At 59.1% G+C, this 114,877-nt stretch carries 105 protein-coding genes and 2 pseudogenes (2 of these 107 cut by a window edge); 49 read left to right on the top strand and 58 right to left on the bottom strand.

All coding sequences use genetic code 11. From position 1 onward, the window contains the following. Both AB4N84_RS21790 and AB4N84_RS21785 read left to right on the top strand, forming a co-directional pair. A protein-coding gene (locus tag AB4N84_RS21790) for a GH36-type glycosyl hydrolase domain-containing protein (RefSeq protein WP_460043123.1) crosses the window boundary here: on the top strand, positions 1 to 4,170 show its 3' portion. The gene continues 4,509 nt to the left of window position 1, outside the view; only the last 4,170 of its 8,679 coding nucleotides appear in the window; the start codon falls outside the window, past its left edge; the stop codon is at positions 4,168 to 4,170. A 76-nt stretch (positions 4,171 to 4,246) separates the two neighbouring features. Continuing rightward, positions 4,247 to 4,972, top strand: coding sequence for a Crp/Fnr family transcriptional regulator (locus AB4N84_RS21785; protein ID WP_460043122.1), 726 nt, complete (start codon positions 4,247 to 4,249; stop codon positions 4,970 to 4,972). Positions 4,973 to 5,179: 207 nt separating this feature from the next. On the opposite strand, the gene AB4N84_RS21780 is transcribed toward AB4N84_RS21785, so the two are convergent. From AB4N84_RS21780 to AB4N84_RS21765, 4 genes are all read right to left on the bottom strand, one after another. Continuing rightward, on the bottom strand, positions 5,180 to 5,404 hold the full coding sequence (locus tag AB4N84_RS21780; protein ID WP_460043121.1) for a DUF6555 family protein: 225 nt from the start codon (positions 5,402 to 5,404) through the stop codon (positions 5,180 to 5,182). Between the two features lie 205 nt (positions 5,405 to 5,609). Further along, entirely contained in the window at positions 5,610 to 6,125 is a 516-nt protein-coding gene (locus AB4N84_RS21775) for a DUF1543 domain-containing protein (RefSeq protein ID WP_460043120.1), read from the bottom strand. Positions 6,126 to 6,238: 113 nt separating this feature from the next. Then, on the bottom strand, positions 6,239 to 6,913 hold the full coding sequence (locus AB4N84_RS21770; protein WP_074749584.1) for an HAD family hydrolase: 675 nt from the start codon (positions 6,911 to 6,913) through the stop codon (positions 6,239 to 6,241). Positions 6,914 to 7,038: 125 nt separating this feature from the next. Further along, on the bottom strand, positions 7,039 to 7,281 hold the full coding sequence (locus AB4N84_RS21765) for a hypothetical protein (RefSeq protein ID WP_074749583.1): 243 nt from the start codon (positions 7,279 to 7,281) through the stop codon (positions 7,039 to 7,041). A 123-nt stretch (positions 7,282 to 7,404) separates the two neighbouring features. Here AB4N84_RS21765 and AB4N84_RS21760 point away from each other — a divergent pair, with 123 nt between their 5' ends. Further along, positions 7,405 to 7,728, top strand: coding sequence for a hypothetical protein (locus AB4N84_RS21760; RefSeq protein ID WP_074749582.1), 324 nt, complete (start codon positions 7,405 to 7,407; stop codon positions 7,726 to 7,728). A 92-nt stretch (positions 7,729 to 7,820) separates the two neighbouring features. Further along, positions 7,821 to 8,261: a tryptophan-rich sensory protein TspO gene (gene tspO, locus AB4N84_RS21755; protein WP_460043118.1), complete on the top strand. Its 441-nt coding sequence runs from the start codon at positions 7,821 to 7,823 to the stop codon at positions 8,259 to 8,261. A 69-nt stretch (positions 8,262 to 8,330) separates the two neighbouring features. Here tspO and AB4N84_RS21750 read toward each other — a convergent pair whose 3' ends face one another. The 3 genes from AB4N84_RS21750 to AB4N84_RS21740 are packed head-to-tail and all read right to left on the bottom strand — an operon-like array spanning position 8,331 to position 11,318. After that, positions 8,331 to 9,920: an FAD-dependent oxidoreductase gene (locus AB4N84_RS21750; protein ID WP_460043116.1), complete on the bottom strand. Its 1,590-nt coding sequence runs from the start codon at positions 9,918 to 9,920 to the stop codon at positions 8,331 to 8,333. Then, positions 9,917 to 10,162 carry a (2Fe-2S)-binding protein gene (locus AB4N84_RS21745; protein WP_460047094.1) on the bottom strand — a complete coding sequence of 82 codons (246 nt, stop codon included), beginning with the start codon at positions 10,160 to 10,162 and terminating at the stop codon, positions 9,917 to 9,919. Before AB4N84_RS21745 ends, AB4N84_RS21750 begins: the two co-directional genes overlap by 4 nt. 49 nt (positions 10,163 to 10,211) lie before the next feature. Next, positions 10,212 to 11,318 carry an NAD(P)/FAD-dependent oxidoreductase gene (locus AB4N84_RS21740; protein WP_460043115.1) on the bottom strand — a complete coding sequence of 369 codons (1,107 nt, stop codon included), beginning with the start codon at positions 11,316 to 11,318 and terminating at the stop codon, positions 10,212 to 10,214. Positions 11,319 to 11,441: 123 nt separating this feature from the next. Between AB4N84_RS21740 and AB4N84_RS21735 the strand changes: the two are divergent. Next, positions 11,442 to 12,233 (top strand): annotated as a pseudogene (locus tag AB4N84_RS21735) (LysR family transcriptional regulator); the annotation flags it as partial. 112 nt (positions 12,234 to 12,345) lie between these two features. On the opposite strand, the gene AB4N84_RS21730 reads toward AB4N84_RS21735, so the two are convergent. From AB4N84_RS21730 to AB4N84_RS21700, 7 genes are all read right to left on the bottom strand, one after another. Then, positions 12,346 to 13,272 (bottom strand): 2-hydroxyacid dehydrogenase, encoded by a 927-nt coding sequence (locus AB4N84_RS21730; protein WP_460043114.1) that lies wholly within the window; start codon positions 13,270 to 13,272, stop codon positions 12,346 to 12,348. Between the two features lie 5 nt (positions 13,273 to 13,277). Next, positions 13,278 to 13,631: a cupin domain-containing protein gene (locus AB4N84_RS21725; protein ID WP_074749574.1), complete on the bottom strand. Its 354-nt coding sequence runs from the start codon at positions 13,629 to 13,631 to the stop codon at positions 13,278 to 13,280. 50 nt (positions 13,632 to 13,681) lie between these two features. Further along, positions 13,682 to 14,782 (bottom strand): NAD(P)/FAD-dependent oxidoreductase, encoded by a 1,101-nt coding sequence (locus AB4N84_RS21720; protein ID WP_460043113.1) that lies wholly within the window; start codon positions 14,780 to 14,782, stop codon positions 13,682 to 13,684. A 66-nt stretch (positions 14,783 to 14,848) separates the two neighbouring features. Then, positions 14,849 to 15,553, bottom strand: a complete 705-nt coding sequence (locus tag AB4N84_RS21715) for an ABC transporter permease (protein ID WP_460043112.1) — start codon at positions 15,551 to 15,553, stop codon at positions 14,849 to 14,851. After that, positions 15,553 to 16,266 carry an ABC transporter permease gene (locus tag AB4N84_RS21710; protein WP_460043111.1) on the bottom strand — a complete coding sequence of 238 codons (714 nt, stop codon included), beginning with the start codon at positions 16,264 to 16,266 and terminating at the stop codon, positions 15,553 to 15,555. The genes AB4N84_RS21715 and AB4N84_RS21710 overlap by 1 nt, the downstream gene beginning before the upstream one ends. A 75-nt stretch (positions 16,267 to 16,341) precedes the next feature. Beyond that, the gene (locus AB4N84_RS21705) at positions 16,342 to 17,151 is read right to left on the bottom strand and encodes a transporter substrate-binding domain-containing protein (protein WP_460043110.1); all 810 of its coding nucleotides are present in this window, start codon (positions 17,149 to 17,151) and stop codon (positions 16,342 to 16,344) included. 38 nt (positions 17,152 to 17,189) lie between these two features. Next, positions 17,190 to 17,966, bottom strand: coding sequence for an amino acid ABC transporter ATP-binding protein (locus tag AB4N84_RS21700; protein ID WP_074749569.1), 777 nt, complete (start codon positions 17,964 to 17,966; stop codon positions 17,190 to 17,192). Between the two features lie 185 nt (positions 17,967 to 18,151). On the opposite strand from AB4N84_RS21700, the gene AB4N84_RS21695 reads away from it, so the two are divergent. The 4 genes from AB4N84_RS21695 to AB4N84_RS21680 all read left to right on the top strand — a co-directional run bounded on the left by AB4N84_RS21695 (position 18,152) and on the right by AB4N84_RS21680 (position 22,971). After that, positions 18,152 to 18,631, top strand: coding sequence for an Lrp/AsnC family transcriptional regulator (locus AB4N84_RS21695; RefSeq protein WP_460043109.1), 480 nt, complete (start codon positions 18,152 to 18,154; stop codon positions 18,629 to 18,631). Positions 18,632 to 18,811: 180 nt separating this feature from the next. Beyond that, positions 18,812 to 20,284, top strand: coding sequence for an NAD-dependent succinate-semialdehyde dehydrogenase (locus tag AB4N84_RS21690; RefSeq protein ID WP_460043107.1), 1,473 nt, complete (start codon positions 18,812 to 18,814; stop codon positions 20,282 to 20,284). Positions 20,285 to 20,304: 20 nt separating this feature from the next. Beyond that, complete coding sequence (locus AB4N84_RS21685; RefSeq protein ID WP_460043106.1) at positions 20,305 to 21,696, top strand: aminotransferase; 1,392 nt, start codon at positions 20,305 to 20,307, stop codon at positions 21,694 to 21,696. A gap of 267 nt (positions 21,697 to 21,963) precedes the next feature. Further along, entirely contained in the window at positions 21,964 to 22,971 is a 1,008-nt protein-coding gene (locus tag AB4N84_RS21680) for a zinc-binding alcohol dehydrogenase family protein (RefSeq protein WP_460043105.1), read from the top strand. Between the two features lie 1,462 nt (positions 22,972 to 24,433). Here AB4N84_RS21680 and AB4N84_RS21675 read toward each other — a convergent pair. The 5 genes from AB4N84_RS21675 to AB4N84_RS21655 all read right to left on the bottom strand — a co-directional run bounded on the left by AB4N84_RS21675 (position 24,434) and on the right by AB4N84_RS21655 (position 28,468). Continuing rightward, a complete protein-coding gene (locus AB4N84_RS21675) occupies positions 24,434 to 24,805 on the bottom strand; it encodes a response regulator transcription factor (RefSeq protein WP_074749565.1) in 372 nt (123 codons plus the stop codon). Positions 24,806 to 25,002: 197 nt separating this feature from the next. Then, positions 25,003 to 25,728, bottom strand: coding sequence for a helix-turn-helix domain-containing protein (locus tag AB4N84_RS21670; RefSeq protein WP_460043103.1), 726 nt, complete (start codon positions 25,726 to 25,728; stop codon positions 25,003 to 25,005). A gap of 17 nt (positions 25,729 to 25,745) precedes the next feature. Beyond that, entirely contained in the window at positions 25,746 to 26,387 is a 642-nt protein-coding gene (locus tag AB4N84_RS21665; RefSeq protein ID WP_460043102.1) for a response regulator transcription factor, read from the bottom strand. A gap of 90 nt (positions 26,388 to 26,477) precedes the next feature. Then, positions 26,478 to 27,239, bottom strand: a complete 762-nt coding sequence (locus AB4N84_RS21660) for an SDR family oxidoreductase (protein ID WP_460043100.1) — start codon at positions 27,237 to 27,239, stop codon at positions 26,478 to 26,480. Between the two features lie 272 nt (positions 27,240 to 27,511). Next, positions 27,512 to 28,468 (bottom strand): GlxA family transcriptional regulator, encoded by a 957-nt coding sequence (locus AB4N84_RS21655; RefSeq protein WP_460043099.1) that lies wholly within the window; start codon positions 28,466 to 28,468, stop codon positions 27,512 to 27,514. 554 nt (positions 28,469 to 29,022) lie between these two features. On the opposite strand from AB4N84_RS21655, the gene AB4N84_RS21650 reads away from it, so the two are divergent. From AB4N84_RS21650 to AB4N84_RS21610, 9 genes are all read left to right on the top strand, one after another. Next, positions 29,023 to 29,751: an alpha/beta fold hydrolase gene (locus AB4N84_RS21650; RefSeq protein WP_460043098.1), complete on the top strand. Its 729-nt coding sequence runs from the start codon at positions 29,023 to 29,025 to the stop codon at positions 29,749 to 29,751. Between the two features lie 302 nt (positions 29,752 to 30,053). Next, positions 30,054 to 31,064 (top strand): alcohol dehydrogenase catalytic domain-containing protein, encoded by a 1,011-nt coding sequence (locus tag AB4N84_RS21645; protein ID WP_244165772.1) that lies wholly within the window; start codon positions 30,054 to 30,056, stop codon positions 31,062 to 31,064. 118 nt (positions 31,065 to 31,182) lie between these two features. Next, positions 31,183 to 31,719 (top strand): carboxymuconolactone decarboxylase family protein, encoded by a 537-nt coding sequence (locus AB4N84_RS21640; protein WP_460043097.1) that lies wholly within the window; start codon positions 31,183 to 31,185, stop codon positions 31,717 to 31,719. 36 nt (positions 31,720 to 31,755) lie between these two features. Then, positions 31,756 to 32,556, top strand: coding sequence for an alpha/beta fold hydrolase (locus AB4N84_RS21635; RefSeq protein ID WP_460043096.1), 801 nt, complete (start codon positions 31,756 to 31,758; stop codon positions 32,554 to 32,556). 63 nt (positions 32,557 to 32,619) lie between these two features. Then, complete coding sequence (locus tag AB4N84_RS21630) at positions 32,620 to 34,245, top strand: PAS domain-containing sensor histidine kinase (RefSeq protein WP_460043095.1); 1,626 nt, start codon at positions 32,620 to 32,622, stop codon at positions 34,243 to 34,245. A gap of 115 nt (positions 34,246 to 34,360) precedes the next feature. Further along, a complete protein-coding gene (locus tag AB4N84_RS21625; RefSeq protein ID WP_460043094.1) occupies positions 34,361 to 34,813 on the top strand; it encodes a (2Fe-2S)-binding protein in 453 nt (150 codons plus the stop codon). Positions 34,814 to 34,823: 10 nt separating this feature from the next. After that, a complete protein-coding gene (locus AB4N84_RS21620) occupies positions 34,824 to 37,016 on the top strand; it encodes a xanthine dehydrogenase family protein molybdopterin-binding subunit (RefSeq protein ID WP_460043093.1) in 2,193 nt (730 codons plus the stop codon). Between the two features lie 10 nt (positions 37,017 to 37,026). Next, positions 37,027 to 38,244 carry a c-type cytochrome gene (locus tag AB4N84_RS21615; protein ID WP_460043091.1) on the top strand — a complete coding sequence of 406 codons (1,218 nt, stop codon included), beginning with the start codon at positions 37,027 to 37,029 and terminating at the stop codon, positions 38,242 to 38,244. Positions 38,245 to 38,539: 295 nt separating this feature from the next. Further along, on the top strand, positions 38,540 to 39,748 hold the full coding sequence (locus tag AB4N84_RS21610) for an MFS transporter (RefSeq protein ID WP_460043090.1): 1,209 nt from the start codon (positions 38,540 to 38,542) through the stop codon (positions 39,746 to 39,748). A 127-nt stretch (positions 39,749 to 39,875) separates the two neighbouring features. Here AB4N84_RS21610 and AB4N84_RS21605 read toward each other — a convergent pair whose 3' ends face one another. The 3 genes from AB4N84_RS21605 to AB4N84_RS21595 all read right to left on the bottom strand — a co-directional run bounded on the left by AB4N84_RS21605 (position 39,876) and on the right by AB4N84_RS21595 (position 41,171). After that, positions 39,876 to 40,046 (bottom strand): DUF1427 family protein, encoded by a 171-nt coding sequence (locus AB4N84_RS21605; protein ID WP_346831490.1) that lies wholly within the window; start codon positions 40,044 to 40,046, stop codon positions 39,876 to 39,878. Positions 40,047 to 40,084: 38 nt separating this feature from the next. Continuing rightward, a complete protein-coding gene (locus AB4N84_RS21600; RefSeq protein WP_460043088.1) occupies positions 40,085 to 40,579 on the bottom strand; it encodes a cupin domain-containing protein in 495 nt (164 codons plus the stop codon). 109 nt (positions 40,580 to 40,688) lie between these two features. After that, a complete protein-coding gene (locus tag AB4N84_RS21595; protein ID WP_460043087.1) occupies positions 40,689 to 41,171 on the bottom strand; it encodes a VOC family protein in 483 nt (160 codons plus the stop codon). Positions 41,172 to 41,876: 705 nt separating this feature from the next. On the opposite strand from AB4N84_RS21595, the gene AB4N84_RS21590 reads away from it, so the two are divergent. Next, positions 41,877 to 43,055, top strand: coding sequence for an MFS transporter (locus AB4N84_RS21590; RefSeq protein ID WP_460043086.1), 1,179 nt, complete (start codon positions 41,877 to 41,879; stop codon positions 43,053 to 43,055). A 16-nt stretch (positions 43,056 to 43,071) separates the two neighbouring features. Here AB4N84_RS21590 and AB4N84_RS21585 read toward each other — a convergent pair whose 3' ends face one another. Next, positions 43,072 to 43,683, bottom strand: a complete 612-nt coding sequence (locus AB4N84_RS21585; protein WP_460043085.1) for a glutathione S-transferase family protein — start codon at positions 43,681 to 43,683, stop codon at positions 43,072 to 43,074. Between the two features lie 254 nt (positions 43,684 to 43,937). Here AB4N84_RS21585 and AB4N84_RS21580 point away from each other — a divergent pair, with 254 nt between their 5' ends. Further along, a complete protein-coding gene (locus AB4N84_RS21580) occupies positions 43,938 to 44,321 on the top strand; it encodes a nuclear transport factor 2 family protein (protein WP_460043084.1) in 384 nt (127 codons plus the stop codon). Positions 44,322 to 44,433: 112 nt separating this feature from the next. Here AB4N84_RS21580 and AB4N84_RS21575 read toward each other — a convergent pair whose 3' ends face one another. The 5 genes from AB4N84_RS21575 to AB4N84_RS21555 form a co-directional block, all read right to left on the bottom strand. Further along, on the bottom strand, positions 44,434 to 45,891 hold the full coding sequence (locus AB4N84_RS21575; RefSeq protein ID WP_460043083.1) for a YncE family protein: 1,458 nt from the start codon (positions 45,889 to 45,891) through the stop codon (positions 44,434 to 44,436). A 37-nt stretch (positions 45,892 to 45,928) separates the two neighbouring features. Further along, positions 45,929 to 46,351, bottom strand: a complete 423-nt coding sequence (locus tag AB4N84_RS21570) for a DUF305 domain-containing protein (protein WP_460043081.1) — start codon at positions 46,349 to 46,351, stop codon at positions 45,929 to 45,931. A 203-nt stretch (positions 46,352 to 46,554) separates the two neighbouring features. Then, positions 46,555 to 47,193 carry a helix-turn-helix transcriptional regulator gene (locus AB4N84_RS21565; protein WP_460043079.1) on the bottom strand — a complete coding sequence of 213 codons (639 nt, stop codon included), beginning with the start codon at positions 47,191 to 47,193 and terminating at the stop codon, positions 46,555 to 46,557. Between the two features lie 30 nt (positions 47,194 to 47,223). Beyond that, positions 47,224 to 47,730, bottom strand: coding sequence for a DJ-1/PfpI family protein (locus AB4N84_RS21560; protein ID WP_460043078.1), 507 nt, complete (start codon positions 47,728 to 47,730; stop codon positions 47,224 to 47,226). A 274-nt stretch (positions 47,731 to 48,004) separates the two neighbouring features. Beyond that, positions 48,005 to 49,006 carry a LysR family transcriptional regulator gene (locus AB4N84_RS21555; RefSeq protein WP_460043077.1) on the bottom strand — a complete coding sequence of 334 codons (1,002 nt, stop codon included), beginning with the start codon at positions 49,004 to 49,006 and terminating at the stop codon, positions 48,005 to 48,007. 430 nt (positions 49,007 to 49,436) lie between these two features. Here AB4N84_RS21555 and AB4N84_RS21550 point away from each other — a divergent pair, with 430 nt between their 5' ends. Further along, the gene (locus AB4N84_RS21550; protein WP_460043075.1) at positions 49,437 to 50,426 is read left to right on the top strand and encodes a LysR family transcriptional regulator; all 990 of its coding nucleotides are present in this window, start codon (positions 49,437 to 49,439) and stop codon (positions 50,424 to 50,426) included. A 52-nt stretch (positions 50,427 to 50,478) separates the two neighbouring features. On the opposite strand, the gene AB4N84_RS21545 is transcribed toward AB4N84_RS21550, so the two are convergent. After that, positions 50,479 to 51,498, bottom strand: coding sequence for an alpha/beta hydrolase (locus AB4N84_RS21545; RefSeq protein WP_460047093.1), 1,020 nt, complete (start codon positions 51,496 to 51,498; stop codon positions 50,479 to 50,481). A 118-nt stretch (positions 51,499 to 51,616) separates the two neighbouring features. Next, a complete protein-coding gene (locus tag AB4N84_RS21540; protein WP_460043073.1) occupies positions 51,617 to 53,263 on the bottom strand; it encodes a Na+/H+ antiporter in 1,647 nt (548 codons plus the stop codon). 605 nt (positions 53,264 to 53,868) lie between these two features. Between AB4N84_RS21540 and AB4N84_RS21535 the strand changes: the two genes are divergently transcribed. After that, the gene (locus tag AB4N84_RS21535) at positions 53,869 to 54,183 is read left to right on the top strand and encodes a hypothetical protein (protein ID WP_460043072.1); all 315 of its coding nucleotides are present in this window, start codon (positions 53,869 to 53,871) and stop codon (positions 54,181 to 54,183) included. Positions 54,184 to 54,192: 9 nt separating this feature from the next. Here AB4N84_RS21535 and AB4N84_RS21530 read toward each other — a convergent pair whose 3' ends face one another. Beyond that, positions 54,193 to 55,218 carry a LysR family transcriptional regulator gene (locus AB4N84_RS21530; protein WP_460043071.1) on the bottom strand — a complete coding sequence of 342 codons (1,026 nt, stop codon included), beginning with the start codon at positions 55,216 to 55,218 and terminating at the stop codon, positions 54,193 to 54,195. A gap of 23 nt (positions 55,219 to 55,241) precedes the next feature. Between AB4N84_RS21530 and AB4N84_RS21525 the strand changes: the two genes are divergently transcribed. Next, positions 55,242 to 55,991 carry an SDR family oxidoreductase gene (locus tag AB4N84_RS21525; RefSeq protein WP_460043070.1) on the top strand — a complete coding sequence of 250 codons (750 nt, stop codon included), beginning with the start codon at positions 55,242 to 55,244 and terminating at the stop codon, positions 55,989 to 55,991. Positions 55,992 to 56,023: 32 nt separating this feature from the next. Beyond that, positions 56,024 to 57,112, top strand: coding sequence for an alkene reductase (locus AB4N84_RS21520; RefSeq protein ID WP_460043069.1), 1,089 nt, complete (start codon positions 56,024 to 56,026; stop codon positions 57,110 to 57,112). A 191-nt stretch (positions 57,113 to 57,303) separates the two neighbouring features. On the opposite strand, the gene AB4N84_RS21515 is transcribed toward AB4N84_RS21520, so the two are convergent. Together AB4N84_RS21515 and AB4N84_RS21510 are read right to left on the bottom strand one after the other, a co-directional pair. Then, on the bottom strand, positions 57,304 to 58,161 hold the full coding sequence (locus AB4N84_RS21515; RefSeq protein ID WP_460043068.1) for an alpha/beta fold hydrolase: 858 nt from the start codon (positions 58,159 to 58,161) through the stop codon (positions 57,304 to 57,306). Between the two features lie 380 nt (positions 58,162 to 58,541). Next, complete coding sequence (locus AB4N84_RS21510) at positions 58,542 to 59,480, bottom strand: LysR family transcriptional regulator (protein ID WP_460043066.1); 939 nt, start codon at positions 59,478 to 59,480, stop codon at positions 58,542 to 58,544. 110 nt (positions 59,481 to 59,590) lie between these two features. Here AB4N84_RS21510 and AB4N84_RS21505 point away from each other — a divergent pair, with 110 nt between their 5' ends. From AB4N84_RS21505 to AB4N84_RS21490, 4 genes are all read left to right on the top strand, one after another. After that, positions 59,591 to 60,343 (top strand): 3-oxoacyl-ACP reductase family protein, encoded by a 753-nt coding sequence (locus AB4N84_RS21505; RefSeq protein ID WP_460043064.1) that lies wholly within the window; start codon positions 59,591 to 59,593, stop codon positions 60,341 to 60,343. A gap of 10 nt (positions 60,344 to 60,353) precedes the next feature. Further along, a complete protein-coding gene (locus tag AB4N84_RS21500; protein ID WP_460043063.1) occupies positions 60,354 to 60,947 on the top strand; it encodes an NADPH-dependent F420 reductase in 594 nt (197 codons plus the stop codon). 40 nt (positions 60,948 to 60,987) lie between these two features. Further along, positions 60,988 to 62,181, top strand: a complete 1,194-nt coding sequence (locus tag AB4N84_RS21495) for an MFS transporter (protein ID WP_460043062.1) — start codon at positions 60,988 to 60,990, stop codon at positions 62,179 to 62,181. Between the two features lie 323 nt (positions 62,182 to 62,504). Beyond that, entirely contained in the window at positions 62,505 to 63,536 is a 1,032-nt protein-coding gene (locus AB4N84_RS21490; RefSeq protein WP_460047091.1) for an alpha/beta hydrolase, read from the top strand. A 144-nt stretch (positions 63,537 to 63,680) separates the two neighbouring features. On the opposite strand, the gene AB4N84_RS21485 is transcribed toward AB4N84_RS21490, so the two are convergent. Then, positions 63,681 to 64,580: a LysR family transcriptional regulator gene (locus tag AB4N84_RS21485; RefSeq protein WP_460043061.1), complete on the bottom strand. Its 900-nt coding sequence runs from the start codon at positions 64,578 to 64,580 to the stop codon at positions 63,681 to 63,683. Between the two features lie 415 nt (positions 64,581 to 64,995). On the opposite strand from AB4N84_RS21485, the gene wrbA reads away from it, so the two are divergent. From wrbA to AB4N84_RS21470, 3 genes are all read left to right on the top strand, one after another. After that, complete coding sequence (wrbA, locus tag AB4N84_RS21480; protein WP_460043060.1) at positions 64,996 to 65,598, top strand: NAD(P)H:quinone oxidoreductase; 603 nt, start codon at positions 64,996 to 64,998, stop codon at positions 65,596 to 65,598. 292 nt (positions 65,599 to 65,890) lie between these two features. Beyond that, positions 65,891 to 66,085 carry a helix-turn-helix domain-containing protein gene (locus AB4N84_RS21475; RefSeq protein ID WP_460043058.1) on the top strand — a complete coding sequence of 65 codons (195 nt, stop codon included), beginning with the start codon at positions 65,891 to 65,893 and terminating at the stop codon, positions 66,083 to 66,085. Next, on the top strand, positions 66,086 to 66,814 hold the full coding sequence (locus AB4N84_RS21470; protein WP_460043057.1) for a substrate binding domain-containing protein: 729 nt from the start codon (positions 66,086 to 66,088) through the stop codon (positions 66,812 to 66,814). A gap of 99 nt (positions 66,815 to 66,913) precedes the next feature. Here AB4N84_RS21470 and AB4N84_RS21465 read toward each other — a convergent pair whose 3' ends face one another. Together AB4N84_RS21465 and AB4N84_RS21460 are read right to left on the bottom strand one after the other, a co-directional pair. Then, complete coding sequence (locus AB4N84_RS21465; protein ID WP_460043055.1) at positions 66,914 to 67,885, bottom strand: zinc-binding dehydrogenase; 972 nt, start codon at positions 67,883 to 67,885, stop codon at positions 66,914 to 66,916. 111 nt (positions 67,886 to 67,996) lie between these two features. Continuing rightward, positions 67,997 to 68,746 carry an SDR family NAD(P)-dependent oxidoreductase gene (locus AB4N84_RS21460; protein WP_460043054.1) on the bottom strand — a complete coding sequence of 250 codons (750 nt, stop codon included), beginning with the start codon at positions 68,744 to 68,746 and terminating at the stop codon, positions 67,997 to 67,999. A gap of 160 nt (positions 68,747 to 68,906) precedes the next feature. Between AB4N84_RS21460 and AB4N84_RS21455 the strand changes: the two genes are divergently transcribed. Next, the gene (locus tag AB4N84_RS21455; RefSeq protein WP_460043053.1) at positions 68,907 to 69,812 is read left to right on the top strand and encodes a LysR family transcriptional regulator; all 906 of its coding nucleotides are present in this window, start codon (positions 68,907 to 68,909) and stop codon (positions 69,810 to 69,812) included. A gap of 252 nt (positions 69,813 to 70,064) precedes the next feature. Here AB4N84_RS21455 and AB4N84_RS21450 read toward each other — a convergent pair whose 3' ends face one another. The 4 genes from AB4N84_RS21450 to AB4N84_RS21435 all read right to left on the bottom strand — a co-directional run bounded on the left by AB4N84_RS21450 (position 70,065) and on the right by AB4N84_RS21435 (position 75,083). Further along, positions 70,065 to 72,464 (bottom strand): DUF3772 domain-containing protein, encoded by a 2,400-nt coding sequence (locus AB4N84_RS21450; RefSeq protein ID WP_460043051.1) that lies wholly within the window; start codon positions 72,462 to 72,464, stop codon positions 70,065 to 70,067. A gap of 232 nt (positions 72,465 to 72,696) precedes the next feature. Beyond that, a complete protein-coding gene (locus AB4N84_RS21445) occupies positions 72,697 to 73,185 on the bottom strand; it encodes a TetR/AcrR family transcriptional regulator (protein WP_460043050.1) in 489 nt (162 codons plus the stop codon). Between the two features lie 138 nt (positions 73,186 to 73,323). Continuing rightward, positions 73,324 to 74,076, bottom strand: coding sequence for an SDR family oxidoreductase (locus AB4N84_RS21440; RefSeq protein ID WP_460043049.1), 753 nt, complete (start codon positions 74,074 to 74,076; stop codon positions 73,324 to 73,326). 257 nt (positions 74,077 to 74,333) lie between these two features. After that, positions 74,334 to 75,083, bottom strand: coding sequence for a creatininase family protein (locus AB4N84_RS21435; RefSeq protein ID WP_460043048.1), 750 nt, complete (start codon positions 75,081 to 75,083; stop codon positions 74,334 to 74,336). A 44-nt stretch (positions 75,084 to 75,127) separates the two neighbouring features. On the opposite strand from AB4N84_RS21435, the gene AB4N84_RS21430 reads away from it, so the two are divergent. The 3 genes from AB4N84_RS21430 (at position 75,128) to AB4N84_RS21420 (ending at position 76,910) form a co-directional block, all read left to right on the top strand. After that, positions 75,128 to 75,349: a hypothetical protein gene (locus AB4N84_RS21430; RefSeq protein ID WP_460043046.1), complete on the top strand. Its 222-nt coding sequence runs from the start codon at positions 75,128 to 75,130 to the stop codon at positions 75,347 to 75,349. Beyond that, positions 75,327 to 75,893: a TetR/AcrR family transcriptional regulator gene (locus AB4N84_RS21425; RefSeq protein WP_074749550.1), complete on the top strand. Its 567-nt coding sequence runs from the start codon at positions 75,327 to 75,329 to the stop codon at positions 75,891 to 75,893. The genes AB4N84_RS21430 and AB4N84_RS21425 overlap by 23 nt, the downstream gene beginning before the upstream one ends. 174 nt (positions 75,894 to 76,067) lie before the next feature. After that, positions 76,068 to 76,910: a quinone oxidoreductase family protein gene (locus tag AB4N84_RS21420; protein WP_460043044.1), complete on the top strand. Its 843-nt coding sequence runs from the start codon at positions 76,068 to 76,070 to the stop codon at positions 76,908 to 76,910. Positions 76,911 to 77,026: 116 nt separating this feature from the next. Here AB4N84_RS21420 and AB4N84_RS21415 read toward each other — a convergent pair whose 3' ends face one another. Both AB4N84_RS21415 and AB4N84_RS21410 read right to left on the bottom strand, forming a co-directional pair. Continuing rightward, positions 77,027 to 78,100: an alpha/beta fold hydrolase gene (locus AB4N84_RS21415; RefSeq protein WP_460043043.1), complete on the bottom strand. Its 1,074-nt coding sequence runs from the start codon at positions 78,098 to 78,100 to the stop codon at positions 77,027 to 77,029. Between the two features lie 62 nt (positions 78,101 to 78,162). Then, positions 78,163 to 79,527, bottom strand: coding sequence for an epoxide hydrolase family protein (locus tag AB4N84_RS21410; RefSeq protein WP_460043041.1), 1,365 nt, complete (start codon positions 79,525 to 79,527; stop codon positions 78,163 to 78,165). A gap of 275 nt (positions 79,528 to 79,802) precedes the next feature. Here AB4N84_RS21410 and AB4N84_RS21405 point away from each other — a divergent pair, with 275 nt between their 5' ends. Then, a complete protein-coding gene (locus AB4N84_RS21405; RefSeq protein WP_460043039.1) occupies positions 79,803 to 81,059 on the top strand; it encodes an MFS transporter in 1,257 nt (418 codons plus the stop codon). Here AB4N84_RS21405 and AB4N84_RS21400 read toward each other — a convergent pair. Together AB4N84_RS21400 and AB4N84_RS21395 are read right to left on the bottom strand one after the other, a co-directional pair. After that, a complete protein-coding gene (locus AB4N84_RS21400; RefSeq protein ID WP_460043038.1) occupies positions 80,992 to 82,545 on the bottom strand; it encodes a M81 family metallopeptidase in 1,554 nt (517 codons plus the stop codon). The genes AB4N84_RS21405 and AB4N84_RS21400 overlap by 68 nt on opposite strands. 55 nt (positions 82,546 to 82,600) lie before the next feature. Further along, positions 82,601 to 84,049 (bottom strand): MFS transporter, encoded by a 1,449-nt coding sequence (locus AB4N84_RS21395; protein WP_460043036.1) that lies wholly within the window; start codon positions 84,047 to 84,049, stop codon positions 82,601 to 82,603. Here AB4N84_RS21395 and AB4N84_RS21390 point away from each other — a divergent pair. Together AB4N84_RS21390 and AB4N84_RS21385 are read left to right on the top strand one after the other, a co-directional pair. After that, positions 83,991 to 84,179, top strand: a pseudogene (locus tag AB4N84_RS21390) (LysR family transcriptional regulator); the annotation flags it as partial. The gene AB4N84_RS21395 and the pseudogene AB4N84_RS21390 sit on opposite strands and share 59 nt — an antisense overlap. A 370-nt stretch (positions 84,180 to 84,549) precedes the next feature. Next, positions 84,550 to 84,966 (top strand): LysR substrate-binding domain-containing protein, encoded by a 417-nt coding sequence (locus AB4N84_RS21385; protein WP_460047090.1) that lies wholly within the window; start codon positions 84,550 to 84,552, stop codon positions 84,964 to 84,966. 83 nt (positions 84,967 to 85,049) lie between these two features. Here AB4N84_RS21385 and AB4N84_RS21380 read toward each other — a convergent pair whose 3' ends face one another. After that, a complete protein-coding gene (locus AB4N84_RS21380) occupies positions 85,050 to 85,868 on the bottom strand; it encodes an AraC family transcriptional regulator (protein WP_460043035.1) in 819 nt (272 codons plus the stop codon). A 141-nt stretch (positions 85,869 to 86,009) separates the two neighbouring features. Between AB4N84_RS21380 and AB4N84_RS21375 the strand changes: the two genes are divergently transcribed. From AB4N84_RS21375 to AB4N84_RS21355, 5 genes are all read left to right on the top strand, one after another. Continuing rightward, on the top strand, positions 86,010 to 87,239 hold the full coding sequence (locus AB4N84_RS21375; protein ID WP_074749542.1) for an MFS transporter: 1,230 nt from the start codon (positions 86,010 to 86,012) through the stop codon (positions 87,237 to 87,239). 187 nt (positions 87,240 to 87,426) lie between these two features. Continuing rightward, positions 87,427 to 87,684, top strand: a complete 258-nt coding sequence (locus AB4N84_RS21370; protein ID WP_074749541.1) for a DUF2790 domain-containing protein — start codon at positions 87,427 to 87,429, stop codon at positions 87,682 to 87,684. A 200-nt stretch (positions 87,685 to 87,884) separates the two neighbouring features. Next, positions 87,885 to 90,734 (top strand): PAS domain-containing protein, encoded by a 2,850-nt coding sequence (locus tag AB4N84_RS21365; protein WP_083370564.1) that lies wholly within the window; start codon positions 87,885 to 87,887, stop codon positions 90,732 to 90,734. Further along, complete coding sequence (locus AB4N84_RS21360; protein WP_074749540.1) at positions 90,731 to 91,102, top strand: response regulator; 372 nt, start codon at positions 90,731 to 90,733, stop codon at positions 91,100 to 91,102. The genes AB4N84_RS21365 and AB4N84_RS21360 overlap by 4 nt, the downstream gene beginning before the upstream one ends. Before the next feature lie 33 nt (positions 91,103 to 91,135). Beyond that, entirely contained in the window at positions 91,136 to 91,801 is a 666-nt protein-coding gene (locus AB4N84_RS21355; protein ID WP_074749539.1) for a response regulator transcription factor, read from the top strand. Here AB4N84_RS21355 and AB4N84_RS21350 read toward each other — a convergent pair. From AB4N84_RS21350 to AB4N84_RS21340, 3 genes are all read right to left on the bottom strand, one after another. Continuing rightward, positions 91,798 to 94,716 (bottom strand): ATP-binding protein, encoded by a 2,919-nt coding sequence (locus AB4N84_RS21350; protein WP_460043033.1) that lies wholly within the window; start codon positions 94,714 to 94,716, stop codon positions 91,798 to 91,800. The two genes, AB4N84_RS21355 and AB4N84_RS21350, sit on opposite strands and share 4 nt — an antisense overlap. A 151-nt stretch (positions 94,717 to 94,867) precedes the next feature. Then, positions 94,868 to 95,290 (bottom strand): Ohr family peroxiredoxin, encoded by a 423-nt coding sequence (locus AB4N84_RS21345; protein WP_074749537.1) that lies wholly within the window; start codon positions 95,288 to 95,290, stop codon positions 94,868 to 94,870. 34 nt (positions 95,291 to 95,324) lie between these two features. Further along, entirely contained in the window at positions 95,325 to 95,723 is a 399-nt protein-coding gene (locus tag AB4N84_RS21340) for a hypothetical protein (protein ID WP_460043032.1), read from the bottom strand. A 611-nt stretch (positions 95,724 to 96,334) separates the two neighbouring features. Here AB4N84_RS21340 and AB4N84_RS21335 point away from each other — a divergent pair. Further along, positions 96,335 to 97,222 carry an ATP-binding protein gene (locus AB4N84_RS21335; RefSeq protein ID WP_074749535.1) on the top strand — a complete coding sequence of 296 codons (888 nt, stop codon included), beginning with the start codon at positions 96,335 to 96,337 and terminating at the stop codon, positions 97,220 to 97,222. A gap of 121 nt (positions 97,223 to 97,343) precedes the next feature. Further along, positions 97,344 to 97,520, top strand: coding sequence for a hypothetical protein (locus AB4N84_RS21330; protein ID WP_167362022.1), 177 nt, complete (start codon positions 97,344 to 97,346; stop codon positions 97,518 to 97,520). Here AB4N84_RS21330 and AB4N84_RS21325 read toward each other — a convergent pair. The 4 genes from AB4N84_RS21325 to AB4N84_RS21310 all read right to left on the bottom strand — a co-directional run bounded on the left by AB4N84_RS21325 (position 97,517) and on the right by AB4N84_RS21310 (position 101,537). Further along, entirely contained in the window at positions 97,517 to 98,524 is a 1,008-nt protein-coding gene (locus AB4N84_RS21325; RefSeq protein ID WP_460043030.1) for a transketolase family protein, read from the bottom strand. The two genes, AB4N84_RS21330 and AB4N84_RS21325, sit on opposite strands and share 4 nt — an antisense overlap. Further along, positions 98,521 to 99,369 (bottom strand): transketolase, encoded by an 849-nt coding sequence (locus AB4N84_RS21320; RefSeq protein WP_460043029.1) that lies wholly within the window; start codon positions 99,367 to 99,369, stop codon positions 98,521 to 98,523. The genes AB4N84_RS21325 and AB4N84_RS21320 overlap by 4 nt, the downstream gene beginning before the upstream one ends. Before the next feature lie 19 nt (positions 99,370 to 99,388). Beyond that, positions 99,389 to 100,690 (bottom strand): MFS transporter, encoded by a 1,302-nt coding sequence (locus AB4N84_RS21315; protein WP_460043028.1) that lies wholly within the window; start codon positions 100,688 to 100,690, stop codon positions 99,389 to 99,391. Between the two features lie 97 nt (positions 100,691 to 100,787). Beyond that, positions 100,788 to 101,537, bottom strand: a complete 750-nt coding sequence (locus AB4N84_RS21310) for an SDR family NAD(P)-dependent oxidoreductase (RefSeq protein WP_460043027.1) — start codon at positions 101,535 to 101,537, stop codon at positions 100,788 to 100,790. A 206-nt stretch (positions 101,538 to 101,743) separates the two neighbouring features. Here AB4N84_RS21310 and AB4N84_RS21305 point away from each other — a divergent pair, with 206 nt between their 5' ends. Then, a complete protein-coding gene (locus AB4N84_RS21305) occupies positions 101,744 to 102,661 on the top strand; it encodes a LysR substrate-binding domain-containing protein (protein WP_460043026.1) in 918 nt (305 codons plus the stop codon). Positions 102,662 to 102,746: 85 nt separating this feature from the next. On the opposite strand, the gene AB4N84_RS21300 is transcribed toward AB4N84_RS21305, so the two are convergent. Next, positions 102,747 to 103,667, bottom strand: a complete 921-nt coding sequence (locus AB4N84_RS21300; RefSeq protein ID WP_460043024.1) for a LysR family transcriptional regulator — start codon at positions 103,665 to 103,667, stop codon at positions 102,747 to 102,749. Between the two features lie 108 nt (positions 103,668 to 103,775). On the opposite strand from AB4N84_RS21300, the gene AB4N84_RS21295 reads away from it, so the two are divergent. After that, complete coding sequence (locus AB4N84_RS21295; RefSeq protein ID WP_460043023.1) at positions 103,776 to 104,966, top strand: MFS transporter; 1,191 nt, start codon at positions 103,776 to 103,778, stop codon at positions 104,964 to 104,966. Between the two features lie 193 nt (positions 104,967 to 105,159). Here the strand turns inward: AB4N84_RS21295 and AB4N84_RS21290 are convergent, their stop codons facing one another. The 4 genes from AB4N84_RS21290 to AB4N84_RS21275 all read right to left on the bottom strand — a co-directional run bounded on the left by AB4N84_RS21290 (position 105,160) and on the right by AB4N84_RS21275 (position 112,200). Further along, positions 105,160 to 105,978 (bottom strand): alpha/beta hydrolase, encoded by an 819-nt coding sequence (locus tag AB4N84_RS21290; RefSeq protein ID WP_460043022.1) that lies wholly within the window; start codon positions 105,976 to 105,978, stop codon positions 105,160 to 105,162. 64 nt (positions 105,979 to 106,042) lie between these two features. After that, entirely contained in the window at positions 106,043 to 106,654 is a 612-nt protein-coding gene (rclC, locus tag AB4N84_RS21285) for a reactive chlorine resistance membrane protein RclC (RefSeq protein WP_460043021.1), read from the bottom strand. Between the two features lie 521 nt (positions 106,655 to 107,175). After that, positions 107,176 to 109,377, bottom strand: a complete 2,202-nt coding sequence (locus tag AB4N84_RS21280; RefSeq protein WP_460043020.1) for a putative bifunctional diguanylate cyclase/phosphodiesterase — start codon at positions 109,375 to 109,377, stop codon at positions 107,176 to 107,178. 12 nt (positions 109,378 to 109,389) lie between these two features. Next, on the bottom strand, positions 109,390 to 112,200 hold the full coding sequence (locus tag AB4N84_RS21275) for a CheR family methyltransferase (protein WP_460043019.1): 2,811 nt from the start codon (positions 112,198 to 112,200) through the stop codon (positions 109,390 to 109,392). 325 nt (positions 112,201 to 112,525) lie between these two features. Between AB4N84_RS21275 and AB4N84_RS21270 the strand changes: the two genes are divergently transcribed. After that, the gene (locus AB4N84_RS21270; protein ID WP_074749525.1) at positions 112,526 to 113,059 is read left to right on the top strand and encodes a DinB family protein; all 534 of its coding nucleotides are present in this window, start codon (positions 112,526 to 112,528) and stop codon (positions 113,057 to 113,059) included. 239 nt (positions 113,060 to 113,298) lie between these two features. After that, positions 113,299 to 114,291, top strand: a complete 993-nt coding sequence (locus AB4N84_RS21265) for a TerC family protein (RefSeq protein WP_460043018.1) — start codon at positions 113,299 to 113,301, stop codon at positions 114,289 to 114,291. 209 nt (positions 114,292 to 114,500) lie between these two features. Here AB4N84_RS21265 and AB4N84_RS21260 read toward each other — a convergent pair whose 3' ends face one another. Continuing rightward, positions 114,501 to 114,877, bottom strand: the 3' portion of a protein-coding gene (locus tag AB4N84_RS21260; protein ID WP_460043016.1) for an N-acetyltransferase family protein. The gene runs 109 nt beyond the window's last position; 377 of the gene's 486 nt are visible here — the last part of the coding sequence; its start codon lies off the right edge, out of view; it ends in the stop codon at positions 114,501 to 114,503.

The raw sequence follows: 114,877 nt of genomic DNA, 5'->3' as shown, positions 1-114,877 counted from the left end.
TACGAAGCGGTGGATTACACCGAGGCGCGGCTACCGCGCGGTCAGCGGTTTGCGGTTGTTCAGTCATTCATGGCGCATCACCAGGGCATGAGCCTGCTGGCCCTGACCAGCGTGTTGCTCAACCAACCCATGCAGCGACGCTTCGAAGCCGATCCCTCGCTGCAGTCGGCGTTGCTGTTGCTGCAGGAGCGAGTTCCCAAGGCGGCGGCACCGTACCTGCAAACCGCGCAGTCACCGATACCCGGCGACAACCCTCAAGACCCCGGGCTTCGGGTCTTCGCGGACCCGGGCCGCAAACGCCCGGCCGTGCAACTGCTGTCCAACGGTCGCTACCACGTAATGCTGACCAGCGGTGGCGGCGGCTACAGTCGGCGCAACGATATGGCGGTGACGCGTTGGCAAGAGGACACCACCCAGGACAACTGGGGCATGTTCTGTTATCTGCGCGATGTCGAAACCTCGACCGTCTGGTCGGCGACGCACCAACCCACGTTGCAACAGCCTGAAAGCCACGAAGCCATCTTCAGCGACTCCCGCGCCGAGTTCCGGGCCCGTCATCTGGATTTCGATACGCACCTGGAAATCGTTGTCTCGCCCGAGGAGGACATCGAACTGCGGCGTCTGCACCTCACCAACCGGGCGTCGTCGCCAAAGACCATCGAGATCACCACCTACGCCGAAGTCGTGCTCACTGCCTCAAGCAGCGACGCCATGCACCCGGCCTTCAGCAAGCTGTTCGTGCAGACCGAACTGCTGCGCTCGCTTCAGGCCATCGTGTGCAGCCGCAGACCGCGAGCCAGCGATGAGCCAACGCCCTGGATGTGCCATTTCCTGGCCGTGCATGGGGTCGACATCGATGCGATTTCCTACGAGACCGACCGCATGCGATTTATCGGGCGAGGACGCAACCTGGTCGCGCCCCAGGCACTGGATGCCGACTGCGAGGCGCTGTCGGACACGGCCGGGCCGGTGCTCGATCCCGTGGTCGCAATCCGCTGCCGAATCACGCTGCAGCCCGGCCAGCAGGCCACTATCGATCTGGTCACGGGCGTGGCCGACAGCCGAGATGAGTGCCTGTCGTTGATCAACAAGTACCGCGACCGCCACCTGGCCGACCGCGTGTTCGACCTGTCCTGGACCCACAGCCAGGTGCTGCTGCGCCAACTCAATGCGTCACTGTCCGACGCCCGTTTGTTCGAGCAGATGGCGTCCTCGTTGCTGTATGCCAACACCTCGATGCGCGCCGACAGCGCCGTACTGATCGCCAATCGACGCAACCAGTCCGGTCTGTGGGGGCAGGCGATTTCCGGGGACCTGCCGATCGTGCTGTTGCAGATCTCCAGCCTGGACAACATCGAACTGGTGCAACAACTGGTTCAGGCCCATGCCTACTGGCGGCAGAAAGGGTTGATGGTCGATTTGCTGATCTGGAATGAGGATCAGGCCGGCTATCGTCAGCAGTTACAAGACGCGATCATGGGGCTGATCACCTCGGGCAGCGAAGCCACGTTGCTGGATCGTCCGGGCGGCATTTTCGTTCGGCCGGCCCAGCAGATATCCGCCGACGATCGCGTGCTGGTTCTGTCGGTCGCCCGGCTGGTGTTGAGCGAAGGGTATGGCACGCTGGCCGAGCAGGTTCATCGGCGCAGGGTATCGCCCGTGCACGCCCCGTTCGTTGCGACCCGGCAGCACCCGTCTGCGCCGTCTGCGGCGCAACCGGACCCGCCTGATCTGCTGCTGGGCAATGCCTATGGCGGGTTCAACGCCGACGGCAGTGAGTACATCATCGCGGGCCTCGCCACTCATTCAACGCCCGCGCCGTGGGTCAACGTATTGGCCAACGCGCATCTCGGCACCGTGGTTTCCGAAGCGGGCAGCGCCTACACCTGGGCCGAAAACGCCCATGAGTTTCGCCTGACGCCCTGGCACAACGACCCGGTCACCGACCGCAGCGGCGAAGCGCTTTACCTGCGTGATGAAGAGACCGGTCACTTCTGGTCGCCCACACCGCAGCCCCGCCCGGGCGAAGGGCCTTACCGCACCCGACACGGGTTCGGCTACAGCGTCTTTGAACACGAAGAAGATGGCATTCACAGTGAGCTGTGGGTCTATGTGGCACTGGATGCGCCGATCAAGTTCTCGCGACTGGTGTTGACCAACCGCTCCGGGCGCGCCCGGTCCCTGTCGGTCACCGGTTACGCGGAATGGGTGCTGGGCGATCTGCGCAGCAAGTCAGCGATGCACGTGGTGACCCAGTCCGACCCCGTGAGTGGTGCCCTGTTTGCGCGCAACGCGTATTCAGTGGAGTTCTCCGACCGGGTGGCGTTTTTCGACACCGACACGATCGACCACGGCATCAGCGGGGATCGCACGGAATTCCTCGGGCGCAGCGGGACACTGGCCTCGCCGGCCGCCATGCGCCACGCCGGCCTGTCCGGGCGTGTAGGCGGCGGTCTGGACCCCTGCGCGGCACTGCAAGTACAGGTCAGCATGGCGGACGGTCAGAGCAAGGAAGTCATTCTGCGTCTGGGCGCGGAAACGTCGACAGAGGCCGCCACCCAGCTGGTGCAACGGTTCCGCGGCAGCCAGGCGGCCGCGACCGAACTGCAGAAAGTCCGGGAGCACTGGCGCTCGGTACTGGGCGTCATCCGGATCGAATCCCCTGCCCCTGCGGTGGATGTCATGGTCAACGGCTGGTTGATGTACCAGGTCATTGCCTGTCGCTTCCTGGCCCGCAGTGGCTACTACCAATCGGGCGGCGCCATTGGCTTTCGTGATCAATTGCAGGACAGCATGGCAATGATTCACGCCGATCCGACGGCGGTGCGAACCCATCTGTTGCTGTGCGCCGGCCATCAATACGCCGAAGGGGACGTTCAGCACTGGTGGCACCCACCGATGAACCGGGGCGTGCGCACCGCGTGCTCCGACGATTTCCTGTGGCTCGTCGCCGCCACCAGTCGCTACGTCGAAATGACAGGCGACCTCGGGGTTCTGGATCAGTCCGCCGGCTATCTGGAAGGACGGCCACTGGTGGCGGGCGAAGAGTCCTATTACGACCAACCCGGGACCTCTCCCCTGCAAGAGTCGCTGTACCGGCATTGCGTGCGTGCCATCGAACACAGCTTGAGCCGTGGCCGGCACGGCTTGCCCCTGATGGGTTGCGGTGACTGGAACGACGGGATGAACCGCGTCGGTCATCTGGGCAAGGGTGAAAGTGTCTGGTTGGGTTTCTTTGGCTATCAGGTGCTGGAGCAGTTCGCCGAAACGGCACGCCTGCACGGTGATCTCGCTTTCTCCCGTCGCTGCAGCGACAACGCGGAGCTGTTGCGTCGCGCGCTGGATCAGAACGCCTGGGATGGCGCCTGGTATCGGCGCGCCTGGTTCGATGACGGCCAGCCGCTTGGCTCGGCCACCAATCAGGAATGCCGTATCGACTCGATTGCCCAAAGCTGGTCGGTGTTGTCCGGAGCCGGTTCGCCCGCCCGCCAGCGTCAGGCCATGCAGTCACTGGACGAACACCTGATCAAACGCGACATTCGCGCGGTGCTGCTGCTCGACCCACCGTTTGACACTAGCAGCCTGGATCCGGGCTATATCAAAGGCTATGTGCCCGGCGTGCGCGAGAACGGCGGTCAATACACCCATGCGGCCGTCTGGGCGGGCATGGCCTTCGCGCGACTGGGAGAGGTCACTCAGGCGTGGGAACTGCTGGGGCTGATCAACCCTGCCGACCCTGCGAACCTGACGCGAATCGACACTTACAAGGTCGAACCTTACGTCATGGCGGCGGATGTCTACGGCACACCGCCCCATGCAGGACGCGGTGGCTGGACCTGGTACACCGGCTCCGCTGGCTGGATGTACCGTTTGATCGTCGAATCCTTGCTCGGGGTGCAACGCATCGGCAAGACCCTGACGATTGAACCGCTGATGCACCCTGAATGGTCAGGCTTCACGCTGCACTACCGTTTCGGCAACACCCTGTACCACTTTGACATCCGCCAGGGCAGTTCGGCGATAACGTCCATGACGCTGAACGGCGAGCCCGTCACCAACAGTGCGCTGACCCTCAACGATGACGGTGGCGAGTACCGGGTCAGGGTCGACTGCCGGGCGCGCTCACCCCGGCCTGAAGAGCGGGCCCACGCGCCCGTCGTCGCTGACTGACGAACTATCCCCTGTGAGGGCGTGCAGGGGAGTACCCTGACCCGGCACGCCCCCCCTTCCCCTTCGGTGCTTCGCCATGTCTGTTCCCCCCCAGCCCAGCCACAATCACCTGCTTGCGGCGCTCCCGGCCGATGACCTCAAACGGCTGGCGCCGCACCTGGAGCAGGTGTCTCTGAATCTGGGTGAGGTGTTGTATGAACCGGGGGACACCCTGCGTCATGTCTATTTCCCGACAGACGCCATCGTGTCCCTGCTGCATGTCACGGAAAACGGCTCGTCTGCCGAAATCGCCGTGGTGGGAAACGAGGGCCTGATCGGCATTGCGCTGTTCATGGGCGGCGAAAGCACCTCCAGTCGGGCGGTGGTGCAAAGCGCCGGCGTTGCCTTCCGGCTTCCCGGGCAGAAGCTGAAAAAGGAATTCAACCGCCACGGGGATCTGCTCCTGCTGATGCTGCGCTACACCCAAGCGCTGATTACGCAAATGTCCCAGACCGCCCTGTGCAACCGTCATCACTCCATTGATCAGCAATTGTGCCGATGGCTGCTGTTATCGCTGGATCGCCTGCCCGGAAATCACCTGAACATGACCCAGGAGCTGATCGCCAACATGCTCGGCGTGCGCCGCGAAGGCGTGACGGAGGCAGCCGGCAAGCTTCAGCGCCAAGGCGTCATCGAATACAGCCGCGGGCAGATCACTGTCCTGGATCGCCCGCGCCTGGAACGGCTGAGCTGTGAGTGCTACTCGGTGGTCAAGACCGAAACCGATCGACTGCTGCACTACACCCGTCGTCAGGATGAATAACGCCTGCGAGTATCATTCGCGAGGGGCGCCTTGCCGAGCAACCTGTTTGCCTGGGGAAAGACCTTGCCAACGCCAAAACGTCAAAACGTCAAAACGTCAAAGGGGCTTGATGTCAAAACCCCCACTGCTCTCAACCTCCGAGTGATAGCCACTCGCTTCGCGAAAATCTATTAAAGCGAGCTTCACCCCTGAGGCTTCACGCACGGTTCAGCCCGTCCGCCACTCCACATCGGTGATCCCGTGCTTCTCGGCCTGAGGCTTGCTGAGCTTGTTGATCGGATCTGTCCGGTACTTGGGCAACTGCCCGATGCCGGCATCCACCGTTGCCCAGTGCCAGGCTTCAGCGTTGTCCATTTTCGCTGCCCGAATGTAGAAGGTTTTGTAGCTTCCGTTCAGCAGATAGTCGATGCGGTAATGCTTTTCCTGCGCCATGTTTATTCTCCTTGGCCTTTGTTCCTATAAGCCAAAGATTGTCCGACCCAGAAAAAATTCCCTTTTTAAAACAGAAGATTAAGCCGGGCACTCGTTTGAGTGGCGCAGAATTCTGACCCCGTTGCAAACGCGTGGCTCTGCGTCGGCATGGCGCAGTCGGGGCAGCCTGGCCTATTTTTACGGGGTCGCTGCGAATCTCGGCCTGTCACAGGGCGAGCCGGGACCCGGCAGGTAAAACGATATAGGCGTTCTGCTGCTTCACCCCATTGTGCTCGCCTTCGACCAGATGAACGTAACGGCCTTCCACCCGATCAATCGGCAAACAATCGTCGACGTCCATCACCGCATCGGTATGCGGTTGTCCCCAGCTCGCGAGCATGTGCCGCTTACCCTTGGACTTCGCCTCGTTCTTGCTGTGAGCCACCACGACCAAGTAGTGATGCGCCTCGCCAAAGGCTCGCGCGTCATAGCCGCCCAGGTTGATCAGATACAGGCGGGGCGATCCGGGAAGAGGCGCCAGCGGACTCAGTTCCACCTTCCAGTTCTCCACGCCCTCGATGGCCATCCATGCGTCGATGTGCAGACCGGTCTGAGCGCCAAACCAGCCCTCGCGCAATTGCGGATAGGTCGCTTCAAGGCTGTCACCGACGACGACCGCGATGTCATGCACTTCAATCTTTGCCTTCGGGTGCTTGCCACCCAGCAACACGACAAACAGCACCTTCACCTCTCCTCAAGCCCGTTTGGCACGAGCAAATCCTTCTTCAAGCCCACACTATAAGCTCGCACAAAAAAGCCCGCATTGAAGGCGGGCGAACGTCATCCGGAAGGTGATCAAGACCGGGAGGCAATTTCGTCAAGGTGATCGAGCAGATCAAGCGGGTCGTCGTAGACTCTCAAGGCCCCGGCACGCTCCAGCTCACCCACGTCATAGCCACCGGACAGCACACCGACGCCCGTTGCTTTGGAGCGTCTGGCCGCGAGCATGTCCCAGATGGCATCCCCAACCACGACGCACTGCTCAATCGGCACGCCCATCCGGTCGGCTGCCGCGAGGAACAGATCGGGATCAGGCTTGCCGTGGTTCACGTCGTCTCGTGTGATGATGGCGACCTCATCGAACCCCAACCCCAATGCCTTCAGATTGATTTTCGCCGTTTCCGCACCACCACTGGTGGCAATGCACCATTTGAGGTTTTCACGGGTGAGCGTGTCCAGCAGCTCTGCCGCGCCGGGCAGCGCGATAATCTGGTGTTGCAGCCTGGCGTAGGCTTGATCGTGCCTGTCACTGAGACGCTTGGCTTGCGCCTCGCTGATATTCAAGCCGGTTTCGCGAGAAAGCGACTTGAGCATCAGGCCGCCGCTCATGCCGATTTTTCGATGAATGCGCCACATGGCCAGCGGAATATTTTCCGAGTCGAGGGCTTCCTTCCACGCGGCGACGTTCTGGTAAACGCTGTCCGTCAGCGTGCCATCCAGGTCGAAGATGAACGAGGTTTTCGGTCGCATACATTCTCCGTTGCTTCAAAAGCCAGATCTTTCCAGCACTTCACAGCCCTCTGTGGTGCGCAAGCGCGCAGGGCTTCAGACCGGGGCAACTGATCGATTTCAAGTCATCTGAACATCAGGCTGAATCAGGCGGTCACTTTAGCCATCGCCGTGAACTGACTCTGCTTGTTGTTCACCCGCTCAAGCACTTCAGGCGGCGTGGACTCGCGGAACACCACCAGATGCCCCACGTCCTTGCCGCCCTCGGTGACCCGCTCGATATCGTTGATCATCCAGGTCTTCAACTCCTCGAACGTGATGCCCAGCTCCTGCGCCACTCGATGGTGAAACTGTTCAGCGTCGTACTGATTGAATTGGTCGTTGTTCATAAGGCCGCCTTTTGGGTTAGCTGTCAGGGTGAGGCCACAGTGCACCTCGACAGTTCACTCATTCAGATGAGCTGATCGGCGTGCCAGCGGGTCAAAGCGGTAAGAGACAATGATGGAGCGTCTATGAACACAACCACCCCGGATGGCCGCTACCTTGTCGTCAATGGACGGTTATGGCGTTGCTCGAATCCCGCCCTCGACGCAGGTGAACGGCAGCATTGGGTCAACCAGCTCATGGAGGCGCGCAGGGCAGTAAAAGCAGCGAAAGCTTCGGGTGACCCTGACGAGATGAAGGTCGCGCGGGCGGCCGTTCAGACCGCTAAAGTGGCACTGGGAGAACGTGGACCGGTCTGGTGGGAGGACGGCTCGCCAGACTTCAACCGCTACAAGGTCGCGAATACCCCGTACGCGGATGAGTACCGCACGCGGGATTCAGGCGATGCTTGAACAGCAGAACGGACTTTTCACGCGTATAAGCGTCCAATCCTCAGATGGCCCATTGGCCGCTCAAACCCGGATTCTTCAGCCAAGGACAACCGATGACCTTTTATATCTTCCTGATAGCCTGCTGCGCCGCTGCCACCACCGGCATCATCTTCAAACCGGGTACGTGGTACGCATCGCTTCAGAAGCCCAGGTTCACCCCACCCAACTGGCTCTTCCCTGTCGCCTGGACGACGATTTATCTGTTGCTCGCCTGGGCCGGTTATCGACTGACGCAGCTGCCTGGCAGCGAAACCGTGTTGGCGCTATGGGCCGCACAGATTGCCCTCAACACCCTGTGGACACCGGTATTTTTTGGGGCGAACCGGATGCTTGCCGCCATGGTGATACTGGCCGTGCTTTGGGTCGTGGTTGCTGTGATGGTCGTCATGGCGCTGCAACTGGACGTCATCACCGGTTTGATCCTGTTCCCCTACCTGGTCTGGCTGTGCGTGGCCGCTGCGCTGAACTTCTCGATATTGCGTCACAACCGATAAAGGTCGTGAGCCTTCGCGACCCGCGAACCCGGGGGAGTGAGCGGGCTGACCAAGGCTGAGAGTCAGCCGCTAAAAATCGGCTGGTTCTACCGACCGCTTCGTCACCACGCTGGCGTGTAGGGTGCTTGCAAATGTCTGACGCTCATCGCAAAGGGCTCGTTCAGTGAGGGATGGGAAGGTGTCGGTGGCGCTTTCGGGGTGCAGCCCTGTGACGGCAAACGTGTCGGCGTCGCCGTGCGGTAATGCTGCGATTTCGGACAGCCTGAGCGGCTTGATGGGCGGACGCAGCCGGTAGGTGCCAATGTCACCCGGCTCGGTGCCCTGCTCTTCCGCCAGGAGCTCTGCCACCGTGGAACCGCACATTCGCCCTTGGCAAGGCCCCATGCCGCAGCGAGTGAACACCTTCAGTTGATTGGGGCCTGTCACGCCGCGGCGAGCCGCACGCCGAATGGCACCGACCGTCACCTCCTCACACCGGCAGACCACGGTCGATTCGTCCTCAGGTGCGAGGAAGTGGCGGGCGGGCAAATAGACCTTGTTGATGAAGGGTCGCCCACGCTGCAACCGTGCGCACTCGCGAAGCGTACCCTGGCGTCGCGCTTCGAACGGATGAGCATCGCCCGGCGACAACTCGGCCATGACTGCCAGTGCGACAGCCCGTCCGGCCTCAGCGGACGCGAGGGCTCCGGCCATTCGAGCGCCGTCACCAGCGATGAAAATATCGGGCAGCGAGCTGCGCCCGCGGTCATCGGTCCTGGGTTGAAAAGCTCGGAGCGTTTCATTCCACTCAAGGGCGCAGCCAGCGGAATTGGCCAACGCGGTGTCCGGGATAATTCCCTGGTGCAGCAGCAGGTGATCAACGGGCAGCATCTCTTCAAAACGGTCGGTCTTGAAACGCACGGCAGTGGCGCGATCCCGTCCCTCTATCTGCAGCCGCCGAACGCCGGACACCACCCTCAGGCTGCGTCGCGCCTTGAACAGCAACGCAGCGCCTTTGAGCGCATAGGGCGAAACGAGGAATGAAGGCAGATACCGCCAGCCGCGCCGCAGCCCCCCGCCCGTGTCGAGCAAGGCAACGATGTCCGCGCCCGCATCCTTGAGCTGGACGGCGAGTTGGTAGAGCAATGGCCCACAGCCCGCCAGCACGACGCGCCCTGACGGCACCAGGCCGGCGGACTTGAGCGCTATCTGCGCAGCGCCCGCCGTCATGACGCCGGGGAGCGTCCAGCCGGGCACCGGCATCGGGCGTTCCAATGCACCCGTGGCCAGAATGACTCGCCGGGCTTGAACATGCCGGGCGACGCCGCCCAACGAAATCCCGACCCGTGCATAAGGCTCATCCAGCGACGGGTTCGCGCTGTCCAGACTCCACACCCGGCAACGCGGTGCATAGGTCAGCGCAGACGTCATGAACACGGCCGCTATCGGCCGGCCGGCCCAGTACGCGGCGCCCAGATACGGCCTCTTGGTCTGGGCGTTGAGGGTAATGTGGCGATAGATCTGCCCACCGGGCGCCGGGTTTTCATCCAGCACCAGTACGCTCAGGCCTTCTGCGGACATCAGTGCCGCTGCGCTCATGCCAGCCGGCCCCGCGCCGACTACGATCACGTCGTAGAGCTCGACGAGGTCGCCTGCGTGCGCAATCACTGAGGCCGTCATGATGAGGTCGCCTCATCCATCGAGCGCGCACCTGACTGACGAACGACGCGCATCCCGGCCTTCACCTCAACCTGACAGCCCTGGCAGCTGGGAACACCATCAATGACCACAAGGCATTCGAAACAGGCACCCATCAGGCAGTAAGGTCCCCGAGGTTCCCCGCTCACGACACTGTCACGGCAGCTTTGAATGCCTGAAGCGAGCAACGCCAGCGCCACGCTCTCACCTTTTTCAGCGGTCATCGGGCGGCCCTCGAATTCAAAGCTTATGGCTTGGGAAATCGGAGCGAGTCTACGAAACATGCAACCTCCGCGAATGAAACGGCAGCAATGAGTCCGCCAGGTGTCCCGACGCGATCTGCGGAGCAATGTGCATTGCGTGCAGCGAGGTCAGCGTGACACCGGAATGACAGAGCATGAGAAAGGCGCCGGGATACGCAGCCGACTGTTCATAAATCGGCATGCCGTCGGGCGTTTTAACCCGCAGGCCGGTCCAGATACGCACCACATTCAAGTGCCGGATGACGGGGAATATCTGCGCGGCGCGATCGGCGAGGACGGCACTGATGCCGTGATTGACCGCCAACGCATTGGACTGCGTCTCCTGGCTTTCCCCGATCAGAACACTGCCCTCGCCGGTCTGTCGCAGCGAGCCGCCCACCGAGTCGAAAAGCGGCTGACACTTTTCCGTCACGATGACCTGCCCCTTGGAGCGCACCAACGGAGCGGACATCCCGACCATGGGCGCCAGACGCGTGTTGTCCAGGCCCGCGGCGAGTATCACCTTGCGTGCCCGAAGCGCGCCCCATGATCCGGTCACGGTGAATCCGCTCGCCATCGGTTCGATGTGCTGCACCGGAGAATGCGAACGGTATTCCACTCCACGCCTGGCCATCCCCAGGTGCAAGGCGTTGAACAGGCGCAGGGAGTTGACATGGCCGTCATAGCGGCAGAACGAAGCGCCGACCACGTTCGGCCCGATGTGCGGCAAGCGCGCGCGGAGCTCAGCGCGACCCAGCATTTCGTAATCGCCCAGGCCGCCATGGGTCTGGGCGGCAATGGTCGCCATGTTCGCTTGCAGCTGAGCGAGTTCGCGCTCCGACAAGGCGAAGTTGTAGCCACCCGGCTGCTGCAATTGCAGGTCGATACCGGTCTCGCGCTCGAGGGTCTCGGCAAAGGCTGGCCACTGCAACGCGGCGTCCCTGGACCACAGCGCGTAGTGCGGCTGATTGAGGCCTTTGTCACTGACCCAGACCAGACCCAGGTTGGCGCGTGAGGCACGCGGGTCGAGGTCACCACCGTCGAGCACCAACACCTCATGGCCAAGGCCCGCCAGACCCCACGCCAGCGCAGCGCCCATGAGGCCCCCGCCGATAATGACAATTTCGCGCTCTTCCACACCGCTTCCTGCTTTAAATCACTGCACCGAACGTGCGGGTTGCGGTTAATGTGCGATTCGACGAGCATGAGGTCAAATGCCTAAAAACGCCTCGTGCATAAGCCAATATTATGGAGCCGCTCAATGAACTTCAGGCAGGTCGAAGCCTTTCGAGCGGTCATGACCACGGGAAGCATGACCGCTGCTGCGGAACTCATGTCCGTCACACAACCTGCTGTCAGCCGGTTGATCCGGGACTTTGAAGCCGCCACGCGTTTGCTGCTGTTCGAGCGCCACGGTAACCAGATCATTCCCACCCAGGCGGCCTTCACCCTGATCAAGGAAGTCACACGCTCCTTCGTCGGACTGGATCGATTGACGCAAGTGGCCGCCGACATCAGTCGTCACTCCGCCGGCTCACTGCGGATCTCGGCCATGCCGGCGCTGGCGAGCGGAATCCTGCCGCGTTTCGTGGCGCAATTCGTGCTCGACAAGCCCAATCTTTACGTGGCCGTCACCGGTCTCGGCTCCCCGCAGGTGATTGAAACCGTGGCGTCCGGACAAGCCGATCTGGGGTATGCGGACGGTCCGATCGACCGGTCCGGTTTCGACGTGGCGATGCAACCTATCGCAGCGGTGGTCGCCCTGCCGGATGGGCATCCATTGGCGCAGAAAGCAGTGATCTACCCTTCCGATCTGGCCGGGCAAAAGATGATCGCGCTCGAACCTGGCAGCCTGTTCGCCATGCGCGTGGAGGTGGCGCTGGCTGGCGTGCCGCGCACCGTGACGCTGGAGGCGTTGCTGTCCCACACGGCGTTGATCATGGTCGCAGCAGGCGCCGGGATCACCATCCTTGACCCCACCGCCACGCTCGACTTCCTCGACAAGGGCATCACCATCCGGCCGTTCGGCGTGTTCATCGATGCCAGCTTTGCCGAGCTTCGCCAGTCGGGGCGCAACCGTTCGGCAATCGTCGATCTGTTCCGCAAACAGTTCATGGACTGGCACAACGATCTGATCGCTCAAACCGGCCTGGACCTTTCCCCCCTCAATAACCCTTGCTTCGGTCGATGGCGCCCGTCAACGGCAAACCGGCCCGGTGCTGGGCGATCACCTCGAGCACCGTCGTCACGGCGGTCTCGGGGCGCGTCATGCTGGCAACGTGCGGGGTCAGCAAAATGCGTGCGTCATGCCAGAAAGGGTGATCTGGCGGCAATGGCTCCGGGTCGCACACGTCCAGCACGGCGGCGCGCAGGCGCCCCTCGTCCAGCGCGGCCAGCAAATCGGCATTGACCAAATGGCGCCCACGCCCGACGTTCACCAGCGCAGCGCCCTGGGGCAGTTGCGAGAACAAGCGCCGATCGAGCACATCCTGTGTCTGATCGGTCAAGGGCAACAGGCACACCAGAATGTCAGTGCGCGCCAGGAATTCCGGCAACTGCGCATCACCGGCAAACACCTCCACGCCCTCAATCTCTCCCCCCGAACGGCTCCAGCCCGCGAGGGGGAAACCAAACGGCTGCAATTGCCGCAACGCCTGCCGGGCCAACCGCCCCAGGCCAAGCACACCGACACGGCGCCTGGCGGCGGGCACATTGCGCACCTCACGCCAAACCGCCTGCCGTTGCTGCGCCAGGTACTGCGGCCAGTCACGGTGCAGCGCAAGCACCGCCAACGTGACGTACTCGGCCATGTCCTGAGCAATCCCCGGCTCAGTCATTCTCACCACGGGCAGGTGCGCAGGAATATCAGCCCCGGCCAGTTGGTCGACACCCGCGCCCACTGAAAACAGGACGTCCAGATGGGGAAACCGCTCGGCCAACCGGTCAGGTGGTTGCCACACCACCAGGTAACGCACGTCTTCCACCGGCCCGGTTTGCGGCCAGATGTAAAACGGCATCTGCGGCGCCAGCTGCCGGAGCAGCGCACGCCATTCCTCCCCGCGTTCAGGGTCAGCCTTGTAGACCAGACTCATGGCCGTCAGTCCAGCTGAACCCAGACTTTGCGGGTGGTTTCGATCACGCGCCAGATGCCTTTGAAGCCAGGTTGCATGATGAAATTATCCCCCGCCTGAATGCGTTTGACCGGTTGGCCCTCTTCCACCAACTCCGACACGCCGGAGAGGATGGAGCAGAACTCCCAGCTCTCGCCCTTGATCGACCAGTACGCGCCGGGAGTGACTTCCCAGACGCCCGCCGTGACGCGACCGTCAGCACTTTTCGCAATGTCCCAAGTGGTGAACTGCGGGTCGCCCTCCACCAGACGGCCTGGCAGTGGCTCGCCTTTGCGGCCGGCGCCAAGGTTGGAAAAATCGAAATGGGTCAAATAGCTCATGTTCTGTGTCCTGTTCGTTGAGTGCTGTTGAATAGGTACTGATAAATGGATTACCGCTCGCCCGCTGCCCAGCGCGTCAGCTCGTCAGCGGCCAACTCCCCGTCGATGCACGCAAGCACCCGCTCGCCCATCAACGTGGAAAACTTGAACATCTGACCGTCGCAATTCGTGACGACCACGGCCTGGCCATCCTGCTGCACACGGAATTTGCTCGACGCGTCCTTGACGTAATAACCGACGGCCATGCGAACCGGTCGGTACGCCGATGCATCGCGCAGGTAAGGGGCGAAGTGGGCAATGACCTCGTAGCCTTCCTGGACATCGGCCTTGAACCCTGTGAGCGCTGGCGTACCGGCGCGGCGGTGCAATCCGGAGCCGAATTTGAGGCCGGTCCCGCCCGCGGGTGCCAAGGCGTAGTTGTCGCCAATGCCAAGGTCGGTGAGGCAGGGACCGTTGGCCCAATCCGCCAGGTACTGTTGCGGTGCATCGACATAGCACACCGCCTGGCGCCAGATCGGCAGATCGTCGAGCTGCGGCATCAAGCCCGGAAGCCAGGCCCCCGCCGCGACCACCACCGCATCGCCCTGGAGCACGTCGCCGTTATCGAGGGTCACTCGACTGCCGAGGGTGTCGATGTGAGCCACTTTGCTCTGCGAACGAAGTTCGCCGCCCTGCCCTCGCACCCAGGCCAGCAGGCTGTCGACGATGCGGTCGGCGAACAGCACGCCACCGTCGGCCTGATACAGGCCCTGAGCCGATGCCGGAAGCGTGAGTTGCGGACACAGCCGCTCCGCCGCGGCACCGTCCATCAATTCGTGGGATATCCCCAGGCGCTTGAACGTCGGCACGGTCAGCTGGATTTCGTCGTTGGCCTCAAGGGACACGCCGAAGGTGCCTGTGGCCACGAAGTGACGCTCGCCAATGTCCTGCCAGAGTCGGTCCCAGGCGCCAAAAGCCTCGCCGACCATCCGCGTATAGCCTTCAGCGTCACCGTATTGGTAACGGATCATCCGGTGCTGGTCATAGGACGCCGACTGGGGATTGGGTAACGGACCCTGCTCCACAACGGTCACTCGATGACCGCGTTTCAGTGCGGCACGCGCGCAGGAAAGCCCGACGGCGCCAGCGCCGACGACGATGATGTGTTTCATGAAACGACCCTTGAGCAGAGCGCGACAGGCGTCGCGCGCACTAATGACATCCCGCGGACGCGGGAATCAGATCCGAATGTTGCGGGTGGCCTTGACGCCTCCCGACAAGTACTTCTCGAACTGGCGCACGAGCAGCATCGCCAGCAGATTGATCACCAGGTAAAACACCGAGGCGATCACAAAAATCTCGATGATGGCGAAGGTTTCGCTCATCAACCGTTTGGCGTATCCGGTGATCTCGAGCACCGTGATGGTCGACGCCAGGCTCGACTCCTTCACGACAATCGCGATCTCGTTGCCATACGCCGGCAAGGCCTGGCGCAGCGCAAGCGGAAAGCGAACCCGAAGCAGCGTGATCCACTTCGACATGCCGCAGGCTTGCGCGGCCTCTACCAGGCCGTGGGGTATCGACTGGAACGCTCCCCGAAAAATTTCGGAGGTGTAGGCCACGGTATTGAGCACCACGGTCAGGATCGCGCAGTTCAGACTGCTGCCCACCACCCACCAGAGCACCGGGTTGTGCCGCACGAACTCCAGCTGCCCCAACCCGTAGTAGAGAATGAACAGCTGCACCAACAGCGGCGTACCCCGAAAGAACGCGCTGAACGCCGAGCAACAGGCCACGACCCACCGCCTGCCGGACAACCGCAGCAGCGCCAGCAGAACCCCCAACGGCAGCCCCATCACCACGCCGAAGAACCCGATGAGCAAGGTCACCTGTGCCCCTTTGAGCAGAAAAGGAATGGCTTCCTGCAGCAACTCCATGTCCATCAGTGTGCCCCTCTGAATCCGCGATTCAGGCGCACTTCACACACCCGAAACAGTCGCTGGCTGAGCCAGGTGATCAACAGAAACACCAGACCGGCAATGAGGTAGAAAACCAGCGGGCTACGGGAGATGCCCGCCGCCAGCGCTGCCGTTCGCATCAACTCGCCCAGCCCGACCACCGACACCAGTGAGGTGTCCTTGATTGTCATCTGCCAGACGTTGTTGAGGCCCGACAACGCACCGCGCAACATCAGCGGCAAGACCACTCGCAGGTAAATGGCCCTGCGCGGCATCGCCAGTGATTTCGACGCCTCGATCAGCCCCTCCGGAATCGCCTGCAGTGCGCCACGCAGCACTTCCACCGAATAGGCACTGGAAATGATGCTGATGGCCAACACCCCCATCAGAAACGGATAGGCGCTGCGCAACGCCGACTGAAACCCGAAGAACGCACCGATCTTGTCGACGACCTGCACTGAGCCGAAGAAAATCAGGTAGATGATCAGCAACCCCGGAATGCTGCGCACCAGCATGGTGTAGGCCTCGACCAAGCGGCCCAGCGCATAGACCTCGCGCCAGCGCACGATCGCCAGTGGCAGCGCGACGATCAAGCCGACGCACATGCCCAGCAGCCCCAACCCCAAGGTCACGGCACTGCCTTTGAGCAGGGAAACCGCCCAGCCCTGCTCGAATAAAAACCGCCATATGTCAGTCATCAACCACCCGACTCATTCAATACTGCACGAACGCTGCTCTTGCCCCACACGCTGGCAAGAGCCACGGTGGCCGGTCTACTGCTTGCAGGCGATGGCGTAGTCTTCGTCAAACCACTTCTGGCTGATCGCCGTGAGTTCGCCTTTTTTCGACAGTGCGCATAGGGCCGTGTCGACCTTCGCCTGCAACGCGGTATTGCCTTTACGGATCCCGACGCCCATGCCGTAGCCCAGCACGGTCGGGTCATCTGCTTGTCGCACGGCGACCTTCACGCGGGTGAACTTCGCACCGCCCGGCGTCTTGAAGAAGTCCGTCCAGGTGGGCGAATCGCTGTAAGCGGAATCAATGCGTCCGGCCTCAAGATCGGCCAGCATCTGGGTCGTCGCGTCGTAGGTCTTCACCTCGGACTTGGGCAGATGCTTCTGCACGTATTTGGCGTAGGTGGTGCCGTTGACCACACCCACCGTTTTGCCGTCGAGCTGCTTCTCGATTTCAGAGATCGAGCCCAGCGCGGCAATCGGCGAATCCTTGGCGATCACGTAATACTGCGGCACACCGCCGTACGGGATGGAGTAATCGATCTGCTTCTTGCGCGCTTCGGTGATGCCCAGGCCCGACACGATGACATCGAATCGATCCGTGCTCAGCGAGGGAATGAGCGTGCTGAACGACTGGACCACAAAGCGGCATTTGACTTTCATTTCACTGCACACCGCATTGGCAATGTCGGCGTCGTAGCCGGTCACATTCCCGTTGACGTCAGCCATGCTGTAAGGCGGGGCATCGCCCTCGGTGCCTACCGTCAATGTATCTTCCGCCGCGTTGACGACCGAGGTCATGGTGATCAACGCAGAGCCACAAACGAACGCGAGCAATGTCTTCTTCATCGAGAGATACCTAAGGTCAGTTCAGTGACGGCAGTGATTCAATGTTGCGCAAGGAATTTCCTGACGCGTTCGGACTTGGAGTTATTGAAGACCTCTTCCGGGGTGCCGTCGTCCTCGATGCCCCCTTGGTGCAGGAAGATGATGCGGCTGGAGACTTCCCGTGCAAAACGCATCTCGTGGGTCACCAGCAAAATCGTATTGCCCTCATCCGCGAGCTGGCGGATGACCCGCAACACTTCACCCACCAGTTCAGGGTCAAGCGCGGAGGTGGGCTCGTCGAACAACATGATGCCGGGCTTCATCGCCAACACCCGTGCGATGGCGACACGTTGCTGCTGTCCTCCCGACAGCGCCGACGGATAGGCTGAACACTTCTCGGCCATGCCAACCCGGGTCAGCACGTCGAGCGCCCTCTCCCGAGCCTCGTCACGTCGCAACTTCTTCACCCAGACCAACGCCTCGGTGACGTTCTCAAGCACCGTGCGGTGCGGCCACAGGTTGAAGCTTTGAAAGACCATGCCCAGTTCGGCACGAAACGCATCCACCAGGCGAGGATTGCTCAAGTGCACACTGCCGTCGCTGCGGGTTTCGATGTGCAGATCACGGCCGTTGACTTCGATGGCGCCGGAGGTCGGCATTTCGAGAAAATTCAGGCAGCGCAGAAACGTGCTTTTTCCCGACCCCGAGGAGCCTATCAGCGAGATCACCTCTCCCTGACGGACCTTCAGATCAATACCTTTGAGCACCGCGGTATCGCCAAATTGCTTGTGCAGCGCATCGACTCTGAGCACAACGGGTGATGTCTGCGTGTTCAAATCGATGCTCCAGTTCAAGTGGATCGGCGGGTGGGCGTGCCCTCAATCTGGAACGTGGCGACCATACTGTCAAATGCGATAAATATTGCCGTGCATAACCAAATGTTATTCACAATGGACTTCTGCACACTGGGAACCATCGGCTACTCTAGGGCGAACTCAAGCCGCCTCAGGGGATCATGACCGTGGAACTGGACAGAATCGATGCAAGGCTGCTTGCCGAACTGCAACACAACAACCGCGTGTCCAGCGAAGAACTGGGCGAGCTGGTCGGCCTGTCCAGCACCGGCATTCAGCGCCGTCTCAAGCGGCTTCGCAGTTCGGGGATCATCGAGGCTGACATTGCCGTGGTGTCGCCCAAAGCCGTCGGGCGCGACGTGATGATGCTGGTGATGGTCTCGCTCGAACGCGAGCGGGCCGACATCATCGACACCTTCAAACATTCGATCCGCACGACCCCGGAAATCATGAGCGGCTACTACGTCACCGGCGATGCCGACTTCGTGCTGGTGGTGACGACGCGCAACATGGAGGAGTACGAGCAATTCACCCGGCAGTTCTTCTACAACAACCCGAACATCAAGGGCTTCAAGACCATGGTGGTCATGGACCGGGTCAAGGCAGGTTTCAGCATCCCGATACCGGGCGCCGTTGAAGTCAAATAGCGCTGCGCCCATCCTGATTTCCCTGTAGAGACGAATTTAATCCCTGAGCCGCAGTAAAGCTGCGTGGTTTTCCGTTATTCGCAGTATTGCTGCGCCAGTAACTGCCGTTACGCAGCCTTGCCTCTAGGGCCCGTCCGTAAAATGAGTCATCAGCCCGTCATCGACGATGAGACTCTGCACATGAACCACCTTGCCCCACTCGCGCTTGAGCAACTGCGCCGTCCGGATTTGCTGGAGACCCGCGCCTACATCAATGGAACATGGGTCGAGGGCGAGTCGCGCCTCCCCGTGACCGACCCGGCCACCGGCGCCGTGATCGCCCACGTCGCCCATTGCACTGTCCAGTGGCTGGACACCGCCATTGATGCCGCCAGCGAAGCGTTCCTGACCTGGCGGGATTTGCGCCCGGCACAGCGTGGTGCACTGCTGCGACGCTGGGCAGCCTTGTGCCGGGAGCACGCCCATGACCTGGCCATCCTGATGACCGTCGAGCAAGGCAAGCCGCTCAACGAGTCGCTGGGGGAAATCGAATACGGGGCCGGCTTTCTGGACTGGTTCGCCGCCGAGGGCGAGCGCAGCTACGGCGAGTCGATCCCCAGTCATTTGCCAGGCAGCCAGCTCAGTACGCGGATGCAGCCTATTGGTGTCACGGCGGCGATCACCCCGTGGAATTTTCCCCACGCCATGATCACCCGCAAGGCCGCCGCTGCCCTCGCCGCCGGGTGCAGCATGATCGTCAAGCCTGCTCCAGAAACGCCGCTTTCAGCGCTGGCACTGGCCAGGCTGGCCGAGGAAGCCGGCCTGCCGGCTGGCGTATTCCAAGTGGTGACCGGGGATGCACCGACGCTCAGCGCACGGCTGATGGAGCGCCCGGAAGTGCGTGCATTCAGCTTCACCGGCTCCACCCAGATAGGCCGGCTGCTGCTGAAGCAGTCGGCGCAGACGCTGAAAAAGGTCTCGCTGGAACTGGGCGGGCATGCGCCCTTCATCGTCTTCGACGACGCCTCGCTGGAAGAAGCGGTGGCCGGTTGCATCGGCGCGAAGTTCGCCACCTCCGGGCAGGATTGCCTGGCAGCCAATCGCATCTATATTCAACGGGCGCTGTACGAGCCCTTCGTAGCGGCCTTCAGTGAAGCGACGCGCCAGCTGAAAGTTGGCCATGGCCTGGAAGACGGCGTGGACATCGGGCCGATGACGCGTGTGTCGGTGGCCAACAAATGCCGTGACCAGATTGGCAACGCCCTGGCGCTGGGCGCACGACTGACCGCCGGCGGCTTGAACAGCGCCCTTGGCAGTTCATTCGTCACCCCGACCGTTCTGGCGGACGTGACCGACGACATGGACATCGCGGTGGAGGAAACCTTTGGCCCGGTCGCCGCCCTTCTGCCCTTCGACAGCGAAGACGAAGTCCTGCGCCGCGCGAACAACAGCGAATACGGCCTCGCCGCTTACGTCTACACCAACGACACCCGCCGCGCAGCCCGCGTCTCGGACCGGCTGGAGTTCGGCATGGTCGCCCTCAATACCGCACGCTTCACAGGGCCGCCGATTCCGTTTGGCGGCTGGAAACAATCAGGCTTGGGGCGGGAAGGTTCTCGTCACGGCCTGGCTGAATACATGGAACTCAAATACGTCTGCGTCGGCAGCCTCTAACCCCGCTTGGAGTATTCATCATGGATAAACACACTCAGGACCAGATCAGCGCACTCGACCGTGCGTCCGTACTGCATCCATTCACCCAACTGAAGGATTTCGCCAGCGGCAAGGCCGGGGACCCGACCATCATCGAAACCGGCAAAGGCATCCGCATCACCGACGCCACCGGGCGCGAGTACATCGACGGTTTTGCCGGGCTGTACTGCATGAACGTCGGCTACGGCCGCACCGAGGTCGCCGATGCGATTTCCCGCCAGGCGCACAAACTGGCCTACTACCACTCCTACGCCGCCCACACCACGGAAGACCTGGCACGTTTGTCTGACCGTCTGGTGCGCATGGCGCCGGGCAAGATGAGCAAAGTGTTCTATGGCATGTCCGGTTCGGACGCCAACGAAACCCAAGCCAAGCTGGTCTGGTATTACAACAACCTGCGCGGCCTGCCGAAGAAGAAAAAAATCATCAGCCGCGAGCGCGGATACCATGGTTGCTCGGTCATCGCCGGGTCCATGACCGGTATGAGCTTCTATCACGACCATATGGACCTGCCGGTTTCCGGCATTCTTCAGACCGGCGTGCCACACCATTACTGGGGTGCGGAACCTGGCGAAAGCGAGGAGCAGTTTTCAGCCCGCCGCGCCGAAGAACTCGAAGCCCTGATCCTGCGCGAAGACCCGGACACCATCGGCGCGTTCATCGCTGAACCGGTCCTCGGCACGGGGGGTATCACGCCGCCGCCAGCCGGGTACTGGGCAGCGATTCAACCGATCCTGAAAAAATACGACATTCTGCTGATCGCGGACGAAGTCATCACCGGTTTTGGCCGCACGGGCGCCCTGTTCGGTTGTGACAAATACGGCATCGAACCGGACCTCATCACCGTCGCCAAAGGCCTGACCTCGGCTTACGTTCCGCTGTCCGCCGCCATCGTCGGTGAGAAGGTCTACAAGGTGCTGGAAGACGGTGCGGATCGAGTCGGCGCCTTCTCCCACGGCTACACCTACTCCGGTCACCCACTGGGCGTCGCCGCGGCAAATGCCGTGCTGGACATCGTCGAGCGCGAAGACATTCCGGGCAATGCGCACCGGGTGGGCAGCTACTTCCAGCAGAGCCTGAAAGAGACGTTCGCCGGTTTGCCGATCGTCGGTGAAGTGCGCGGCGTCGGCCTGATGGCGGCGATCGAATTCGTTGCCGACCCTGCCACCAAAACCCGCTTCGATCCGGCCCTCAAGGTCGGTGCCCGCGTCTCCAAGGCCGCCCGCGACCTGAACCTGATAGCCCGTGCCATGCCTCACGGCGACATCCTGGGTTTCGCACCTCCGCTGGTGACCACCCAAAGCGAAATCGATGAAATCGTCGGCCTGGCGCACAAAGCAGTGCTGAGTGTGATGGACGAATTGAAGGTTTAAATTCCGCGCCCCATCAAGCCCTGAGAACGTGGGTTCTCAGGGCTTTTTTATGGGCGTTTCAATGTCCGGAATCCGGAAGGTCTGCGTCATTTTATTTGCCCCAATGCGTTGCACTATGGCCGTGAGCCGGGTGATGCGTGAATCACATGATTACCGTCATCCATGCGCTTTAGACACCACTCACAGTTGCTCCACGCCTACAGCACCGCTCACAGCGCGTTGAGTGAATAAAGGCAGTACCCCGCTTACTTTTCCAGGAGCCTTATCATGAAAGCCATCGTGTACGATCAGCCAGGATTGCCCATCGACAGCCCAACTTCGTTGTATGACATCGAACTTGCGACACCGGTGCCTGGCCCACATGACCTGCTGGTTAAAATCGAGGCGATCTCTGTCAACCCGGTCGATAGCAAGTTGCGCAACAGCATGCCAACGGCCTCGCCGCGCATCCTGGGTTGGGACGCTGCCGGAACGGTCGAGGCCGTAGGGACCGAGGTCAGCGCGTTCAAAGTGGGCGACAAGGTCTGGTACGCCGGCGACATCACCCGCCCGGGAAGCTATGCCGAATATGGGCTGGTGGATGAACGCATCGCCGGTCATCGCCCTTCCTCCCTCGACGTCGCAGATGCCGCCGCGCTCCCGCTGACGACCATCACTGCCTGGGAATTGCTGTTTGACCGTCTTGGCGTGAAGGAAGGCGCAGGTCACGGTGAGACGCTGCTGATCATTGGCGCAGGGGGTGGAGTGGGTTCGATCCTGGTTCAGCTCGCCCGCAAGCTGACGGCATTGACGGTCATCGGCACCGCATCCCGAACGGAAACCAAAGACTGGGTCACGGCACTGGGCGCTCACCACGTCATCGACCATGGCCAGCCGCTTCAGGCTCAGCTGAGCGATCTGGGTCACAAGGAAGTCGATCATGTCATCAGCCTGACTCACACCGATACGTACTACGAGCAGATCGTTGCCCTGCTCAAACCCGAAGGTCAACTTGCCCTGATTGACGACCCCGCCACGCTGGATGCGATGCCCCTCAAGCGCAAATCCATCTCGCTGCACTGGGAGTTCATGTTCACCCGCTCCATGTACCGCAGTCCTGCCATGATTAAACAGCACGCATTGCTGAACCGTGTGGCTGAACTGATCGATTCAGGCGTTCTGCAAACCACCACCGGCGCGCATTTGGGTGCGATAAACGCCGAGAATCTCCGCCGCGCCCACGTGTTGATCGAAAGCCACAGCGCGAGGGGCAAGATCGTGCTGGAAGGGTTCTAGTACACCCGCCGCTTGACGTGTCTGTCCGGTGGAAACGGTTTTCATATCGCGCACAGCGTCGCTTCTGCCCGAAGGAAGCCGGTGTCATACCCGGCACAGATTCGTCGTGGGAGCGCGCTTGCTCTGGGCCGCACTCGGACGATCTGCCGGGCACCGGCAGCAGAACCGATGGATGCTGTGTGTCAGGTAAACCGAGTCGCCGGATTTTGCTACCGATGCGCGGTAGATCGCGGGCAAGGTGGAACGCCACCCCGGTCGCTCCTACGGCCTCCGGCCAGAATCAAAAGCCGCAGACCTCCTCAATGCGCTTCTGCCCAGAGCGCAATCATGTCAGGCACCGTCTTGCTTCTGCCCGCAGGGCGTAGGAGCGCGCTTGCCCGCGATCTGCCGGGAACCGGCAGCAAAACCGGTGGATGCGGAGTGTCAGGCCTCATCGAGTCGCCTGATTGCGCTACCGCTGCGCGGTAGATCGCGGGACAAGCCGCGCTCCTACGGCCTCCGGCCAGAATCAAAAGCCGCAGACCTCCTCAATGCGCTTCTGTCCAGAGCGCAATCATGTCAGGCACCGTCTTGCTTCTGCCCGCAGGGCGTAGGAGCGCGCTTGCCCGCGATCTGCCGGGAACCGGCAGCAGAACCGATGGATGCTGTGTGTCAGGTAAACCGAGTCGCCGGATTTTGCTACCGATGCGCGGTAGATCGCGGGCAAGGTGGAACGCCACCCCGGTCGCTCCTACGGCCTCCGGCCAGAATCAAAAGCCGCAGACCTCCTCAATGCGCTTCTGTCCAGAGCGCAATCATGTCAGGCACCGTCTTGCTTCTGCCCGCAGGGCGTAGGAGCGCGCTTGCCCGCGATCTGCCGGGAACCGGCAGCAGAACCGATGGATGCTGTGTGTCAGGTAAACCGAGTCGCCGGATTTTGCTACCGATGCGCGGTAGATCGCGGGCAAGGTGGAACGCCACCCCGGTCGCTCCTACGGCCTCCGGCCAGAATCAAAAGCCGCAGACCTCCTCAATGCGCTTCTGTCCAGAGCGCAATCATGTCAGGCACCGTCTTGCTTCTGCCCGCAGGGCGTAGGAGCGCGCTTGCCCGCGATCTGCCGGGAACCGGCAGCAAACCCGGCTGATGCGGTCTCTCTGACACACCGAGTTGCCTGACTCTACTGCCGCTGCGCGGCAGATCGCGGGACAAGCCGCGCTCCTACGGCCTCCGGCCAGAATCAAAAGCCTCGAATCCCCCCCCAACATCGCTTCTGCCTGAAGGAACCCGACGTCATACCCCGCACAGCCTCGTCGTAGGTAGGAGCGTGGCTTGTCCCGCGATCTGCCGGGAACCGGCAGCAGAACCGGTGGATGCGGAGTGTCAGGCCTCATCGAGTCGCCTGATTGTGCTACCGCTGTGCGGCAGAACGTGAAATGCGGCCCTGACACAAGCCGCGCTCCTTCAACGCTGCCGAGGCAGCGTTCAGCCCTTCGAAACGATTTGCTCGATACAGTCAATGATCACTTGGGCGTTATAGGGCTTGGCCAGGAAACACACCGCGCCCGCCGTCACCGCACGTGTGCGAACGGATTCTTTTGGGTAAGCCGTGATGAAGATAATCGGAATGTGGCGTTCGGTTTCAGCCAGTTTCCGCTGCAGATCCAGTCCATCCATGCCTGGCATTTGCACATCGGATATCAAGCAATCGGTGTTATCGATGTCTGTAGAGGCGAGAAATTCTTCGGCAGAAGAAAACAGGCAAGGCCGGTAGCCTAAAGAGCGCACCAGACTGCCAAGGGCCATTCGGCATGATTTATCGTCATCGACGATAGCGATACAGGGGGCGTTATTCACGTTATTTTTCCTGGGCTCACGAAGACACGGATTAAATGCAGCGTGCGCCCGTCATTGACGTCCACTCTAGCGAATACAGTGTGCGGGGAAGTACCCACCCCTCGTGTTCATCCGCTTGTTCTCGGTGATGAAGTGCAGACTTGATTGGAATTTAATGGAGTACTGACCAGGGCCCGCCGTTGAGCCTGTCGTCAGGTTTAACAGGACGCGGCGACATCCACCAAGTGCGTGACCTCACCGCAGTTCTGCGATTGCCAGCGCCGTGGGCTTACACCTTTCAACTGCCTGAATACGCGCGTGAAGTAAGACTGGTCCGAAAATCCGCATTCTTGCGCCACTCGGCTGATGGGCACTCGCCCTGTTCTCAGCAGCGCTTCGGCGCGGCGTATTTTTTCCTGGCGAAGCCAGTCGTGCGGAGCCAACCCAGTGGCATTCTTGAACGCCCGCGAGAAATGGCTTCTGGAGATCGCACACTCATTCGCCACGCGCTCAATCGAACAGCCTTGGTCCATGAGCTCTATCATCAACGCCTTGGCTCTTTTGACCCGCCAGGGAGCCAGGTTTTCCTGGGTGCGCTTTGGCGACTGTTGATCATCAACCTCGGCTTGAGGCTCGGTCCGGTCATATTCATTGCAAAAACGTGAGGAGAAGCCAGGCTCTTCAATCAAGCCGGCCGCACTGGCCGAAGAACCGTCGTCGTAAAGGCGGGTATCGAAAAACAGGCTCCCAGGATCGGCGGGGTTTGCCTTCCCGCTTTTGAGGAGCGCGCCTCCAGAGTAAGACTCCATCGATCGCTCGAGTCGAGTCAGTTTGATGCCCGGTAACATGACCACACGAATATCCTCTGCATCGGATGAAATGGACGATACGGCCCCTGAAGCTTCTTTGCCCGCCTTCACAAAGCGCCGCGGGAACACCACCACGAATGGCCGCGCGCCTATCAGGAGAGCTGCAGTTGATGACCCGCCATGACGACGTCTGCGATGGAGTTGGCGTGCAATTTTCGCATCATGTTGGCGCGGTGAAGCTTTACCGTGATCTCACTGACCACAAGGTCGCTCGCGATCTGCTTGTTCAATAATCCTTTGACGACCCCGACCATGACTTGCCGTTCTCTGGGCGTCAGGCATTCGAACCGTTTGCGCAGAGAATCAAGGGCACGTTGTTTTTCCAGATACGCTTGATAGGCCGCCACCGCTTCGGTCACGGCATCAATCAAATCCTGAGATCGAAAGGGCTTGGTCAAGAAGTTCGCGGCGCCTGCTTTCATGGCACGCACCGACATGGGGATATCCCCATGCCCCGTCATGAAAACGATGGGCAGATGATTGCCGGATTCCGAGAGTCGTTGCTGCAGGTCAAATCCACTGTAGCCCTGCAGCCTGACGTCCAGCACGAGGCAGCCGGCCAAACCGGCCAACGGGTCCGCGAGCATTTCGTTCGGGCCCGAGAACGCCCTGACGTCGTAACCCACCGATTTGAGCAAACTCGTGACCGCGCCGCTGACCACCTGGTCGTCATCCACCACAAAAACGATGGGCGCACCCGTTGGGGTGGGCGGCGAAGACGTGAAGGTATGCATTCAGCCTCCTTACGACTGTCGGCGGTGACGCGCCAGGCAAAACCGGACGCGTTCAGCGCTACCCACTCGCAGAGTTCATGACCGGTGCGGTTAACCCACAGGAATCGGGTTATCCACCAACGACTGGTTGAACCCATGAATCAACGCGTGCTCCTGCGAACCCGGGTTGTCGCGCAATGGCCGGATGGCCTCGACGATCACCTCGGGCACGTCGGTCGCCAGGCCCAGCATGGTCTCCTCGATAAACGCATCGAGCGGCATCGCACGAGGATCATCGCCCTTGTGAACGAGATCGGTGTTGACCCAAGGCGGCGCGATTTCTTGCACCGTCACCGATGTGTCACGCAGCGTAAAACGCTGAGAAAGGGAGTAAGAATGCAGCGCCGCTTTGGTGGCCGAGTAAACCGCATTGCCAGCCAACGGCACGAAGGCCAGAACGGAGGTGTTATTGATGATCACGGCACGAGGCTGCGATTTCAGGTGTTCGATCAACGCCGAGGTCAGACGGATCGGCCCCATCAGATTGGTCGTGATCGTTCCGATCATCGTGGCATCGTCGATGTGCCCGGCGGCATCGTCGAACGGCATGATCCCCGCGTTGTTGATCAACACGTTCAGCGACGGGTAGCGGCTGATCAGCGTCTTGGCGACCTTATCGATACTTTCAGGATCATTGATGTCGAGCTCGAGCCCTTCCATTCCCGGATTGGCCGCGATGACCTCATCGAGTAACGCCTTGCGGCGGCCGGCGATAATGACCTTATTACCCAGTTTATGGAAAGCCTCTGCGAGACCACGGCCAATACCCGAGGCGCCACCGGTAATAAATAATGTGTTATTGGTCAGTTGCATGGGGATCAATCCTAACGTGGGAAGTTAATGACAACACTTCATGATGCGCCGGCCATAAGCGCCGGTTAAGCCGTCAGTCGCCTACAACTTATTTATCGCGTAAAACAGCGTAAAAGAAGCCGGGTTTATTACGGCGAACTGCAGCGTGTTGTCACTAACTCTGGCCCCACAAGACGACAGGGTCAATTCATACGAAAGGATAGGTCGCGTATCGAGACGATGTTGTTACCCGATATACACAGGCACCCGCTCGTCCCGATACTTCAATGGTTTTATACAACCGCGTCATCTACTCGGGCATCACGTCGTAGCGACTGTGGCGATACGCCTAGTTTGCGGATAAACACCTCACGCAGATGCCGTCTGTCTCGAAACCCTGTCTCCCTGGCGATGACTTCCAGCGGGTGGTGACCCCGCTGAATCATGTTCCTGGCGGTCTCAAGCCGGAGCTGCTCCACGGCTTTGGCAGGGGACATGCCGGTTTCCGCCAGGAAAATCCGCCTGAATTGCCGCTCGCTGAGGTGAACGACGCTGGCCAGGGCATCGGCACTCAAATCACCTCCAAGGTTGGCCCGCGCGTGGGCCAGTGCGGCCTGAATCCGGTCAGACTTGGGCGCTATCTTGAGCATTTCCGAGTGCTGGGACTGCCCGCCCGACCTGCGGTGATACATGACCAGCACACGAGCGACTTTATTGGCCAGTTCATGCCCCAGGTCATTCTCGACCATCCCCAGCACCAGATCCATGGCCGAAGAGAGCCCGGCTGACGTCCAGATGCTGCCGTCATTAATAAAGATCCGGTCGGGCTCGACATGGGTGTTTGGAAAGCGCTCCTTAAGAACGCCCGCATACGCCCAGTGCGTCGTGACACGCCGCCCCTCAAGCAATCCGGCCTCGGCAAGCACGAATGCGCCCGTGCACATTCCACCAACGCGCTGGGCGCGACCCGCGGCAGACTTGACGAAATCCAGTTCCTCGACCGTGCTGTCCCGGGCAAGGGGATCGACAATGCCTGACACCATCCACGTATCGGCCTGCGACTCGGAGGACGCTCGCTCGGTGTTGACCGACGCCCCGATCGATGAGGTGATGACCCCGCCGGTCAGGGAATAATTGGTGACCTTGTAGACCTGCTCCTTGGCGACGACGTTGGCGAACTCGAACACTGACTGGGTGCCCAGCGCCATGACCTGGAATCCTTCCGTCAAGAAGTAACCGATCTTGTGCATTTTCTCTCCGTCCGGCGTCATGTCCGAAAACACGACCGTAAATGTCGTTTCAATTCCAGTCAACGCGATGCACGATGACGCTACTGGTCGCACGTCAAGAGAGGTCATGCAACGAAGGGGCTGGCAGGTCATCGGGGGATGATCACGGTTGTATCCTACGCCAAGCCGAACACTTAAGCCACGCTGTAACTCACTAACTTTAACGCCGCATCTGCACGACCTGTGCAGCTGTTAGAGTGTGCGCGACACACACTAAAGACCCGGCAACACCGAGCGCCTGAACAACTTACACAATAAGCACCAGAGTCCTAGTCAAGCCTTCCGCTTGATCGTTGTAATAGCAGTCACACGATAACGCCAGCGAGGCCAGCGCCCCCTGCGCTTAATCAGTCGGTATTTGACGCTTTCAATAACAAAGAGCAACCGCTATGACTGAACATTCCGTAAGTTTTCATGCACCCACTCAATATATAAACCTCAGTGGCAGGACGCTCGCTTACAGAACGTTTGGACAAGGCACACCGCTCGTACTTTGCGTCAGGTTTCGCGGAACAATGGAATCGTGGGACCCCGTATTTCTCGACGGCCTGGCGCAGCAGGGTTTCCAGGTCACGGTATTCGACTACAGCGGCCTGGGACGATCCACGGGTGAAAAAAGTTACAACCCGGGCGTGCTAGCGAAGGACACCATTGAGCTGATTACCGCGTTGGGATTAGGAAAGGTGGCCCTCGGCGGCTGGTCGATCGGGGGTGTCGCGGCGCAAATTGTCCTCGCCCAAGCGCCTCAACTCGTCAGCCATCTGGTGCTGATCGCAACAACGCCTCCAGGCAAGCTGGCCAAAATGGGCGAGCCGCTTTTTTACGAACTGGCCAAGCGCGAAAACGACTTCGAGGATTTCGTCAGTCTGTTCTTCGAGCCCGACTCAGCCTCCAGCAGAGCCGCCGCTGAGCGTTCGTGGGCGCGGCTTGCGTCGAACAGAGAAGACGCAAGCCCCGCCGTTCCTCACGAATGGGCGGGCGCGCAGCTGGGCGACGGGCCCAAGAATCCGGTGTTCCCGGTCGATGCCGTGCTCCATGTACTGAAAACGACGGACATTCCGGTCCTGCACCTTGGGGCCGATCACGATATCGCGTTCCCGGTGGAGAACTGGTACGCCCTCAGCGCTCAGCTACCCACCCTGCACATCGTGACCTTCCCCAGTTCCGGGCATGGCCCACAACTGCAGTACCCACGCACTGCGGCCAAACACATTGCGGCCTTCGTCGACGCTTCGAATGACTGATGCCTGAGCAATCGGGCCACCGTTCGAGCAACCGGACTGCTGGCCCCCTTTAACTTCCAGCAAGACGGCAACGGACTGCTTCTTCCTCGCACCTGCGAAGGAGATCCGACATGCAGAACCGTGGCCGATGCCGCTGGCGAATCACTGAACACAACCCTTGGCGCTCGGCTCTCGCGCGTTCAAGTCCTCTCGTGCACGCGATGAAAAGCCACGCCTTTGGCCCGCAAGCGTGTGCGGACGCCCAACAACACACCCTTGCATTCAGGTGACATATGACAACCCGCACGACTTACAGAGCAGTAGTGGCAACCGCACCCGGTCAACTTGAACTGGTGGAACGCCCGGTTCCAACACCCGGGCCCGGCCAGGTCCGCATTGAGGTTGAAGCCTGTGGCGTTTGCCATTCGGACAGCGCCACGGTTGAAGGTTTTGCAGGCGTCCCCTACCCCCGCGTGCCTGGGCATGAGGTCATTGGGCGCATCGACGCCGTGGGGGATGGCGTTCATGAATGGCGCGTTGGCCAGCGCGTCGGCGTGGGTTTTCTGGCGGGCGAAGACGGCACTTGCCCGTCCTGCCGCCAGGGTGACCCGGTCACTTGCCAGAACCCGGTGATCACCGGCATGACCACCGATGGCGGCTACGCCGAAATCATGCTCGCTGAAGCACGGGGGCTGGTGAAGGTGCCGGAAGACCTCGATGCTGCCCAAGCCGCTCCTCTGCTGTGTGCAGGCCTCACCACGTTCAACGCACTCCGTCACTCGGGTGCCCAAGCCGGTGATGTGGTGGCCATTCACGGCCTGGGCGGCCTGGGTCACTTGGGGGTGCAGTTCGCCCGCAAGATGGGTTTCCACACCGTGGCCATCGCGCGCGGGGCGAACAAGGCAGCACTGGCGTTATCCCTGGGGGCCCATCGGTACATCGACGCCACGGTAGAAGACGTCGCCGCCGTATTGCGCTCCATGGGCGGCGCACGCGTCGTGCTCGGCACCGCCCCGACCGCACAGGGCATGGCGCAGACCATCCCGGGCCTGTCGCCACGTGGTCAGCTGGTGGTGGTCGCCGTACCGGGCGAGCCTATCAGCGTCAACGCCACGGATCTGATCTTCGGCGCACGCTCCGTCGCCGGCGCACTCACCGGCACGGTGGCGGACAACGAGCAGACGCTCGCTTTCGCCAACCTTCAAGACATTCGCGCGCAGGTTGAAACCTTCCCCCTCGAACAGGCGCAAGAGGCCTACGACCGAATGATGCGCGCGGACGTTCGGCTGCGTGCGGTTCTGGTCATGAAACCGTCGTCACCTCAACACCCATGAGATAGCGGAAGTCGGCGTCCATGGGGAGACATCCCGGGCGCCGATTTCCACGGATGATTCCGAGGCCACTCAGGCCGTTATTTGAAAACCCGCTGACATTGAGATCTGGAGATTCACCATGGCACGTTTTACCTCTGTTCCCGCAGACCAAGCCACCGGCGCAACGGCAGACATCTACGCAGGCATCAAAAAATCGTTGGGCAAGGTCCCTAACGCCTACGCCACCCTCGCGACCCTGGCACCTGCTGCGCTCCAGGCGATGCTGGCGGCCGATAAAGTGCTGTCCGGCGGCCCTCTGAGCAAACCCGATCAGGAAACCATCAAGCTGGTGATCAGTGAACTGGCCGGCTGTGACTACTGCGTGGCGGCCCACAGCATGGTCGGCAAAATGGTCGGGCTCTCCGTTGAGGCCATGCACCGCATTCGTGAAGGCCAGGTGACCGGGGACGCCAAGCGAGACGCCCTCGTGGCGTTCGTTCGTCATCTGGCGCTCAACCCCGGCACACTTCCTGATGTTCAGGTGCAGGCGCTGCAGGAAGCCGGCTACAGCGGGGAAGAAGTCGTTCACATCGGACTGGCGATCTCCGTGATCACCTTTACCAACGTGTTCAATCGCATCAACGACACCACCGTCGATTTCCCCAAGCCCGAGTAACCGCCTGAGCGGCATCAGGCCTCAAGGACTCAGCCCATGAGTACGTTCCAGAACCTGCTATCGAACGATCCCGCCCTCGAGGCGGCATGCAGGGCATTCGCTATCCCGGACCGAGTACCCGCCACGGCGCAAGAAAGGGCCTTTCTCGACACGGCGACCTGCTCCCGGCTCAAGGTCGATGCGCAAGACATCGTGTATTGGACCCTCGGAAAGGGCCCCCGCGTTCTGCTCGTGCATGGCTGGTGCAGTCGCGGTTCGCACCTCATGGGCTTTGTAGAACCCTTGCTCGCGGCAGGGTTCTCTGTGGTCTTGTTCGATGCGCCCGCCCACGGTGACTCCGAGGGCGCTGTCTCGAGCATGATCCACGCCGGCAGGACTGCCTTGGCGCTTGCCCAGGTGCTCGGCGACTTACATTCCCTGATCAGTCATTCGGGTGGGTCGACGGCGGCGCTGTGGGCATTGGCAAACGGCCTGTCGGTGGAGAACAGCGTCCACATCTGTGGCCCTTGTTCCATGAAGCAGGTCGTGATCGGCAGCGCCCACGCCCACGGGCTCGATGACACACAAGCCAAGGCCTTTCAACGCTGGGCAGAAGCGTTCACACGCGTCAGCCTGGATTCTGCAGATCTTCCGGCGCTGACCGCCGGGCTCTCCCATCAGGGCTTGATTGTTCATGACACGGGTGACCGCGTCGTAAGCGTCACGCAGTCACAAGCACTGCAGAGTGCCTGGGCGAACTCAACGCTGCTTATCACAGAGGGGCTTGGGCATCGCAGGATTCTCAGCGACCCTCAGACCATCACCTCCATTGTCGGGTTTGTATCCATTGAGCATTAACGCCATACCCACTTTGAAAAAGGTGATCCCCCAGAAAGCCGACAGCCTATTGAGGGCGGCCGAATGACACCACCCATCTCGCCCGCCGAGGCCGATGTGTTCGAGCGTTTTCACGACGCCGTTTTCGTCCGCGACATGGAGGGGAAGATCCATTTCTGGAATTCGGCCTCTGCCGCGCTGTATGGATGGCCCTCACACACGGCGCTAGGCGCTCACGCCCGCACGTTGCTTCAATGCAAACATGAAGAGGAAAACTACGACGCCGTGCATGCCCGTTTGTTGAGCGACGGGTATTGGGAGGGAGAACTTTCACGTCTGACAGGCACAGGCTCCCGCCGGCTGGTGAACGCCCGCTGGTCACTGCGCAGAGACGCGGCGGGTCATCCCGTGGGTGTTCTGGAGACCGGCTATGACATTTCTTTGGCAAAAGAGACAGAGCTGCATCTGAAGGCCACCGAATACCGTTACCGTAATCTGTTCCAGGCCATGGCCGCCTCATTCTGGGAGCTTGATTTCACGGCGGTCGGACCCAAAATCCGCGCGCTACTCGACGCCGGTGTTCGCGATCTCGAAGCATACTTCCTGGCGCACCCTGAAGTCGTTCGCGACTTCATGCAAAACACCCAGGTGGTCGATTTGAACGATCACAGCGTCCGGCTGTTCGGCCGCGGCGACCGCACCGAGATGCTAGGCACCATCGATCGTTACTGGCCTGATGAGAGCATTCAGGTTTACGCCCGCTGCGTCGTCAAGTCTCTAAGCGGGCTGCCCAACAACATTGAAGTCACGTGCCTGAGAACGCTCAAGGGGAAGGCGTTCGAATGCCTTTTCACTGCCTGCTTTTCCAAAGAGAACATCGCCCGCGGCGTTATCTTGATTGGCATTATTGACCTGTCGGAACTGGCCGAGGCACGCCACGCGCTCGAAATCATGCAAACCGAACTGGCGCATGTGGCACGCATTTCTATACTCGGCGAATTGAGCGCGTCCATCACCCACGAGATCAACCAGCCACTGACCTCGATTTCGACCTATGCGCAAGCTGGGCTGCGCTGGTTGCGACGCCCGGAACCCGATCTGCGAGAGGTCGAAAACGCGCTGTTGCAGATCGTTGATGAAGCTCAGCGCACCGACGATGTGATCACGCGTATTCGCAGCATGGCACTGCGCCGGCCTGTTCAAGAAACGGATCTGGCGTTGAATGAAGTGATTCAGGATTCACTTCAGTTCACTGACCATGAGCTGCGCAAGAATTCGGTACGGCTCACGACGGATCTGGCGATATCATTACCGCCAGTTCGCGCTGACCGGGTGCTGATGCAGCAAGTGATCGTCAATCTGGTCATGAACGCCGCACAAGCCATGGCCTGCGCGAATTCACCGACCCGCGAGTTGATCGTCAGGAGCGAAGTGCTCGCTGACAACGAAGTCCGGCTCGAGGTACTGGACAGTGGACCCGGCATCGCGCCCGGGCTCGAAGGGAAACTGTTTGACAGCTTCTTTACCACCAAAGCCACAGGAATGGGGATGGGGCTGCCTATCTGTCGGTCGATCATCGAGGCCGCAGGGGGGCTGATCCAACTTGCAAACAGGGATGACGGCAAGGGGGGCGCCAAGGTAGCCTTCACATTGCCTGCGTTACCGCACTCGAGCGCTCTCGGTCGCGGGTTTCCACACGTTTCACCCTAAAAAAGACCGCCCTGGTCGATGACACGGGGCGAAGTCGAATAAACCAAGCTTTGCGCCCATGCCTGAGTCAGCGTTCCGGCATGGGCGTCTACCGTGATGAACGCCAGAGGTAGCGATGCAAAAATTAATGGTTAATGGCGTAGAGCATCAGCTGGATGTCCCCGATGACATGCCGCTGCTCTGGGTCTTGCGGGATGTGATGGGACTGACCGGCACCAAATACGGCTGTGGCATCGCCCAATGCGGCGTGTGCACGGTGCACCTGGACGGCCATGCAACGCGCTCATGCGTATTGCCCGTCAGTGCGGTGGCGGGCCGACAGGTCACGACCATCGAAAGCATCGGTGAGCAGCCTGTCGGCCAGGCCGTGCAGAAAGCCTGGCTGGAGCATGAGGTCGTGCAATGCGGTTACTGCCAGTCGGGACAGATCATGTCCGCGGTCGCGCTGTTGACCGAACACCCCAAGGCCAGCGATGAGCAGATCGTCGATGCGATGTCCGGCAACCTGTGCCGTTGCGCAACGTACACGCGCATCCGCGCGGCCATCAAAAGCGTCAGCCAGGCGTGAGGGAATGACCATGTCCGACAATCAATCGTCCCCTGCCCTGCTTTCACGTCGTGGCCTGCTCAAAGGCGGTGCCGCCCTGAGCGGTCTGATCATCAGCGCCTACTTGCCGCCCATGGTGTCTCGCAGCTTTGCGGCGGATATCGTCAAGGGTGCCAATCTGGGCGATGGCGCGGAAAAAGGCTACGGTGCATTCGTGCGCATCGACCACACCGGCGCGGTCACCGTCATCTCGCCGAAGATCGAAATGGGCCAAGGGGTTCAGACCGGCATCGCCATGATGGTCGCCGAGGAGCTTGAAGTGCCCTTGAGCCAGGTCACCATCGCTGAAGCTCCGCCCAATGCGGCCTTGTATACCGACCCGCTGCTGACGTTCCAGGCCACCGGCGGCTCCACCTCGACGCGCTATACCTGGGAGCCGTTGCGCAAGGCCGGTGCTGGCGCGCGCATGGTGCTGATTCAGGCGGCCGCTTTGCGCTGGAACGTTGCCCCGAGTCTGTGCCGCGCCGAAAACGGCAGGGTATTAGGCCCGAACAATCAAAGCGCCGGCTACGGCGAACTGGTCGATGCCGCCGCGGCCCTTCCACTGCCGACCGACATTCCACTCAAGCCCATCAATACGTTCAAGCTGCTGGGCAAACCCGCGCAGCGTCTGGACACGCCGCACAAGGTCAACGGCACCGCCAAGTTCACCATTGACCTGCAAGTGCCCGGCATGCTGATCGCGTCCACGCGGACCTGCCCTGTTTCCGGCGGCACCCTGCGCAACCTCAAGAACGAAGCCGCCGCAAAAGCGATCGCCGGCGTTCGAGACGTCGTGCGGCTGGACAATGCGGTCGCGGTCACAGCGACGAACTTCTGGGCATGCCAGCAAGCGCTCAACGCCCTGGACATCGACTGGGACATGGGGCCGCACGCAGGTCTCGACTCTGCGAAACTGGATAAATCCCTGTTCGAAGCCAGCGCGGGCGACGGTGTTTTTGCGCACAAGGCAGGCGATATCGCCAGCGCACTGAAAAATGCGTCCAGCCGTTTCGAAGCGATTTACGAGCAACCCTTCCTGTCGCACTCCCCGCTCGAGCCGATGACCTGCGTCGCCCATGTTCGAGCCGATGAATGCGAGTTGTGGGTCGGCTGTCAGGCACCGGGACTGGCCCAGATGGGCGCCGCGAAAGTCTGCGGACTGCCCGTTGAAAAGGTCGTGATCCACAACCAGTTGATCGGTGGCGGCTTTGGCCGACGCCTGGAATCCGACTTCATTTTTCAAGCGGTGGACATCGCTCGCAAGCTCAGCTATCCGATCAAACTGATCTGGAGCCGCGAAGAGGACATGACCCACGACCGCTACCGTCCGCACTACGTCGATCGTCTGAACGCTGCCCTGGACAAGGACCTGCGCCCCGTCGGATGGGAACATCGCATCGCGGGTGCCTCGGTCGTGGCAGCCTACCTTGGAGGGCTGCCCGCCGATGGCGTCGACTTTGACGCCGTGGAGGTCGCCAAAGACCCGATCTACACCCTGAAGGATTTGCAGGTTCGCTACATCCGGCACGACCCGGAGGTCATCCCGGTCTCCTGGTGGCGAGGCGTAGGCCCCCTTCGCAGCACGTATGCGGTGGAGTGCTTTATCGACGAATTGGCGCACAACGCCAAAGCCGACCCGGTGAACTACCGCCTGGGCCTGATGCAATCACAACCTCGTGCCCAGGCCGTGCTGCGCAAAGCGGCGGAAATCACCGGGTGGGACAAGCCTCTGCCTGCCGGATCCGGCCGTGGCGTGGCGGTGTCGGCCGTGTTTGGCAGCTTCGTTGCGACCATTGTCGAGCTGGAAAAACAAGGCGCCAAAGGCCTGCGCATCAAACGCCTGGTGACGGTGATCGACTGCGGGTTTGCAAACAACCCCACCTCTGTCGCGTCGCAGATGGAAGGCGGCACCCTGTTCGGTCTGTCGGCTGCGCTGTTCAACGAAATTCTCATTGAGAACGGACAGGTCCAGCAAACCAACTTCCACCAGTACCGACAAATCCGCATGAGCGATGCGCCCCCTGTCGAGGTGCACATCGTCGACAGCGTCGAGAGCCCTGGTGGCGTGGGTGAAACGGGAGCAGTCCCTGCCGCCGCAGCGCTGGTCAACGCGCTGTATGCCGCGACAGGCGTACGCGAACGCCGCCTGCCATTGAGCCGCTCGGGCTATTTCACTGTTTAAGGAGTGCACCATGAAATTTTTCCATCATGCACTCGGGCTTGTCGCCAGTTGCCTGACCCTGAGCGTTTACGCGAATGAAACCGCCACCCTGAGCAAGGGTGAGTATCTGACGCGCGCTGCCGACTGCGTGGCGTGCCATGTCGTGCCGGGCGGTAAACCCTTCGCCGGGGGACTTGAGTTCAAGCTGCCCTTCGGCAGCATCTACTCACCCAACATCACCCCGGACAAAGAAACCGGCATCGGTAACTGGACCGATGACGAGTTCGTCAGCGCCTTGCAAAAAGGCGTCGGCAAGGACGGCAAACATTACTACCCGGCGTTCCCGTACACGTCGTACACCCTGATGTCGCGTGAAGACATCCTGGCGATCAAGGGCTACCTGTTCAGCCTCGAACCGGTGAAGCAAGTACCGCCCGAGAACACGGTGTCGTTTCCATTCAACCAGCGCTGGGGAATGATGTTCTGGAACGCGATCTTCGCGTCCAACGAGCGGTTCACGCCCGACAGCAAGCAAACCGCTGAATGGAACCGGGGCGCCTACCTGGTTCAGGGACCGGGCCACTGTGGCGAGTGCCACACCCCGCGCAATCTCTTCCAGGCGATGAGCTCGGGTCGGCCGCTGGCGGGCGCCGAACTGGGGAACTGGCAGGCGTATAACATCAGCTCCGATGTTCAACACGGCATCGGCGCATGGCCGGAAGACGCCCTTGTCAGCTACCTCTCCAAAGGCTACGCGCCGGGCTTCGGAGGCGCTGGCGGGCCGATGGCCGATGCGGTCGAACACAGCCTGCGTTACCTGAGCCCGGAAGACCTCAAAGCCATCGCGGTGTACCTCAAGAGCACGCCGGCGCAAGCGGAAGGGATCACACGACCATCGATGGTCATGAACGATGCGGCGCTGCAAAAAGGCGTCGGCCTGAAGCTGTTCAACGACACCTGCGTCGCCTGTCACCAACTCGATGGCAGCGGACGGCAATCGCCCGCGGGCGGTCTCGCAGGCCTGAAGACCGTCAACGACCCTTCGGGTAAAAACCTGATCGCGACCCTGATCGAAGGCCACACGCCTAAGGCCATGCGAGTAGATCAGCGCATGCCCGACTTTGCCGGCAGCTACTCCAACGAGGAACTGGCGGCGGTGAGCACGTTTGTGCTGCGACGGTTCGGTCAGTCTCAAGGACAGGTCAAACCGGAAGACATCGAAAAAAGCCGCGCCAGCGCTCTGCACTGATCGGCGCTTCAATCGAATCCCCGGCAGGCGACTGCCGGGGATTTTTTTTGTTTCATCACAAACAACGTACCACCCGTTGCTATTCCAAAAACCGCACAGGCCTCCTAGTCGGAACAGGCCTGGTGAATGAACCTTACCCCGGACCCGTAACGCCTGTTGGCATGTGCTTCAACAGTGCTGACTCGCAGACATTTTGCTCTGCAGCATTCAACCGTCAAGGGCCAGGAGCACGCGCTGAGCGTCGCTGACGAAAGGCCTTTGCTGCGGGTCCAGTGTGATGCTTCGGCCTGGCCGCATGCATCTGAATCCCGACACCATAGGAATCTCCATGAGGACAGATCAGCAGGTGACGCGAGCACTTCGCACCTTGAGCGTGGCGTATTTCGTACAAGCCGTGGGCGCTCTGTCGGTCATTGGTAGCCTGGAACCGATTGGCCGTGAATGGGGCCTGAGCAACGCTGAGGGCGCCTACCTTATGACGGCCTTCGGCATCACATTTGCGTTGGCCGCTCCGCTCCTGCAAGTGTTGCTCGGGCACCTGCACAGACAGCGCCAAGTGTTGCTCGGACTGTGCGTATTCGGGGCCGGCGCCCTCTTGTTCGCAGCCGCTCCGACCTATCCAGTACTGGTGGCTTCCCGAATCGTCATGGGATTGGGCGCCGCGTTTATAGGCCCGGTTCTGGCAGCCCTAGGCTCAAGCCTGGTCAGCAGCGAACGTCAGGGAAGCGCTATCGCCATCGTACTGCTGGGACTGAGTGTTGCAGGGTTGGCAGGCATTCCGCTGTCCAGTTGGGTGGCGTATCAAGTGGGCGTTCGCAGTCTTTTCCTGGCCATAAGCGTGGCCGCATTCGCGACCGCACTGCTGATCGCCTGGCAAGTTCCCAATCAATCCGAAGGCCAACGCGTCGCATTAAGTACCCTCTTCAACCTGCTGACCCGAGCGCATTCCCTGAGCGTGTTCGGCGTTGCTTTTTTTGTCACCGCATCGGTTTACACCACCTATTCATTCATCGCGCCGATCGTGCATGATTTTTATACCGGAAGTGCTCATGACGTCTCTATCGCCCTTCTGGTATTGGGGGTGGCCGGTGTAACCGGCAATCTCCTGGTCACTCGTCTCGCTGCGCGTCATAGCTCCGATCGCCTGCTCGTCGGCAGCATGTCAGTGCTGGCTATCTTGATGCTGGCCCTGGGGGCTGGACCGCGCTCACTGGGGTGGCTCTTCCTGATGCTGGTGATGTGGGCGGTTGCAACCGATGTCATCTGGCCGTCGCAGCAGCGTCGGGTGATCGAGCATCTGGCAGAGTACCGGGGCGCCGCATTGGCGTTGACGGCGGCGTTCGTATTCTGCGGCATCGGCAGCGGGGCCGCCGTGGCGGGCTGGGTATACCCGATCGCAGGCTTCACAGGCTTACTGGCGGCAAGCTTTGCGTTGATGGTATTGGCTGTTGTCTGCATGCTCATCTCTGCAAAGCGGTCGCCGCTGCGTGCAGCCGCGATCTAGGCTTTTATCCGCCGACAGACCCATGACCGCCGTCGGGGCAGCGGCCCTCATGCCGATGGCGCCTCACGAGATTGGTACGGATGAGTTGAATCCCACTTGCTGTGTTTATCGCGGCGTACGAGGCTGCTTAAAATGACGAACCCGCAACTCCACGGCACCAGGACCAGAGTTGCTCGCCTGCCTGCATACCTAACAATCCGACCAGTGCTACAAGCGGTGGCGCAGGAGACCGGAAGTCCAGAGCGCCGTAAAGAAGCCCAACCGCCACTCCTATCGCGAGTGAAATGAGATAACTCACAATAACCTCCAAACGTATCAACGGCTTCCAACGGGGTTTTACTTTTTAACGGTGCGAGGATCATCCGCCGTATTTTCGTAAACAGTGTCGGTTGGGCCAGTCCCTGTGATGAGAATGACCACCGGTTCGCCGTGCGTTTCAGCGTAGTGAGCCACATTGGAAGGTTCTGTGTAAACGGAGCCCTGCGGCAGCGCGCGTAGCTCTTTTTCAGCTCGTTCTGCGCCGTAACCGAAGTACCAGGTGCCCGACAATACGGTTGCCACCCGATCACCCGCATGGTGGTGCGGAGCGATCCTGGCGCCCTGTTTGACTTTTAGAAGCTGTGCATAGGGACCTGGAGCTGCCGGGTTACCCAGGATAGTCACCACTTGAACCTTGGAATTTTCTGATCCACCCGGCCCGCCTGTTTCTTTAGCCGCCAACAGCTCAGGGAGGGTTTTAGCGTAGCTGGGAAGTTTAGGTCCCTCGTCCGCAGCGTAGCTTGTTGCCACCAGGAAAGTACTGATGAAGCATCCCTTGATAAGTGTATGCATGCCTATATCCCTAATCAGAACGTTAGTGTAAGCACGTCAGTAGCGCTGGAAAAACACGTATGCGACTAACAGTCAATTGAAGTGAGAAGCGTTAAAGTGCTATTGGCAATCAGGCGCTTGGCGCGTCGGGCCATTCTAGAAATTCCAGCGTCAAGCCATCGGGCGCACGCACGTAACCCAGCCGCAACCCCTTACGCTCGCCGTCCTCCACGGTCTGCAACTCGCCAAGTCTCTGCCCTCCTACCGATTCGATCTTCGCGAGCAGCCCATCGATATTTTTCACGGTGAACGCAAGGTGGGCGGCGCCCACGTCGCATGATCTCGGTTTGAAAACTTGAATATCGTCGGGAGAGTGATATTCCAACAGCTCAATCAAATGTCCGCCCGGTGCTTCAATCATTGCCAGTGTCAGTGACGCACCCTCGACCCCGACGACATTGTCGAGAAACACACCGGCCTCATACGTATTGGTATACAAGTGCTTGAAGCCAAGTACGTTGACCCAAAAGTTCAAAGAAGCTTCAAGCGACTGAACCGTAAACCCTGTGTGATCAGCACAAATTAAATTTGGAAAATGATTGGTGTCGTTCATATGTCACCCTTCTGATAGGTCGGGATGCGTTCACGTCTTGATTTTAAAAGGTGCCTGAAGGACACCACTTGTGCACCAAACCCTTGGTTCACATCAGCGGGCGTCCACCCTGACCGCTTCGCTCGGCATGATCTTAAAGCTCCTGACTTTCAACTTGGCGGACAGCCGCCGCTGGGCGATGCGAAGGCCATGCAAGCTGCGAGGTGATGTCGAAACAAACAGGGTCGATCTCGCGAAGAGGATCGCTCCTCACCAGCGAAAAAAAACTGCTCGCGAATGGTAAGACCTACTCTCTTGGAGCGTAGGTCCACGCTCCCCTTGCGCAATGCGGTAGGAGTGGCTTTTCGCTCAGTGCCGCGAGTGCGCCTCTCAGTTGTCCTATCAATTTGGCTATCGGAGCGCAGAGCCGAATCGTTATGATCCAGATCGGGGAGATAGAAATGACGATTGAGTAAAGGCTGCCGTCAACCGCTCTGGCCTCGTGGTGTAACCCATGACCATGGAGCACATTGCTGTGGGCGCCAGGCTTCATTACGGCTAGACCTTCCAGCCCAAAAACCGATGGCAACTGACTGTCATCGACTCACTTGAAAACCAAGTAACTTGCCGAAAGGGAATTGGCGAGCAGTGGGCTGCGATCTTGAAAGAGTGAGCTGTACTCTGACGGTCTAAGGAACTTGATTTTATAGGCAGTGGGGCAACAACATGACACACCAACGATGGTTGATCCTGATCGGATGCTTTATCGCATACCTGTTCGATTCGGTAGAAATCGTTCTGTTTTCCCTGGCGCTCCCGGCAATGTGCAGCGATCTGGGACTGACCGTCGTTCAGGGCGGCTTGCTCGTGACTGCCATGTTGTTGGGCGTTGGTGTCAGCAGTATTACGGGTGGCTACATCTCCGACAACTTCGGGCGCAAGACAGCGTTGGTTACCTCGCTGATTGTCTTTGGCTTTTTCACCGCGGCATTGTCTTTCGGCGCCAGCTTCACCAGCCTGGTCCTGCTTAGGTTCATTGCCGGGATTGGCCTCGGTTCCCTCTGGAGCGTAGTTTCTGCCTACATCGTGGAGACATGGCCTGTAGAAAGCCGGGGACGAGCTGCCGCATTCGTTACCAGCGCCCTACCTGCCGGAGGCGTCATTGCAGGCGTTGTGTCCGGCTATTTTCTTCCTGACTGGCGGACAATGTTCTTGATCGGGGGGTGCTCGATAGTAATCCCCGCCATTCTCATCCTCATCGGATTTCGCGAGTCGGCTTTATGGTCCGAGCAGAGGACCCGATATGGAAACGAGAGGGTGGCTCTGAATCACGTATTTACCGCTGCTCTGCGTCGCTCCACAATCCTCGGCACGCTGATGTCAGCCCTCGCCCTGACCGGTTTTTGGGGAACGATGACATGGCTTCCGACTTATCTGGCGCAAGAGCGAGGTCTACCCGCCGCGTCCGTGGCCTGGCTGGTCACTGTATTGAACATTGGCATGTTCGTCGGATACAACGCCTTCGGCTTGGTGGCGGACCTTATCGGCCGGCGTCTGACGATCATCATCACACTCATGGGCGTCGCAGTGATCATCCCGATGTACGCATCCACGAGCGAGCATGACACCCTGCTGTGGCTAGGTTTAGCATTCGGTTTCTTCACCGCATTCTTCGGAATTTTCGGATCGTATCTTGGCGAGCTGTTTCCTACACGCGTTCGATCTACCGGTGCAGGATTCTGCTTTAACGTCGGACGAGGCGTGGCCGGCATCGCGCCTTTGGGACTGGCGGAGATTTCCGGCGTTGTAGGTTTTAGCGGTGGGCTGATCGTGTGTGCCTTTTTATTCGCCTCGTCAGCACTGGTAGCAATGCTGATGCCCAAAACCGGCGGTCATGCACATTGACCCTGCGCAACCACCGTTAATAGTCAGCGCTGGGACGGGTTCGAAAATGCCTGTACCAAGCGTCTAGTCGTGGATGGTGCGTTGCAAACGGAAGATTGAACCGTTCGCGTGCGGTCTGGAAAATCGCGAAAAGGGTGCAGTCGGCAATAGTCGGTTGATCTCCAGCCAGAAACCGATTGCCACCGATCGCCAATTCCAGCACGTCCAGCAACTCCTCGACATGTCTGAAAAGGGCGCTGGCGAACTCTTGAGACGGTTCTGGCTCGTTCCTCGGGAAAGCGCCTGTAACGTTCCACAACCACAACTGGCTTCTGACGATAAGATCGTTGGCTGTTCGCTCCAGTGCCCGAACCTGAGCGCGAGACACAGGATCAATGCCGATCATAGGGTTCTCGGGATACAGCTCTTCCAGGTATTCGACGATTGCTGCGGACTCGGTAATTGAGACGCCCTCATCAGTTACCAGCGATGGTGCGCGCCCTGAAGGATTGATCTGCAGGTACGCGGGGGATCGGTGCTCTAAGTTGACATGGTCCAGCTCGTGAAAAGGCACATCGATTCCTTTTTCCGAGATGTAGATAGCGACCCGTCGAGGATTGGTGCCCATAGGAAACTGGTAAAGCATCATGTCTCAATTTCTACTGTTATCAGATGTTGAGCGGAAGCCTTCACATTGCTACCCATGTTGAAGAGTTACGAGTTTGGAAACGACGTCATCAGCCGCTGTATGAGAGGCAAAATCAGTCCTGAATCCTCCTTCGCGACGGGTCACGGATAAACGAAGTTGGGCGAGTAAGTCTTACTTTCTCAGAGCGTAAATAAGAGCCAGCAGAGGATGCTGCACCGTAGTAGCCTCTTACCAAACAAAGGAGAGGTAACGCCATGACAGTCCCTGACAAAAAACCTGACTTCGATGCGCTGCTGCGCGCTAATCTGGATCGCATCTTTAACGAGCGCGACGCCACTAAGCGAGCGGCGGCGGCCAAAGAGCTGTTTTCAGAAACGCCGACTATGTACGAACCTGATGGCGTCGTTACGGGTCAAGCCGCAATCTGCGATGTTGCAGGCGCGTTGCTGGATCGGTTCGGCGCCGACTTTACTTTTGTGGCCGAAGGGCCAGCTGTCGGCCATCACGGGCTGGGCTATCTGCTTTGGCACGCGGGACCTAAAGACGGTCCCGTCGCTGTGAGTGGTGCCGACGTCGCTGAGGTCAAGGATGGCAAGATCGTGCGACTCTGGGTGCTTTTGAATCCGCCGCAATCCTGATGGTATGAGCCTCTTCTAAGCATCGACCAGAGCAGCCACGATGTAAACGGCGCCCTGATCGAATGTGCCAAGCGTCCCATTGCTGCAGCGCGGCCTCACCGCACTCAAGCTATCAAGGCGCTTGAACCTGCGCCAACGCGCCCAACTGATCAGGCTTGCCCGCCACCACCACCAGATAACGCCGCTGCTCGGGTGTGTCGTTCTGCACGATCTGTCGGATCGGGCCGATAGTGTTGACGATGGCCGACCCCGCCGGGTTGGTCATGAAGGCTGACAACGGCTGCAGGTTGCCACTGCCATCCGGCTTGTCGGCCAGTGCCAGGGTGTAAGGCTGCTTGGGTTCAAGGCCCGTGACCGCCGCTTGCAACACTTGTGTCAGGCCCTGGTTGAACAGCGTGACGCTGGTGGGTGCTTGATCCGCAGGCTTGCCAACCGCGTTCAAACTCAGGTGCGCAGCTTGCCCGGCCACCCCCAGCGGCTTGAGGTTGTCGGTGCCAGCACCTTTCTCCACTGCCTTGGGCACATAGGCAATCGCTTGCGGCGCCTGGCCAATCGGGATGTTGGCGATGACCTTGTTGCTCAACGTGTCAATCACCGCAAACGCATCGGCGTTTTCCAGGCCCACATAAATACGGCTGCCGTCACCCGACGGCCAGATGCCGTGAGGCAAGTTGCCGACCGGGATCGTCGCAACTTTCTCGAACGTATCGGTGCGATAGACCTGCACCTGATTCAGCCCACCCACAGTGATGTAGGCGAACGAGCCATTGGCGTTGTTGACCAGGTTGACGTGGTTGGCAATCGGCCCGATGTCCAGCGTCTTGATCAGCTTGAACGGAGGCGTGGCTTCAAACACCTGCGCTTTGCCGACATCCTTTAGCGTGAACCAGACCTGCTTGCCATCGGCGGACGCGGCGATATTCGGGCAGAACGGGCTGGCTTGTGGCACGTGGCCGACGATCTTGTGATCGGCCACGGACACCACCACCGTTTCCGGATTGAACGAGGAGCAGATGTAACCGTATTTGCCGTCCGGCGAGAAAATCTGCATGCCGGGCCCTGCCGGTGTCTTGATGCGAGTCTTTTCCTCGAAGGTCTTGGCGTCGATCACCGATACGTAATCCTCGCCGCGCACGGTCACCCACACCTCTTTGCCATTGGGGGTGAAAAACGCTTCATGGGGCGCTCGCCCAACGTAGGTCTTGTGCTTGACGGTGTTGGTTTGCGTGTCAATGAACGACACCGAGTTGGTGCCGATGGAGACCACCGCCAATGTCTTGTGATCCGGCGAGAAGCCTAGTCCGTGCACCAGCACTTCGCCTTTGTACAGCGGGCTCAGGTTACCCGGCTGTGGGTCGCCGAGGCTGATTACCCCGAGCAGTTTGTTGTCTACCGGATCGGTGACCGATACGGTATTTGAGAATTGCTCGGCTGCGTAAAGGCGATCCTGATGGGAGATGGGAATGTCCTTGGCCGAGGCCTTGCCGGGAATCTGTCCGGCGAAACTGGACATCGAAGCGGTTATCAAGGCGCAGGTCAGCAGCGCCATAGGAAAACGAGGGAGGTGCATGAGATTTCCTTCTTTTCGTGAAGTCAGGGAGTGACGATCAGGGCCGTGCCGTGATCGGTGTCTGGGTCGGGGAGGCGACAGAGGGCGGCAGGGGATCGCCGATGGCCAGGCGCATCGCGGCGATTTCCTGCTGTTGCTCGACGATGATTTCCTGGGCCATGCGCTTGAGCTGTTCGTTGTGGCCGTACTTGAGCAGGGTCACGGCCATGTCGATGGCGCCCTGATGATGCGCGCTCATCATCGCCACGAAATCGCGGTCAATGTCGCCGGTGGGTTTGCTGTCCATGCCGGCCATCATCGTTTCCATGGCGGCGGCGTTTTCGCTGAGGAAGGGAGCCTCGGCGCTCACGGGATCGGGAGCCCCGTGCTCATGGCCTTCGTGACCCATGGCGGCGGACACCGCGCTCACCAGTAGCAGCGCGACGCCGCAGCGCAATGAAGGGCGGGTGAGTCGTGACATGTGCGTTTCCTCTTGTCTGAAAGCGTTCACAGGCAGGACGCATGGCGATGACTTTTATTCCCTGCTATGCGTCCGATGCCTGTAACAAGCCACATCCGCACTGGCTCGCTGAAGTACCGCGTCATTTCAGACAGGGACAGCCTCCTTCCGATCACTGACGAGTGATATTACGGAGCGCCCTGTGAACAACCCGATTCCGAGCATTAAGGGTGCTGGACGGCAAGTTGATACTGACTATTCAATGGGGCGCGGGCGGTATCAGTCCTGTCAGGGTTAGGCTGATAGCTGTCCCCAATACCGGAACGCCACGCACGCGGGCTGATACCTGCCTCTCGTTTGAACCAACGGCAGAAGTGAGACTGATCACAAAATCCAAACTGAAATGCAATGTCTGTCAACTTTAAATGACTGTGAAGCATCACCCAACGGACTTGCTCCAAACGTCGATACATCAAGAAGGTGGCGGGTGGAACACCAAATGAACTTCTGAACGCTCGTGTAAAATGGCTACGGCTATACCCCAACACACTTGCAAGTTGTTCCACCGTCAAGACCGGATATACGGCCGCGTTCAGAAACGCGATGATTTTTTTGACCTGCCATACGACGAGATAATTGTCAGAGGTCGAGCGAAAGTGGTTCAGCAGATAGTTGCCTAACCAAACACGGGGATAGCTGCCTCGATCTGGCGTTACGCGGCTATACGTCTGCGCGAGCTTCAGTCCAAGTTCCAAAACCTCTTGAGAAGTGACGGAGGTCGGCTTGCACGAGGTTACTGCAGCACTAGCCCCGCCGACATCGTAGCGAACAACAACCCCTTCGCCTTGATTGACTTCACTCATCACCTTTCTCTCACACCTTAAGTTTTTTATTCATACTCTCAGCGATTCCGCAATCGCGTCCGCGAACGCTGCCATGTTTGTCCCATCAGCTGTGATCAACCAACCTGAACGGACGATGGGAGAATCGTTATAAATGCCGCCATATCGGCGCAATGCCTCAATTGCAGAAGAAGCACGCGCCGTGGTGGCTTGCTTTCCCAACAACAACCCGGCCCGCGCGAGAACCAGGCAACTATTACCCGCCGCCGCGACCAGCATCCTTTGTCTGTCAAAGGCCTGAAGCTGGTCAGTCCACGCATGATAATTGAGCGGATAACCCTGCCCCTCGAGACCGTCCATCAACACGATTCCATCAAATCTCAACGGCGCAAAACCGCCCACCGTCCAGTTCGTCGCAGACACTTGCATTGCTTCCCCACCCTGCGGAATGGCTTCGGATGTCGCAACCGATGCTTTCAACCGACCTTCCCATGTAGCGAGACAAACGCTGAGTCCTGACACCGGTTTAGGCGGAATCACAACGATGATTGTTTTCATGGCCGTATCCTTTCGACTGTCCGAGCAAATGTGAAACCGGATCCGAGACGAATTGCACTTCCCTGTTGAACGCACCACTTTTGTTGAACAATGTTAAGTCTTAGTGCTCACCCCCGCGGGTAGACGCTCGACTCTTCGGGGAAGAACAACGTCTATCGCCGATACGCCATGAACAAATGGTGTCCGATACACTCCCGCAACGCCACGCATCGAACTGCGCAGGACTTGCTCTTCAAAAGCGCAGGTATTGACTGTGAGGGTTAGTTAAAAGCCACTACTGCTGTTCACTTAGCGAAGCGGAGGCCACAATAGCGTCCCACGATGTCGGGGTTGGAAACAGCGCGGAGAGAAACTCCAGGAACACCTTCACATTGGGACTTCCCCGCCGACTGACCGGCCAAAGGGCTGTGATTGCGAACTTATCGACTTGATGCTGCGCAAAAACCGGAACCATCTCGCCACGTTTGACGAACGGCGCTGCGACATAAGTCGGCGATATACCGATGCCACCACCCGCCGCGACGACAGCAGCTACTGCATCGCTAGCATCAATGACGATCCGGGATTCTGGAGAAACTTCGACCAGACGCTCGTTCAGCTTAAAAGGCCAACGTAGCGCTTGCCCTGAGCTTTGATAGCGAAAATTGATGCAATTGTGATGAATCAGGTCGTCCAGATGCTTAGGCATTCCCATTCGTTCAATGTAAGCGGGAGATGCGAATGCACCGATCCTGTGAGGGCCCAGTGAGCGTGAGATCAGACGAGAATCTGACAGATTGCCTACGCGGACGGCGACGTCGATCCCCTGCTCGATGATGTCTGAAAACTGACCTCCCAGCCGTAAATCGATTACCAGTTTTGGGTATCGTTCGCTGAACTCAGGCAGCGCTGGAGCGATGATGTTAATACCGATCGGCAGCGGCGCTGTGACCTTCAAAACACCCGACGGCTCCGCCCTGGATGCCATTGCCGCCTGCTCAATATCATCCACTTCCCGAATGATACGCAACGCCCTTTCATAGAGCTCGCGCCCCTCCGGCGTCAACGTTAATGAGCGCGTCGTGCGGGCGAAGAGCTTGAGCTCGAAATGCTCCTCCAAACGTTGGACGCTTTTGCTGACAGCCGAAGGAGACACAGAAAGCTCACGAGCCGCCGCCGTATAGCTGCCCAAAGACGCAGTCCGCACAAAGGCGACCAAGCCTGTCAAACGATCCAATCCAATCTGTTCTTTCATCGCCGGATTGAAGCCAATCTGATTCCGATTATCAACCCCCAAGCGCAAGTAGTCGCGTTGCAGCCGCCTGTTCCACGGAGATTCTGATCATAATCAGGCAGAATTCTGATGAATGGGTCAGGTCGACGACAATATATCAACAACAAAAATACTCAATTCATCAGGTTTTATTTAATAAAATCATGCAGATAGATCTATAGACGATCTTTTTATGACGTCAGGATCCCCCAAGACGAGGGACAAGACATTTGTGCCTATCAGGAAAAACTGAAAGGACATGGCACCTCATTACCATTACTTCTACAACCCCCTATCGTTCCACTGACACAGAAGCGCACCTCTGCCGGGGGACATACCCGCGCGCATCGCTGCCTGTTTTGTGGACCAGGGCTCGCATCGGGCGGGCTTCGGCACTCGGACCGCTGGTGACGCGCAGTCATTTTCGGCAACCGAACCCAGTGGCGTCACTGTCATGCGCAAGGCAAATGTGCCGTTTCTTCCAGGCCGGAAACTAATAGAAGCGAGCGATTCAATGATCCGGATAGATGATCTCGTCATATTCATACGCGTTACGTCTCTGGACAGTTTTTCGGCTGTCGGGAGAGAGATGGATCTTCTGCCTTCGCAGATCAGTGCCTCAATCAAGAGGCTTGAGCGTGAGCTTGATATAAGGCTGTTTGCGCGCTCGACCCGAAGCCTGCGATTGACTGCTGAAGGCGAGCAATATTTGCCGTACGCCCGAGCAGTGGTCGACTCCTTGAACGAGGGCAAGGCGTGCTTCCAGCAAACCGAGAAGAATCTCAAAGGTATGCTTCAGATCGCTTGCTCGTCTGACTTTGGGCGCAATGTCCTGTTGCCATGGCTGATCGAGTTCCGGCAGAAACATCCTTCTCTCGCATTGAGATTATCGCTGTCCGATCAAGTCGCTGACATCTACCGTGACCCTGTCGATGTCGCCGTTCGCTACGGGATGATTCCCGAAGCTGACTTCGTATCGTTACCGTTGTTGCCGTTGAATCGCAGAACCCTGGCCGCCGCCCCCTCCTACCTGGAAAAGCATGGCCGGCCAAAATCAATAGAAGAGCTGAACGTTCACCTGTGCCTGAGATTTCAGCTGAATGGAAAACTCTATGATCGATGGACGTTCCCCAAAGATGGCGATCATCAGTCGATCTCAGTGACAGGGCCGGTCATCAGTGACGATGCCGACGTTATTCGTCGATGCGCGATCGCCGGCGAAGGCATTCTGTACAAATCCTGGCTGGACATTTGCCAAGACGTGCGTGCAGGTCATCTTGAAGTGCTGCTTCCTGAGCAACCCGGCGAGCTCTTTCCCCTGCACTTCATCTGCCCCCATCGCAAACAGTTCTCCCCTTCAATCAGGTCGCTTTACACCTATCTGAGGAGCCGCTGCGAATCGCTAACCAGCGCTCGACCTATAAGCTCGAGAAGCATCATGTGAGCGCGCAACTACCCGTAGCAAAGGTCTTTCGCTACGGGCAATGGCTATCGACTTACTTCAAATGCGCCTTTAGTTCGACCGCCGCCTGACGCATCGCCGCCTTAACCTCGGCAATTCCGCTCAACGGATTCAGCAAACCGTAATCGTGCACCATGCCGTTGTAACGCACCGCCGTCACATCGACCCCGGCAGCATCAAGCTTACGCGCATAGGCCTCACCTTCATCACGCAAGACATCCAGTTGAGCGGTCTGCACCAATGCAGGCGGTAAACCTTTGAGCTGTTCGGTGGTGGCACGTAGCGGCGAAGCATGAATCTCGGCCCGCTGCTTGGGATCGGTGGTGTAGCTGTCCCAGAACCAGGTCATCATGTTTTTGGTCAGGAAGTGACCTTCGGCATACGTCTTGTAGGACTCTGTATCGAAGTTGGCATCGGTCACCGGCCACAACAGCACCTGGTAACGCAGCTTCGGTGAGTTCTGCTCCTTAGCCATCAACGCCACTACCGCAGCCATATTGCCGCCTACGCTATTACCCGCGACGGCCAGACGCGAGCCGTCGACATTGATTTCCTTGCCATGTTCGGCGACCCATTTGGTCGCAGCGTAGGCCTGATTGATGGCAGTCGGATAATGAGCTTCAGGCGACGGTGAGTAATCTACATAAACCGCCACCGCTTCCGAATCCACTACCAGATCACGGATCATTCGGGCATGAGTCGGATAATCGCCCAAGACCCAACCGCCGCCATGGAAGAACATGAATGCAGGTGGCGTGCCCTTGACATTCGCCGGGCGCACAATCGTCAGCTTGATGTTCTGGTTATCTGCCTTGATGGTCTTCTCGCTGACTTGAACGCCAGACATATCGACCTTCACTGAGTTCTGCGCCCCGGTCAGTACGGCACGCGCGTCTTTGGGGTTCAATTGCTCGATCGGCTTACCCCCGCCTGCGGCCAAGGCCTTCAGAAAAGCTTGAGTCTGATGCTCTGGAACGTCGATCTCTCCGGCGAAAGCCGTTCCGATGGACAGGGCAAGAAAGGTAGCAGTCAGCGGTGCACATATCGTTTTCATATTGATCACTCTGTGGATTGAGTCGTTTTCACTTTCATTTGCCAACGACGTGCGCAACCGCGTGCGCACGACTTCAACCTCGAATCGGCATGCTATTGGGAGCAGCCCGAGAACTTTTTTACGGACGGCCCAGGTTGGCCTCATTCAGATCAAGCTCAGCGAGTACATGACTGAGTACGTCATCTGCGATCTCGTGGTCCTTGTGCAGCCGATACAGCTCAAGGCGCTGTGCTTTGAGTGCGTTGATACGCATGCGGCGCTCCACCACTTCCACGTGAAACGCCAATGCCTGGGCCTCTGCGGAGCCGTTGTATATCTCAAGGCGATGTTCGTACTCGGACATCACTCTGGACTTAGCCTGGACGATCAGGACGAGCTCTGCGGCATCAGAGGGGTTTTGTACAGCGGGGTCGTCGACGTGCTCCATTGACCGGATGGCGGCCAAAGCAGTTCGCCGCCAGGCATCGTCGATCTCACGCCGAATCTGCTGATCAGGTACGGCATTGATGCCCCTGAGCAACAGCGGCAGCATGACCGTGGCGCTCACCAACGACAGCAAGATGACGCCTGCCGAGATGAAGATCAGAAGGTTTCGCTCCGGAAACTCGACACCCTGCGCGATGAACAACGGTACAGAAAGAATGCCTGCCAAGGTGACCGACCCACGCACGCCGCCAAACGTCAGAAGAAGCGAAGACCTGTGCCTGGAGATCAAGTCCGAATGGTCCCCGCTCTTGCGCCATGCATGAATGCCGGAAAGCACCAGACACGTGCCTTGAGTCCATACATAGCGCAGCAACAACAGCACGGCGAAGATCCACAGCACATCCAGACAGCGAAGTGGCAGTGCTGACCACTGAGCCTGGTCGTCATGGGCAAGTGCGATCACGATGTCAGGAAGCTGCAAGCCCATCAGCAGAAAGATCAGGCCGTTGAACGCGAACTCAAGCAACGTCCAGACGCTGCGATTGAGTAGCCGCGTGCTGGTCTGTCGCGGCAGCAGATCGACCCAACTCTGCATCATTCCAGCGGCAACGGCAGACAGGATCCCTGAGACCTCCAGCCGTTCCGCCAATACGTAAGCTGCGAAAGGCAACAGCAACATGAAGACAACGTGAGTCGCAGGGTCGTCCCAGCCCCGCTCGACCATCCAGCCGCGAAAGCGCCCCACTACCCAGCTCAACGCGACACCTACGCACAGACCACCACAGGCCACGAACACGAACGTTGCGGTGGCGGTCGGCAAAGAAAAAACGCCAGTGATTGAAGCGGCTATTGCAAAGTTGAACGTCACAAGCCCTGAGGCATCATTCGTCAACGCCTCGCCCTGCAGCACGCGCATCACAGGAGCCGGCAAGCGATTCTGCGCAATTGCGATCACGGCCACCGCGTCAGTCGGTGAGATAACTGCGGCGAGTGCAAATGCAATGGGCAGCGGAATCGACGGGAGTATCCAGTGAATGAAAAAACCGGCGATGATCACGGTGAACAACACCAGGCCCACTGCGAGTAAAAAGATAGGAGCTCTGTAACGCCACAAGTCTCGCTTGGGCACTCGCCAGCCATCTGAAAATAACAGAGGCGGCAAAAACATGAACAAGAACAATTGTGGGTCGAGCGCTACGTGCAATCCAAGCGTCGGCCAGGCGAGCATTGCGCCCATGCCGATTTGAACCAATGGCAACGGCAGAGGCAGCATCCTTGCGATCAAGCGCGACACGCCGACCAGGGTGAGCAGAATAAGTATCGTGTAGGCCGTTTGCATACTTACGCCTCTGCCCATCGAAGCATTGCGCAGGATGCTGGTGCGACCCGGCATTCAAGCCCTTGAATCACATCGACACTGTTCGGCGACCGCGCAGTGATCAACGCGGCATTTTCCTGAAGGCTGGAATCATCTCTGTCTCTTGAGTGCGCCAGTGAGGGGCGCTAATCAACCGCGCTAAACTACCCCGTTCGCCACCAGACGTCGGAACCTGCATCGACGATGCCGCGCCGCAGGTTTACCCGACCCGCTGAAACAGGCCAGTCGTCAGGTTGATCATCAGTCAAATGCGGCGCTCTGAAAACACATGTCCGTGCGCAGGACTTACGCTGGAGAAGGGAAAATCGCTGACGTTCTTGTCGTCTGAAAACATACAATCCACGATCGCTCGGTTTCGGCTATCACGCAATGAGCGCATTCATCTGCGCCTGCAAAGCGCAAGTGTTTAAGCACGCAAAGGTCTTATCTTCCACCGGGAAATGGGATCTGATAGAGGCGTTTATTTTCTTCGGCGCAGTATTGCGATACGCGCGCAGCGATCAACCTTGCCCGTCGCCGCAATCGATCAGGCAGTCGAGACAAGACGTCATGAGGAGTTACATGCGATGGCTCAACTCTACAATCGCTTCACCGCCTACGAGAGCTACAGCAAACTGAAAGTGTTGTTCCATAAGCCTCTTGAACAAATGCCGGAGCTGTTCATTACCCACGTTGAAGCAGTCCAGATGATTCCGGGGTGCCAGCAATACACGGTCAGGCACAGCGAGAACCCGCAGTTTCACATCATCTTTGTTGGCATTTGGGACTGTCCGAAATCAACACTGGGCTACTATCAAGGAGATGAGTTGCAGGTCCTCATCAGCGCCTTGATGAAGACAGGTGCACGGGCCATTGAGTTTGAGGAAATCACTGTCCTGTAGGCCTTGACTTCAAACCGGCATGCGATCAGCGATAGCTTGGTCCCAAGACGCTGGAGAGGGGAAAATCTCGGAGAGGAATTCGAGGAAGGCTTTGACATTGGGGCTGCCCCGTCGGCTCTCTGGCCACAGCGCAGTAATCGGGAATCGCTCCATGACAAATTGCGGCAGGACCGGCACCAGCTCTCCACGCAGCACATAAGGCGCGGCGACATAGTTAGGCGTTATGCCGATGCCTCCGCCGGCTGCTAGAGTCGCGGCGACTGCGTCGCTAAGATCGATCGTGATCGTCGGCTCCGGTATTAACTCAATCGAACGCTCGCCCTCCATGTAAGCCCACCTCAGCGCCTGACCTGAACTCTGATAGCGAAAGTTCACGCACTCATGATCGCTGAGTTCATGAGGATGCTGGGGGGTGCCCTTGCGCGACAGATAATGCGGCGAGGCGAACGCGCCAGTCCGGTTTGGCCCCAAATGGCGACTGATCAATCTTGAGTCCACCAGGTCTCCCACTCGGATGACCACATCGATGCCCTGATCAATGATGTCCGAGTACTGATCTCCCAAGCGCAGGTCCACATTCACCTTGGGATAACGCTCGCGAAACCGGGGAAGCGCTGGCGCCAAAATGTTCAGGCCTATCGGAAGCGGAGCCGTGACCTTGAGGGTTCCAGAGGGTTCTGCACGGGAAGCGACGGCGGCCTGATCGATGCCCTCGACTTCATGCAGGATGCGCATGGCTCGCTCGAAGAGATCACGCCCTTCCGGCGTCAACGTCAGTGAGCGGGTGGTACGGGTAAACAGCGTCAGCCCGAAATGTTCCTCAAGACGTTGAACACTTTTACTGATCGCCGAGGGCGAGACCGACAAGGCACGGGCGGCCGCCGTGTAGCTGCCCAAGGAAGCAGCACGGGCAAAGGCAATGAGCCCCGTCAAACGATCCAGACCTATTTGTTCCTTCATGGCACTAGTAAAGCGACTTTCAGCCCAATTATCAATCACGTTGCGAGGCTTTAGTCTTTCTCCATCGAACGCCACTTCGGCATTCCAAGGAGATGACCATGACTCAGACTTCGTTCACCCAAGCAATTTCTTCGAACCTCAAAGACCAACGCGTGGTCATTTTCGGCGGCACCTCTGGCATAGGTTTGGCCGCTGCCATTCAGGCAAAGGCAGCAGGCGCTTCGGTCATTGTGATCGGCTCCAACGCCGAGCGCGCGCAGCAAGCTGCTGAGGCAAACGGCCTGACAGGCTGGCGCGCTGCAGACGTCACGCGCAGTGAAACCATCTACGCGGCGCTCGCAGACATTGAACACGTCGACCATCTGGTTCTGCTCGCCGGCACATTTGTTGCGGGCCAAGTGATGGACGCTGACATCGATTATCTGCGCCGAGCTTTCGAAGAGCGCATCTGGGCGTCGATTCATGCCATTCGCGCATTGGGCGAAAAACTGTCGAAAAACGGCTCGATCACCTTCATCTCCGGCAACCTGGCTGACCGCCCGAATGCCTATGGCACCGCAGTACTTGCCGCCGCCTCCGCCGCGATGGAAGCCATGGCACGGGGCATGGCACTTGAGCTGGCGCCCGTTCGGGTCAACACCTTGTCTCCAGGCCCGATCAACACCCCGATTCTAGACAAGGCGTTGGGTGAGCGACGCGACGCTTTCGTCGCGTCGCTGGAACAGTCCCTGCCCCTGCATCGCCTCGGTTCTGCCGAAGAGGCCGGCAACGCAGTCGTCTTTCTGATGGCCAACACCTTCATGAATGGCGCGGTGCTCAACATTGATGGCGGCGCCCGCCTGGTTTAACGCCCCTTCAGCAACGTTCAGGAGACACTGCAATGACATCACTTTTTCAACCGTTGCGTATGGGGGCCATCGAGCTGCCACATCGTATTCTCATGGCGCCGATGACACGCGGTCGCGGCACCCGAGATCACGTTCCCACTGCGATCATGGTGGACTACTACGCCCAACGTGCGAGTGCTGGGCTGATCATTTCGGAAGCCATCGGCATAAGCCAACAAGGTATGGGTTGGGCCTACGCCACGGGTATCTGGTCGCAAGAACAAGTAGACGGCTGGAAGCTGATTACCGATGCCGTGCACGCCCAAGGTGGACGCATCATCGCGCAACTCTGGCATATGGGACGGGTCGTTCATCCAAGCTTTCTGCGGGGTGGCCAACCTGTCTCGGCGTCGGTGACTACTGCCCCTGGCCTGGCGCATACCTATGCCGGCAAACAACCTTACAGCGCCGCAAGGGCATTGGGTGCACAAGAAATCCCCGAGTTGCTGGAGCAGTTCCAGCAGGCAACCCGCAATGCAATCGAAGCAGGATTCGACGGCGTGCAGATTCACGCCGCCAACGGTTATCTGATCGACCAGTTCCTGCGCGACAGCGGGAATTTCCGCACTGACGCCTATGGTGGATCGATAGAGAATCGCATCCGCTTGCTCAAGGAAGTCACGCAAGCTGTCGCAGACGTGATTGGCGTCGATCGAACATCGGTACGGCTGTCGCCGAGCAGCTACGATCAGGGCGTGCGAGACAGTGACCCTGAACCGCTTTTCGTGCAGGCGGCGCAGATGCTCTCGGAGATTGGTATCGCTCACCTTGAGCTGCGCGAGCCGCCGCTGGACGGTACCTTCGGCGCATCGGAACGACCACCTATGGCGGCGACGATTCGTCGAGCTTTCAAAGGCGTGCTGATCCTCAATTCCGATTACGACGTTGATCGGGCGCAAGCCGCCGTTGAAGCAGGGTTGGCAGACGCCATCGCATTCGGCCGCCCCTTCATCGCTAACCCTGATCTGCCACAGCGCTTGCGCGATCAGTTGCCGCTGTCACAGGACGACGCCGGCACCTGGTTCACACAAGGCGCCGAAGGCTATACCAGCTACCCGCCTTTCGAATCCGCCTTTGCCTGACTACAACAGCAGAGCCGTCATCCGTGACGGCCTTTTATCGCGCGGATGACGACCGGGATTCCATCTATAGGCCCTATGCTTGACCTCACCGAGCGGCTAGACAGCGCAGGTAACTGCCTGTCTTTGTCGCAAACAGCCTTTTGAAACTCAGGCTCCAACGGCGCCCCGGTGCCATGTCTACGCCCCGGATCTCATTGATGATTCTGGTCGCACTTTCTCCAGAATTCGCTCAATGCTTCACAGATGAAGTCCGTCTTCTCTTCGAACACCCAGTGTCCGCAATTTTCAATGACGCCTCCAATCGCTGACTCCGCGATTGCATTGGCACTGCGATAGCAGTGGTCCCCGAAAGACACACTGCCTCCCCATGCCAACACCGGGACCTTGAGCTTATTTTTGGTCAGTTCGGCCGTTTGTTCAGCCATCTGAGGGATATAACCGTAATGATTCAAGCTGGCGCGCAAGTTGCCAGGCTGCTTCATCTGCATGACGTAATATTGAACCTGTTCCTCGGAAATGGCCGATGGATTGTAGGCAAAGTCCCTGAAAAAATGCCGCAGGTATTGCTCCTCACGACCCTCGATCAACATCCGCGTGATGTCCATGTTCATGTGCATGCTCAGATGCCAGTACGGTACGCGGGGGTCAACGTAGCCGGGAAAGTCCAAACCGAAATAGGGAGTCTCGATGGTGGAGAGTGACAGTACGTTGTCCGGGAACATGTACGCCAGAGCGACGGAGGGCGGACCTCCCAGGTCATGACTGAGCACATGGAACTGCTCAATGCCTTCGATCCTGACCAGTTCGATCATGTCCTGAGCGATGGTCTTGGGTTCATACCCGGTGTATGGCTTGTCACTGTCGGCAAACCCTCTCAGGTCCGGTGCAATGAACGTGAAGTGCTCAGCCAGCTTCTCAATGACAGGGAAAAACTCTCGGTGGTTCTGTGGCCAACCATGCATACACAACACCGCTGGCCCGTGGCCTACGACCACGTAGTGCAAGTTGACACCATTAACGCTGGCACGTTTTTCGACAAGACCTTGCATGTTGAAACTCCTGGGCTATCGCATGAAATTCAGGGAGGAACTTGCGCGGGGTCATTCCTTGATTTGCAAAACATTTGCGGCCTCGTTCGCTCCCCCTTCATCGGTGCTAATCGATTCAGACAGCCGCCTATTCAGAGAGAGGGCTTTTTTGCAAAAACATCGAACGCGCAGGCTGCTGCTGATCACGTTGCAAGGAAGAGGGATGCTCGCAAGCAGAAATCAAGGCCATTAAGGCCGCCGCATGGAAGTTGGACCAAGCGGCCTGTTCCTGATATTTACAAGCGCCGGACGCGTTTGATAAAGACCCACCCGAAGTAAGGACCTGCACTTTCAAAGTGCAGATAATTCAGCATATTCACGCAGGTTGAGGTATCAACCGATTACCTGCCAGTAGCGGTCCGCGCATCAAGCCGCTGTGCCCATTGCCCCTGCCGGGCGTGCCCAACCACAAAATCGACAAATGCCCTGGTTTTGGCAGGAAGCAATTTCTGGCTGGAAAAATACAAAGAGATGCTGCCCGCGTTCACATACCAGCCAGGGAGAACCCGTTCCAGCGCGCCTTCTTCAAGATGCTTAAGAACATCAGGTACCGCCAGCAACGCGATACCCAGTCCAAGCAAGACGCTTTGGCACAGCGCCTGTGGATCGTTGACAAGAAGACGAGGTTTCATTTCCAGGGTCCGTTGCTGCGAGTCAGGGCCTTGCAGCATCCAGCTTCTGACCTTGCCCGTTGTTGTCGAGCGCATGGCCAAGTGTTCCAGTCGAGACAAATCATCAAGATGAGTAATGCGACCTTTTCCTGCCAGATAATCTTTCGACGCAACGAGTATCAAGTGCGCCGGCGCAATTTCTCTGGCCACTTGACCAGGAGTGAGTTCAAAGCCTCCTCCAATAGCAGCGTCGAATCCTTCAGCGACTAGGTCTACTTGCCGGTTATCCAAATGCCACTCCGGTATCACGCTTGGGTATTGATTCAAAAAAGCGGGCATCAGCGGCAGTAAAAAGTCACGACCGAAGCTCGGTGCAGCTGTGAGTCTAAGCACGCCGGCGGGTTCGCCCGCATGACTGGTGATATCTGCTATCGCCGCCTGAACGCCCTCAAGACCAGGCTCAACATTCAGGAGAAAACGCTCCCCAGCCTCAGTCAACGTGACACGACGTGTGCTGCGCTGGAACAGCTGTACACCCAGATTGGCTTCAAGCTGAGCGACGTTGCGACTGACGGCGGCCGGCGTTAAGCCGAGGCGGCGTGCCGCCGCAGAAAAACTGCCGGACTCAGCGCTGCGAACAAACGAAAGCAGATTACCCAACGTCTCCATCCAGTCGACCTTCAAGCAATGATTGAAACTGATTATAGCGACTATGTACTATTCGTTAAGCCGTCAAAAGCGTCTCATAGCCTCACTATTTACCCCCTGAGGCTACAACGATGAACACGACTACCCTCCCCCTTGCTGGCAAAATTGCAATCGTCACTGGCGGCTCGCGCAGCATCGGCGCTGCCATCGCCAAGCGCCTTGCCACCGATGGCGCAACCGTCACCATCACATACAACGCATCGCCCGACCGTGCTGATTCGGTTGTGAAAGCCATCATCGATGCAGGCGGCAAGGCCATCGCTCTGGCTGCTGATGCCGGCAACCCAGATGCAGTACGTGCTGCTATCGGTGAAGTCGCCAAGCGTTTCGGTAAAGTCGACATTCTCGTCAACAACGCCGGGATCAGCGTCCTCGGCGCGCCGGAAGACATTGCGTTCGAGGACTTCCAGAGGATCCTCGCCGTTAACGTCACCGGTGTTTTCGTCGCCACTCAAGAAGCGCTCAGGCACATGGGCCAAGGTGGCCGGATCATCCACATAGGCAGTTCTATGGTTCAGTACGCAGCGTTTGCTACTGCATCGGCTTACACGCTGACCAAAGGCGCAGTAGCAGGCTTCAGTCGCGGACTGGTTCGTGATCTGGGTCCTCGGGGCATCACGGTCAACACCGTTCACCCAGGCCCTACCGATAGCGACATGAACCCTGGAGACGGCCCCGTCGCTGACTTTGTTCGTCCCAACATCGCGGTTGGTCGATATGGCGAAGGCAAAGATATCGCGAGCGCGGTGGCGTATCTCGCCAGCCCGGAAGCCGGCTTTGTCAGCGGCGCGGAGTTAATGGTCGACGGTGGTTTCACCGCCTGAGGAGGCTGCCATGAACATCAGCATCATTGGCGCAGGCGCCATCGGCGCAGCCATTGCCCACTTGGTCGTCAAAGCAGGTTTGAACGTCAGCGTCGCCAACAGTCGAGGACCGGACAGTCTCGCAAAATTAGTCGCCGAGCTGGGCCCGCTCGCTCAAGCAGTGACGGCGCAACAAGCCAGCCAGGCAGACATCGTATTCCTGGCGGTGAACTGGTCGAAGATTGCAAACGCAGTCGAAGGGTTGGGCCCGTGGAAAGGCCAGATCGTGGTGGACACTAACAACCCCATCGAAGCTCCACTGTTCAAACCTTTCGATCTGGACGGCAAAACCTCCTCTCATATCGTGGCGGACATGGTGCCGGGCGCTCGGCTGGTGAAGGCATTCAACCATCTGGCGCCGCAGCTGCTTGCCAATCCAGAAGCTGAAGGTGGGAAGCGTGTGCTGTTCTACGCCGCAGAAGACGGAGAGGCTAAGTCGCAAGTCGCAGCGCTGATCGCTCGACTGGGATTTTACGGCCTGGATCTGGGTGGCCTGCAGCAAGGTCAACTGGCGCAGTTTCCGGGTGGCCCTCTGCCCGGCCTCAACCTCGTCAAACACAACTGACAAGCAGGCCGGTAACCCGGCCTCGCTTGAGGAGATTTTTGTGCAACCCTCCACTTCTTCAAGCGCTGCATCCTCCTGGCTCTCAGTGGCAGCGGTGGGGATCGGCGCGTTCGCTCTGGTGACGACCGAGTTCCTTCCAGTCGGATTGCTACCACAGGTCGCGCGGGAACTCTCCATGACCGAAGGGCAAACCGGACTGATGGTGACATTGCCCGGTCTGCTCGCTGCGCTGACCGCACCGTTGACGCTCCTGTGGGCTCGTACGTTTGACAGACGCCATGTGCTCTGTGCTCTTCTGGCCTTGCTCGCCGTGTCCAACATGACCGTGGCTATTGCTTCGGATCTTTGGAGTTTGCTGCTTGGCCGCGCGTTTCTCGGCATCGCTGTCGGAGGCTTCTGGACCATCGGCGGCACGCTCGGAACGCGGCTACGCCCCGAGCAGGCAGCGAAAGCCACCTCACTGATTTTTTCTGGCGTTTCAACCGGTACAGTCGCTGGAGTGCCTGCCGGCACACTCTTGGGCGAGTTACTGGGGTGGCGCGTGGTTTTCGGCGTTGCCGCAGGATTGTCGGTCATCGTCACATTGCTGCTCTGGCGGACGCTGCCTCGGCTGCCCGCACAATCCGGAGCCGGGCTTGGAATGCTGGGAGAGGTCCTTCGCATGCGTAAAACCCGAACAGCACTGCTGGCGGTGTTGTTGATCTTCGTTGGGCAATTCGCGGCATACACCTACCTGTCGCCTTATCTGATCAACGAGGCAGGTATGTCCTCAGTATCACTCAGTGCGATTTTGCTGGGGTTCGGTGCCGCTGGTTTTGTCGGTAATCTGGCAGGAGGCTGGGCGGTGGCGAAAAGCTCAACCTGGACGTTAATTGGAACGGCCTTGCTGATGGGGCTTCCGATGATCCTGCTATCAGTGGTCGCCTCGCTCGCACCGGCCGTTGTGTTGCTCGTCATGGTATGGGGCGTCGGTTTCGGCCTGTTGCCTTTCGCGATGCAGAGCTGGCTGTTCGCAATGGCGCCGGACAAGCTGGAGGCCATGGGTGCCGTTTTCGTGTCCAGCGCGCAAGCGTCGATCGGCGTTGGTGCGTTGGCGGGTGGGCTGATTGTGGACCATCTCGGCGTACTGAGCGCACTGACCGTTGGCGGAACGCTGGGTGTGCTGACGGCCGTCGTGATCCTTGTCAGTCAGTTCAGGACATCCAAGGAAGTACAGTGGAGCCCTGAAGTTTAAATGCATTGAGCAGCGCCGCGGCCGGAGCCAGTGAAGCTGCACTGCTTTTGTCCCCCGCATCTGCAGCCCCCCGAAGAACCGATTTTATGTCTGAAAGCGCAAGTGCTCACCTTCGCAGGTAGTGTCTGCGGCTTAGACGCTCTGGGATCATCGCTTGGTTCATACCGGAGATGGCAAAGCTGCTCGGCGAGGGGGTGGGCGTGGATGCGTATTACCGGTTGCATTCGCAGCCCGCGAACAGCCGGCTGTTTCCCCGCCGCGACCTGATCCTGCGTATGGGCGTATCGATATCGGACCGTTACCCACCAGACAAAGGCTTAAGAATGAAAAAATCTACAAAATCGGCTTCTGCAGTTCTCGCAACCGTTCTGGCGCATTCGGCACTGGCTTCACCCCCTGTCGAAACCGATGGTCATCTTGATCCGCAGGTCCGTGCTTTTCTGTCACAAGTGAACAAGGACAGCAGCCCTTTCTGGACTTTGCCCGGCCCACAGGTGCGGGCCACGCTGACCGGACTTCAGTCCAAGTCGGACGTTGACGTGTCTGGAATATTGATCAACGAAAAGACCATCTCCCAAGACGGTCGAAAGGTAAAGCTGTACGTCGTTAAGCCGGAAAACGCCAAAGGCTCTCTCCCAGTCGTCCTGTTCATTCACGGTGGTGTATGGCTAGCAGGTGACTTTGAAAATCATAAACGTCTGGTTCGAGACATAGCCGTAGGATCGGAGTCTGCAGTCGTTTTCGTGGAATACACCCCTATTCCAGACGCAGTCTTTCCAACGCAGTTGGAGGAAAGCTACGCGGCGGCGAAATGGGTGGCAGCTAACGGCGATCAAATCGGTGTCGACGGAACACGGATGGCTGTTGCGGGTAACTCCGTGGGTGGCGATATGTCTGCAGCGTTGACTCTGATCGCCAAAGAGCGCGGCGGCCCGAAACTGCGCTTTCAGGCGCTGTTGATCCCGGCCACAGACGCCAATTTCGAGACTCAGTCCTACAAGGACTTCGCCACAGGTCGCTTTTTGGCGCGAGACTTCATGAGCTTCGGCTGGAACATCTATGCACCTGATGCCGCTACGCGCAAAAACCCTCACGCTGCCCCACTGCAGGCCAGCATTGCACAGCTTCAAGGATTACCGCCTGCACTGGTCATCACTGCAGAAAACGACCCCTTGCGCGACGAAGGTGAGGCCTATGCCCGCAAGTTGAAGGAAGCGGGCGTGCAAGTCACTGCTACGCGCTACAACGGAACGATCCACGACTTCGTGCTGCTGAACGGACTTCGTCAGGTGCCGTCGACCATTGCCGCGCTGGACCAGCTGAATCAAGAACTGCAAAAACATCTTCAGCCCTGATCAACAGGCCTGATCCCATGCGCGTAAGGGCGTAATGGCCTCGCCGAAACTTCGGTATTAACGCGCGAAGGGCTGGCCCAATAGCCGCAGCGCTAGAAATGCCTGTTCCCGGGCATTTCAACCGCGGCCGATTGGAGGCTGAGGCTACCAATTTGCCAGCCTCTCGACCAAATGCGCTACCGCCTCATCTGCAAATCGGCTGACAGCTAACGGAATATGCCTCCGGCTGGGAAGCACGACGGATAAGTCGTTGTTGAGATGCCCATACTCCGGCAGTACATGAACCAATTGCTTGCTGTGTAACGCAGATCGCATGAGTGATTCGGGCATCAGGCAAATGCCCAGCCCAGCCATGGCAGCCCTGATTTGGGCCTGGGCTGTGCTCGCTTGAAAACGACAACTAATCTCGACCCGTGCCGAACCGTCTGGACCGACCAGGTCCCACCACAGTTGGCTGGAGGGATGAGAGAAGCTAATACAGTTGTGCTGATTGAGGGAATGCACATCGGTGGGCAAACCGAAGTTTTTCAAATATTCAGGGCTTGCAGCCAAGATACGGCGGACAGCGCCAATCTTCCGGACGATGAGTGCAGAGTCACGCATTGCACCTGATCTAAATGCAATATCTATCCCCTCCGCAATCAAATCGTTGTGTTGGTCTCCGAGCACAAAATCCACTTGGGTTTTTGGATGGCGAGCGAGAAATCCGGCAACGAATTCCATCTGAAACACCTCAAAAAAATCGGCGTGAGCTGCGACCCTAATCCGCCCTGCCGGCTCTTGCCCCTGGTCGACCAACTGACGACTGACCTCGATCAGCGCATTGACCGGGCTCGCACTTTGCTTGTAGAGCAATTTTCCCGCGTCAGTTAACGTCAACTTACGGGTTGACCGGTGGAGCAGCCGTGCGCCTAGACTCTCTTCAAGTAGCTTGATGCGTCGACTTAAGGTGTTGGACGGCGCCCCGGTAGATCGTGCCACTTTTGCGAAACTGCCCGCATCGGCAATCTGGACGAAAATTGCCAAGTCATTTAGGTCGAACATGATTGAGCCATTTTTGGATTACTGATAGCTGATTATAGCCACTAATCATCCAAAACAATCGCATCTATGATTGAACGCAATGCCAGCTTGACAAGGTTTTTTTCCATCTAACTCATTGTCATAGAAAGGATGCGCTGATCACTCAGCTGGTTCTGAATGCCTGACCTGCGATGGACTTCGTAACGCGTGGCATCCGCAGGACAAGCGACCGTCAGGCAGGTAGTTGTCCCAAGCTGTGCATTATCTGATCGTGGCATGAGTCGAGTGGTGATAGTCGGTTTTAGGCATCGACCGGGGATAAAAACTATCCCTGGGGAAACTCAACTAACCCGAACGATTCATTATTACGCCGTGGTCATAACTCGCCCATGTCTGCGGCCTTCCGGTCACGACTAAACACAATGAGACCCATCCCATGACGAAGGTACTGATTCTTTATTATTCGATGTATGGGCACATAGAAACGCTGGCCCAGGCTGTTGCTGAAGGCGCTCGCAAAGTCTCCGATGTGACGGCCACCGTAAAACGCGTTCCGGAAACCATGGATGCGGAGATCTTCAAAGCGGCGCACGGGAAAGCTGATCAGCAATTTCCGACTGCCACACCGAATGAGCTGGGCGACTATGACGCAATCATTATCGGCACTCCGACTCGATTCGGAAACATGGCGGGGCAGATGCGTACCTTCCTCGACCAAACGGGCGGCCTTTGGGCGAGAGGTGCGCTGATTGGTAAGGCCGCGAGCGTGTTTACATCCACTGGGACCGGAGGCGGTCAAGAGACTACCATCGCTTCGACATGGACCACTTTAGCGCATCACGGAATGGTCATCGTCCCGCTCGGCTACAGCGATCCGGCACTTTTCGATATATCTCAAGGCGGGGGCGGCTCGCCTTACGGGGCTTCCACTGTCGCAGGCGCAGATGGGTCGCGTCAGCCAGATGCTCGGGAACTTGGAATCGCCCGCCATCAAGGTGAGTACGTGGCCAAGATTGCAAAAAAACTGAATAAACCCTGAAAGCGATGTAGAAGTCAGCGCCCCATTCAGGCTGTCTCCATTCGAATGCGACCTCAGGATTTACGGTTAGAGGAATAGCATCAGACTGAAAGTTTCTCCATAGCCCTTCACAGCAGTGCGTGGATTTTTCCATGCACTCTCGGTTACGCACTTTTCCAGGAACCACACGACGCGGGAATGCATTTCACTAGATGGTTACTTACAATCACATCAAAGGCATTTATACCTGCGCTGAATCACGGAACTCACTGAATCGGATCAGTACTCAGAGTGACATAGGCGCTGAACTATCATGATTCGGATTGAAGACCTGATCATTTTCATACGCGTAGTTTCTCTTGATAGCTTTTCTGCTGTGGGTAGGGAGATGGACCTGCTCCCTTCTCAGATTAGCGCCTCGGTAAAAAGGCTCGAGCGCGAGCTCGATATACGGTTATTTGCACGTTCTACACGCAGTCTTCGATTGACGCCAGAAGGTGAGCAGTAGTTGCCCTATGCCAAGACCGTGGTGGATTCACTGAATGAAGGCCGAGCCTGCTTGCAGCAAAGCAGCAATGATTTGAAAGGTCCGATACAGCTCGCCTGTCCTTCCGACCTCGGCCGGAATATCTTGCTGCCTGAATTGATCGGATTTCGGCAAAAGAATCCAAGCATCTCGCTGAAGCTCTCTTTGTCCGACCGGATAGTTGATATTTACCGCGAGCCGATTGATGTAGCGATCCGCTACGGTGTCATTCCGAACTCAGATTTTGTCTCAATACCGCTCTTGCCTTTAAACCGCAAAACGCTCGCCGCTGCGCCGTCCTACCTGAAGAAAAACGGCAGCCCAAAAAGTATTCAGGATCTCAACGAGCATGCATGCCTGACCAGTCATTCAAACGGTAAGGCACATGACAGCTGGATATTCCCTGACTCGGATGATCACCTGTCAGTCCGCGTATCAGGTCCCATCATTAGCGATGACACGGACGTCATTCGCCAATGTGCCATTGCTGGCGAAGGTATTCTCTACAGGTCCTGGCTAGACATATGCCAGGACGTCAGCGCCGGCCATCTTGAGGTTCTTCTACCCGACCAGCCAGGCGAACGCCTCCCGCTTCAGTTTATCTGTCCGCACCGCAAACAGCTCTCAGCGTCGATTCGGTCACTTTACAGCCATCTCAAAAACCGCTTTGAACAGATTGCCGGAGAAGGTTCATGTGGTGAACGGCCGTAGCTCAGCACACCGCGCACGCACGCACCAAGTACCTCTGGCATTTACCACTACCACGCGTAAGACTTCACTCACGGCGTGGCATCAGTAACATCACGAGGATCAACTGACCTGAGGAATCAGCACGATCGACCCGGTATGCTTGCGCGCTGCAATGGCTTGATGCGCTATTGCCGCTTCTTCCAGTGGATAGCGGGAGAGTTCTAAGTGGCCTAGCGCGCCTGCCCGGAAGCGCTCGAACAACTCGGATGCAGCCCTGTTCTGGTTCTGCGCATTGACGTATTGCGGAGTAGAGGGTTGGACGTATCGAATGCCCCGTGCCGCCAGCAGCTCGGCGTCCGCGGCCACACCGCCCGAGGCATTGCCGACGTGAATGAGGTCGCCACCTTCACGCAGCGCGCTGATTGAGGCGTCCAGCGTCTGCCGCCCGACCAGGTCATACACCACGTCGACACCGACGCCACCATTCACGGCTTTGATCCGTGCGGCCAGATCCGGCTCGTCAGAGCGCAACACATGATTCAGCCCCCAGCCCTCGACGATTCGGGACTTACCGGCTGACCCGACCGTAGCGATGACGGTGGCGCCCAGCGATTTGGCCCAATGTACGAGCAGGCTCCCTACGCCACCTGATGCGCCATGGACGACAACGGTCTCACCGGCTCGAACCTGATGGACCTGCTTAACCAGCGCCCAGGCTGTGAGCCCCTTTGATAGCAGCCCGGCGGCCTGCTCGCTGGAGATATCGTCAGGAAGTTTTATCAGCGCATTGGCATCGATCACTCGACGATCGGCATACGCGCCGAACGCGAAGAAATAGCCCACACGGTCACCCACTTTCAGGTCCTGTATACGCGAGCCGACAGCCTCCACGATGCCCGCCGCCTCCACGCCCATACTGAATGGCAATGGAACCTTGAAGGTGCCGTCCCTGAACATGGTGTCTACGAAATTCACCCCGATGGCTTCGTGGCGTATCACAACCTGCTCACGCGCGGGTGGCTCCAGATCAAAGGTTTCGTGATGAAGTACAGCGGGTGTGCCTTGCTGGTAAATCCGGATGCGTTGAGTCATGACAGCCTCGGTAATTGAACAACGTGATTGGCTAAACTCCAGCCCTTGGAGGTAGGCAGCACCGCACACCAGGGGCGACGCTGCTGATCGGTTCGCTGGGAGTGAGGCGGATCAGGCGCTCTGACCGCCATCGACGTTGAGCGTGGCGCCAGTGATGTACGACGCCTCGGGGCCGGCCAGGAAGGACACGGCTGCCGCAATGTCTTCGGGTTGACCGTAACGGCCCAGTGCCGCCAGGCCTGAAAGGAATGGAGCGTGGTCGGCGGTTTCCGGGTTCATCTCCGTGTTGATCGCGCCCGGCTGGATGACATTCACAGTGATGTTGCGAGGCCCTAGATCGCGAGCCCAACCACGGGTGTAAGCAGCCACGGCAGCTTTGGTCGCGACATAGTCGGCAGCACCGGGGAATGGCACGTGGTCAGCGCCCGTCGTGCCCAGAGAAATGATTCGTCCACCGTCGTTCATCAGACCGACTGCCGTGCGCACTGCAGTCACCACGCCGCCCACGTTGACCGCTTGCTGGCGATCAAATGCTGCAATGTCTGCGTCAACAGCACCCACGGGACCCGTGACGAAGACGCCAGCGCTGTTGATCAGGATGTCCAGGCGACCAAAGTGTTGATGAACCTGTTTGACCAGCGCGATGACTTGCGCGGTGTCACCCTGATCGGCCTGAATGGCCAGCGCTTGTACGCCCTGACGCTTGATGTCAGCGACCACGTTTTGTGCCTGCTCAGGAGATTTCGCGTAGCTGAACGCGATGTGCGCGCCGTCTGCCGCGAGACGCTTTGCGATAGCGGCACCAATGCCACGAGAGCCACCGGTTACCAGTGCTACCTTGCCTTTCAGTTGCTGTGTCATCTGTCTGATCTCCACTAGGAGCCAACCGGAATGGATGGCTTGGTTTGGGTGAGATCAATCTATGAGATAGCTTACGCGGGATAAATAAGCTAAAACGAACCCCACTGTTCCTTAATACGGGCTAATCGATTTGGCCTTGATCTGATGAGTAAGCGACACCGTGGACTATTTCAACGCAGTCAAAGCGTTTCTTCAGGTGGTGGAAGCCGGTAGCTTCGTCAAGGCGGCGCAAGCGCTGAACCTTCCGCGCAATACCGTCACCAAACACATCCAGTCGCTGGAAAGTCACCTGCGGATCAAACTGCTCAACCGCACCACGCGACGCATCTCGCTCACCAACGATGGAACCGCTTACTACGAACGCATGGTGCGTGTGGTCGATCAATGGCTGGAGGCCGAATCGGATCTGGCCAGCGCCCAGGCCCGTCCTCACGGCCGGTTGCGCGTGGACATGGGCTCGACCATGGCGACCATGCTGGTGCTGCCCGCTCTGCCAGATTTTCAGAGACGCTACCCGGAGTTGCAGCTGGACATTGGCGTGAGCGACAGGCCGGTTGACCTGCTCGGTGACCGGGTCGACTGCGTCATTCGCGGCGGCGCCCTGAACGATCCGTCGCTCATTGCCAGACGTCTGGGTAGCCTCAAGTTCGTCACCTGCGCGACGCCCGGATACCTCGCCACTCATGCCACGCCTTCCCACCCAAAAGATCTGGAAACGAACCACCAGATGGTTCGCTACTTTTTCGCCGGAACCAATCGGCGGCTGCCTGTGGAGTTCGTAAAAGGTGATGAGCGCATCTCGGTGGACGCGAACTATTTCGTCTCAGTGAACGATTCGAATGCGCTGCTCGCGGCCACCCTCGCCGGTATGGGCGTGTTGCAGACATTGATGTTCATGGCTGAACCGCACTTCAAGTCCGGCGCCTTGATTCAGTTGCTGGAGGACTGGTCGTTGGAGCCGAATCCGATCTATATCGTTTACTCACCCAATCGACACCTCAGCGCCCGCGTGAGGGCCTTCGTAGAGTGGCTTGTCGAATTGTTTGAAACGAAGGGGTTACGCTGAAGAGTTGCACACGGCCAAGCGCTTCTTTTCTGACGCCTGGACAACAGCTCGTCTGGGAATGGGGCATTCGTACGGGTGGGGATGACATTGCGGTCCAGTGACCGCAATCGGCTGTGGATTAACCAATCTGTTGCGCTGACCGGTTGAATACACAGTCGATTGCTGCCTGTGCTCGATGACTGCCATCCGCCCCAAGCGGGCTATTGACCCGCCCCGCTCGATTGAATATCCGGCCCTAAAGCCCCACCCTCATCACCCCTCAGGCTGCAACTTCTCCCCACCCTCAGTCACCAGCACCATGCTCTGCGGGGACGACAACGCAACACCCAACTCGCGCAGCCTTCCGAGGACGGTGAACAGCAAGTCGCTGCGGGCGCCACCTACTGAGCGTGGGCTGTTGACGTAGCCGCTGACGGCGATGATCACGCCGGTGTTCGTCAGGTCCTTGAAGGACACCGAGGGCTCAGGGGTGTCGAGTATCGCTTCGTGCTCGGTGAACGCTTGCAGCAGCAGCTCGCGGATTTTCAGTACGTCGGTGTCCAGCGGCAGGGTCAGGGTGATGCCGACCACGCCCAGTGCATTGCCCATGGTGACGTTGCGCACGTTCTGGGTGATGAATTGCGAGTTGGGCACGATCACAGTGGAGCGGTCGGACATCTGGATTTCCGTTGCACGGACGTTGATTCGGCGGATGTCCCCTTCCACGCCGGCCAGGCTGACCCAGTCGCCCACTTTGACCGGCCGTTCGGTGAGCAGAATCAACCCGGAAATGAAGTTCTGCACGATGGCTTGCAGGCCAAAACCGATACCCACGGACAGTGCACTGACCACCCAGGTCAGGTTGGTGAGGCTGACGTGCAGCGTGGACATGACGACGATCGCGAGCAGGACGACGCCGATGTAACCGACCAGCGTCACCAGCGACGCTTGCATGCCTGCGTCCATGTTGGTTTCCGGCAGCAGCCGTTCCGCCAGCCAGTCTTTGAGGATCCGAATGCTCAGCATTCCGACGATGAGGACGCCGATGGCCAACAGGATGTCGCTGGGTGCGATCTCCAGACCACCCAAAGGCTTGTTGCCGAAGTCCAGCTGAGTGAAGCCTTCGAGCAATTCGCCTGGGCTGGAACCCGACGGCATAAAGGCGAGCACGACCGCGGTGAACAACAGCAAGGTCCGGCCAATCCCCGCAAGCGCGGTGCTCGCTTGCGCCTGATGACGCGGCGAGAGGCCCAGCGCGCTGCCCAGTGCCTCGCCACCAGGTTGTTTGGGGGACAGCAGGGTTTCGCAGATGTCACCAAAACAGGCAATCAGGAGATAACCGGTGGCAGACACCACGCTTATCCAGAGCAGTTTCACCGTCAGGAAGTACGCCAGCGTGAGGTAACCGGCCAGCAACGCCAATAGACTGAACCCCACCCAGACCGCCACCACGAACGGAATCAGGCCGGCGAAACCGGGCAGACGCTCCAGACCCTGCTTGCGGCGGGTTCGGCGATAGCGCAACAAGGTGAAGAAGAACACCAGCGAAACCGCCAGCGCGGTCAGACCGTTCACCGCCACGGTCAGCGCCAGGCTGCTGGCGATCACGCTGTTGATCCGCTCCTGGGTCCCAATGATGACCAGCGCCAGCGCCAGCAGCACGGGAAAATGGCCGATGGCCTCGGCGATCGGATCAGGTATCTGCGGCAAGCGCCATGACGGGTGAGAAAGCATCAACAGCCCGCGACCGAGGCCGACGATGAAGGCGCAGAAGATGATCAGCGTCTGCATCTGGTCAAGCAGGTTCACCACGTCAGCGCTCAGTACCGCATTGGTCTCAATGCCCCAATGCAGCAAGGATGTGGCGGCGCCGATGGTCAGAACGGTCGTGAGCCCGACCGTCAGCGCCAATGCACTGCGTCGCAGGCGCCCCTCGGGCAGCCAGCGGATCATCAACCAGATCAGCAGATGCTCCATCAGGCGCCGGCCTGCGACCCAGATCAGCAACGCACCGACCAGCACGCCGAAGAAGAAAAACCGCTTGCCCGGCGCCAGTGCGGTGCTGGAGGCGCTTTTGATATCGTCGAACAGCCCACGTAAACGGCCCAGGTCGTCGTCGGTCGGGCGGATCATCGTTGACCAGAACACCGTGCTGAGCGGGCTGGCCGAGCGCGCAGTGATCTGAGAGTCGAAGAGGCTGCGGCGCAGGCTGAAAATCTGGCTGGCCAAGTCGCGAGCCGACTGGCTCAAGGTGTTGGTCTGACGCTGATCGTCCACCAGCGCATTCTTCTTCGCGGTCAGCGCTTTTCGCTGACTGCTGATGGTGGGCGGCTCGTCGGGCTGTGGCGCCCCGAGAATGTTCAGCTGGTCGTTAAGGTGTTCAATGCTGGTGGCTTGCTGGGCAATGAGGGTATCGGCCTGCTTCTGCACCTGAAGCGCGGCCTGACGTAAGTCCGAGAGCACGTCATCATTGGCGCTGCCCGTTACCTTTTGTCGGATCTGATCGAGTTGGTCGTTGAGCTGCTCCAGCGTCGGTCCCTCGGCAGGGGCCTGTAACGCATTGAGTTCGTTATCGGGAGCCGGACTCGATTGAGCAAAGGCTGGCAGCGTGACGCACATGGCCATCAGGACGAGCAGTCCAACAAAAAAGCGGTTCAGCGAGACGGGCTGCATTCTCATTACCTGTTCTGGGCGGCGGCACGAAAGCCTGCCTGCGCCGGGTGCCAATAGATTCGGACGCCAGTTTAGGGAAGTCGGGTCGTGGCCGCATCACCGCTAATCCATTTCACGGGTGATTGGTGAAATGAAATCGCGGCGCCGCCTGCTCCGCTCTGTATTTGAGCCATGCCAAAGGTCAGGGATCATCGGGAGGGTCAGCGACTTCACACTGGCGATCGGGGTACGCTCACCGAGGCGTTTTTAATGCGTTAACCGCGAAACCCGCGACCGCTTTCAACTGATCGGTAGTCATTCCACCTTTGGCACTGACTTTCATCCCGTTCAATGTAGAAAGCAGAAAATCACAGGCGCTCTGGATGTCGGTGCTCGGTGGGACTTCGTCCATCTCCACCCCTCGCGTAAGCGTATGCGCGAGGGCTTCACGCAACGTTTGGCCTGCGCTCAAGTGGAGTTCATTAAGCTCAGCATCGCTCAAGCCGAATTCGCAGACCGCGTTGATCGCCATGCACCCAGCCGAACCTTCACGCTCCGTGCGCGATGCAAATGACAGCAAGGTGTTGTACAGCGACTCCATCGGCGTGGCGTCTTTACCCAGACGCCAGACGAGGTCTGTGATGCTGTTGGCCTGGTACTGCTTCATCGCTTCGACGTACAACTCGCGCTTGTCTCCAAAGGCGTTGTACATACTCTGTCGACTCAACCCCATTGCTTTCATCAACTCATCCGTCGATGCAGCCGCAAACCCCTTTTCACAGAACACATTAATCGCCTGAAGCAATGCCTGGTCACGGTCGAATTGTCTCGGTCTTGCCACAGCCATTGCCTCGAGGATTAAACACTCAACTTAGAGGGATCAGGCCAGGAAACCACCATCGGCGGTCAAGCTGGCCCCCGTTACGAACGACGCTTCATCACTGGCGAGGTAGGCTGCCAGGCTGGCGATTTCATCGGGAGTACCCAGACGGCCCAGTGGAACCAGGCCGATGACCTGGTCGATGTACGGCGCGTCCGCGGGATTCATGTCAGTGGCCGTCGGGCCGGGCTGGATATTGTTGACGGTGATGCCACGTGCCGCGAAATCAAGCGCCAGCCCGCGGATCATACCGCCGATCGCCGCCTTGGTCATGGAGTACGCACTTGCACCCGCGAAGCCAGCGCGCTGCCCCGAGACGCTGCCGATACTGATGATGCGGTCTCCTCGCTTGAGATAACCGGAGGCGGCTTTGGCCGCTACATAGGTGGCACGGACGTTGATGGCGTACATGTCGTCAAGCGCCTCGACACTGAACTCGTCAACAGTCCCCATACCCAGAACTCCCGCGTTGTTGACCAGGATATTCAACGCACCAAAGTGTTCGACCGTCGTGACCACCGCCTGCTCGATGTCCTGGATCACCTTGCTATCCGCCTTGATTGCCAACGCACGACCGCCCTCGGCAGCAATGTCCCTGGCCAGTGCCTGGGCTTGATCGGCCGCAGCGGAATAAGTGAACGCGACCGCCGCGCCCTCCTTCGCCAGTCGACGAACGATAGCGGCGCCGATGCCGCGAGAGCCACCAGTGACTAGGGCGATTTTTCCGGTAAAACGGTGAGCATAAGCGGTCATATCAACACTACCTTCAAATGGATTAATTAATCTATAACGAAGTCATTAGAACTGTCCGCTCCAATGAAAGCAATGGTTGGTAGATAAATTAATCCATAAATCAGCTGTTCGATCGGACCCCACCCTCTCTCCTGCTTGGAGGGCTTGCGAAACAGCCTGAGGCAAGCGGACGAGTACCCGCTTGTCTGCTGCCGTTCTTGAGAGCAAGCCTTGGCCGCACGACGTTTCGTCGCGTGGCAGAGAGAAATGGAAGACGCTTAGGTCGGCGTATGCTCATGGCTGAAAGCCGCCACTTCTCGCACCAGGCTTTCGACTGCCAACATCACCAGTGCCCGCCCCTTCTCAGGCGTTGCCTGAGCGGGATCCGAACCCATACGTCCGTCTGGATAGCGGGCACGGAAATCGTGCGCCTCGCGGATCGGGCCAGAGTCTGCGATCTGCGGTGAGTAATGCGCCTCCTTGATCGCCTCAGGATACGCCCACTGGGTAACGGCTATTTCCGAAGGGGTCGCATGTGCGCCGTGCCCTGTGGGAAATTGCTCACGCGCCAGATCAGTTACACCGTCAAGGTCCCACCAATTGACCAGCTTGAGCGCGAATCCCGCCGGACGCCGGGCGAAGCTCGCTTCGGCATAGAGTTCGGAAAACGCCGCTTCAATCGAAGCCACATTTCCACCATGGCCGTTGAGGAACAGGATCTTTTCAAACCCGTGCGCCGCCAGCGAACGCACCCAGTCGCCGATCGCGGCAATGAACGTCGACGGCCTCAAAGAGAGGGTTCCGGGGAACGCCAAATGGTGTTGAGCCATACCAATATTGAAGGTCGGTGCCACCAGAATATCTGCGTTTTTGTGCGCCTCTCGGGCGATGATTTCAGGGCACATCCAATCGGTGCCCAAGAGTCCAGTGGGGCCATGCTGCTCATTCGAACCGATCGGAATGACGATCGTCTGGCTGCGCTCAAGGTATTGACCAATTTCGGACCACGTCGACAGATACAAAAGCATTCGAATGCTCTCCTTAGGGGATCGTTGGAAACAGGAATCAAGGCTTGGCGCGCATCAGTCACGCCGGTGATGACGATGGTGCATCGGTGGCGATAGCCGAGCAAGAGCAACAAAAACCCGTCAACGTTGCCTTTAGAGCAACACCTCTTTTGCTGCTGTTCCGCAGATTGCGTTCCCCATTGGCTTGGTATCCTGGTTCTGCTACCATTTTTGACCGATCATTCTTAAACCACGGCATAAACCATGGCCAGACCCAGAGAGTTTGATGAAGAGCAGGCGCTAAACGCGGCTGTCGAGGTCTTCCGTGAGCACGGGTTCGAAGGAACCTCAGCGGTCATGCTGACCGAATCCATGCGAATTGGTCGTCAGAGCCTGTACGCGACGTTCGGTGACAAATGGAATCTGTACCTCGCCGCTCTACGCCACTACAGCTCAAGCGAGGTTACGGCCCATCTGGCAACAGTGCGAGGGCAATCCGATGGTTACGCTGGCATCGCCGCATTCCTTGACCGGGTCGTGCACGAGGCCCATCGCGGCTGCCTGGGGATTGGCTCGATTTGCGAGTTTGGGGATACGGAATCCGAGATCTCTCAGATTCGCCAGACGATGGGAAGCGTTCTGCGAAACGGCGTTGCCGAGCAGGTGCGCATCGCTCAGTCGGAAGGCCACATATCGCCGGATCTTGACCCTGAATCAGTCGTCGATTTTTTGCTCGCCAGTGTCACTGGAATCCGGATCGCAGCACGAGGAGGAGCGGATCAGGCTCACCTCGCATCCCTCAAAGAAATGGCATTACGCGCGTTGCGATAGACGCGTTTTTTTACCCCATTCTGGACTGATCGTTCAATAACGGAGAACCCCATGAAAGCTGTCAAAGTCATCCCATCGGGCGAGAGCGTCGTGCTGACGTACGAACAGGTGGAGCCGCCTGTGTCAGGCCCTCATCAGGTCACCGTCGAGGTTTCGGCCATCGGCGTGAACTTTATGGACCTGGCCGCAAAAACCGGCGCAATGGGCGGTAATTACAGGCCGGACGTCCCTGGCGTCGAAGGCGCTGGCCGGATCGTAGCAATGGGCGCCGAGGTAACGGGTTTCCAGATCGGAGATCGGGTCGCCTGGGTTTTCGTTCGGCACAGCTACGCTCAGCAAATCGTTGCGGACGTGGATGCGCTGGTGAAAATCCCTGACGACATCGATGATCACACCGCCGCCGCGGTGATGATGCAAGGCCTGACCGCGAGCCACTTCGCGACCTGCTTTTATCCCGTCCAGCCAGGCGACATCGCGCTTGTGCATGCGGGCGCCGGTGGTTTGGGTCGGTTGCTGACACAGATCATCAAACTCCGAGGCGGCACTGTCATCAGTCGCGTTTCCAGCGAGGCGAAAATAGCCGTTGCCAAGGCGGCGGGCGCCGACCACGTCATCGTCAGTGACAACGGGACGTTCGCGCAAGAAGCGATTCGTCTGTCCGCAGGTGAAGGCGTCCACGTCGTTTACGACGGGTCAGGACCTGCCACCTTTCAGGGATCGCTCGACGCATTGCGTCGAGCCGGCACGTTTTGCTGGTACGGGCCCGTGCTAGGCGGCCCCGGCTCCATTGACATCATGAGCTTGCCGAAAAGCATCAAGCTTGGGTATGCCGTGTTTTTCGACCATATTCATACGCCGGATCTGCTGAGGGAGAAGGCCGGGCAACTGTTCGATTGGCTACGCTGCGGAGCACTTACCATTGAAATCGGCGGCGTGTATCCGCTGGCTGATGCAGACAAGGCATTGACCGACCTTCAAAGCCGGAAGACCACGGGAAAGCTCATCCTCATTCCATGATGCAGCCACCACTCCTCGCCTGCCGGTGCAACAGGCGAGGGAATGGTCTGCCCCATCACCTGCAATGATCCTCCGTAAGGCAGGCGATTTGACGCTCCATAGCAGCAGAGAGACCGCTAGAGATGATCCGCGTCGATCACCGCCTGAGCGAAAGCTTGTGGAGCCTCCTGCGGCAGGTTGTGGCCGATGCCACCGCTGATCAGGCGATACTCGTACTTGCCGGTGAAGCGTTTGGCGTAAGCCTCGGCGGGTGGGTGTGGCGCGCCGTTCGCGTCGCCTTCAAGGGTGATCGTCGGAACACGGATGGATGGGAAGCCCGCCAGTTTTTTCTCGATAGCATCGTATCTGGGCTCTCCTTTGATCAGGTTCAGGCGCCAGCGATAGTTGAAAACCGAGACGGCGACGTGATCCGGGTTTTGCAGGGAAGCGGCGCTGCGATCGAACGTCGCGTCGTCAAAATCCCACTTGGGTGAAGCCAGCTTCCAGATCAGCTTTGCGAAGTCATGGGTGTTCTTCTCGTAACCCTGACGACCACGCTCGGTGGCAAAGTAAAACTGGTACCACCACTGCAACTCTGCCGCCGGTGGCAGCGGTGTCTTGCCTGCCGCCTGGCTGCCAATCAGGTAACCGCTCACTGCGACCAGCGCTTTCACCCGCTCCGGCCACAGCGCTGCGACGATGTCGGCGGTACGAGCGCCCCAGTCATATCCGCCAAGCACGGCCTGCTTAATCTTCAAGGCGTCCATGAAGTCGATCAGGTCGGTGGCCAGCGCCGCCGGTTGTCCGTTGCGCAGCGTCTTGGTTGAGAGAAAACGTGTGTCGCCGTACCCACGGGCGGACGGGATGAGCACGCGGTAGCCTTTTTCGGCGAGGGCCGGCGCGACATCGGTGTAGCTATGAATGTCATACGGCCAGCCGTGCAGGAGAATGACCACCGGGCCATCCGCCGGTCCGATCTCCGCGTAGGACACATCCAGCAATCCTGCCTTGACGTGCTTCAGTTCGCCGAAGGATGTAGTCGCCCCCGGTGTGATTGCGTGAATCGTGGACGCCGGTACATCGGCAGCATTGGCTTGGGAGAACCCTACGCTCATCGCTCCAAATTGCAGAAAAGCGGCCACCAGAAGAAAGGGGGCAGCAGTGCGCAGGCGTCGAGGTCTGTCAGGCGATTTCAACAGGGTCATCTTCATGGTGCTTCTCCGTATCGAACCGCCATCCAGCGGCTCGGTGTGTTGAATCAGTTGTGGATGAATCAGTGGTCGACCTTTGTCGCGTCGAGCCTTACGCGCAATGGCCGAAAGGCTTCGCGCAACTCTTCGCTAAACAATTGCGGTTGCTCCCACGATGCGAAATGACCGCCCTTGCTGACCTGGCTGTAATAGGAAAGTGATGGGTACGCGCGTTGCGCCCAACTTTTCGGCGCCTGATAGATCTCGTGCGGGAACACTGTGATCGCCACCGGAACCTTGATGTCGGTGGTTTTCTGCGCGACGGCGCTGAAGTTGTTGTTGTTGTTTTCCCAATAGAAACGCGATGACGACGCGCCAGTGTTCGTCAGCCAGTACAGGCTGATGTCATCCAGCATTTCGTCACGGGTGAGCACGCGTTCAGGCTGACCGCCGCTGTCCGTCCAAGCGGCGAACTTCTCGTACATCCACGCCGCAGTACCGGCTGGGGAGTCCGCAAGCAGGTAGCCAATGGTCTGAGGGCGGGTGACCATCATCGCCCCGTACGCGGCGTTGCGGCCGAAGAACGTGCTCAGGACATCAAACGCTTTACGCTCAGGTTCGGTCAGCCCTGCCGGTGCGGGATCCCCGCTGTTGATCGGTTTGACCAGCTCAGGGGGTACGGTTGCAGGCATGTTCAGGTGAATACCCAGCAGGCCGGGCGGATTAAGACGACCCAATGCATCAGAAATCACCGAGCCATGATCCCCACCCTGCGATACGTAATATTTGTAGCCAAGACGCCTCATCAGCACGTCCCAGGCTTTGGCAACGCGGTCAGGCCCCCAGCCGAGTTCGGTGGGCTTGCCGGAAAATCCATGTCCGGGAATAGAGGGAATGATGACATCGAACGAATCTTTGACCTTACCGCCGAACGCCACCGGATCGGTCAGCGGCCCGATGGTTTTAAGAAACTCGAATTGCGAACCAGGCCATCCGTGTGTCAACAGCAACGGCATTGCGTTGGGGTTGCGCGACCGAACGTGAATGAACTGGATGTCGACGCCGTCGATGGTGGTGATGAACTCAGGCAGTGCATTGAGCTTCGCCTCGGCCTTGCGCCAGTCATAACCGTCGCCCCAGTATTTCAAGAGTGCTTGAACCTGAGCCAGTTGCACGCCCTGAGCGTCATTATTGACGGTCTCTTTATCGGGCCAGCGGGTCGCCGCGATGCGCTTGCGCAAATCGATCAACTGGGCTTCATCGACATGAACCCGATAAGGTCGAATCGAATCGGAAGCGGTCGTTGCGGCGGTGCTGGACGACGCACCGACGGCAGTGCTCGCCGCCCATGCACCGCCACTCGTTATCAACGCCAGCCCCAGTACACTCATCCTCACGGAGGACGTCAGATCAGAGCGCAAAGTGAAACCCGGACAAGCTACAGGCATTTTGAATCTCCTATCAGTAAGTGGCCGACCCGGAGGCGACCGTTACCGGAGTTTCCCTCGTGGGACGGTGGGATCCGGTGCATCCAGGCTCCATCAGATCACCAGGACCCTGCGCCGGACGATTGCACCATGGTGTCGATCGATACCAAGGTATGACTTGCCACACACGACAGACGCATGTTGCTGTTGCAGGCTTGAACGGTGCGGCTGGCGGTGACGGCAGACAACCCGCACGCCATCGTTGCAAGCGCAAATGCACGTAAAAAAGGATGTGAATGAACACAGACTCGGTATCCGGATCCGCCGCCAATATGCCGATGGCCACCGCTCAGTGGGGCATCGTTGGACTGTGCATGCTGTTCAACCTGATCGATGGCCTGGACGTCATGGCCATGGCGTTCACGGCAGGCAGCGTTGCCGAAGAGTGGAGCCTGAACGGCGTGCAGACCGGCATGCTGCTCAGCGCAGGACTGGTCGGCATGGCCTGCGGCTCCATCGTCGCGGCGCCCATTGCCGTGCGTCATGGTCGTCACACGTTGCTGGTAATCAGCCTGCTGCTGAGTGGCGTGGGCATGCTCATCTCGTTCAAAAGTCCGGGGATCGGACCGCTGCTGAGCGCACGCTTCATGACCGGCATCGGCGTCGGGGTGATGCTGGTGATGGCAAATGTGTTGACCTACGAACATGCCAGTCCAGATCGGCGCGGGTTGGCGGTCGCACTTCAGTCGATGGCCTTCGCCCTGGGTGCCGTGTTGTGTGGCGCGCTTGCCCATGGATTGAATGACACCGCCGGATGGCGATACGTTTTCCTGACTGGCGGCTGTATCACGTTGGGCGCAGCGGTCATCGCCGCGTGCTGTTTTCGCGAGTCGCGGCACGGCCAGGCGTTCAGCCATGACACGCGTGAGCGGCCACTTCATGGAGAGGATCCGCCCCGGATGATGCGCAAGGACGCGTATCGGTTGCTGTTTTCCGCAGAGCAATGGCAAAAAACAGCTTCGTTGGCGTTGGCATTTTTCCTCCTCATGTTCGGCTTTTATTTCGTGATGAGCTGGACACCGACTCTGCTGATGCAGAGCGGTTTCTCCGAGCACAACGGAGCCGCAGGCGGCATGCTCCTCAACGCCGGCGGTATGCTGGGTGCGCTGACCGTGGGTTTGGGGGCCAATCGATTCGGCTGTCGTCAACTGCTATTGGGCTGCTTGCTACTCAACACAGGCCTGATGGCAATCATGGTTCCAGTGACGCAGGTGCCAGGACTGTCCATCGCGGCGGGCTGCCTGGCGGGCCTGCTGCTGAACGGTGCAGTGGCGGCCCTGTACAACCTGACGGCACAAGCGTTCACCGCCCCTCTGCGCACCAGCGGCGTCGGTCTCGTCCTGGCCACGGCACGCCTGGGTGCGATCCTTTCTCCGGCGGTGGCGGGACTGTTGCTCGACTCCGGCTGGACCCATCAAGGGCTGTTCACGTTTTATGCAGGCAGCCAACTGCTGGCATCGCTGCTGCTCTGGTTTCCCGGGAGACGCGCCTGAACGGATTACCCATGGGGCGCGTACGGATGCCTTCGGTCAGACGGGTCCAGTCCAGCGCTGAAGGATCGGCAACCGCCGGCCCGGGTGCTTTCGCCACCAGCACAGCCTCGGCGATGGGTTCGAAGTCGGCGCGAAAATGCACCGAGCTTTTATTGACCAAAATCCTCATGCGTTCAGGTTCGATGCCTGCGACCCGGTAGAGATTGCGATCAAACATTTGTGCCTTGTTAGAACTGACGGCTATCAGAACGCCATCGATCCTGAGACACGCCACCGGACCCAGCTGCGCGAGCATGCCTTGCATCATCGGGCCGTCGAAACGGCAACGACCGTCGGACAGCGACATCACCTCAAAGCGGCCGTATAGAGGTTGGTCCCCCGCAACGTTCGGGCAGCCGCCTAACCCAATATCGATGAAGGCCCCAACACCGGCGTCATGGGCGGCGTGCGCCGCTTGCGGATCCCAGATCAGACCAATCGCGGCGTTCACTGCGCCGTTGCGTATCAACGCCCGCAGCATTCCCGTAGTGTTGGAGTCTGCGCCAGCGCCCGGATTGTCCTGGGTATCGGCTATGATCACGGGCTTGCTCGCCCCTGCACTGAGCCGCATCGCTTCCTGAACGGCGTCATCGGGCTCGAGCAGCGTGACGGTCCACTGCGCCTCCTCGGCCAGCAGCAAATCGTACAGCGCCGAGACCGCCTGCTGGACGGCGGCAGGATCACTGCCATGTCCCCAGATGGCTGGGCCGCATTCGGGAAAATCCGCCGCCGGGAATCCCGGGGAGAACGACAGCGACTGCACCCCGTCCGTTTCGAGCTCGGCCAGACGACCGTAGAAGGACCTGGCAGGATCGAGCAGCGTACACATGCCATTGATGGGGATCAGAAACGGTATCCGTTGCATGACCGATCGATACGGTTCGGCCCGAGTCACTCGCTGCTCCAGCAACTCAGCGGCCCGGCGTCCCGTCTCTGCCAGATCGACATGCGGGTACGTGCGGTAGGCGACCAGCGCGTCTGCGTGATGGAACATCTTCTGAGTGAGGTTCGCGTGCAGATCCAGCGACACCACGATCGGCAACTGAGGCCCTACGATCGCCCGCAAACGCTCCAACAATGTCCCTTCCCCGTCGTCCGTATGTTCGGCGACCATCGCGCCGTGCAGATCCAGATAGATGGCATCGAAATTCCACTGGCGGGCCGCGTCGGTAATCTCACCGACGATGCGTTCATAGGCACTCTGCTCGACGTGCGCACTCGGGCTCGCCCCCGCCCAGATCACCGGTAGCAGTTCATGACCCGCTTGCTCAGCGGCCTGGATGAAACCACCGGCAGCGACGTTGACATCGCGCAATTCAAGTACCGCTGCGCCACGGGCCATCATTGGAAAGCCCTCGCCTTTTTCGAAGCTTACGTATGTCGCCCTGGAGGGTGCGAACGTATTGGTCTCGTGCTGGAAGCCTGCGATCAGTATCCGCATGTTCATGAACCTCACTCCTGAAACCCGCATTCGTCAGAAATCGGCCTGCTGCGATGACCGCTCACTGCACAGGCAACGCGCTTGCGATTGATTGCTCCGGCGCACGACTGGCCAGCAATAACAGCGCTCCGACGACCAGCAGCGACGACATCAACAACAGGCCGCTGCTGGTGGTCCCGGTCGCCGTTTTCGCCCATCCGATGATAATCGGGCTGAAAAAGCCGCCGGTCTGGCCGATGCTGTTGATCAAGGCGATTCCGCCTGCCGCGCTATCGCCTTTGAGGAATTGGCCAGGCATGGCCCAAAACACGGTATAGGCCACCCAGCTCATGGAAGTTGCAACGATCAGGCTCACCATCGTCCAGAAAAGATTGCCGATGATTTGCGTACTGCATGCCAATGCCACAGCGGCGATCAACGCGGGGATGGCACTGTGCAGCCGTCGCTCCCCGTGTCGATCGGAGCTGCGGCTGAAAACAATCATTGCGACCACCGCCGCGACGTAAGGAATGGCCGTGTACAGTCCGATTTGTTTGATGTCGGCAATTCCCGCGTCTCGTAGCAACGTCGGTAACCAGAAGCTGGTCGTGTAGATGCCGTTCAAAAGACAGAAATAGGCTGCCGCAAGCAGGTAGATTTTTGGATCACGCATGACGGCCTTGAACGAGTGGTGGGGGGCCTTTTCCACGTTGACTTGCGCCGCCAGTAATCGCTTTTCATCTGCGCTTAACCAATCCGCATCTGCCGGTCGATCGGTCAGATAGAACCAGGCAACAACGCCGAGTGCCGCACAGGGCAGCCCCTCCAACAGGAACATCCACTGCCACCCCGCCAACCCACCGTGACCGGCGAAGGCGTCCATGATCCAGGTGGAAACGGGCGCTGCAAAAATGCCAGCCAGGGGCGCCGCCAACCAGATGATCGACATCACACTGGCCATGCGTTTCTGCGCATACCAATAGGTCATGTAGAAAATCATCGCAGGAGCGAAGCCAGCTTCGAACACGCCGAGGATGAAGCGCAATACATAAAAGGTGGTTTGGCTCTGGACGAACAGCATGCTCGTCGACGTCAGCCCCCACAACACCATGATCCGGCCCACGGTGCGGCGCACGCCGACTTTTGGAAGCATCAGATTGCTGGGGACTTCAAACAGCACATAGCCCACGAAAAACATACCGGCGGCGATACCGTACACCTTGTCGTTGAATCCCAGATCCGCCTGCATCTGCAATTTGGCGAAGCCGATGTTGACGCGATCCAGATACGCGAAGACGTAACAGAGGAGCAGAAACGGCAACAGCCTCCAACTGATCTTGCGATACAGGCGGGACAGTGCATCTGGATTATTGTTGTTGTTCGATTCGACTGACATGGCCAGACCTCGTGTGGGTAAGCCAGGCGCAAGGTGATCGCCTGCTCGATGGCCCAATCGTCCGTCGCAGAGGCCGATGCAGCAAGAGCAACTTATTGCTGCTATCGTTGCCCTTCGAGCAACGGAGGCGAACATGCGCGAACTCAACCAGCGTCGAATACGCTACTTCTACGAGGTGCTCAAAAGCGGATCGATCCGGGGCGCTGCAGACAATCTGAACACAGCGCCTTCGGTCATTACCCGGCAGATCAAACTGCTGGAAAGCGAGGTGGGCGCGCTGTTGTTCGAGCGTCAGGCCCGGGGTGTGCAGCCCACTGCGGCTGCCCACTACCTTCTGGACTTCTGGCGCGGCTGTCAGTCTGAGCAGGAGCGTCTGGAAGACCAACTGAATGCACTGATGGGCTTGCAAACCGGTGAGATCCGCATCGTTTTGAGTCAGGGCTATGTGGACGGGCTTATGGAGTCAGTGCTCACCGATTTTTGTACGACCTATCCCGGGCTCAGGATAATGATGGACATTCTGCCGGTGGACGAGGTGCTCACCGAAGTTGCGCAGAACAAAGCCCACATCGGACTGGCCTACAACCCCTCCCCCTCACCCCGAAATCGAATACCGGCGCAGCGCTTCGCAGCCGGTGGAACTGCTGGTGCATGCACGTCATCCTCTGGCGTTGCGCGGCACTGCGGTGGAGGTCAGGGAGCTGCTCGACTACCCGCTCGCTCTCATGCCCCCGGAATATGGCCTCGGCCAAGCCGTGCGCTGGGTCGCTTTCTCGGAAAACCTGCAACTGCACCCCACCTTGGTCACCAACTCGCTGGAAGGGCTGCGACGTTTTGTAAGCCGGGGCAACGGCATCACGTTACTGGGTGGATTTGCGGACTCTTTGAGTATCACAGGAGACGAACTCGTCGCGCTTCCCATCAACCACAGTTTTTTCCAGAGCGCTCACGCACGCCTGTTGGTAAAAGCCCGGCGCCCGTTGTCCGCTGCTGCCGAAGAGTGCCTGAACTGGATTACCGAGCGCATGCCGCTCTTCGCACGGGATCGTTAGCCGTCGTTATCAGGCGACCGGACACGGGAAGATCCGGCCGTTCCGATGACCGCCGAGGCAGCCCGCGTGAAGGGTCCCATCACTCAACGTCCGGGCATCAGAAACTCTCGGGGCGACTCACCCGTGACCCGACGAAACATCGCACTGAACGCGCTGGCGCTGGTATAGCCCAGGTCGCGAGCGATCACGCCTACCGACTGGCCCTGTTCCAGCCGATCCAGTGCGGTGGCCAGACGTACCTGCTGCACCCAGTGACGAAACGTGAGCCCGGTTTCCTTGAGGAACAACCGGATTAACGTTCGCGAACTGGCCCCCACTTTATCGGCCCAATACTCCACAGACTGCGCGTTTTCAGGCCTTGCCAGGATGGCCTCGCAGACGACTGCCAGGCGACGATCCACCGGCCACGGTATCTGCACCGGCAGGCTACGAGACCGCTCGAGCTCACTGAGAATAAGCGCAACGATATGCGCGTTCCGGCTGTTCTGCGGGTATTCAACCGGCTGGTCGGCAAGCGCCAGGATCAGCTCACGCAGCATCACCGACACCTCCACCACCTTGCACGTGGGCCCGAATACACCGCAGGCCTGCGGATCGATATACACCGAACGCAACTTGACGGGACTCAACATCAATTGATCGTGCACCACCCCGGCGGGAATCCACAAGGCTCGCCTGGGCGGGAGATACCAGAGCCCGTTCTGTGCCGAAACGCGCATCACCCCGGCGCACGCGTAGAGCACTTGTCCATGCCGGTGGGTGTGCGGCGCGTTGTAGGCCCCGGTTTGTTGATTGCGCACCAGAACCGTCATTGGCCGAGTGACATCCCGATAGTCCAGGTAATCCTCGCTGCGACCCGTTTGCGTAACACAAACGGCGGCAGTCCGAACCTCTCTTTCCATCAGGCTATCTCCCTGCCATCAAGCGGCCGCACACCGCTTGCTCCATCACAGGTTGTCACTTTCGCGATGATTATTGGCATTTGTCGTGTCTCGATCATTTCTACCATCACCCTCGTTCCAATCACTCACTGAGGGCCTTTCATGAAAGCGTCTCACCCCCCCATCAGCAGCAGACATTCGATCACAGCCGTCGTCGGTCTCTTGGTTCTTTCGATCGCGTTGCGCCCTGCCATCGTATCGATAGGCCCCATCCTGCTTTTGATCCAGCAGCACTTTCATCTCAACTTTACCCAAGCAGCACTCCTGACCTCGATCCCTGACGTGTGCATGAGCATTTTCGCCCTGGGAGCCCCCAAGTTGATACAACGCTTTGGTACCGACCGCTGCGTCGTAGTCGCCCTGACCCTGCTTGGCGCCTCTACCCTGCTGCGGGCGCTTTCGCCAAGCCCCCTCTTCCTGCTGGGAAGCACATTCCTTATCAGCGTAGGGATTGCCGTGGCAGGAGCACTGATCGGTGGCTGGATCAAGTCACACTTCCCCCATCGCGCAGCCTTTTTCATGGGTATTTACGCGGCAGGCCTGAGTCTGGGTGCCACCTTGGGTGCGGTTTTCGCAGCGCCGATCGCCGAGCTGACCCAGAGCTGGAGATTCAGCGCAGGCGTCTGGAGCATTCTGTGCGTGACCGCCGTGATCAGCTGGGTCTGGATGAGCCGGTACTTCGTCACCGGGGCTCAGGGTGCGAAAACGCACATCAAACCCGCCGTCCCCTTGCCGTGGGCCGATCCGCAAGCGTGGCTGGTCGCACTCAACTTCGGCGCCGGTCAGTTCGTGGTGTACGCCTTATTTGCCTGGCTAGCCCCCGCGTCATCCGAGACGGCAATCAGCCAACTACCCTCCGGCGTTCTACTCGGCGTGTTCACGGCCGTGTTCGCGATAGCCAGTGTCGGGGCGGGAATGATGCCAGGCAACGCACACGATCGTCGTCTGATGCTAGGGGCTTCATCTTTGCTCGCAGCACTGGGAATGGGCGGTCTGTGGCTCGCTCCAGGACTGGCGCCCACCCTTTACGTGGTTCTCGCTGCAATAGGACTGGGCATGGGCTTCACCGTAGCCATGACGCTGCCATTGGATAACGTCGCAACACCCGAGCAAGCCAGCGCCTGGACCGTCTTTATGCTGTTCATCGGGTACCTGATCGCGGCACTCGGCCCCCTCAGCTTCGGCGCACTGCGGGACCACACCGCAAGCTACACGCTGTCGTATGAAATGCTCTTTGCAGTCACGGTCCTGATGGTCTGCTTCGCACCGATGCTCAAACCCGCCAGGACTTCCCGCCTGGCGGCAACGATCGAACGCAAGTTGATGAGGTAGGCGTTTAGAGCGGCAGCCATTTGTATCGCTCTGTGTACCGATTGCCTTCCTACACGAAACGATGCGCCGAGGCCCGCTGCGCGACACATTCGAGATACCTCGGCGTCGTTCAATGGCTTCCATCGGGGCGACGCACAGGCGCCTCAGCTCAGCACGTTTACTGACCGACGACCATGAGGACACAGAAATGAAATCGAAACTGACGCTCGCCGCTTGCCTGTTCGCCGCCTTGAACGTTTGCACCTTCGCCGCTCGGGCCGAGGCCTCCTCCTTTGCAGGCCTCGCCTCTGCGCCGGACATTCAGCACGTGCTGTCGTCGAGCCAGGAGCCGTCAGCCACCTGCGGTTTGGTGACGACCCATATCACGTACCTGGACGCCAAAGGTCAGACCCGGATGCTCGACTACTTGAAGCCTGCGGACAATTGTCATAACCAGAACGGTTGAGTGCGAGGTGCGTCAGGCGCGTCAGGTTCGGCGTGACGCGTTATTGACTCAATCGGCCGCACGGGCGGGTCGATGACTGGACGACCTGGCCGTCCTGCTGCCCTGCCACAGAGGACACTGGCGACACCAAAGTATGATGGGCGGGCGCCCAAAGGATGGCGCATCCTTCCCGGATAGTGACTGCTAAGGTGAGAACGGGCATGCCGAATGACTTCGACCGCGTTGTCGATACGCTACCGGGTATCGCATTCACCGCGTCGCCCGATGGCGCCTTCGGCTACGTCAATCATTGCTGGCGCGCCTACTCCGGCCTGAGCCTCGAGCAGTCAGCAGCAATGGGCTGGCTGTCTGTCATACATCCCGCAGACCGGTCGCACATGCTCGCATACTGGGCATCAGCCACCCGTCGTGGCCACGCCGATGACATTGTCATTCGCCTCCTGCGACGCGATGGTCTCTATCGCCGTTTTCTGCTTCGGGCCAATGCGATGTGCAACGAAGATGGCCAGCTTGCGAAATGGTGCGGCCTGTTCATCGACATCGACACCCTTCCAGCGCAATCCAGCCAGCAGCAGTCCGACAAGATGGACGTCACCTCGATCATCGACAGTATCCCCGCGATGGTGGCGTTCATGACACCCGATGGCGAACTGGAGCAGGTCAATCGGCAGATCAACGACTACATCGGGTTGCCGTTCGACGCGCTGAAAAACTGGTCAACCAGCGGCACGATTCACAGTCAGGATCTGGCTGCCGTGACGGCGGCCTGGACTCACTCGATCCATACGGGTGAGCCCTACGACATCGAGCTCAGGATCCGCCGATTCGACGGCGTTTATCACTGGTTTCATGTGCGCGGCCTGCCGATTCGCGACCAGCAGGACCGCATCGTTCGCTGGTGCGTGCTGCAGGTCGACGTTGACGAACGTAAACGGGACAAGGCCTTGATCGTCAAAGCCCTGCGCGAGGTCAGTGCCTCCGAAGACCGGATGCGCAACCTGATCGACGCGGTGCCGGGGTTCGTGTGGAGTGCGGCGCCCGATGGCAGCGTCAGCTTTGTTAATCAACGATGGTGTGATTATACGGGGATGACCGCCGATCAATCGCGGGGGTCTGGATGGACCGCCACCGTTCACCCGGACGATGCTCAGGCACTGGAAGAGTATTGGGTGAAGCTGCTTGCGTTGGGTCATGCAGGGGAGTTCGAAGCACGCCTTCGCCGCTTCGACGGTGCCTATCGCTGGTTCCTGATCCGTACCGTGCCGCAACGCGATGAGTCCGGCGCCGTGGCGAGCTGGTTCGGCGAGAACACCGATATTGAAGACCGTAAGCAGACCGAAAGGCTTCTGGCGGGAGAAAAACTGCTGTTCGGCATGATGGCCGCAGGCTCGCCGCTGAGTGCCATTCTGGGAAAGTTATGCGAATTGGTCGAGGTAATGGTGGACGACTGCGGGTGCTGCGTGGCGGTGGTGGACCAGAAACGGTCGCACTTGTCGACCGACGCGGGCCTTCGGTTGCAGACCTGTGCGTCGCCAAATGCGCCCTCCGGTCTGATCCAGTTGGGCGACAACAGCGGCGCGGGTGTGGACACCTGCCCGACGATGGCGGCGGCCGTACTCAATGCCCCCGTCATCGTGAGCGATCTGACTGAAGAGAGCCGTTGGGAACGCTGGCGAGCGGTTGCCCTCGAGCAGGGGGTGCGGGCAATCTGGGCGCTGCCCATCACCTCCACCGGATTGGACGTAACCGGCGTACTCGCTTTCTATCCAAGGGCCCCTGCAACACCTTCACCCGAACAGAACAACCTCATCGCTCAATTCACGCACCTGGCGAGCATTGCCATTGAACGTGCGCGGGCGGACGCGGCACTGATGCAAAGCGAGGCGTTCCTGGCCAAGGCACAGCGCTTGAGTGCTACGGGAACATTCTCTTGGCGATTGGGGGCCGACGACATCATCTGTTCAGAGGAGATGTACCGCATTCTTGAGGTGGACACGAGCGTCAGGCCTACGCTCGACCTTCTATACCAGCGAATCCACCCGGACGACGTGTCGACCTTCAAAGAGGCGTTAAGGCTTGCGCGAGCCCCTGGAAGAGACTTCGAGCACGAACCTCGCCTGCTGATGCCTGGCGGTAAAGTGAAGTTCGTCCACCTCGTCGCCCACCTCATCCCGGACGCAAGGGGCGAGCTTGAATACATTGCGGCCGTTCAGGACGTGACACAACGCAGGGTGTCGGAAGAGACCTTGAGCAAGGTGCGCTCGGAGCTGTCGCACCTTGCCCGCGTTGCAAGCCTGGGCGCCGTCACCGCGTCGATTGCGCACGAGGTCAATCAACCGCTGGCGGGCATCATCACCAATGCCAGCACCTGTCTGCGCATGCTAGGGGCGGAACCACCCAACATCGAGGGGGCTCGGGAAACGGCACGCCGCACCATTCGTGACGGGAACCGGGCGGCGGATGTCATCAAGCGCCTGCGTGCGCTGTACGCAAAAAAGAGCATCAGCATCGAAGACGTTGACCTGAACGAAGCCGCACGTGAGGTCATTGCGATGATCCTGGGCGAGATGCAACGCAATGGCGTCATGATCCAGCCCGACTTCGCCGACGCGCTCCCGACGGTTCAAGGTGACCGGGTCCAACTCCAGCAAGTGATCCTGAACCTCATCTTGAATGCGGCCGAGTCTATGAACAAAGTCAGCAGCCGCTCACGGCGCATGCTGATCACCACGCGGGTCAATGAAAACCACGACGTGAACCTTGCGGTCAGGGACAACGGCAGCGGTTTTGATCTGCAGGATTCGGAGCGGCTTTTCAATGCGTTCTACACCACCAAAAATACCGGCATGGGCATCGGATTATCCATCAGCCGGTCAATCATCGAGCGGCATGACGGACGACTCTGGGCATCGGTGAACGAGGGCCCCGGTGCCACGTTCCAGTTTTCCATCCCGCAGGGCCTCGACCGTTCTTCCCCCGCGTGCGACGAACCCCTTGCCTCGCAAGACCTGAACGATGATGAGCGTCACGCCGAGAGGGATTTGAAATGAACATGCCATTACTCGTATCTGTCGTGGATGACGACGAGTCGGTGCGTGAATCGCTGCCGGACCTGCTCAAAGAGTTCGGATTCGCCGTTCAGGCCTTCTCCTCCGCACAGGCCTTCCTGGCGTCAGCCCATGTTGATCAGACGCGCTGCCTGATTCTCGACATTGCCATGCCTGGCATGTCCGGACCGCAACTGCAGCAAGAGTTGAAAGTTCGAGGCTTTTGCATCCCGATCATTTTCATCACCGCTCATGGGGATCTCAGCGAGCGGCCACGTTTAATGAGCCATGGTGCCGTGGACTGCCTGATGAAACCGTTCAGTGAAGCTCAATTGCTCAAGGCCCTGAGCGCGGCACTGCCGGTGGCCTGAGCGCCGCAAACGAATCCATGAGGAGACCGCATCTTGAACCTGACCACCCTACCCGCGCGCGATCGAAGCGCCGGGACAACAACCGTCGTCACACCCATCGTCTTCGTCGTGGACGACGACATTTCCGTGCGCGAATCCCTCGAATTGCTGATCCGTGTCGCCCAATGGGAACCACGCCTCTTCGAGTCCGCCCAGGCCTTTCTCGATCATCCGCGGCCGTCAGTGCCCAGCTGTCTGGTGCTGGATATGAATCTCCCCGATCTCAGCGGCCTGGACTTACAGTCCTTGATCGCCCACGACGGTTCGTGCATGCCCATCATCTTCATCACCGGCTACGGAGACATTCCGGCAACGGTGCGCGCCATGAAAGCCGGCGCCGTCGAGTTTCTGACCAAACCGTTCGATGACGACGTCCTGCTCTGCGCCATCACCGACGCGCTTGAGACCAGCCGTGCCGCCCTGGAGCACGACCGACATGTGCAGGCCTTGCGCATCTTGTACGCGACCCTCACACCTCGCGAGCAGGAGGTCATGACGATGGTGGTGGCGGGAAGGATGAACAAAGTGATAGCGGCTGATCTCAACATCAGCGAAATCACGGTGAAGGCCCACCGTGGCAAAGTCATGCGCAAGATGAAAGTGCGTTCACTGGCTGATCTGGTCAAAACGGCAGCGACGCTTTCGCTCCCGGTGGCCTAGTCAAGCGATTGTGCACGTTGAATGCGTTGCTCGATCGCGTGCAGCTCACGAACGTCCAGCGTACCGAACCCTTCCGTTACCCATGACCGGCAAGCCCGGAGCAGCTCCGAGGCCTGCGTCCTGCGGCCCTGGTCCAGCCACAACCGTGCAAGGTCCATCGAAGTGCGCAGCTCCCAAGCACGGGCGCCCTGCTGGCGACTCAACTGGAGCGACTCAGTCAGAATCTCCTCCGCCAGACCCTCATTGTCTGGCTCAAGTGCCTGAACCACACCGGCCTGGATTCTCAACAATTCAGGCAGCGCGAAGGCGTCTCCGCTCTGGTGGCAGTGGTCAATGGTCCGGGCGAGGAGCGAGGCGGCCTTTTCATGCTGGCCCTCCATGATCAGTCCTTCCGCCAAGGCAATTTCGAACGAGGTGGTCAGCAGCTCATAACGCATGCCGTGCAGCTGATGAAGGCTTTCCTCCAGCACCGAGACAGCATTTCCCGCCGTTTTGGAGCGAATGGCAACGGCGGCCCGCAGCCCCTTCGCCGCCGACAGATAAGGTCTGAACGCATTCGCCTGCGATATTCGGCTAAAGGTGTCCAGGCTGGCCGTGGCTTTCTCCAGATCGCCGTTCCAGATATAGACGCAAGACGTCCAGATCACCGCTATACAAAACGTGACGGCGTGCTCGAGCTCCGCGGCTTCAGCTTCCACTTGTGCCGCCCAGGCCTGCGCCTGATCCGGGTGGCCCTGCAGCCAGAGCGTGCGCGCCAACGCCAGCCCTGTACGATTTCGATGATCAAACCCATAGTGGATTGTGTTGCTACGCCTGGACGGCAAACTGTGGCGCAGAGAGTTTTCCAGCTCTTGCCGCGCAAGGGTCTGGTTACCCAGCAAATGATGGGAGATGCCCGCAAGCGAAGCGGCGATGGCGGTCGCCTCAGGATCGCCGATCAACGCGCCCACCTGGACAGCGTGCTCAGCCCAGGCCAATGAGGATGCAAAATCGCCGATGCGTTCGTAAAAGATCTGCAACCGCCCGAGCAACCTCAGCTGCGACCAACGGTCGTTCAGCGAGACCGCAATATCCAGCGCCCGAAGCAACGCCTTTTCCGCAGCCTCGGTGTTGCCTTGGGTGAACATCAGCACGAGCCCCAGTGCAGCCTGAAGCTCCAGCTCGGCCGGGGTGCCGAAATAGCCCAATGAGAGCAACTCGGTCGCACGCGCACACCAGGTGCGGCACTCCACCAGTAACGAAAAATGCAGAAAAAGGTGAGTGCTCGCGGCAGCCAGCGGCAGCGCCAACCCGGGATCGCCATGAGGGCCGAAACTCCACTCAAGCGCGCTTCGAATATTGCCCAACTGGCTCGCCAGGCGTGCGGAACCCGTGAAAATTTCTTCTGGCGAGCCACCCAGTTTGCCAAGCAGATTCAGATAAAACGCCGCATGCCTGAAGGCCAGCGCATTCACCTCGCTGTCGCCATACAGGGTGAGCTTTTCGCGGGTGTAGGCCCGCGTCATTTCAAGCAGACGATACGCCGACATCGAATCCGAATGGTCCACAGTGACCAGCCCCTTGGAAGCCAGGTCGTCAAGGATCGCCGCCGCAGCGATCGAATCGATCTGCCGGTCAGCAATGACCTGAGCAGCCGCTTCCTGGGAAAAAGGCCCGACAAAAATCGAGAGACGCGCAAACGCCAGGCGCTCGGCAGGACTGAGGATGTCATAGCTCCAATCGAACATGGCGCGCAGCGTCTGATGCCGGGGCAGTGCCGTACGTCGCCCCGACCACCCGAGCGAGAAACGCTCGCCCAGCGACGTATGCGTCGGCTTCACCCCGTGGCTGGCGACACGCACCGCTGCGAGCTCAATCGGTAACGCCATGCCTTCCAGCCGCTTGCACATGTCCGCAATCAACAGGGCGTCACCCTCTCCAAGCGCCAGCGTTGTGTTGCTCGAAGTGGCCCGTTCCACAAACAACCTCAGCGCCGGGAACGCCAGGAGCTCGTCGCTGGCAAAATGGTGTGGTTCGGAAGGAAAATCCAGCGGGTTCAACCAGTGCACGTACTCGCCCTTGGCACGCAACGGTTCACGGCTGGTCGCCAGGAGCCCGACTCCCGGTGCGGCATCCCTGATCTGCTCGACAACCTCGCAGACGGCATCGATCACATGTTCGCAATTGTCGATGACCAATAGCAGTCTGCGTCCACGCAAGTGCGCCAGTAACACGAACAGCGGGTCTTCGGCCTGAACAGGAATGTCGAGCGACCCCGCGAGTGCGGAAGGCACCAGCGCCGCATCCTCCACCTGAGCCAGGTCCACGAAACGAACACGCTCATAGTCATGGCTGGCAATCTGGTGCGCGACATCCACCACGAGACTGGTCTTGCCCACCCCTCCGGGCCCCACGACGGTGAAAAGTTTGGGTTGCTGCAAATGATCGGCAATCAGCCTCACATCGGCCTCTCGCCCTATCAGCTTCGCTCTGGGCGGCAGGCTTCCCACACTACTGACATAGCCGACCGCTTCCACACCTGCCGACGCCGGCGAGTTGTCGCCAGGGGTCGCAGCAGGCTCTGGGTGAGTTTTCTCTATCGGTGTGACGAATGCATAGCCGACGCCTACCTGGGTGGCGATGTAACGCGCTCCGCCCTCACCGTCGGCGAGAATGCGACGAAGTGCGTTCATGTGAAACCGCAGACTCCCTTCTTCAACGACGATGTCGGGCCAGACACGGCGAATCAGCTCGCGTTTGGACAACACCCGACCAGGGTTTTCCAGCAGCGCAATCAGCAGATCCAGCGCGCGCCCGCCTATCTCGATGGGGATGCCATTCTTTGCGATCAGCCGCTTGGCCGGAACCACGCAGAACGGCCCAAACGCATACTGAGTACTGAGTGATTCGAGCAGCTCGCCTGAGGAGGGCTCCACAAGGATCGTTCTCTTGAAGGGTGGCGGTGTCTCGCAGTGAAAAGCCCTGCGCGCGGGTTCCTGCATGATAAGTGTTTTGCATGATCGTTCAAGCACGGCAGCGCCCCTCAGGCAGACCACGCAATCCGTCAGACCGGAAGCCAACGCAGGGTTACTCAATGGCGCCAACGATGTTGACATCGATGTTTTCGCGCATCGCTTTGGAGAAGGGACAGGTATGGGTGGCAGCCTCGACCAGTTCATGGACAAGCGCCTCGTCGACTCCGGGCAAAGCGATCGACAGATGAGCCCTCAGGAAAAATCCCCTTTCCCCATGCCCCAAATCGATTTGCGCCTCGACCGCAGTGTCAGCGGGAAACGTAACCTTGCGAGCATTGCACGCATGACGAAGCGAGCTGATGAGCGAAGCCGACCAGCCCACTCCAAGCAACTGTTCGGGATTGGTGCCATGTCCTGGCGTACCCGGCGGTGAGAGCAACACGTCGAGTCGGCCATCAAGGCTGTTCCCCGAGCCTTCGCGCCCTCCCGTCGTTCGGGTCCGACTTGAGTACAGAATTTTCTCAATATTGATCATGGCGTTCTCTGAATCGACTTCATCGCAAGCATGTTCATAGCGCTTTCGATCTTACGTGTTCGCTGGCGAAGGGTACTGCGGCGGACACCGCCACCAAGGCTTCATCACCAATCGACTGCAGGTAGTCGACTAGCTTGCAGCGAGCAATATCGATCAGCCAGGCACGTGTCGATAGCGCGCAATCGAAGCTGGCGCTGCGTTGGTGAACGACCATGAACGCCTCCTGAACAAGGGTCTCAAGGTGTTCGTGCCTGGCCCGGCCGGCCTGTACCTGACCTTCATAAAACGCCATGAGCAAAGGGGCAACGGCCGCAAACAATTGTTGCGACGCCCCCTTTTCCTGCACCACGACATTAGCAATCAATCGTCCAAGCTCTTCGTTGCTGAGCCAGTCAATGCCACAGAGGCCGCTATTGCGGTAGCCATCGTTCATGATCAATCCCTTCCAAGTCTTCGATTCACCTGTCAATGACAACGCTGCTGTCTGGCAGCCGCTGCAGGTTCGTGTGTCCAGACCGCTGTTTCGAGACTGTAGGATGAGTGGCCCGTTGGCCTGGTGCCAGTTATTCGCTGTTAGCGTGTGTTAGTTGAACGGCTTAACACACCTTAACCAAGCGCTCGGAACCACTAAGCCCGCACCGTATCGGGTTGGCGGAACACGCGTGAGTGTCAATACCGGATCGACTCAGAATCGCAATGTGCGACCGGGCAGCACGTTCCACCACACGTAAACATGCCGATGCTGCGCTCATGAACTGTCTCTTTACGTGAGCAGGCTCAGCGCCCCCGCTGCTCGGGCCGCCAGAGTCCATTCACACCCGGATGGCACCAACGTGTAATGGCTGGCGGGCTCGCTCAATGGTTTTATTGATTGGTGACTGATCTCGACGACCGGGTAATCCCCCGCTAATAGTCTCGTCCAGCAGTGGAGAAAGTACGATGCCTTCCGTCCTTAATAATATTCGTGACCACTCTCCCAAGTGGACTCACACGTTATCCTTTCGACTTTTTGCGATCTTCGTTGTCAGCCTGCTCCTGACACAGATGCTTTCTGCAATCAAAGACGTTTCGTCTCCTTGCGCCTCGGCGGTCGAATTTCTTCAGGTCCTGCTGATCTGCGGGTGTGCCTGGCTCGCGGTCAGAGCGTCGATCAGACCCTTGATCAAGCTGTCGCGGGAAATCGAATACCTGGATCCACAAAACCGCCTTATCAGACTCGATGAAACGGGTCCTCTGGAAATAGCCAACGCAGCCGCTGCATTGAACGCGATGCAGGATCGGGTAGCCATCCATCTGAAGGAGCATTTACTGATTCTGGCCACCATCTCCCATGACCTGCAAACCCCTATTACGCGCATGCGCTTGCGCACAGAGTTCATGGATGAGTCCTGCGAAAAAGAAAAACTTTGCCATGACCTGGGCGAGATCGAGCACTTGATTACCGAGGGTGTGTCTTATGCCTGTAGCGCCCAAGCGTCCAGCGAAAACAACCATCGAGTCGACCTGAATGCGTTTCTTGAAACGCTGGTGTTCGATTACGAGGACATGGGCAAACCGATTCAGCACCGGATCGTCGGCAAACACGTGCTTCACACCCAGCCCTATGTACTTCGTCGGCTTCTGGTCAACCTGATCGACAACGCCATTAAGTATGGCGGGGGCGCGCAGCTGGAGGCCGACTCACAGGTCCCTGGCGTCATCCTGATCTGCATTCTGGATCGAGGCCCCGGCATACCCGAATCGGAACTTGAGCGAGTACTGCAGCCCTTTTACAGAATCCCGTCTGATCGTCAAAACGGGACCAAAGGCTCGGGGCTAGGCCTGGCGATCGCCAATCAACTCGCGTGCGTTCTGGGCGGACAGTTGAAACTGTCGGCGCGCGCCGGTGGCGGCCTGTGCGTCCAAGTGACATTGAAGTCGCTTGCTCACTGACCCCGGGCACCCCAGCTGTGTCCGGCGCCGAGTGGTCGCCAAGATGACACCCGCCCCCCCGTCGAGCACTCTGCCCCCGTCAGCATTGTTCGCTAAGGGGATCGATGACCTCAGACAGCGCGTGAGCTTCAGCCTGCTGCAGGCTGACTGGACGGAGTACCGCCAGAACCTGGAGCAATCGGCGAACGACGTGACAAGCCTCCAGGCGCGCTTGCTGCAACTGTACAAGGACGACTACTCAGCACAGATTCAAAAACCGCCCATCCAGGGCGGTTTTTTATGGCAGGGCGTTCGTTAGAGCCACGCTTTTATCTGAGCACTCACCGCGTCGGTTGAGATCCCGTAACGGTCATGCAGGGTCGGCAGCGCGCCCGCGTCCAGAAACGCGTCCGGCAATGCTATCTGGCGGAAGGTCGGTGTCACGCCACTTCGCATGAGCAGCCCCGCCACCGCCTCGCCCAAACCACCGATGATCGATGCGTTCTCGGCCGTCACCACCAGCCGTCCGGATTTACGCGCTTCAGCCAGAATGGTTTGTTCATCCAGGGGTTTGACCGTGGGCACGTGCAGCACCGCCACGTCGACACCATCGGCTTTCAGCTTCTCGGCCGCCTCAAGAGCGCGCATGGTCATCAGGCCGGTAGAAATGATCAGAACATCGTTGCCCGTGCGCAGGGTCTTCGCTTTGCCGATTTCAAACGTGTAACCGTACTCATCCAGCACGACCGGTACATTCCCGCGCAGCAAACGCATATAAACAGGGCCTTGGTGAGCGGCGATGGCCGGCACGGCCTGCTCGATCTCCAGCGCATCGCAGGGGTCGACGATCATCAGATTGGGCATGGCGCGGAAGATCGCCAGGTCATCGGTGGCCTGGTGACTGGGGCCGTAACCGGTGGTGAGTCCGGGCAAACCACAGACGATCTTGACGTTGAGGTTTTCCTCGGCAATCGCCATGCAGATGAAGTCGTAGGCACGACGTGAAGCGAATACCGCGTAGGTCGTGGCGAACGGCGTGAAGCCCTCACGCGCCATGCCTGCGGCGGCGCTCATCAGCAGTTGCTCGGCCATGCCCATTTGGTAGAAACGGTCCGGGTGCGCCTTGGCGAAGATGTGCAGGTCCGTGTATTTCGACAGGTCGGCAGACAGCCCGACGATGTCCTGGCGTTGCTCTGCCAGCGCCGCCAGCGCATGGCCGAAGGGCGCGGACCGGGTGGCCTGACCTTCCGAGGCAATGGAGGCGATCATGGCCGAGGTTGTCAGGCGTTTTTTACCGCTTTGAGGGGTGTTTACCGTGCTCATTTGTCGCTCCCGACCTGAAGGTTTTGCAATGCCAGATCCCACTCGTTTTCATCGACGCGGATGAAGTGGGTCTTTTCACGGGTCTCGAGGAAATCCACCCCTTTGCCCATTTTGGTGTCGCAGATGATCACGCGAGGTTGGCTGCCGGTGTGGTTGCGCGCGGCGTCGAATGCGTCGACCAGCGCGTGCAGGTCGTTGCCGTCCACCCGTTGAGTGAACCAGCCAAATGCCTGCCAACGATCGACGATGGGCTCGAACGCCAACACCTCGCTGGAATGTCCGTCCGCCTGTTGGTTGTTCACGTCGATGATCGCGATCAGGTTGTCGAGCTTCCAGTGCGAAGCCGACATGGCAGCTTCCCAGGTCGAGCCCTCGTTCAGCTCACCGTCGGAAAGCAGGTTATAGACGAACGAGTCGGATTTTTTGCGCTTGAGTCCCAGGCAGGCGCCGACTGCGATCCCCAGGCCGTGCCCGAGCGACCCGCCGGTGATTTCCATGCCGGGGGTGTAAGCCGCCATGCCCGACATCGGCAGACGGCTGTCGTCCGAACCGTAGGTTTCCAACTCATCCAGCGGAATGACGCCCGCCTCGATCAGCGCGGCGTACAAGGCAATCGCATAGTGGCCGATGGAAAGGTAAAAGCGGTCACGCCCTTCCCACTCAGGATTGTCCGGCTGATAGCGCAGCGCGTGAAAGTACGACACGGCCAGCAGATCGGCGGCGCCCAACGCTTGCCCGACATAGCCCTGGCCCTGAACCTGGCCCATGCGCAGTGCGTGACGACGAATGTTGTAAGCGCGCTCGGTCAGTGACGCGAGGCGGGTGTGTGATGCATGAACTGTCATTTGAGAAGTCTCCATTGACTCAACGATTGACCGACGCGGCCGGAATACGCAGCACCAGAACTGCGCCGATAAACAGCACAGCGGTGATGAGGTACATACCGATGGCGCTCGATCCGGTCGTGGTCGTGATCCAGCCGATCAGATAGGGCGAGCAGAAACCCGCAAGGTTGGCGAAGCTGTTGATGCCCGCGATGCCGGCTGCCGCTGATACCCCGCCCAATAGCGTGGTGGGTAACATCCAGAAGAGTGAAGACGCAGACAGCACGCCCGCTGCCGCCAGACACAGACTCAGCACAGAAAACACCAGGTTGCCGCCCATCAACGCCGCCAGCGTGAGGCCGATGGCGCCAGCGATCATGGGGACGACCAGGTGCCAGCGGCGCTCGCGGTGCTTGTCTCCACTGCGGCCCATCAACAGCATCGCGACGATGGCGCACAGGTACGGCAGGCTGGTCACCAGGCCGATGTGCAGCGGGTCGGAGACACCCGCGTTACGGATCAGCGTTGGCAGCCAGAACGTGATTGCGTACTGACCCATGACCACGCAGAAGTAGATGCAGGCCAACAACCAGAGACGGCGATCACGAATGAATTCGCGCGGCGATGCATGGGTCACTTTGCGGCTGTTGTCTTCTGCCAGTTCCTTGTTCACCAGCTCCTTTTCGTCGTCGGTGAGCCAGGTGGCCTGATGCACGCCATCTTTCAGGTAGGTCAGCACCAGCAACCCGACGATGACCGTGGGAATGGCCTCGATTACGAACATCCACTGCCAGCCGGACCAGCCGTGCATGCCCGCGAAGTGGTTCATGATCCAGCCGGACAACGGGCCGCCGATCATGCCCGACAACGGGATGGCCACGAACCAGAGCACCGTCATCTTTGCCCGACGGTAAGACGGGAACCAGTACGTCAGGTACAGCAGCAAGCCAGGGGCCAGGCCCGCTTCGGCAATGCCCAGCAGGAAGCGCAACGCGTAAAACTGCCAAGCCGTTTCCACGAAGGCGAAGAGTGCCGAGATGATCCCCCACGAGATCATGATGCGTGCGATCCAGCGACGAGCGCCGACTTTGTGCAGGATCAGGTTGCTGGGGACTTCGCAGAGAAAATAGCCGAGAAAGAACATGCCGGCGCCGAGCCCGTAAACGGTCTCGCTGAGCGACAGGTCATTCATCATCTGCAACTTAGCGAAACCGACGTTGACCCGATCCAGATACGCGCAGAGGTAGCACAGCATGAGGAATGGCATCAGGCGCCAGGCGGTTTTGCGATAAGCATTCGAGCGCACGGCCGATGCCGCGTCGAGCGTCATGGTGGTAATCATGATGATCTGATCTCTTGTTTTTATAGACCGCCAGGCTGCAGAGCCCGGCGAATCATCGATCCAGAACAGTACGGGCGGATCGCCCGGCCACTTGTTGTCAGTGAATCAGCATGCCGCCGTTAACATCCAGCGTAATGCCTGTCAGGTAAGAAGACAGGTCACTGGCCAGAAACAGTGCCGCATTGGCCACGTCCTGCGCCTCACCCAGACGGCCCAGCGGAATGCCGTCGATGATCGCGTGACGGCGCTCATCCTGCATCAGGCCACCGGTGATATCGGTATGGATCAAGCCGGGGGCGATGGAGTTGACGCGCACGTTGTCAGGACCGAGTTCGCGAGCCATGGCCTTGGCCAGACCCAGCACACCGGCTTTTGCGGCGCTGTAGTGAGGACCGCCGAAGATACCGCCGCCACGCTGCGCGGACACCGAGGACATGCACACGATGCTGCCCGAAGACTGCTTGCGCATCAGCGGAATGACCGCTTGGGACATCAACAACGTGCCGCGCAGACTGACATCGAGCACTTTGTCGTAGTCCGCGTGGCGGATGTCGAGGGTCTTGAGGGGTTGGGTGATACCGGCATTGTTGATCAACACGTCGATACGGCCGAAGTGCTCGATGACCTGGGCGATGGCCTTGTTGACCTGTGCCTCGTCGGCGACGTTGGCAGCGAGTCCGAGATGACCTTCGCCCAGCGACGCTGCAGCGTCACGTGCGGCGGCTGCATCGAGGTCGAGAATGACGACCTTTGCCCCGTGCTGAGCGAAGGTGGCCGCGGTGGCCCGACCGATACCACGTGCGGATGCTGCACCCGTGATGATTGCAACTTTGCCCTGAAGAAGCATGAGCGAAACCTCTGATTGTTTTTATGAGATTTTGAGTGGCTTCGATCCCTGAGAATCGATGGGGTCAGCTTGGTCCTCGAGGTCAGGGCGAGCAATAACGCAAAAGTCATTGGATGCTGAAAAAAATTCAGCCCTCGTCAGGACAGTTGCAGGAGTGCTTGAATAGAAAGCGCCGAATCACAACAAGAACAAAGGAGTCCCCCACCATGTCCACTGGCGGCGAAGCCTCACCACCGCTCCCACCCTTGAGGGCAATTCAGGCCTTCGAACAGACGGCACGCTTCGGCAACGTCGCCAGAGCGGCCGAAGCGCTGGACCTCACGCCCTCGGCCGTCAGCCATCAACTGGCCAATCTTGAAGCGATGATCGGGCGCCAATTGTTCGTCCGTAACGCCCGCGGCGTGACGCTGACACCGGTGGGAGAGCAATACCTGAAGGAGATTTCCGGGCTTCTACACAGCCTGGCGATTGCGACCGAGCGAGCCACCAGCGACGTCAGTCTCGATTGCCTGCGCCTGCATTCCTCGCCCAGTTTCGGGCTGTTGTGGCTGATGCCTCGGCTGGAGGCATTTCGTGTGAGCCATCCCGATATCCAGATCAACCTTTCGTGTTCATACGAATCCCTGCACTTCAGCCGGGACAAGATCGACGTGGACATTCGTCATGGCGTGCCGAACTGGCCCAGCTATGAAGTGCGCACCGTGCGCAACGAACACTTTGCGGTGCTGGCCGCGCCAAAATTACTCGCCCGCAGACCGATCAGCGCCGCAGCGGATTTGCTGGACTGTGAGTTGATCCTGTCGGAAGCGACATTGTTGAAGTGGCCCGCCTGGTTTGCCCAACACGGTCTGGCACGCCCGGAGAATCCCTACGCGCTGAGCTTCGATCGCTCCTACATGACCCTCGAAGCGGCGAGCCATGGGCTGGGCTTCGCACTTGAGAGCTCGCTGCTGGCGCAGAAGTACCTGGCGTCCGGAGATCTGGTGGAGGTATCACCCGAATCGTTGAGTGCTCCGGTGGCCGCGCATCACCTGGTATTCCCGAAGGCCCACTCCAGCTTTCCGCGTGTCAGGCGGTTTCTGGAGTGGATGGAGAGCGAACTGGGGCACGGCTTCGTTTTTTGATCTGTTGCGGCAATCGGCCGCCGGTTCATCACGACACTGACGCGCTGTTTTTCTACACCGGGGGTACGAATGACGGTGCAGGCAATCAGCGTCGCCCGTCGGGCGTGAGATGGGCACTCAGGTAGGCAAGTAACGCGCTCACTTTCGGCAGCGCCTCACGACTTTTGAGCCATACCAGGTTCATCGGCAGGCCTTCGGTGGCGAGATGCGGCAGCACTTCAATCAGTCTGCCGCTGCTCAAGTGCGTTTGAACCAGCCAGGTCGGTAACTGCGCGATGCCAAGGCCTGCCAGAACGGCCATGACCTCACCCTCCCCGTCCCCCACGGCGATGTGGGGATGAATGATCCTGCGTTCCCGGTCGCCCGGTTGCCGGCCTTTGAAATACCACGGGATGGTCATGCCATCGTTCTGCCCATAGCCCACGCACTGGTGCCCGTCCAGATCGGCCTCCGAGGCCGGTTCCCCGTAGCGCTCGAGGTAGTCAGGCGACGCGCAAAAAATGAGTGTCTGGGTGCCGAAAAACTGATGCCCTATGGACGCGGGCCACGCATCGGAGCCCCCGATCCTCACGACGATATCGATACCTTCGTGTACCGGGTCCACATAACGGTCCGAAAACGACACATGGGGCGAGAGTCGCGGGTGCAGCTTCATGAACTCAAGGATCAGCGGCAGAACGTGCAAGCGGCCATAGGAAGCGGGCAAATCGATGCGGACCTTGCCTTGCGGCTCGGTTTGCGTCGACGTCAGGGCAATCTCGACCTCCTCCAGATCGGACAGCACGGTGGTGCAGGTGCGGTAGAAGGTTTCCCCGGCATCCGTCAGCGACAATCGACGCGTGGTGCGTTGAAACAACCGCGTCCCCAGCCGACCTTCCAGTCGCGCGATGCTCTTGCTGACGGCCGAGTTGGTGAGGCTCAGACGTTCCGCCGCCGCAGTGAAGCTGCCCATATCGGCGACGATGACGAACACATCAATGCCCTTAAGCCGTTCTGAAGAAAACATAGCCACTCCAATTAGTGAATCTGATTCCATTCACTCGGTAAAAACCAACCAAGATAAAACACAATTTCTCCAATAGGCTATGCCGAAATCCGTTTGGAGTTAAGCACCATGCAGTCCCCACCCACGGCAAGCGCCACGCTGAACCCCGCCGAGACCTCAAGTTCCGGGCTTCAGATCCTGATCATGGCGGTCGCGGCCTTCATTATTGTCACCACCGAATTCCTGATCGTCGGGCTGCTGCCCGCCCTTTCCCGAGACCTGAACATCTCCATCGCCCTCGCGGGCCAGGTGGTCACCCTGTTCGCGTTCACCGTGATGCTGTTCGGGCCCGTCCTCACCGCCAAGCTGGCCCACGTCGAGCGCAAGAAGCTGTTCACCCTGATCCTCATGGTGTTCGCCGCCTCGAACGTACTGGCGGCGGTGTCCACCAACATCTGGATAATGGCGCTGGCACGGTTCATCCCGGCCCTGGCATTGCCCGTGTTCTGGGGAACAGCCAGCGAAACCGCAGGACAGCTCGCAGGTCCGGGTCAATCGGGCAAGGCCGTGGGCCGGGTCTATCTGGGTATTACGGCCGCGCTGGTATTTGGCGTGCCGCTGGGCACGCTGGCGGCTGACTCGGTGGGCTGGCGCGGAAGCTTCTGGATTCTGGCGGCGATTTCCTTTTTCATCGGCGTGCTGATGCACCTTGTGATGCCACAGTTGCCGGTCTCCGCCAGTGCGCACCCTGATCAGAAACAAACTGCAATCCTGCGCCAACCACGCTTCCTGGCTCACCTGTTGCTGTCGATCCTGACGTTCACCTCGCTGTTCACCGCCTACACCTACCTGGCCGACATCCTTGAGCGACTGGGTGGCATTCCTGCGGGTCAGGTGGGCTGGTGGCTGATGGGCTTCGGCGCGATCGGCATGGTCGGTAACCACCTGGGCGGCAGCATGGTCGACCGCAAACCCCTTGCCGCGATGGTGCTGTTTCTGGTGCTGGCCGGGGCAGGCATGCTCGCGGCGGTGCCTCTGGCGCCGAACCACACGTGGCTGATCGTTGCGTTGGTCGCGTGGGGCATTGGATACACCGCACTGTTCGTCGTGTGCCAGGTCAGGGTCATGCAGGCCGGGGCGCATGCTCAAGCATTGGCCGCCTCCATGAACATCTCCGCAGCCAACGCCGGCATCGGCCTGGGTGCCATCTTCGGCGGTATCGGCATTGGTCACTTCGGCCTGGGCTCGATTGGCATCATCGCCACCCTCATCGCTGCGCTGGCTGTGATCGTCGCGTTGCTGATGATGCGTCGCCCGTAACAAAAACGGCTGCAGTTTCGGGGAGGCATAGGGCGTTGATCGGCCAGGTGCGGATCATTAACGCCAGAAAAAAACAGTTCCCGCGATTCCGCCCAAGTAGACCGAGGTGATCAACAGTCGCGGGAACTGGAAAAGAGCGAACGTTTACTGCTGGCTCAGGAACCCGTCCCGAAGTAGTGATTTGGACAGGCGCTCAGGCCTGCATTTCGAGCGGATGATCGGTTGGCATCATGAACCTGACGGCACATTCGATGATGTGAGCGTCAGAAAGAATGCGGCGATGCCCGAGCCTGCGGGTTTCAATCAAGGTCGAACGCCTCCATGCACCATGCAGCGCCCGGGATTGCGCGACTGGTACGACACGGTCATCGCCATCATGCACGATCAGCCCCGAGTGTTTGAGCCCCGTGGCCAGTGCCGGAAGGTCGATAGACGCCAGCGTTACCCCCATGAATGCTTCCACCCATGCGCAGAACTCCGTCGTTTGCCGATCATTCAGACAGTGAGCACGGGCGATCTCCAAAACGACGGTGGTCATCGAACTGGGCCCGCAAACATGCACACTTCGCTGGACCGACAACCCATTGCACAGTGCCCAGAGTGCTGCGGTGGAACCGGCCGAATGGGCGATAACGCCATGGACATCGCCCAGATGCCCCGCCAGCTTCAATGCCGCCTTCCCCGCATGAATCACACTCGACCCTGCTCCACTGGAGTGTCCGTGGCCCGGCGCATCGAGCACGGCAACAGAGAACCCTGCCGCGATCAGCGGTTTTACGAACCCCATCAGACGGGAACCCCGACTGGACCAGCCGTGCATCAGCAAAATGACCGGCCCGCAGCCAAACATCCAGAACGCCAGGCGATCTCCGTCAACGTCCAGAGATGCCTGCCATCCCTTGCCCAGGAAACTCACTTCGCTCCACGTGGCAGCAACCCGCTCTGGCACGGCGAACGCCTGGCACACAGCCGCAAGCTCAGGATCTGGAATGCTCAAGTCAGGATGCTTCACGGTGCAGTTCCCTCTCTCGTAGGTGCCGCAGGCCGCGATAGAAGCACCTGAAAAATCGTGAGCGTCAGATGCCTTGGCCAGGCGCCAGAACAGGCGTTGTTCTTTGCCCCAGCAATTGGCGTGCGGAATCAGCAATCATGACGACGGCCCCGGCCAGCATCAGGACGTCTTTGAGTACCAGTCTTCCGCCGCCTGACAAGTAGGGAAATCCGAACTCGGCATCGCCCGTACTCTGTACCCACGCCTCGGGCGTTGTAATGAGAAAGGACAGCGTCACCAACGGCGTCAGAAACGCCAACACAGAACCGACCATGCCGAGCCTGCGAGAAAACAGGTAGGACAGCACCAGCAAGCCGATCAGGATTTCCACTGTTCCCAACCCATTGGAAAACGCATAAGTATGATTAGCGGTCTGCCATTCCCGCTTGGCCGGATCAAGTTGGCCCTCATGCGTAAGATGCTCTTTGTATTGATCCGGGTGCGCATAGAACATAGACATCACTGGATTATTAGCCACGAACGGCGTGATGCTGTCGGCCTCATAAGGGACGAATTTCAAGGCGCCTATCCATAAAAAGATGATGGCGACACCGAGCCGAATCAAATGAATACCGAGGTTTTCAAGGCGGCTGGCGCCCACAAGCAGTCCATGCACGACTGAGTGTTGATTGTTCATGATCATTTACATCCGGTGATTGAATCAGTTGAATGCCAAGAGGGTTTAAACCGATTATTGAACCCGCGCCGCTCAGCCTGTTGTTCAGTACGGTTAAATCCAATGGGATGAAACCGAGCCACATGGGGTAACTTAACTGGACCGCATAACGGCCCAAATGGCCAACTCGTAAGTAAGAGACTATCCGCGCGGTGCATCACCCGACAATAATCCAATAGAACAGGGTCCCTAAACCAACGTATGGTTATGCACTGACAGGAATGAACAGAAAGGGCGTGGGCAGCGCAGCGCCTGTCGAGTCATAGCGGGGGTCAGACTGACCGCGCGCAGGGGCTCAGGTGGCCAACAGAAATTGGGGAGGCGCTGCGGGCGATGGATCGGTCAACCTCATCGACACTCGAGATGTCGCAGAGGCCACACAGGGTTGCTGTGCCAATGCCGAAAACCGGGCAACCAACGTTCATGCTGACAAGCATGGAGTTTAAAAAGAGTGTCGTTAACACGGGCACGCAATGAGCGTTTCAAGCGCGCGGCCAGGGATCCTTTGACCAGCCAACTATCCAGTGGTGAATGGCCGATGGCGGCATTGGCTGAGCAATACCGTAGCCCTGAGCCACCTCACATCCAAGCTGCAAGAGCTGAGCAGCCTGCGCGGGGTTGTTGACACCCTCGGCGATGACCTCGCGTCCAAATGCCGACGCCAGTCCCAGGATTGCCTGCAGGATTGACACATCCGAAGGTGCATCGAGCATCCCGTGAATAAATGTCTGATCAATCTTCAACTGAGCTACCGGCAAGCGCTTGAGGTAGCTGAGGGACGAATAGCCGGTTCCAAAGTCGTCCAGCGCGAAATGCACGCCGAGCGCTGCGCACTTGCGCAACGTAAGCGACACGCCTTCGATGTCTTCCAGCGCACTTGTTTCGAGAATTTCGATGATCAACATGTGCGGCTCGACATCGGGGTGCGCTGCCAGCCGTTCCATCAGGTTGGGGACGAAGTCCGGATGCTGAAGTTGCCGAGCGCCCACATTGATACTGACCGGGAGCAGCAACCCTTCCCGTTGCCACTGCGCGACTTGGATCAAGGCGTTTTCCAGCACCCACTCGCCCACTACTTCCGAAAGCGCATTGCTCTCAATCAGCGGCAGGAAATCGTCGGGCATCAGCAGCCCCCTTTCCGGGTGTTGCCAGCGTAACAATGCTTCTGCACCGACGACTTCACCGGTGCGCAGGTTGACCTTGGGCTGGTAATAAAGCCGCAGCTCGTGCTCTCGAATGGCCCTGTCGATCCTGTCCAGCCGGGCGTTATGTCCGCGCATGTCCAGATCGTTCCTGGCGTCGAACACATGGAAGCGATCTTTGCCCGCAAGCTTGGCCTGATACATCGCCTGATCGGCCTGGCGCAACAGCTGGTCGGCGCTTATGTCACCTTCTTGAGGGTAGTAACTCACGCCCACGCTCGCGGACAGCGACACCTTCAACGCGCCGATGTGCACCGTGTCGCTTGCGCACGCCAATAAACGCTCCAGCACCAGCGCACTGTCGCAGACCTGATCGAGATCGACGATCAGGGCAACGAACTCGTCGCCACCCAGACGGGCCATGGTGCAGCCCGCTGGCAACGTTTGGTTCATGCGTCGCGAAACGTGGGCAAGTACCCTGTCGCCCACTTCGTGACCATGTTCGTCATTGATCGCCTTGAAGCCATCGAGGTCCAGATAAGCGACGGCGAGTTGAGTGCCGGTGCGCAAGGCGATCGCCATGGCCTCATGCATGCGGGAGGCCAGCAACACGCGATTGGGGAGGTGAGTCAACGGATCGTAGTGGGCAATGTATTCCAGCTGGCGCTGGTGTTCGTGGGACTCGGTGACATCGGTGAAGAGCGCGACGTAATGCTGAGGTCGCCCCTGAGCGTCCAGAATCGTCGTGATTGTTTGCTGGGCGGCGAACGGCTCTCCGTTACGCCGCCGGTTCCACAGATCCCCTTGCCAGTAGTGGTCCTTCAGCAGGCTGTCCCACAGATTCACGTATTGAGCCGGAGGCGTAAAACCCGAGGCCAGCAGCCGTGGATTCCTGCCAACGGCCTCGGTCCGTGAGTAGCCCGTGATCGTGCTGAAGGCGTCATTGACCTCAATGATGGTTCCAAACGCATCGGTGATCATGATGCCTTCGCGCGCATGGGAGAAAACGCTCGCGGCAAGGTTCAAGCGGCTTTCCACCTGCCGCCGTGTCGTCAAATCGGTCAACGTCAACCGGATCGTCGGCACCTCGCCTTTTTGCTGAATACAGTTGAGCCGTGCCTGCCACTGGCTGCCATCGGCACGCTCCAGCGACAGGTCGCATTCCTGAGCAAGACCGTCTCTGCATAACCTGGCGAAGACCTGCTGCCACCGGTCGCGGTCCGCCTCAACGATTCGCCCGGCAAGACGGCGTTGCAGCAACCGGCTTCTGGACCAGCCCAGCAGCTTCTCTCCCGTATGGTTAACAGCCTGGACCACGCCGTGGAAATCCAGCGTGAGGTAGCCCACCGGGGCGTGCTCGTACAGGTCCAGATAAAGATCCCGTGAAGCCTCCAATGCAGATTGTGCGCTACGCAGTTCCTCGTTCTGCATCTCGAGCTCGACCTGATGAAGCCGCAACTCTCGTAACAGCCGATCAGGGTCTTCCAGGCCACCGACCTGCTGGGGAATCTGAGCAAAGGGCGCGGAAGTCGGTGGCTTCATGGTGGTCCGGGCCTAGAGCACTGAGGGTTGGGGCTGCATCGCCAGCAGGATCAGATGCGGTCGCGCACCCTCGCCCGACACGCGCCGGGCGTTGAGCAGGACGGTTTGAGGCTGGGTGCCAGCGAGTTGATGGGTGACCTCGAAGCCATCGAAGCTGGTGTCGTCATCGAGGATGGTACCCAGCTTCTTGCGCAGCGAAGCGATGTCCCATTGGCTGTTGTTCAGCTCGTAGAGCCTGCGGCCGGTAGTCTGGCTGGCGGTGGTATTGAATGTGCGATAGTAGGACCGGCTTGCAGACACGACGCACAGGTCATGATCCAGCAACAGCAGCGGCTCGATCACCGTGTCGACGATGGCCTCGGCCAGCTCGCGCGCGGCTTGAATGGCTCGCTCATTGGCAATGCGCGAGTTGATATCGTGGAACGTCATGACCACGCCGCTTATGACGTTGTCCAGCGTGCGGTACGGTGCCAGGCGCGCGAGGAACCAGTCCCCGGAGACCGTGCACAGTTCGACTTCCTGAGGTATCAACATATCAAGCACTTCCTGTGCGGGAACCAGCAAATCCACTGAATGGATGTGCGAGGAAATATCGGCCAGCGGCCGTCCGATGTCCTTGGGAATCAACCGGTAAAGTTTGACGGCATCCCGGGTGAAGCGTCGGATGATCAGTTGAGTGTCAAGGAATATAGTTCCGATATTGATGCTGTCGAGCAGATTTTTCATGTCATTTTGCATGTCGCCCAACTGCTCGATCTTGGCTTGCAACTCCGCATTGACCGTCACCAACTCCTCATTGACCGATTGCAGCTCTTCCCTGGACGTTTCCAGCTCTTCGTTCGAGGATTGCAGCTCCTCGTTGGTCGACTGCAACTCTTCATTCGCAGCCCCCAGCTCCTCGTTGGTGTGCTGCAATTCGTCGATCGTGGCTTGAAGATTTTCGCGGGTGTAGGCCAGGTCACGCTCCAGCGAGTTCACACGGTCGGGGGGCGATTGCGCGACAACACGTTGTGAGGTCCCGTCGCTGTCGGCGAACGCAGCATCGGTGGTTTCCTGAAAGGTGATCAACAGCAGTTGTTCGCTCTGCGAGGCGCCCGCCATGCGGCGCACGCTCAGGTGGACCGGGCGGGCAATGCCATCGCCGGTCACCGTGACTGGCTGACCGGATGTCGACTCACCACCCTGCGCAGCACGACGGACGGCACTGCGCAGCTCCAGCTGCAGGCCTTCGCGGGCCATGTCGATGACATTCAGGCTGGCCTGCCCGGGTGCCGGACGCAGGTAACTCCCGGTATCGCCATGCACGTAAAGAATGTTGCCGGCCAGATCCGTCACGACCGACGCGGGCCCGAAATCCTGAAGCAGTGCGCGGCGAGTCAGTTCGGCGAGGTTGGTTTCTTTGTTCAAGGTCAAGGTACGGTCCGCAGGTCGGCTGATTTTTTGGGGAAGCCAGGACAGACTGCTGCCCAGCTGCATCAATCTGTTGTTGTGGGCTTTGTTCACCCGATAAAACTTCCACTTGCGGTGCATAGCCGTGAACAACGTTGCGTAACTGCCGATGCTCTCGGACGGAGAAAGAAACAGCACGCCTTGGGACTTCAGCGAGTAATGGAAGATCGGGATCAGGCGGTTCTGCAGCGCGGCGCCCAGGTAAATCATCAGGTTGCGACAGCAGAGCAGATCAAGCCGCGTGAACGGCGGATCCTTAATCACATTCTGCACCGCGAACACGATCATCTCGCGGATTTCTTTCCTGACTCTGTAGCCGCCTTCGACAGGGCTAAAGTAGCGGCTCAGGCGTTCGGGGCTTATCTCCTGGGCGATCGTCTCGGGATAAAGGCCGGCCCGCGCGATGTTGATCGCTTCAGCATCCAGATCAGTCGCAAACAGCTGCACCTTGCACGCGGATCCATGGGTTTGCAGCAGTTCATGCAGCACAATGGCCACGGAATACGCTTCCTCGCCGCTGGCGCAGCCCGCGATCCAGACCCGAAACTCGTCGTTGCCGGCCTTGCCCGTCAGCATGGGCTCAAGGATGTCGGCGCGCATGACCTCGAACGCTTCAGGGTCCCGGAAGAACTGAGTCACGTTGATCAGCAATTCATTGAACAGCAATTGGCACTCCACCGCAGAACGCTGCAATAGGCTCGAATAGTCAGTCTGACTGGCTATTTGCAGGACCTGCATTCGCCGCTCTATCCGTCGCGCAATCGTCGTTTTCTTGTACTGGGTGAAGTCGTGTCCGGTGACCGTGCGCAAATGCACCAATATCTGCTGCAACGATTCGCCGGATGCGGTATTGGCCATGGGCTCGACCTTACGCCCCAAAAGCACCTCAGGCATTTGCTCCAGCGTCAGGACATGACTGGCGTTACCGGCTTCAATAGCACTGCTGGGCATGCCACTGTAGGTCGCCTCGTCTGGCCATTGCACCAGCGTCTTGCCCCCGCCGTCGAGAATGGCCCGGCAGCCCTGCGTGCCGTCGTGCCCCGTGCCGGAAAGCACGATGCCCACGGCATTGGCGCCAAGCTCGCTCGCCATTGAAGTGAAACAGGTGTCGATGGGCAGGTGCAGGCCGCCTGACGACATGGGAGCCTGCACCACCAGTGTGTTTCCTTCAAGGGTGAGGTCACGATTGGGAGGCAGAACATAAACAGTATTGGCATCCATTGACACGCCATGCTCGGCATCGGCCACTCTCATTGTGGTCGCGCGGCCAAGGATTTCGCTCAACAAACTGGGCATGGCCGGGGCCAGGTGCTGGATCACCAAAAAGCTGAAGCCGGTGTCGACCGGCATCAATGTCAGAAAGCGCTGCAACACCTCGAGCCCGCCTGCTGATGCACCTAATCCAACGACCCATCGGTTCTCAGGCACGGTAGAAGTTTGAATGGAGGGCACTGGAGAACCTGCGCAGGTATTTGGCCGTCTATGTTAGCGATTATCCGCCTCTAAAGCGTCAGGGTGTGAACGACGTTTTGGCTTCGCACATCTGAAGTAATGGCCGGACGCCAAAACGCGCGCGAGCGTTACTTTTCGAAGGTGCGATCTTGTCCAGACACGTGATCGCGCATTATTGGCGCATGGAGCCTCAGCCTCGCGTTTTTTACTATGATCAAGGCTCAGCCAATCCACCAGGCCACTCCCAATGAACAGCTTTCTGGCGCAGGCACAAAACAATCAATGGTCGAATCGACGTTTGCTCTCAGCCTGCTTCGCGTTAAGCCAGGAGGAATACGTGGCCAAGCGAACCAGCTTCTTTCCTTCGATTGAAAAGACGCTTCTGCATATAGTGGACGTCGATCAGTTCTATCTCGCCGCGCTGGAGTTCGACATCGAGGGACAACGCAACGAACTTCCTGACACCTTGTCGCTGCACGCGTTGTCGCAGCTCCAAGCCGCGGCAGATGCACGGCTGATCGCGTATTGCGAAAGGCTGGACGATCAGTCATTGAGTCGCCAGGCAAGGGTTGTCCGGGCCGAGGGAATCGTGCTCGAACGCGTTGACTGCCTGTTGCTGCACCTGTTTCAGCATCAGATCCATCACAGGGGGCAGGTTCACGCCATGCTGTCAGGAACCCGAGTCGCACCGCCGCAGCTGGATGAGTTTTATCTTGATGCAGACCTTCCGCTGCGAGCGATGGACGAAGAGCGTTTCAGCTGGCCGACGGGGAACATTTAATAGGGCCATCCTATTGAACACAACCGCAGGTCATTACCCTTCCCTCTCCGAAAACTGTCAATCGTCATTCAGACCTCAGATGAGGCCTCCTATATTGAAATAACTTGCAACCCTTGAGTAATTGAGAAACCACACGCACCTCTTTAAATTTTTCCTCACAACGCCGGGCCCCTCTGACAGCGAATCGCTGCCATGTCGGAGTTGCAGTTTGCACAACTTCGACAATAGCGGAGGGGCTTATGACGACCTTTGAATCTTTTCTGTTTGCCGAGTTTCTCGGCACCGCCAGTTGGTTGTGGCTCGTTTTTGTCGTCATTGTCTTGAGCCTGTTGATCTTCGATCTCGGGGTGCTACACCGCGAGGATCGAGAAATAGGCGTTCGTGAAAGCCTGCTTCTGTCTGCTGGCTATATCACGGCTGGCTTGCTATTCGGCCTTTGGGTCTGGCTGGTTAAGGGCGGTGACGCCGGGATGGATTTTTACACCGGCTTTCTGATCGAGAAATCGTTGTCGATGGACAACGTTTTCCTGATGGCGATGATCTTCAGCTTTCTCTCAATTCCGCGTAAGTATCAGCACGAGGTGCTGTTCTGGGGCATCCTCGGTGTGATAGTTCTGCGCGCTATCATGATTGGTCTGGGTGCCGCGCTGATCGCCGAGTTCAGTTGGATTCTCTATGTGTTCGGCATCTTCCTGCTGTTGACCGGGGTAAAGATGCTGTTCAGCAAGATCGATGCCCACCCCAACCTTAGCGATAATCTGCTGGTGAAGTTTCTGCGCAAACACATGCGGGTCACCGATCGCTTGCATGAAGGGCACTTCTTCGTCCGCCAGGCGGATGCCAGTGGCAAGTCTGTGGTCTGGGCGACGCCGCTGTTCCTGGCGTTGGTGCTGATCGAGTGTGCCGACCTGGTATTCGCTGTGGACAGCGTGCCGGCGATCTTTGCCATTACCCAGGATCCCTTCATCGTCTACACCTCTAATATTTTCGCCATCCTTGGCCTACGTGCGCTGTATTTCGCTCTGGCGGCGATGATCCACCGCTTCGCCTACCTCAAATACGCCTTGGCGCTGGTGCTGGTGTTTATTGGCGGCAAGATCTTCATGGTCGGCATTATCGGCAAGATTCCGGCGGTGCTTTCTTTGGGCGTGACGGTCGCTCTGTTGCTGGGCGGTGTGCTGCTATCGCTTTGGAAAACCCGTGACCAAAACGCCGCCGGCCCGCAGGTTTAGGTCCAGACAGATGTCGGCCACCAAACGAAAACAGTAAGCCCGCCGCGCCGGTCGGGTTTGGCGAATATATGCCAGTACCGTCGCAGCGGTATCGCCCGGGTTCCGTTCCCTTTTCGGGATACTTTCCGTCCAGAACGATCTGCCCTCCATGAAGGGCAGCTTCGGGCCAACAGCAGCCGATCCACGGCCACGTCACGCCAGAAGAAGCCTCATCCAAGCGACATGCCCATTTCGAAGGCACGCGTTTCGAACCCTAGTTCCGCATACAACTGAACGGCATACGTATTGAACGTCCAGACAGAAAGCCTGAGGTCATTAGCGCCGACCTGAACTGCCCAGTCTTGTACCATTCGCACCAGCCCGCGCCCGATGCCCTTTCCCCAGAATGACTCTGCTACGCAGACTGAGCCGATCCGGACGAAATCCAGCGGCTGCATCAATGGCCCTGTGCCGGACGACAGGCTGGCCGTAATGAACCCTACGGCTTTTCCATCGGCATGCGCCATGAAGGCAGCCTGACCCGGCCTATCGAAAAAGCTCATCCAGTGGGGTGCGTCACGTAAGGGATCAGACGTGGCAGCGGTGT

This window comes from Pseudomonas sp. S2_H01 (assembly GCF_054668305.1).
This window is presented reverse-complemented; position numbering and strand designations above follow the sequence as displayed.

Excerpts from the sequence above, each read along its gene's own strand:
- AB4N84_RS21785 (WP_460043122.1), top strand. The coding sequence starts at position 4,247 with ATGTCTGTTCCCCCCCAGCCCAGCCACAATCACCTGCTTGCGGCGCTC.
- AB4N84_RS21780 (WP_460043121.1), bottom strand. The coding sequence starts at position 5,404 with ATGGCGCAGGAAAAGCATTACCGCATCGACTATCTGCTGAACGGAAGC.
- AB4N84_RS21770 (WP_074749584.1), bottom strand. The coding sequence starts at position 6,913 with ATGCGACCGAAAACCTCGTTCATCTTCGACCTGGATGGCACGCTGACG.
- AB4N84_RS21765 (WP_074749583.1), bottom strand. The coding sequence starts at position 7,281 with ATGAACAACGACCAATTCAATCAGTACGACGCTGAACAGTTTCACCAT.
- AB4N84_RS21760 (WP_074749582.1), top strand. The coding sequence starts at position 7,405 with ATGAACACAACCACCCCGGATGGCCGCTACCTTGTCGTCAATGGACGG.
- tspO (WP_460043118.1), top strand. The coding sequence starts at position 7,821 with ATGACCTTTTATATCTTCCTGATAGCCTGCTGCGCCGCTGCCACCACC.
- AB4N84_RS21750 (WP_460043116.1), bottom strand. The coding sequence starts at position 9,920 with ATGACGGCCTCAGTGATTGCGCACGCAGGCGACCTCGTCGAGCTCTAC.
- AB4N84_RS21745 (WP_460047094.1), bottom strand. The coding sequence starts at position 10,162 with ATGACCGCTGAAAAAGGTGAGAGCGTGGCGCTGGCGTTGCTCGCTTCA.
- AB4N84_RS21730 (WP_460043114.1), bottom strand. The coding sequence starts at position 13,272 with ATGAGTCTGGTCTACAAGGCTGACCCTGAACGCGGGGAGGAATGGCGT.
- AB4N84_RS21725 (WP_074749574.1), bottom strand. The coding sequence starts at position 13,631 with ATGAGCTATTTGACCCATTTCGATTTTTCCAACCTTGGCGCCGGCCGC.
- AB4N84_RS21720 (WP_460043113.1), bottom strand. The coding sequence starts at position 14,782 with ATGAAACACATCATCGTCGTCGGCGCTGGCGCCGTCGGGCTTTCCTGC.
- AB4N84_RS21715 (WP_460043112.1), bottom strand. The coding sequence starts at position 15,553 with ATGGACATGGAGTTGCTGCAGGAAGCCATTCCTTTTCTGCTCAAAGGG.
- AB4N84_RS21710 (WP_460043111.1), bottom strand. The coding sequence starts at position 16,266 with ATGACTGACATATGGCGGTTTTTATTCGAGCAGGGCTGGGCGGTTTCC.
- AB4N84_RS21705 (WP_460043110.1), bottom strand. The coding sequence starts at position 17,151 with ATGAAGAAGACATTGCTCGCGTTCGTTTGTGGCTCTGCGTTGATCACC.
- AB4N84_RS21690 (WP_460043107.1), top strand. The coding sequence starts at position 18,812 with ATGAACCACCTTGCCCCACTCGCGCTTGAGCAACTGCGCCGTCCGGAT.
- AB4N84_RS21685 (WP_460043106.1), top strand. The coding sequence starts at position 20,305 with ATGGATAAACACACTCAGGACCAGATCAGCGCACTCGACCGTGCGTCC.
- AB4N84_RS21680 (WP_460043105.1), top strand. The coding sequence starts at position 21,964 with ATGAAAGCCATCGTGTACGATCAGCCAGGATTGCCCATCGACAGCCCA.
- AB4N84_RS21665 (WP_460043102.1), bottom strand. The coding sequence starts at position 26,387 with ATGCATACCTTCACGTCTTCGCCGCCCACCCCAACGGGTGCGCCCATC.
- AB4N84_RS21660 (WP_460043100.1), bottom strand. The coding sequence starts at position 27,239 with ATGCAACTGACCAATAACACATTATTTATTACCGGTGGCGCCTCGGGT.
- AB4N84_RS21655 (WP_460043099.1), bottom strand. The coding sequence starts at position 28,468 with ATGCACAAGATCGGTTACTTCTTGACGGAAGGATTCCAGGTCATGGCG.
- AB4N84_RS21650 (WP_460043098.1), top strand. The coding sequence starts at position 29,023 with ATGGAATCGTGGGACCCCGTATTTCTCGACGGCCTGGCGCAGCAGGGT.
- AB4N84_RS21640 (WP_460043097.1), top strand. The coding sequence starts at position 31,183 with ATGGCACGTTTTACCTCTGTTCCCGCAGACCAAGCCACCGGCGCAACG.
- AB4N84_RS21635 (WP_460043096.1), top strand. The coding sequence starts at position 31,756 with ATGAGTACGTTCCAGAACCTGCTATCGAACGATCCCGCCCTCGAGGCG.
- AB4N84_RS21630 (WP_460043095.1), top strand. The coding sequence starts at position 32,620 with ATGACACCACCCATCTCGCCCGCCGAGGCCGATGTGTTCGAGCGTTTT.
- AB4N84_RS21625 (WP_460043094.1), top strand. The coding sequence starts at position 34,361 with ATGCAAAAATTAATGGTTAATGGCGTAGAGCATCAGCTGGATGTCCCC.
- AB4N84_RS21620 (WP_460043093.1), top strand. The coding sequence starts at position 34,824 with ATGTCCGACAATCAATCGTCCCCTGCCCTGCTTTCACGTCGTGGCCTG.
- AB4N84_RS21615 (WP_460043091.1), top strand. The coding sequence starts at position 37,027 with ATGAAATTTTTCCATCATGCACTCGGGCTTGTCGCCAGTTGCCTGACC.
- AB4N84_RS21610 (WP_460043090.1), top strand. The coding sequence starts at position 38,540 with ATGCATCTGAATCCCGACACCATAGGAATCTCCATGAGGACAGATCAG.
- AB4N84_RS21600 (WP_460043088.1), bottom strand. The coding sequence starts at position 40,579 with ATGCATACACTTATCAAGGGATGCTTCATCAGTACTTTCCTGGTGGCA.
- AB4N84_RS21595 (WP_460043087.1), bottom strand. The coding sequence starts at position 41,171 with ATGAACGACACCAATCATTTTCCAAATTTAATTTGTGCTGATCACACA.
- AB4N84_RS21590 (WP_460043086.1), top strand. The coding sequence starts at position 41,877 with ATGACACACCAACGATGGTTGATCCTGATCGGATGCTTTATCGCATAC.
- AB4N84_RS21585 (WP_460043085.1), bottom strand. The coding sequence starts at position 43,683 with ATGATGCTTTACCAGTTTCCTATGGGCACCAATCCTCGACGGGTCGCT.
- AB4N84_RS21580 (WP_460043084.1), top strand. The coding sequence starts at position 43,938 with ATGACAGTCCCTGACAAAAAACCTGACTTCGATGCGCTGCTGCGCGCT.
- AB4N84_RS21575 (WP_460043083.1), bottom strand. The coding sequence starts at position 45,891 with ATGCACCTCCCTCGTTTTCCTATGGCGCTGCTGACCTGCGCCTTGATA.
- AB4N84_RS21570 (WP_460043081.1), bottom strand. The coding sequence starts at position 46,351 with ATGTCACGACTCACCCGCCCTTCATTGCGCTGCGGCGTCGCGCTGCTA.
- AB4N84_RS21565 (WP_460043079.1), bottom strand. The coding sequence starts at position 47,193 with ATGAGTGAAGTCAATCAAGGCGAAGGGGTTGTTGTTCGCTACGATGTC.
- AB4N84_RS21560 (WP_460043078.1), bottom strand. The coding sequence starts at position 47,730 with ATGAAAACAATCATCGTTGTGATTCCGCCTAAACCGGTGTCAGGACTC.
- AB4N84_RS21550 (WP_460043075.1), top strand. The coding sequence starts at position 49,437 with ATGCGCAAGGCAAATGTGCCGTTTCTTCCAGGCCGGAAACTAATAGAA.
- AB4N84_RS21545 (WP_460047093.1), bottom strand. The coding sequence starts at position 51,498 with ATGAAAACGATATGTGCACCGCTGACTGCTACCTTTCTTGCCCTGTCC.
- AB4N84_RS21540 (WP_460043073.1), bottom strand. The coding sequence starts at position 53,263 with ATGCAAACGGCCTACACGATACTTATTCTGCTCACCCTGGTCGGCGTG.
- AB4N84_RS21535 (WP_460043072.1), top strand. The coding sequence starts at position 53,869 with ATGGCTCAACTCTACAATCGCTTCACCGCCTACGAGAGCTACAGCAAA.
- AB4N84_RS21525 (WP_460043070.1), top strand. The coding sequence starts at position 55,242 with ATGACTCAGACTTCGTTCACCCAAGCAATTTCTTCGAACCTCAAAGAC.
- AB4N84_RS21520 (WP_460043069.1), top strand. The coding sequence starts at position 56,024 with ATGACATCACTTTTTCAACCGTTGCGTATGGGGGCCATCGAGCTGCCA.
- AB4N84_RS21515 (WP_460043068.1), bottom strand. The coding sequence starts at position 58,161 with ATGCAAGGTCTTGTCGAAAAACGTGCCAGCGTTAATGGTGTCAACTTG.
- AB4N84_RS21510 (WP_460043066.1), bottom strand. The coding sequence starts at position 59,480 with ATGGAGACGTTGGGTAATCTGCTTTCGTTTGTTCGCAGCGCTGAGTCC.
- AB4N84_RS21505 (WP_460043064.1), top strand. The coding sequence starts at position 59,591 with ATGAACACGACTACCCTCCCCCTTGCTGGCAAAATTGCAATCGTCACT.
- AB4N84_RS21500 (WP_460043063.1), top strand. The coding sequence starts at position 60,354 with ATGAACATCAGCATCATTGGCGCAGGCGCCATCGGCGCAGCCATTGCC.
- AB4N84_RS21490 (WP_460047091.1), top strand. The coding sequence starts at position 62,505 with ATGAAAAAATCTACAAAATCGGCTTCTGCAGTTCTCGCAACCGTTCTG.
- AB4N84_RS21485 (WP_460043061.1), bottom strand. The coding sequence starts at position 64,580 with ATGTTCGACCTAAATGACTTGGCAATTTTCGTCCAGATTGCCGATGCG.
- wrbA (WP_460043060.1), top strand. The coding sequence starts at position 64,996 with ATGACGAAGGTACTGATTCTTTATTATTCGATGTATGGGCACATAGAA.
- AB4N84_RS21475 (WP_460043058.1), top strand. The coding sequence starts at position 65,891 with ATGATTCGGATTGAAGACCTGATCATTTTCATACGCGTAGTTTCTCTT.
- AB4N84_RS21465 (WP_460043055.1), bottom strand. The coding sequence starts at position 67,885 with ATGACTCAACGCATCCGGATTTACCAGCAAGGCACACCCGCTGTACTT.
- AB4N84_RS21460 (WP_460043054.1), bottom strand. The coding sequence starts at position 68,746 with ATGACACAGCAACTGAAAGGCAAGGTAGCACTGGTAACCGGTGGCTCT.
- AB4N84_RS21450 (WP_460043051.1), bottom strand. The coding sequence starts at position 72,464 with ATGCAGCCCGTCTCGCTGAACCGCTTTTTTGTTGGACTGCTCGTCCTG.
- AB4N84_RS21445 (WP_460043050.1), bottom strand. The coding sequence starts at position 73,185 with ATGAAAGCAATGGGGTTGAGTCGACAGAGTATGTACAACGCCTTTGGA.
- AB4N84_RS21440 (WP_460043049.1), bottom strand. The coding sequence starts at position 74,076 with ATGACCGCTTATGCTCACCGTTTTACCGGAAAAATCGCCCTAGTCACT.
- AB4N84_RS21435 (WP_460043048.1), bottom strand. The coding sequence starts at position 75,083 with ATGCTTTTGTATCTGTCGACGTGGTCCGAAATTGGTCAATACCTTGAG.
- AB4N84_RS21425 (WP_074749550.1), top strand. The coding sequence starts at position 75,327 with ATGGCCAGACCCAGAGAGTTTGATGAAGAGCAGGCGCTAAACGCGGCT.
- AB4N84_RS21420 (WP_460043044.1), top strand. The coding sequence starts at position 76,068 with ATGGACCTGGCCGCAAAAACCGGCGCAATGGGCGGTAATTACAGGCCG.
- AB4N84_RS21415 (WP_460043043.1), bottom strand. The coding sequence starts at position 78,100 with ATGAAGATGACCCTGTTGAAATCGCCTGACAGACCTCGACGCCTGCGC.
- AB4N84_RS21410 (WP_460043041.1), bottom strand. The coding sequence starts at position 79,527 with ATGCCTGTAGCTTGTCCGGGTTTCACTTTGCGCTCTGATCTGACGTCC.
- AB4N84_RS21405 (WP_460043039.1), top strand. The coding sequence starts at position 79,803 with ATGAACACAGACTCGGTATCCGGATCCGCCGCCAATATGCCGATGGCC.
- AB4N84_RS21400 (WP_460043038.1), bottom strand. The coding sequence starts at position 82,545 with ATGAACATGCGGATACTGATCGCAGGCTTCCAGCACGAGACCAATACG.
- AB4N84_RS21395 (WP_460043036.1), bottom strand. The coding sequence starts at position 84,049 with ATGTTCGCCTCCGTTGCTCGAAGGGCAACGATAGCAGCAATAAGTTGC.
- AB4N84_RS21380 (WP_460043035.1), bottom strand. The coding sequence starts at position 85,868 with ATGGAAAGAGAGGTTCGGACTGCCGCCGTTTGTGTTACGCAAACGGGT.
- AB4N84_RS21375 (WP_074749542.1), top strand. The coding sequence starts at position 86,010 with ATGAAAGCGTCTCACCCCCCCATCAGCAGCAGACATTCGATCACAGCC.
- AB4N84_RS21370 (WP_074749541.1), top strand. The coding sequence starts at position 87,427 with ATGAAATCGAAACTGACGCTCGCCGCTTGCCTGTTCGCCGCCTTGAAC.
- AB4N84_RS21365 (WP_083370564.1), top strand. The coding sequence starts at position 87,885 with ATGCCGAATGACTTCGACCGCGTTGTCGATACGCTACCGGGTATCGCA.
- AB4N84_RS21360 (WP_074749540.1), top strand. The coding sequence starts at position 90,731 with ATGAACATGCCATTACTCGTATCTGTCGTGGATGACGACGAGTCGGTG.
- AB4N84_RS21345 (WP_074749537.1), bottom strand. The coding sequence starts at position 95,290 with ATGATCAATATTGAGAAAATTCTGTACTCAAGTCGGACCCGAACGACG.
- AB4N84_RS21340 (WP_460043032.1), bottom strand. The coding sequence starts at position 95,723 with ATGAACGATGGCTACCGCAATAGCGGCCTCTGTGGCATTGACTGGCTC.
- AB4N84_RS21335 (WP_074749535.1), top strand. The coding sequence starts at position 96,335 with ATGCTTTCTGCAATCAAAGACGTTTCGTCTCCTTGCGCCTCGGCGGTC.
- AB4N84_RS21325 (WP_460043030.1), bottom strand. The coding sequence starts at position 98,524 with ATGAGCACGGTAAACACCCCTCAAAGCGGTAAAAAACGCCTGACAACC.
- AB4N84_RS21320 (WP_460043029.1), bottom strand. The coding sequence starts at position 99,369 with ATGACAGTTCATGCATCACACACCCGCCTCGCGTCACTGACCGAGCGC.
- AB4N84_RS21315 (WP_460043028.1), bottom strand. The coding sequence starts at position 100,690 with ATGATTACCACCATGACGCTCGACGCGGCATCGGCCGTGCGCTCGAAT.
- AB4N84_RS21310 (WP_460043027.1), bottom strand. The coding sequence starts at position 101,537 with ATGCTTCTTCAGGGCAAAGTTGCAATCATCACGGGTGCAGCATCCGCA.
- AB4N84_RS21305 (WP_460043026.1), top strand. The coding sequence starts at position 101,744 with ATGTCCACTGGCGGCGAAGCCTCACCACCGCTCCCACCCTTGAGGGCA.
- AB4N84_RS21300 (WP_460043024.1), bottom strand. The coding sequence starts at position 103,667 with ATGTTTTCTTCAGAACGGCTTAAGGGCATTGATGTGTTCGTCATCGTC.
- AB4N84_RS21295 (WP_460043023.1), top strand. The coding sequence starts at position 103,776 with ATGCAGTCCCCACCCACGGCAAGCGCCACGCTGAACCCCGCCGAGACC.
- rclC (WP_460043021.1), bottom strand. The coding sequence starts at position 106,654 with ATGAACAATCAACACTCAGTCGTGCATGGACTGCTTGTGGGCGCCAGC.
- AB4N84_RS21280 (WP_460043020.1), bottom strand. The coding sequence starts at position 109,377 with ATGAAGCCACCGACTTCCGCGCCCTTTGCTCAGATTCCCCAGCAGGTC.
- AB4N84_RS21270 (WP_074749525.1), top strand. The coding sequence starts at position 112,526 with ATGAACAGCTTTCTGGCGCAGGCACAAAACAATCAATGGTCGAATCGA.
- AB4N84_RS21265 (WP_460043018.1), top strand. The coding sequence starts at position 113,299 with ATGACGACCTTTGAATCTTTTCTGTTTGCCGAGTTTCTCGGCACCGCC.